The 110158-nt window shown below is 48.8% G+C and carries 126 protein-coding genes, 7 tRNA genes and 1 other RNA gene (1 of these 134 cut by a window edge); 73 read left to right on the forward strand and 61 right to left on the reverse strand.

The genetic code is table 11. The features are described from left to right. Positions 1-341: 341 nt before the first annotated feature. Both MPF33_02955 and acs read left to right on the forward strand, forming a co-directional pair. On the forward strand, positions 342-2657 hold the full coding sequence (locus tag MPF33_02955) for a hypothetical protein (GenBank protein MCI2414204.1): 2316 nt from the start codon (positions 342-344) through the stop codon (positions 2655-2657). Positions 2658-2869: 212 nt separating this feature from the next. Continuing rightward, positions 2870-4810 (forward strand): acetate--CoA ligase, encoded by a 1941-nt coding sequence (gene acs / locus MPF33_02960; protein MCI2414205.1) that lies wholly within the window; start codon positions 2870-2872, stop codon positions 4808-4810. Here the strand turns inward: acs and MPF33_02965 are convergent. Beyond that, positions 4807-5415, reverse strand: a complete 609-nt coding sequence (locus tag MPF33_02965) for a hypothetical protein (GenBank protein ID MCI2414206.1) — start codon at positions 5413-5415, stop codon at positions 4807-4809. The two genes, acs and MPF33_02965, sit on opposite strands and share 4 nt — an antisense overlap. Positions 5416-5612: 197 nt before the next feature. Between MPF33_02965 and MPF33_02970 the strand changes: the two genes are divergently transcribed. Continuing rightward, a complete protein-coding gene (locus MPF33_02970) occupies positions 5613-5987 on the forward strand; it encodes a hypothetical protein (GenBank protein MCI2414207.1) in 375 nt (124 codons plus the stop codon). A gap of 85 nt (positions 5988-6072) precedes the next feature. Here the strand turns inward: MPF33_02970 and MPF33_02975 are convergent, their stop codons facing one another. The 4 genes from MPF33_02975 to MPF33_02990 form a co-directional block, all read right to left on the reverse strand. Then, entirely contained in the window at positions 6073-7233 is a 1161-nt protein-coding gene (locus MPF33_02975; GenBank protein MCI2414208.1) for an MFS transporter, read from the reverse strand. An 86-nt stretch (positions 7234-7319) separates the two neighbouring features. Then, positions 7320-8258: a sulfur oxygenase reductase family protein gene (locus tag MPF33_02980; protein MCI2414209.1), complete on the reverse strand. Its 939-nt coding sequence runs from the start codon at positions 8256-8258 to the stop codon at positions 7320-7322. A 118-nt stretch (positions 8259-8376) separates the two neighbouring features. Then, complete coding sequence (locus tag MPF33_02985; protein ID MCI2414210.1) at positions 8377-10569, reverse strand: GNAT family N-acetyltransferase; 2193 nt, start codon at positions 10567-10569, stop codon at positions 8377-8379. After that, a complete protein-coding gene (locus tag MPF33_02990; GenBank protein MCI2414211.1) occupies positions 10556-11497 on the reverse strand; it encodes a D-glycerate dehydrogenase in 942 nt (313 codons plus the stop codon). The genes MPF33_02985 and MPF33_02990 overlap by 14 nt, the downstream gene beginning before the upstream one ends. A gap of 212 nt (positions 11498-11709) precedes the next feature. Here MPF33_02990 and MPF33_02995 point away from each other — a divergent pair, with 212 nt between their 5' ends. From MPF33_02995 to MPF33_03010, 4 genes are read left to right on the forward strand one after another with little or no spacing between them, the layout of a single operon-like run. Further along, on the forward strand, positions 11710-12897 hold the full coding sequence (locus tag MPF33_02995) for an MFS transporter (GenBank protein MCI2414212.1): 1188 nt from the start codon (positions 11710-11712) through the stop codon (positions 12895-12897). Positions 12898-12957: 60 nt separating this feature from the next. Further along, positions 12958-13350, forward strand: coding sequence for a universal stress protein (locus tag MPF33_03000; GenBank protein ID MCI2414213.1), 393 nt, complete (start codon positions 12958-12960; stop codon positions 13348-13350). Positions 13351-13399: 49 nt separating this feature from the next. Next, positions 13400-14350 (forward strand): ATP-binding cassette domain-containing protein, encoded by a 951-nt coding sequence (locus tag MPF33_03005; protein MCI2414214.1) that lies wholly within the window; start codon positions 13400-13402, stop codon positions 14348-14350. Between the two features lie 8 nt (positions 14351-14358). Then, complete coding sequence (locus MPF33_03010) at positions 14359-15123, forward strand: ABC transporter permease (GenBank protein MCI2414215.1); 765 nt, start codon at positions 14359-14361, stop codon at positions 15121-15123. A 37-nt stretch (positions 15124-15160) separates the two neighbouring features. On the opposite strand, the gene MPF33_03015 is transcribed toward MPF33_03010, so the two are convergent. Both MPF33_03015 and MPF33_03020 read right to left on the reverse strand, forming a co-directional pair. Continuing rightward, a complete protein-coding gene (locus MPF33_03015; GenBank protein MCI2414216.1) occupies positions 15161-16549 on the reverse strand; it encodes an APC family permease in 1389 nt (462 codons plus the stop codon). Between the two features lie 161 nt (positions 16550-16710). Then, positions 16711-17043, reverse strand: coding sequence for a hypothetical protein (locus MPF33_03020; protein MCI2414217.1), 333 nt, complete (start codon positions 17041-17043; stop codon positions 16711-16713). A 107-nt stretch (positions 17044-17150) separates the two neighbouring features. On the opposite strand from MPF33_03020, the gene MPF33_03025 reads away from it, so the two are divergent. Then, positions 17151-17927: a cytochrome C oxidase assembly protein gene (locus MPF33_03025; protein ID MCI2414218.1), complete on the forward strand. Its 777-nt coding sequence runs from the start codon at positions 17151-17153 to the stop codon at positions 17925-17927. A 56-nt stretch (positions 17928-17983) separates the two neighbouring features. Here MPF33_03025 and MPF33_03030 read toward each other — a convergent pair whose 3' ends face one another. Continuing rightward, the gene (locus MPF33_03030) at positions 17984-20260 is read right to left on the reverse strand and encodes a tRNA(Met) cytidine acetyltransferase TmcA (protein MCI2414219.1); all 2277 of its coding nucleotides are present in this window, start codon (positions 20258-20260) and stop codon (positions 17984-17986) included. Between the two features lie 34 nt (positions 20261-20294). Next, on the reverse strand, positions 20295-20657 hold the full coding sequence (locus tag MPF33_03035) for a hypothetical protein (protein MCI2414220.1): 363 nt from the start codon (positions 20655-20657) through the stop codon (positions 20295-20297). Positions 20658-20694: 37 nt separating this feature from the next. On the opposite strand from MPF33_03035, the gene MPF33_03040 reads away from it, so the two are divergent. Continuing rightward, positions 20695-22125, forward strand: coding sequence for a gamma-glutamyltransferase family protein (locus MPF33_03040; GenBank protein MCI2414221.1), 1431 nt, complete (start codon positions 20695-20697; stop codon positions 22123-22125). Here the strand turns inward: MPF33_03040 and MPF33_03045 are convergent. Further along, complete coding sequence (locus tag MPF33_03045; GenBank protein MCI2414222.1) at positions 22082-22990, reverse strand: ATPase; 909 nt, start codon at positions 22988-22990, stop codon at positions 22082-22084. The genes MPF33_03040 and MPF33_03045 overlap by 44 nt on opposite strands. A gap of 55 nt (positions 22991-23045) precedes the next feature. Between MPF33_03045 and MPF33_03050 the strand changes: the two genes are divergently transcribed. The 10 genes from MPF33_03050 to MPF33_03095 all read left to right on the forward strand — a co-directional run bounded on the left by MPF33_03050 (position 23046) and on the right by MPF33_03095 (position 31896). Beyond that, positions 23046-24203: an NAD-dependent epimerase/dehydratase family protein gene (locus MPF33_03050; GenBank protein ID MCI2414223.1), complete on the forward strand. Its 1158-nt coding sequence runs from the start codon at positions 23046-23048 to the stop codon at positions 24201-24203. A gap of 77 nt (positions 24204-24280) precedes the next feature. Beyond that, complete coding sequence (locus MPF33_03055) at positions 24281-25468, forward strand: glycosyltransferase (protein MCI2414224.1); 1188 nt, start codon at positions 24281-24283, stop codon at positions 25466-25468. Then, complete coding sequence (cas4, locus tag MPF33_03060) at positions 25458-26060, forward strand: CRISPR-associated protein Cas4 (protein ID MCI2414225.1); 603 nt, start codon at positions 25458-25460, stop codon at positions 26058-26060. Before MPF33_03055 ends, cas4 begins: the two co-directional genes overlap by 11 nt. Positions 26061-26090: 30 nt before the next feature. Continuing rightward, a complete protein-coding gene (gene thiD / locus MPF33_03065) occupies positions 26091-27317 on the forward strand; it encodes a bifunctional hydroxymethylpyrimidine kinase/phosphomethylpyrimidine kinase (protein MCI2414226.1) in 1227 nt (408 codons plus the stop codon). Then, positions 27301-28161, forward strand: coding sequence for a PfkB family carbohydrate kinase (locus tag MPF33_03070; GenBank protein MCI2414227.1), 861 nt, complete (start codon positions 27301-27303; stop codon positions 28159-28161). Before thiD ends, MPF33_03070 begins: the two co-directional genes overlap by 17 nt. A gap of 84 nt (positions 28162-28245) precedes the next feature. Next, on the forward strand, positions 28246-28944 hold the full coding sequence (locus MPF33_03075; GenBank protein MCI2414228.1) for an MBL fold metallo-hydrolase: 699 nt from the start codon (positions 28246-28248) through the stop codon (positions 28942-28944). Beyond that, complete coding sequence (locus MPF33_03080; GenBank protein MCI2414229.1) at positions 28937-29644, forward strand: class II glutamine amidotransferase; 708 nt, start codon at positions 28937-28939, stop codon at positions 29642-29644. The genes MPF33_03075 and MPF33_03080 overlap by 8 nt, the downstream gene beginning before the upstream one ends. A 56-nt stretch (positions 29645-29700) precedes the next feature. After that, positions 29701-29970 carry a hypothetical protein gene (locus tag MPF33_03085; protein MCI2414230.1) on the forward strand — a complete coding sequence of 90 codons (270 nt, stop codon included), beginning with the start codon at positions 29701-29703 and terminating at the stop codon, positions 29968-29970. A gap of 20 nt (positions 29971-29990) precedes the next feature. Continuing rightward, positions 29991-30809 (forward strand): transposase, encoded by an 819-nt coding sequence (locus tag MPF33_03090; GenBank protein ID MCI2414231.1) that lies wholly within the window; start codon positions 29991-29993, stop codon positions 30807-30809. 34 nt (positions 30810-30843) lie between these two features. Beyond that, on the forward strand, positions 30844-31896 hold the full coding sequence (locus MPF33_03095; protein ID MCI2414232.1) for a Xaa-Pro peptidase family protein: 1053 nt from the start codon (positions 30844-30846) through the stop codon (positions 31894-31896). Here the strand turns inward: MPF33_03095 and MPF33_03100 are convergent. After that, positions 31893-33029, reverse strand: a complete 1137-nt coding sequence (locus MPF33_03100) for a PLP-dependent aminotransferase family protein (protein ID MCI2414233.1) — start codon at positions 33027-33029, stop codon at positions 31893-31895. The two genes, MPF33_03095 and MPF33_03100, sit on opposite strands and share 4 nt — an antisense overlap. Continuing rightward, positions 33002-33952, reverse strand: a complete 951-nt coding sequence (locus tag MPF33_03105) for an ornithine cyclodeaminase family protein (GenBank protein MCI2414234.1) — start codon at positions 33950-33952, stop codon at positions 33002-33004. The genes MPF33_03100 and MPF33_03105 overlap by 28 nt, the downstream gene beginning before the upstream one ends. A 66-nt stretch (positions 33953-34018) precedes the next feature. Here MPF33_03105 and MPF33_03110 point away from each other — a divergent pair, with 66 nt between their 5' ends. Continuing rightward, the gene (locus tag MPF33_03110) at positions 34019-34333 is read left to right on the forward strand and encodes a winged helix-turn-helix transcriptional regulator (protein ID MCI2414235.1); all 315 of its coding nucleotides are present in this window, start codon (positions 34019-34021) and stop codon (positions 34331-34333) included. Here MPF33_03110 and MPF33_03115 read toward each other — a convergent pair. Genes MPF33_03115 through MPF33_03130 form a run of 4 tightly spaced genes read right to left on the reverse strand, consistent with a single transcriptional unit; the run spans position 34311 to position 38177 of the window. Next, entirely contained in the window at positions 34311-35021 is a 711-nt protein-coding gene (locus MPF33_03115; GenBank protein ID MCI2414236.1) for a polyprenol monophosphomannose synthase, read from the reverse strand. The two genes, MPF33_03110 and MPF33_03115, sit on opposite strands and share 23 nt — an antisense overlap. Beyond that, positions 34994-35461, reverse strand: coding sequence for an RNA-binding protein (locus tag MPF33_03120; GenBank protein MCI2414237.1), 468 nt, complete (start codon positions 35459-35461; stop codon positions 34994-34996). Before MPF33_03120 ends, MPF33_03115 begins: the two co-directional genes overlap by 28 nt. Then, positions 35461-37593 carry a xanthine dehydrogenase family protein molybdopterin-binding subunit gene (locus MPF33_03125; GenBank protein ID MCI2414238.1) on the reverse strand — a complete coding sequence of 711 codons (2133 nt, stop codon included), beginning with the start codon at positions 37591-37593 and terminating at the stop codon, positions 35461-35463. The genes MPF33_03120 and MPF33_03125 overlap by 1 nt, the downstream gene beginning before the upstream one ends. A 14-nt stretch (positions 37594-37607) precedes the next feature. Further along, complete coding sequence (locus tag MPF33_03130; GenBank protein ID MCI2414239.1) at positions 37608-38177, reverse strand: M48 family metalloprotease; 570 nt, start codon at positions 38175-38177, stop codon at positions 37608-37610. An 88-nt stretch (positions 38178-38265) separates the two neighbouring features. Between MPF33_03130 and MPF33_03135 the strand changes: the two genes are divergently transcribed. Further along, entirely contained in the window at positions 38266-39282 is a 1017-nt protein-coding gene (locus MPF33_03135; protein MCI2414240.1) for a zinc-dependent dehydrogenase, read from the forward strand. On the opposite strand, the gene MPF33_03140 is transcribed toward MPF33_03135, so the two are convergent. Next, positions 39211-40122: a cobalamin biosynthesis protein gene (locus tag MPF33_03140; protein ID MCI2414241.1), complete on the reverse strand. Its 912-nt coding sequence runs from the start codon at positions 40120-40122 to the stop codon at positions 39211-39213. The two genes, MPF33_03135 and MPF33_03140, sit on opposite strands and share 72 nt — an antisense overlap. Then, positions 40083-40835, reverse strand: coding sequence for an adenosylcobinamide-GDP ribazoletransferase (locus tag MPF33_03145; GenBank protein ID MCI2414242.1), 753 nt, complete (start codon positions 40833-40835; stop codon positions 40083-40085). The genes MPF33_03140 and MPF33_03145 overlap by 40 nt, the downstream gene beginning before the upstream one ends. Positions 40836-40849: 14 nt before the next feature. On the opposite strand from MPF33_03145, the gene MPF33_03150 reads away from it, so the two are divergent. Both MPF33_03150 and MPF33_03155 read left to right on the forward strand, forming a co-directional pair. After that, the gene (locus tag MPF33_03150; protein MCI2414243.1) at positions 40850-42232 is read left to right on the forward strand and encodes a cobyric acid synthase; all 1383 of its coding nucleotides are present in this window, start codon (positions 40850-40852) and stop codon (positions 42230-42232) included. 14 nt (positions 42233-42246) lie between these two features. Then, positions 42247-43359 carry a GMP synthase gene (locus tag MPF33_03155; protein MCI2414244.1) on the forward strand — a complete coding sequence of 371 codons (1113 nt, stop codon included), beginning with the start codon at positions 42247-42249 and terminating at the stop codon, positions 43357-43359. 2 nt (positions 43360-43361) lie between these two features. On the opposite strand, the gene htpX is transcribed toward MPF33_03155, so the two are convergent. Next, positions 43362-44336, reverse strand: coding sequence for a zinc metalloprotease HtpX (htpX, locus tag MPF33_03160; protein MCI2414245.1), 975 nt, complete (start codon positions 44334-44336; stop codon positions 43362-43364). A gap of 86 nt (positions 44337-44422) precedes the next feature. Here htpX and MPF33_03165 point away from each other — a divergent pair, with 86 nt between their 5' ends. The 6 genes from MPF33_03165 to MPF33_03190 are packed head-to-tail and all read left to right on the forward strand — an operon-like array spanning position 44423 to position 49361. Next, positions 44423-44809: a CBS domain-containing protein gene (locus MPF33_03165; GenBank protein MCI2414246.1), complete on the forward strand. Its 387-nt coding sequence runs from the start codon at positions 44423-44425 to the stop codon at positions 44807-44809. Positions 44810-44851: 42 nt separating this feature from the next. Further along, positions 44852-45076, forward strand: coding sequence for a hypothetical protein (locus MPF33_03170; protein MCI2414247.1), 225 nt, complete (start codon positions 44852-44854; stop codon positions 45074-45076). Positions 45077-45078: 2 nt separating this feature from the next. After that, complete coding sequence (locus MPF33_03175) at positions 45079-46596, forward strand: teichoic acid transporter (protein MCI2414248.1); 1518 nt, start codon at positions 45079-45081, stop codon at positions 46594-46596. A gap of 20 nt (positions 46597-46616) precedes the next feature. Then, positions 46617-47423 carry an aldolase gene (locus MPF33_03180; protein ID MCI2414249.1) on the forward strand — a complete coding sequence of 269 codons (807 nt, stop codon included), beginning with the start codon at positions 46617-46619 and terminating at the stop codon, positions 47421-47423. 32 nt (positions 47424-47455) lie between these two features. Next, positions 47456-48640 carry a glycosyltransferase family 39 protein gene (locus MPF33_03185; GenBank protein MCI2414250.1) on the forward strand — a complete coding sequence of 395 codons (1185 nt, stop codon included), beginning with the start codon at positions 47456-47458 and terminating at the stop codon, positions 48638-48640. Continuing rightward, complete coding sequence (locus tag MPF33_03190; protein ID MCI2414251.1) at positions 48606-49361, forward strand: NTP transferase domain-containing protein; 756 nt, start codon at positions 48606-48608, stop codon at positions 49359-49361. The genes MPF33_03185 and MPF33_03190 overlap by 35 nt, the downstream gene beginning before the upstream one ends. On the opposite strand, the gene MPF33_03195 is transcribed toward MPF33_03190, so the two are convergent. Both MPF33_03195 and MPF33_03200 read right to left on the reverse strand, forming a co-directional pair. Beyond that, positions 49358-49627, reverse strand: a complete 270-nt coding sequence (locus tag MPF33_03195) for a hypothetical protein (protein MCI2414252.1) — start codon at positions 49625-49627, stop codon at positions 49358-49360. The two genes, MPF33_03190 and MPF33_03195, sit on opposite strands and share 4 nt — an antisense overlap. Positions 49628-49991: 364 nt before the next feature. Beyond that, entirely contained in the window at positions 49992-50600 is a 609-nt protein-coding gene (locus MPF33_03200; protein MCI2414253.1) for a trimeric intracellular cation channel family protein, read from the reverse strand. A gap of 199 nt (positions 50601-50799) precedes the next feature. Here MPF33_03200 and MPF33_03205 point away from each other — a divergent pair. After that, positions 50800-50892, forward strand: a tRNA-Lys gene (locus MPF33_03205). Positions 50893-50897: 5 nt separating this feature from the next. Here MPF33_03205 and MPF33_03210 read toward each other — a convergent pair. The 15 genes from MPF33_03210 to argC all read right to left on the reverse strand — a co-directional run bounded on the left by MPF33_03210 (position 50898) and on the right by argC (position 61807). After that, positions 50898-52019, reverse strand: a complete 1122-nt coding sequence (locus MPF33_03210; protein ID MCI2414254.1) for an ATP-binding cassette domain-containing protein — start codon at positions 52017-52019, stop codon at positions 50898-50900. Next, a complete protein-coding gene (locus tag MPF33_03215) occupies positions 51980-52564 on the reverse strand; it encodes a hypothetical protein (GenBank protein MCI2414255.1) in 585 nt (194 codons plus the stop codon). Before MPF33_03215 ends, MPF33_03210 begins: the two co-directional genes overlap by 40 nt. Next, positions 52561-53124, reverse strand: a complete 564-nt coding sequence (locus MPF33_03220; protein MCI2414256.1) for a hypothetical protein — start codon at positions 53122-53124, stop codon at positions 52561-52563. The genes MPF33_03215 and MPF33_03220 overlap by 4 nt, the downstream gene beginning before the upstream one ends. A 242-nt stretch (positions 53125-53366) precedes the next feature. Then, a complete protein-coding gene (locus MPF33_03225; GenBank protein ID MCI2414257.1) occupies positions 53367-54281 on the reverse strand; it encodes an NAD-dependent epimerase/dehydratase family protein in 915 nt (304 codons plus the stop codon). 247 nt (positions 54282-54528) lie between these two features. Then, a tRNA-Lys gene (locus MPF33_03230) sits at positions 54529-54624 on the reverse strand. Positions 54625-54855: 231 nt separating this feature from the next. Then, the gene (locus tag MPF33_03235) at positions 54856-55134 is read right to left on the reverse strand and encodes a hypothetical protein (protein MCI2414258.1); all 279 of its coding nucleotides are present in this window, start codon (positions 55132-55134) and stop codon (positions 54856-54858) included. Beyond that, positions 55131-55517 carry a 30S ribosomal protein S8e gene (locus MPF33_03240; protein ID MCI2414259.1) on the reverse strand — a complete coding sequence of 129 codons (387 nt, stop codon included), beginning with the start codon at positions 55515-55517 and terminating at the stop codon, positions 55131-55133. Before MPF33_03240 ends, MPF33_03235 begins: the two co-directional genes overlap by 4 nt. A 38-nt stretch (positions 55518-55555) precedes the next feature. Next, positions 55556-56329, reverse strand: coding sequence for a polyprenyl diphosphate synthase (uppS, locus tag MPF33_03245; protein ID MCI2414260.1), 774 nt, complete (start codon positions 56327-56329; stop codon positions 55556-55558). Next, the gene (locus MPF33_03250) at positions 56311-57354 is read right to left on the reverse strand and encodes an N-acetyl-lysine deacetylase (GenBank protein MCI2414261.1); all 1044 of its coding nucleotides are present in this window, start codon (positions 57352-57354) and stop codon (positions 56311-56313) included. Before MPF33_03250 ends, uppS begins: the two co-directional genes overlap by 19 nt. Then, positions 57302-58465, reverse strand: a complete 1164-nt coding sequence (locus MPF33_03255) for an aspartate aminotransferase family protein (protein MCI2414262.1) — start codon at positions 58463-58465, stop codon at positions 57302-57304. Before MPF33_03255 ends, MPF33_03250 begins: the two co-directional genes overlap by 53 nt. After that, complete coding sequence (gene lysX, locus MPF33_03260; GenBank protein ID MCI2414263.1) at positions 58462-59313, reverse strand: lysine biosynthesis protein LysX; 852 nt, start codon at positions 59311-59313, stop codon at positions 58462-58464. Before lysX ends, MPF33_03255 begins: the two co-directional genes overlap by 4 nt. Further along, positions 59310-59480, reverse strand: coding sequence for a sulfonate ABC transporter (locus tag MPF33_03265; GenBank protein MCI2414264.1), 171 nt, complete (start codon positions 59478-59480; stop codon positions 59310-59312). Before MPF33_03265 ends, lysX begins: the two co-directional genes overlap by 4 nt. Positions 59481-59547: 67 nt before the next feature. Further along, positions 59548-59973 (reverse strand): Lrp/AsnC family transcriptional regulator, encoded by a 426-nt coding sequence (locus MPF33_03270; protein MCI2414265.1) that lies wholly within the window; start codon positions 59971-59973, stop codon positions 59548-59550. Next, on the reverse strand, positions 59970-60758 hold the full coding sequence (locus MPF33_03275) for a [LysW]-aminoadipate/[LysW]-glutamate kinase (protein ID MCI2414266.1): 789 nt from the start codon (positions 60756-60758) through the stop codon (positions 59970-59972). Before MPF33_03275 ends, MPF33_03270 begins: the two co-directional genes overlap by 4 nt. After that, on the reverse strand, positions 60758-61807 hold the full coding sequence (argC, locus tag MPF33_03280; GenBank protein ID MCI2414267.1) for an N-acetyl-gamma-glutamyl-phosphate reductase: 1050 nt from the start codon (positions 61805-61807) through the stop codon (positions 60758-60760). Before argC ends, MPF33_03275 begins: the two co-directional genes overlap by 1 nt. Positions 61808-61867: 60 nt before the next feature. Between argC and MPF33_03285 the strand changes: the two genes are divergently transcribed. Then, positions 61868-62290 carry a hypothetical protein gene (locus tag MPF33_03285; protein MCI2414268.1) on the forward strand — a complete coding sequence of 141 codons (423 nt, stop codon included), beginning with the start codon at positions 61868-61870 and terminating at the stop codon, positions 62288-62290. Here MPF33_03285 and MPF33_03290 read toward each other — a convergent pair. Then, the gene (locus MPF33_03290) at positions 62270-64066 is read right to left on the reverse strand and encodes a DUF87 domain-containing protein (protein MCI2414269.1); all 1797 of its coding nucleotides are present in this window, start codon (positions 64064-64066) and stop codon (positions 62270-62272) included. The genes MPF33_03285 and MPF33_03290 overlap by 21 nt on opposite strands. Before the next feature lie 43 nt (positions 64067-64109). Continuing rightward, complete coding sequence (gene hxlB / locus MPF33_03295; GenBank protein ID MCI2414270.1) at positions 64110-64697, reverse strand: 6-phospho-3-hexuloisomerase; 588 nt, start codon at positions 64695-64697, stop codon at positions 64110-64112. 157 nt (positions 64698-64854) lie between these two features. Between hxlB and MPF33_03300 the strand changes: the two genes are divergently transcribed. Together MPF33_03300 and MPF33_03305 are read left to right on the forward strand one after the other, a co-directional pair. Beyond that, positions 64855-65130 (forward strand): hypothetical protein, encoded by a 276-nt coding sequence (locus MPF33_03300; GenBank protein MCI2414271.1) that lies wholly within the window; start codon positions 64855-64857, stop codon positions 65128-65130. Further along, positions 65117-65908, forward strand: coding sequence for a hypothetical protein (locus MPF33_03305; GenBank protein ID MCI2414272.1), 792 nt, complete (start codon positions 65117-65119; stop codon positions 65906-65908). The genes MPF33_03300 and MPF33_03305 overlap by 14 nt, the downstream gene beginning before the upstream one ends. On the opposite strand, the gene MPF33_03310 is transcribed toward MPF33_03305, so the two are convergent. Both MPF33_03310 and MPF33_03315 read right to left on the reverse strand, forming a co-directional pair. Beyond that, positions 65868-66740: a hypothetical protein gene (locus MPF33_03310; protein MCI2414273.1), complete on the reverse strand. Its 873-nt coding sequence runs from the start codon at positions 66738-66740 to the stop codon at positions 65868-65870. The two genes, MPF33_03305 and MPF33_03310, sit on opposite strands and share 41 nt — an antisense overlap. A gap of 21 nt (positions 66741-66761) precedes the next feature. After that, entirely contained in the window at positions 66762-67067 is a 306-nt protein-coding gene (locus MPF33_03315) for a hypothetical protein (protein ID MCI2414274.1), read from the reverse strand. A 133-nt stretch (positions 67068-67200) separates the two neighbouring features. On the opposite strand from MPF33_03315, the gene MPF33_03320 reads away from it, so the two are divergent. Beyond that, positions 67201-67434, forward strand: coding sequence for a hypothetical protein (locus tag MPF33_03320; GenBank protein MCI2414275.1), 234 nt, complete (start codon positions 67201-67203; stop codon positions 67432-67434). A 37-nt stretch (positions 67435-67471) separates the two neighbouring features. Further along, positions 67472-67546, forward strand: a tRNA-Val gene (locus tag MPF33_03325). Between the two features lie 488 nt (positions 67547-68034). Here MPF33_03325 and MPF33_03330 read toward each other — a convergent pair. Together MPF33_03330 and MPF33_03335 are read right to left on the reverse strand one after the other, a co-directional pair. Then, entirely contained in the window at positions 68035-68178 is a 144-nt protein-coding gene (locus MPF33_03330) for a hypothetical protein (GenBank protein ID MCI2414276.1), read from the reverse strand. Next, positions 68151-68339: a hypothetical protein gene (locus tag MPF33_03335; GenBank protein MCI2414277.1), complete on the reverse strand. Its 189-nt coding sequence runs from the start codon at positions 68337-68339 to the stop codon at positions 68151-68153. Before MPF33_03335 ends, MPF33_03330 begins: the two co-directional genes overlap by 28 nt. Positions 68340-68534: 195 nt before the next feature. On the opposite strand from MPF33_03335, the gene MPF33_03340 reads away from it, so the two are divergent. The 4 genes from MPF33_03340 to lysS all read left to right on the forward strand — a co-directional run bounded on the left by MPF33_03340 (position 68535) and on the right by lysS (position 71146). After that, positions 68535-68607: transfer RNA gene (locus tag MPF33_03340), tRNA-Asn, on the forward strand. 229 nt (positions 68608-68836) lie between these two features. After that, positions 68837-69094 carry a hypothetical protein gene (locus MPF33_03345; GenBank protein ID MCI2414278.1) on the forward strand — a complete coding sequence of 86 codons (258 nt, stop codon included), beginning with the start codon at positions 68837-68839 and terminating at the stop codon, positions 69092-69094. 217 nt (positions 69095-69311) lie between these two features. Then, a tRNA-Trp gene (locus MPF33_03350) sits at positions 69312-69445 on the forward strand. 216 nt (positions 69446-69661) lie between these two features. Next, on the forward strand, positions 69662-71146 hold the full coding sequence (gene lysS, locus MPF33_03355; protein ID MCI2414279.1) for a lysine--tRNA ligase: 1485 nt from the start codon (positions 69662-69664) through the stop codon (positions 71144-71146). Here the strand turns inward: lysS and MPF33_03360 are convergent. Continuing rightward, entirely contained in the window at positions 71130-72209 is a 1080-nt protein-coding gene (locus MPF33_03360; GenBank protein MCI2414280.1) for a site-2 protease family protein, read from the reverse strand. The genes lysS and MPF33_03360 overlap by 17 nt on opposite strands. Before the next feature lie 34 nt (positions 72210-72243). Between MPF33_03360 and MPF33_03365 the strand changes: the two genes are divergently transcribed. Genes MPF33_03365 through MPF33_03375 form a run of 3 tightly spaced genes read left to right on the forward strand, consistent with a single transcriptional unit; the run spans position 72244 to position 74423 of the window. Beyond that, complete coding sequence (locus MPF33_03365; GenBank protein ID MCI2414281.1) at positions 72244-72900, forward strand: nucleotidyltransferase domain-containing protein; 657 nt, start codon at positions 72244-72246, stop codon at positions 72898-72900. Next, positions 72893-73417 carry a DUF1122 family protein gene (locus MPF33_03370; protein MCI2414282.1) on the forward strand — a complete coding sequence of 175 codons (525 nt, stop codon included), beginning with the start codon at positions 72893-72895 and terminating at the stop codon, positions 73415-73417. Before MPF33_03365 ends, MPF33_03370 begins: the two co-directional genes overlap by 8 nt. Further along, positions 73401-74423: a radical SAM protein gene (locus tag MPF33_03375; GenBank protein MCI2414283.1), complete on the forward strand. Its 1023-nt coding sequence runs from the start codon at positions 73401-73403 to the stop codon at positions 74421-74423. The genes MPF33_03370 and MPF33_03375 overlap by 17 nt, the downstream gene beginning before the upstream one ends. Here MPF33_03375 and MPF33_03380 read toward each other — a convergent pair. Next, complete coding sequence (locus MPF33_03380; protein MCI2414284.1) at positions 74391-75419, reverse strand: mRNA surveillance protein pelota; 1029 nt, start codon at positions 75417-75419, stop codon at positions 74391-74393. The genes MPF33_03375 and MPF33_03380 overlap by 33 nt on opposite strands. A 24-nt stretch (positions 75420-75443) precedes the next feature. Here MPF33_03380 and rimI point away from each other — a divergent pair, with 24 nt between their 5' ends. Then, positions 75444-75896, forward strand: coding sequence for a ribosomal protein S18-alanine N-acetyltransferase (gene rimI / locus MPF33_03385; protein MCI2414285.1), 453 nt, complete (start codon positions 75444-75446; stop codon positions 75894-75896). A 36-nt stretch (positions 75897-75932) separates the two neighbouring features. Beyond that, the gene (locus MPF33_03390) at positions 75933-78278 is read left to right on the forward strand and encodes a DNA polymerase II (GenBank protein ID MCI2414286.1); all 2346 of its coding nucleotides are present in this window, start codon (positions 75933-75935) and stop codon (positions 78276-78278) included. A gap of 36 nt (positions 78279-78314) precedes the next feature. Here MPF33_03390 and dnaG read toward each other — a convergent pair whose 3' ends face one another. Genes dnaG through MPF33_03410 form a run of 4 tightly spaced genes read right to left on the reverse strand, consistent with a single transcriptional unit; the run spans position 78315 to position 81414 of the window. Then, positions 78315-79526, reverse strand: coding sequence for a DNA primase DnaG (gene dnaG / locus MPF33_03395; protein ID MCI2414287.1), 1212 nt, complete (start codon positions 79524-79526; stop codon positions 78315-78317). A 6-nt stretch (positions 79527-79532) separates the two neighbouring features. Beyond that, complete coding sequence (locus MPF33_03400; GenBank protein MCI2414288.1) at positions 79533-80606, reverse strand: tyrosine--tRNA ligase; 1074 nt, start codon at positions 80604-80606, stop codon at positions 79533-79535. A 45-nt stretch (positions 80607-80651) separates the two neighbouring features. Next, positions 80652-80969 carry a hypothetical protein gene (locus MPF33_03405; GenBank protein ID MCI2414289.1) on the reverse strand — a complete coding sequence of 106 codons (318 nt, stop codon included), beginning with the start codon at positions 80967-80969 and terminating at the stop codon, positions 80652-80654. Positions 80970-81009: 40 nt separating this feature from the next. Continuing rightward, complete coding sequence (locus tag MPF33_03410; GenBank protein ID MCI2414290.1) at positions 81010-81414, reverse strand: secondary thiamine-phosphate synthase enzyme YjbQ; 405 nt, start codon at positions 81412-81414, stop codon at positions 81010-81012. A gap of 42 nt (positions 81415-81456) precedes the next feature. Between MPF33_03410 and MPF33_03415 the strand changes: the two genes are divergently transcribed. From MPF33_03415 to MPF33_03490, 16 genes are read left to right on the forward strand one after another with little or no spacing between them, the layout of a single operon-like run. Beyond that, the gene (locus MPF33_03415) at positions 81457-82725 is read left to right on the forward strand and encodes an AIR synthase-related protein (protein ID MCI2414291.1); all 1269 of its coding nucleotides are present in this window, start codon (positions 81457-81459) and stop codon (positions 82723-82725) included. Positions 82726-82745: 20 nt separating this feature from the next. Continuing rightward, entirely contained in the window at positions 82746-83255 is a 510-nt protein-coding gene (locus MPF33_03420) for a 30S ribosomal protein S13 (protein MCI2414292.1), read from the forward strand. A gap of 10 nt (positions 83256-83265) precedes the next feature. Then, positions 83266-83835, forward strand: coding sequence for a 30S ribosomal protein S4 (locus MPF33_03425; protein MCI2414293.1), 570 nt, complete (start codon positions 83266-83268; stop codon positions 83833-83835). Next, complete coding sequence (locus MPF33_03430; protein ID MCI2414294.1) at positions 83819-84217, forward strand: 30S ribosomal protein S11; 399 nt, start codon at positions 83819-83821, stop codon at positions 84215-84217. The genes MPF33_03425 and MPF33_03430 overlap by 17 nt, the downstream gene beginning before the upstream one ends. Beyond that, positions 84218-85006, forward strand: coding sequence for a DNA-directed RNA polymerase subunit D (locus MPF33_03435; GenBank protein ID MCI2414295.1), 789 nt, complete (start codon positions 84218-84220; stop codon positions 85004-85006). It abuts the gene before it with no gap. Next, entirely contained in the window at positions 85003-85356 is a 354-nt protein-coding gene (locus MPF33_03440) for a 50S ribosomal protein L18e (GenBank protein ID MCI2414296.1), read from the forward strand. The genes MPF33_03435 and MPF33_03440 overlap by 4 nt, the downstream gene beginning before the upstream one ends. Beyond that, positions 85353-85811, forward strand: a complete 459-nt coding sequence (locus tag MPF33_03445) for a 50S ribosomal protein L13 (protein ID MCI2414297.1) — start codon at positions 85353-85355, stop codon at positions 85809-85811. The genes MPF33_03440 and MPF33_03445 overlap by 4 nt, the downstream gene beginning before the upstream one ends. Next, positions 85792-86208: a 30S ribosomal protein S9 gene (locus tag MPF33_03450; GenBank protein MCI2414298.1), complete on the forward strand. Its 417-nt coding sequence runs from the start codon at positions 85792-85794 to the stop codon at positions 86206-86208. The genes MPF33_03445 and MPF33_03450 overlap by 20 nt, the downstream gene beginning before the upstream one ends. Before the next feature lie 6 nt (positions 86209-86214). Further along, a complete protein-coding gene (locus MPF33_03455; protein MCI2414299.1) occupies positions 86215-86415 on the forward strand; it encodes a DNA-directed RNA polymerase subunit N in 201 nt (66 codons plus the stop codon). 11 nt (positions 86416-86426) lie between these two features. Beyond that, a complete protein-coding gene (rpsB, locus tag MPF33_03460) occupies positions 86427-87107 on the forward strand; it encodes a 30S ribosomal protein S2 (protein MCI2414300.1) in 681 nt (226 codons plus the stop codon). After that, the gene (gene amrB, locus MPF33_03465; GenBank protein MCI2414301.1) at positions 87107-87958 is read left to right on the forward strand and encodes an AmmeMemoRadiSam system protein B; all 852 of its coding nucleotides are present in this window, start codon (positions 87107-87109) and stop codon (positions 87956-87958) included. The genes rpsB and amrB overlap by 1 nt, the downstream gene beginning before the upstream one ends. Then, positions 87936-88595: a hypothetical protein gene (locus MPF33_03470; protein MCI2414302.1), complete on the forward strand. Its 660-nt coding sequence runs from the start codon at positions 87936-87938 to the stop codon at positions 88593-88595. The genes amrB and MPF33_03470 overlap by 23 nt, the downstream gene beginning before the upstream one ends. Further along, positions 88553-89233, forward strand: a complete 681-nt coding sequence (locus tag MPF33_03475) for an isopentenyl phosphate kinase (GenBank protein ID MCI2414303.1) — start codon at positions 88553-88555, stop codon at positions 89231-89233. Before MPF33_03470 ends, MPF33_03475 begins: the two co-directional genes overlap by 43 nt. Next, positions 89230-90330, forward strand: coding sequence for a type 2 isopentenyl-diphosphate Delta-isomerase (gene fni / locus MPF33_03480; protein ID MCI2414304.1), 1101 nt, complete (start codon positions 89230-89232; stop codon positions 90328-90330). The genes MPF33_03475 and fni overlap by 4 nt, the downstream gene beginning before the upstream one ends. Beyond that, entirely contained in the window at positions 90327-91310 is a 984-nt protein-coding gene (locus tag MPF33_03485; GenBank protein MCI2414305.1) for a polyprenyl synthetase family protein, read from the forward strand. Before fni ends, MPF33_03485 begins: the two co-directional genes overlap by 4 nt. A 1-nt stretch (position 91311) precedes the next feature. Continuing rightward, positions 91312-92274: a UDP-N-acetylglucosamine--dolichyl-phosphate N-acetylglucosaminephosphotransferase gene (locus MPF33_03490; protein ID MCI2414306.1), complete on the forward strand. Its 963-nt coding sequence runs from the start codon at positions 91312-91314 to the stop codon at positions 92272-92274. A 229-nt stretch (positions 92275-92503) separates the two neighbouring features. Here the strand turns inward: MPF33_03490 and MPF33_03495 are convergent. Next, positions 92504-92582 (reverse strand) — tRNA-Pro (locus tag MPF33_03495). Positions 92583-92621: 39 nt separating this feature from the next. After that, positions 92622-92927, reverse strand: an RNA gene (gene ffs, locus MPF33_03500) — signal recognition particle sRNA. Positions 92928-93402: 475 nt separating this feature from the next. Here ffs and MPF33_03505 point away from each other — a divergent pair. The 4 genes from MPF33_03505 to MPF33_03520 all read left to right on the forward strand — a co-directional run bounded on the left by MPF33_03505 (position 93403) and on the right by MPF33_03520 (position 96818). Next, positions 93403-93503, forward strand: a tRNA-Ser gene (locus tag MPF33_03505). 244 nt (positions 93504-93747) lie between these two features. Then, entirely contained in the window at positions 93748-95520 is a 1773-nt protein-coding gene (locus tag MPF33_03510; GenBank protein MCI2414307.1) for a cbb3-type cytochrome c oxidase subunit I, read from the forward strand. Positions 95521-95581: 61 nt separating this feature from the next. Then, positions 95582-96622: an oxidase gene (locus MPF33_03515; GenBank protein MCI2414308.1), complete on the forward strand. Its 1041-nt coding sequence runs from the start codon at positions 95582-95584 to the stop codon at positions 96620-96622. Position 96623: 1 nt separating this feature from the next. After that, positions 96624-96818 (forward strand): hypothetical protein, encoded by a 195-nt coding sequence (locus MPF33_03520; GenBank protein ID MCI2414309.1) that lies wholly within the window; start codon positions 96624-96626, stop codon positions 96816-96818. On the opposite strand, the gene MPF33_03525 is transcribed toward MPF33_03520, so the two are convergent. Beyond that, positions 96815-97534, reverse strand: coding sequence for a TatD family hydrolase (locus MPF33_03525; protein ID MCI2414310.1), 720 nt, complete (start codon positions 97532-97534; stop codon positions 96815-96817). The two genes, MPF33_03520 and MPF33_03525, sit on opposite strands and share 4 nt — an antisense overlap. Positions 97535-97563: 29 nt before the next feature. Beyond that, on the reverse strand, positions 97564-97731 hold the full coding sequence (locus tag MPF33_03530) for an AbrB/MazE/SpoVT family DNA-binding domain-containing protein (protein ID MCI2414311.1): 168 nt from the start codon (positions 97729-97731) through the stop codon (positions 97564-97566). 245 nt (positions 97732-97976) lie between these two features. Between MPF33_03530 and MPF33_03535 the strand changes: the two genes are divergently transcribed. Continuing rightward, entirely contained in the window at positions 97977-98360 is a 384-nt protein-coding gene (locus MPF33_03535; GenBank protein ID MCI2414312.1) for an ArsR family transcriptional regulator, read from the forward strand. Here MPF33_03535 and MPF33_03540 read toward each other — a convergent pair. Together MPF33_03540 and MPF33_03545 are read right to left on the reverse strand one after the other, a co-directional pair. Next, the gene (locus MPF33_03540; protein ID MCI2414313.1) at positions 98350-99579 is read right to left on the reverse strand and encodes a glycosyltransferase; all 1230 of its coding nucleotides are present in this window, start codon (positions 99577-99579) and stop codon (positions 98350-98352) included. The genes MPF33_03535 and MPF33_03540 overlap by 11 nt on opposite strands. A 27-nt stretch (positions 99580-99606) precedes the next feature. Further along, a complete protein-coding gene (locus MPF33_03545) occupies positions 99607-100494 on the reverse strand; it encodes a glycosyltransferase family 2 protein (GenBank protein MCI2414314.1) in 888 nt (295 codons plus the stop codon). A gap of 12 nt (positions 100495-100506) precedes the next feature. Between MPF33_03545 and MPF33_03550 the strand changes: the two genes are divergently transcribed. Beyond that, positions 100507-101562 carry a glycosyltransferase family 4 protein gene (locus tag MPF33_03550; protein MCI2414315.1) on the forward strand — a complete coding sequence of 352 codons (1056 nt, stop codon included), beginning with the start codon at positions 100507-100509 and terminating at the stop codon, positions 101560-101562. Here the strand turns inward: MPF33_03550 and MPF33_03555 are convergent. Genes MPF33_03555 through MPF33_03575 form a run of 5 tightly spaced genes read right to left on the reverse strand, consistent with a single transcriptional unit; the run spans position 101548 to position 105614 of the window. Beyond that, positions 101548-102786 carry an amidohydrolase gene (locus tag MPF33_03555; GenBank protein MCI2414316.1) on the reverse strand — a complete coding sequence of 413 codons (1239 nt, stop codon included), beginning with the start codon at positions 102784-102786 and terminating at the stop codon, positions 101548-101550. The two genes, MPF33_03550 and MPF33_03555, sit on opposite strands and share 15 nt — an antisense overlap. Next, positions 102753-103424, reverse strand: coding sequence for a diphthine--ammonia ligase (locus MPF33_03560; protein ID MCI2414317.1), 672 nt, complete (start codon positions 103422-103424; stop codon positions 102753-102755). Before MPF33_03560 ends, MPF33_03555 begins: the two co-directional genes overlap by 34 nt. Beyond that, positions 103421-103879 carry a hypothetical protein gene (locus MPF33_03565; GenBank protein MCI2414318.1) on the reverse strand — a complete coding sequence of 153 codons (459 nt, stop codon included), beginning with the start codon at positions 103877-103879 and terminating at the stop codon, positions 103421-103423. The genes MPF33_03560 and MPF33_03565 overlap by 4 nt, the downstream gene beginning before the upstream one ends. Before the next feature lie 30 nt (positions 103880-103909). Beyond that, the gene (locus MPF33_03570; GenBank protein ID MCI2414319.1) at positions 103910-104482 is read right to left on the reverse strand and encodes an NTP transferase domain-containing protein; all 573 of its coding nucleotides are present in this window, start codon (positions 104480-104482) and stop codon (positions 103910-103912) included. Beyond that, positions 104463-105614: a molybdopterin molybdotransferase MoeA gene (locus tag MPF33_03575; GenBank protein ID MCI2414320.1), complete on the reverse strand. Its 1152-nt coding sequence runs from the start codon at positions 105612-105614 to the stop codon at positions 104463-104465. Before MPF33_03575 ends, MPF33_03570 begins: the two co-directional genes overlap by 20 nt. Before the next feature lie 24 nt (positions 105615-105638). Between MPF33_03575 and mobB the strand changes: the two genes are divergently transcribed. Genes mobB through MPF33_03590 form a run of 3 tightly spaced genes read left to right on the forward strand, consistent with a single transcriptional unit; the run spans position 105639 to position 107503 of the window. Continuing rightward, entirely contained in the window at positions 105639-106121 is a 483-nt protein-coding gene (gene mobB, locus MPF33_03580; protein ID MCI2414321.1) for a molybdopterin-guanine dinucleotide biosynthesis protein B, read from the forward strand. After that, positions 106114-106797 carry a CBS domain-containing protein gene (locus tag MPF33_03585; protein MCI2414322.1) on the forward strand — a complete coding sequence of 228 codons (684 nt, stop codon included), beginning with the start codon at positions 106114-106116 and terminating at the stop codon, positions 106795-106797. Before mobB ends, MPF33_03585 begins: the two co-directional genes overlap by 8 nt. Continuing rightward, the gene (locus MPF33_03590; GenBank protein MCI2414323.1) at positions 106790-107503 is read left to right on the forward strand and encodes a class I SAM-dependent methyltransferase; all 714 of its coding nucleotides are present in this window, start codon (positions 106790-106792) and stop codon (positions 107501-107503) included. The genes MPF33_03585 and MPF33_03590 overlap by 8 nt, the downstream gene beginning before the upstream one ends. On the opposite strand, the gene MPF33_03595 is transcribed toward MPF33_03590, so the two are convergent. Both MPF33_03595 and MPF33_03600 read right to left on the reverse strand, forming a co-directional pair. After that, a complete protein-coding gene (locus MPF33_03595; protein MCI2414324.1) occupies positions 107489-107902 on the reverse strand; it encodes a hypothetical protein in 414 nt (137 codons plus the stop codon). The genes MPF33_03590 and MPF33_03595 overlap by 15 nt on opposite strands. Beyond that, the gene (locus tag MPF33_03600; protein ID MCI2414325.1) at positions 107878-108300 is read right to left on the reverse strand and encodes a hypothetical protein; all 423 of its coding nucleotides are present in this window, start codon (positions 108298-108300) and stop codon (positions 107878-107880) included. The genes MPF33_03595 and MPF33_03600 overlap by 25 nt, the downstream gene beginning before the upstream one ends. A gap of 103 nt (positions 108301-108403) precedes the next feature. Here MPF33_03600 and MPF33_03605 point away from each other — a divergent pair, with 103 nt between their 5' ends. The 4 genes in view from MPF33_03605 to MPF33_03620 are tightly spaced (at most 13 nt apart) and all read left to right on the forward strand, a layout consistent with a single transcriptional unit that may run on beyond the window. Then, a complete protein-coding gene (locus MPF33_03605) occupies positions 108404-108652 on the forward strand; it encodes a hypothetical protein (GenBank protein MCI2414326.1) in 249 nt (82 codons plus the stop codon). Between the two features lie 4 nt (positions 108653-108656). Then, the gene (locus tag MPF33_03610; protein ID MCI2414327.1) at positions 108657-109286 is read left to right on the forward strand and encodes a metal-dependent transcriptional regulator; all 630 of its coding nucleotides are present in this window, start codon (positions 108657-108659) and stop codon (positions 109284-109286) included. 13 nt (positions 109287-109299) lie between these two features. Continuing rightward, a complete protein-coding gene (locus MPF33_03615; GenBank protein ID MCI2414328.1) occupies positions 109300-109647 on the forward strand; it encodes a hypothetical protein in 348 nt (115 codons plus the stop codon). Beyond that, a protein-coding gene (locus MPF33_03620; protein ID MCI2414329.1) for a hypothetical protein crosses the window boundary here: on the forward strand, positions 109616-110158 show its start. The gene runs 624 nt beyond the window's last position; 543 of the gene's 1167 nt are visible here — the first part of the coding sequence; the start codon lies at positions 109616-109618; its stop codon lies off the right edge, out of view. The genes MPF33_03615 and MPF33_03620 overlap by 32 nt, the downstream gene beginning before the upstream one ends.

The following is a 110158-nucleotide window of genomic DNA, read 5'->3' on the forward strand; positions in this document are numbered from 1 at the left end:
CACAACTGCGGTTTTGACGCTTCCGGAATTGCGGGAGTAATCGGGGCTCCTCATCTTTAGTTCACCAAAGAAAGCGCCATAAAAGGAAATCGTTTTCATGTTAAAACCTTAACCCCGCCAGGCGAGGTTTGTCTTCTTATTTATCACAACACTCTGTTTCTTCCTATCACAGTTTTGCACGACTTTTCAGGTTCCGCTGGCCGTAAGTCGTCGTATTTCCGCGACATAAGTAGACCCCCAATTTTTATACAATTTTCAAAGATTTTAGAATAAAATTTTGCGAAAGTAAGATTTGGGTAAAACCTTTTAAAAGCTAGTGCCCCTTCCCGTTTAGACCTAAAATGGACGTAAAGATAGTAGGTTTCGCGGTAGTGTTCGTCATACTGTTAATAGCTGCACTGGCAGGTTTTTATGAATACTCTACAGTATCGGGCAAGTATACCTCTCTCCAGTCCTCTTACAGCTCCGCTACCAGTCAACTTTCCACGCTGGACACTAGTTTAATGTACGCCAAGAACAATGAGTCGTACTACATGAAGCTAGCAGAAAACAACTACACTGCGTACACGAAGCTGGAGGCTATGTACTCTGCCCTCGAGCACAACTACAGCATGCTAATGCAGATGTACAAGGAGCTGGAGGCCAACTACTCTCAAGCCGTTGTTTCCCACGTAGGAGCCCAGTACCTTGAAGGAGCTTCGCTTGACACGGTCTACTTGGTCTGGGACGGCATCGCGATAGAGAATCCCAACGACGTCACCCCCTACTTGGCCCCCAACTTCACTGCCAAGATTACGGGAGTGCCGTTCCCCGGTACTTACAACCTCCAAACATTCAACACAACTTGGCTGGCCAACTTCTTCGGTACATATGAGACCGTCTACTTCTACACTACGGCCCTACCAACGGTTACTCAGGAAAATAACAACACGTTCGTTGTCTCCGCTGTAGTACAATACTTCGTAGCTCCAACGCAAGACCCCGTGTACTTGCAAGTGTTCAACGCGTCCTTTACCGCTACAGTGCAAATAATTAACGGAAGGCCATTAATAACCTCTATAACGTGGAACGGCAACGAGGTACCTCCGTCTGCCGTAATTGCCGGATATCCATCCCAGCACCAGCTAGAGGGTAACGTAGTACTATCTGAGGTCTTATCCGAGATCAACGCCTTGGGAGCCGAGTTTGCCCCCAACGTGATAGCCCAGAACTTCGCGCCCAGCGCCGTACTTAACATAACTGGCCCCTTGCCTCCAGGACTGAAGAACGGTACCTACACGGGGTTGAACAACATAGAGAACTTCTTCAGCCAGTGGGACAGCTACTTCATCTTCATGGTTGAGTACTCCCAGAACTTGTTGCCCAACGGCACCGCAGTGCCTCCCTCCATGAGCGTAACCTTAATGCCTAACGTGACGATGGCCGTAGTCAAGGCAAACGTTACCCCGTTCATAGGGTTTGTGAACCAGGGACAGCCCGGCTTCCCAGGGATATACGACATACACGTGGACTTGACAGCGTACTTAGCGTACAACTCAACTACAGCGAGCTGGCAGATAGTTAAGGAGGACTGGCAGACGAGTCTCATACCAATACAGCAGGACACTGTGTTCTACAACTTGAACACGCCGACCTTCAACGTAGTGGCTGAGAGCACAGTCGCCGTAAACGCAAGCAAGGGCGCAGTGGTGCAGGCAGGGAACATAGTCACAATAGTCCAGCCAGGGACTTATGCTGAGCTACCAAACGGCTCTCTTCTATCCGTGTACAACTTCTCCTTAGTGATAATGAGCGTACAAGCAGTGTACTCCCCGCCAGGATACATGAACTTGACCCCCACATACGCGTTTGCCTTCGCCATCAACGGCCACATATCCCCGCTGTACTCGTTGGTAACTGCAAACAAGGTAGCAAGTCCCGCAATAACCATAGTCTACGCCCCAGACACGTGGACCACCTGGACGTGGTTTGGAGGGACGTTTAACGGTACGACCTATATAGGAGGTAGCTACAAGTTCGCTGACCACTGGATCTACGGTAATGGAGTCATGGTCAACGTGCAGTTCTTCAAGCCAGTAATATGGATATTCGAGGCCTCCCAGGCTCCAGTTGCCACTCCTCCAACTCCAGCGACCGTCTCCGTGGGAGAAGCCTATGGCCTAACCCCTGTAAACGCTTACACGTACACCGTTAACGGGAAGGAGGGCGGAGTAATAGTGGCTGGAAACATCATCGTCGTTATTAAGCCAGGAACGTACGTGGAGACCCCACAGAAGCAGAACTTGACCACCTACAGCTTCTCCGTAGTGTTCTACGCCACCAGCGGATTGCCCAACGCACCTACCGGACAAACTCCCTTCCTAGCGTTCGCTTACGCATTTAACGGAAACGTGAACTTCAGCTATTACGCCACCCAGCCTTTCATCACGATAATCACTACGCCGAGCCAGGGAGCTGAGATGTGGACGTGGGGGGCTAAGGGTTACTTGTTCCAAGACCCAATACTGGTAGGCAACGGGACAGTGATCAACTTGACATTCTTTAGACCAGTTCCGTGGATACTTACCCTCCCAGAGCTGACCACCACTACGTCGATGAGTACTCCTTCAACTACGAGTACTACTAGCTCTACTACTACCACTCCCTACTGGGGGTAAAATCGAAAATCGCCAATCCTCTTCCTATTTACTTCAACTTTTTTCCCTTTGTTTTAATTTTTCGTATTTTTTTAAGGAGTGATTGTAAACATTGCTGAGTACCTTCACATACCACAACACTTATTTGAGAGAGAGTAGACACAATAAGCGTCTTAGACTTGTATCTAGCAGAAGAGAAAGATTTTTAGACATTATAAAAACTCCTTTTAAATATGTCACAGCAAGAAAACCTTCCCTTCGAAGAACGCTACTACCAACCGCCCTATAAGGCACTATACAAGGAGTCCATGGAGTACCCCGAGAAGTTCTGGCACAAAATGGCCCAAGAGCTGGAGTGGTTCACCCCATACGAGAAAGTGTTGAACGACTCTAACGCTCCCTTCTTTAGGTGGTTTGATGGAGGCAAAATAAACGTAACCTACAACGCGCTAGACAGGCACTTAAAGGAAAGGGGGAACAAGGTAGCTCTCATCTGGGAAAACGAGAAGGGAGAGAACAGGTCGGTCTCTTACCTCCAGCTCTACAACGAAGTCAACAAGTTCGCCTACGCATTACAGCAATTAGGCGTCAAGAAGGGCGACAGGGCGGTCATCTACTTGCCATTAATGCCAGAACTGCCCATAGCAATGTTAGCCCTAGCTAGGATAGGGGCAATCCACAGTGTAGTTTTCTCCGGCTTCTCCGTGCAGGCACTTGTGGACAGGATAAACGACGCCAAGGCTAAGTTAGTGATCACCACTACCCACACGCTTAGGAGGGGCAAGAGAGTGGAACTGAAGGGCATAGTTGACCAAGCGGTCGAGCAGACACCCTCCGTAGAAAAGGTCCTGGTGTTAAAGAGAGACGAGGAGCCTAAGGTAAACGAGAAGAGGGACGTCATATACCAAGAGCTTACCAGGAGGATGTCCTACAAGAAGGTCGAACCAGAGGAGACCTCAGCCACAGACCCGCTCTTCATCTTATACACCTCTGGGACTACGGGAAAGCCAAAGGGGATCTTCCACCTCCACGGAGGTTACGGGCTATGGACTTACCTAACTACCAAGTGGGTGTTCGACTTGAGGGACAACGACGTCTTCTTCAACACGGCCGACATAGGGTGGATAACCGGCCATTCCTACATAGTGTATGGCCCGTTACAGAACGGGGCTACTACGCTCATGTACGAGGGAGTTCCGGACTACCCAGCCCCTGACAGGTGGTGGGAACTAGTTGAGAAGTACGGAGTAACAGTCTTCTACACGTCGCCCACGGCAATTAGGACGCTGATGAGGTATGGCGAGGAGTGGGTAAAGAACCACGACCTCTCTAATTTAAGAATCCTCGGTAGCGTCGGAGAGCCGATAAACCCAGAGGCCTGGAGATGGTACTTCAAGAACGTTGGTGGGTCGCAGCTCCCCATAGTCGACACCTGGTGGCAGACGGAAACTGGAGGCATCATGATATCGGCTACCCCTGGACTAGGCAACTACATGTTGAAGCCTAGCGCCAACGGCCTCCCCTTACCGGGAGTTGACGCAGACGTAATAAATGAGGAGGGACTGCCCGCAAGGGCCAGGGAGAAGGGATACATCGTCGTGAAGAGGCCGTGGCCAGGGATGTTGGCAGGGGTGTGGAACGACCCAGACAGGTACATAAAGACGTACTGGTCCAAGTTCCAAGGGCTATACTACCCAGGGGATTACGCGGTGAAGGACGAGGACGGGTTTTTCTACATTCTAGGGAGGGCTGACGAAGTGTTAAAGATAGCAGGGCACAGGATAGGCACTAGGGAGATAGAGGACATCTTGATATCCCACCCCGCAGTCGCGGAGTCTGCAGTGATAGGCGTACCAGACCCGGTAAGAGGAGAAGTAGCCGTAGCTGCAGTAGTCCTGAAACAGGGACATTCCCCAAGCGAACAGCTGAAGAAGGAGCTTGAGGACTACGTGAAGAAGAACCTCGGGGCAATTGTTGTGTTCAAGGGCATATACTTTGTGACGAAGCTTCCCAAGACTAGGTCAGGGAAGATAATGAGGAGGCTAGTTAGGGCAGTGATCTCAGGGCAGACCTTGGGAGATACGTCAACGTTAGAGGATGAGGCTTCAGTGGAAGAGCTGAAAAAGGCAATAGAGGAGTTCGCCAAGGAGATAAGGGAACAGCAGAAGCTCTAAGAGTAGCTAATACTTACCTTGTAAGTCCCTTTTTTAACCAAGTAGTTCATGGCATCGTTCCCCTCTAAGTTGCCACAAGCCACTGACTTCATTTTTCCCTTCTCGAACACAATTTCACACTCGTCAACTTTCACCTTGACTTCGCCCTTGTACTCCTTGCTCTGTTCTATGCCCTCGTTTATCAGCGATGGTAGGTCTTGGAAGACGTACATTTGGGAGCTGCCTGCCAGCTTTTCCGCAAAGTGATTTAAGAAGACCTTCATTGGCGTCCTTGCGAGCCTTTCAAGGGGACCCGTGTAATCCCCCCTGATGACTACGTCTACCTTGCCCTTTGACGAGTAGACCTCCACAGTAAAGGAAAAGGTGGCTTTGGGCCACCTCATTTCTCCCCAGTGTCTAACCCCGTTCAAGTACCTCTCCCTCGTCATTAGGAACTTGAACTTCATGAACACGCGGAACTCGGCGTAGTAATGGAGCTCGTCCACTTGCTCTATCTTCTTCAGGAACATCCACCACTTAATCAAGTTATTAACGTCGAATACCTTGTCGAGTATTTCCTTGGAGTCTACGCCCTCAATTGTTGTAGATACACTCTCGCTAATCACATATAATTCTTTAAATTATAAAATTATAAAAGTTTTTCTTACTTATCTACATTTCTAGCTTTACGCTATGTTTTAGTTTAAAATGTACTAATTAGTTTAAGTTTTCTTAATTTTGTCGAAAGTATTTAACTATGTTTGATATAACGAAATAAGCCTATCATGACTAAAAATATAAACGCGAATTGCAAATGACAGACATGCTGAGGCCGTTAATAGCAATCGACCTAAACTCTAAGATCGATTACTTGAAACTCTACAAGTTTGTCGAGAAACTGTTGAAGAAGTTCAAAGTAGTGGACGCTGTGTTCATAATAGATGACAAGAGCATACTCGAGATAGACAGCAATAAGGTGTTTAAGGTCTCGGACTCCTACTCCCTTGTAGAGGTCGTAAAGGAATTAAGGGGAATATCGGAGCATAAGGGAAACTTGGACTTGAGGAGTCTCGTCACGCTAAAGGAGGAGCTAAAAAGGAGCGTTGTAGTCCTGGTCAGCGATAGAAAGGCGAAGGCCTCTGACAGTCTTTTCTTCGTATTTGACGGACAGAGAATTAGGACGCTTAGCAGTAATTAGGAGACTAGAAGACCAAAATTATTAATTTTGAGTAATTCCCAATAATTTCTGAGTTTTAACTTCTGTTTCACAACAAATCAAAAATTTAGACTCGCTTTGAAATTATTTCGTCGTTCCAGAACACGACAAAGAACGTTATTGCAGAGGCTATAACTGGGATTAACAGTACAAGGAAGGACATTCTAAGCCCTATAACCTCCGAGAGAGCTCCTACAGCTACGGGCACTACGAAGAATAGGATGTTATTGTACGCCAAGAAGTAGGAATTCACGGCGTTCCTCTCTTCAGTCGTAGTTGCCCTAGCTATCATTATTGTAGACATCGGGAAAATGGACCCGTGTGGTATTCCCAGCAGTGCCATGAACGCTATGAATATCATGTAGTTTGGGGAGATCACCATACCAGTGAGACCTACGACCGTTATGATAATTGAGACCAGCAAAGGAAGCCTCAGCGACTCAAACTGCCTAATGGTCATGAACAGTCTAGTGAGGAAAGAAGTAGTAAAGAAGGGTATATAGGAGAAGTAAGCCAAGCTCTTGGGAAGGCCTAGGACCTCTATGCCGTATATTGTGAGGAACGCAGTAAACGCCGCGAATGGAACATTGTAAGTGGTAATTGAGAGGATAGAGGAGATGAACCCCTTGTTCCTCAAACTTCCAACTCCCTTGACCTCCTTCTTGGTCTCCGGGAACTTGACACTCCACGACAGTATGAAGCCTAGGATAGAGAAGGGTACAAAAGCGAGAAATACGTCCTTGTACCCAGCTCTAGAAAGTACGTAGCTCTCAATTGAGGGACCTACTATTAGGCTAATACTCAAACTAGTCGAGTAAAGGGAGAGCAACCTCTCAGCCTGTTTCCTGTTGTCCACGAGTGAGGCAGAAGTTATGAGATTTGGCATTATGAGGCCAAAGGCCACTCCTGCCACAGCAGTCACTGCCCAGACTGTGACCGATGTAGAGAAGTAAAATCCTAACAAGAGAACCGTTATCGTGAAGTTAGAGATTATAAAGGCCTTTCTCCTTGTAGAGGAGGAAAGGCTTGGGTTAATGTACGACGTTGAAATAAGGGTGGTTAGGAAGATGAGGGCATCTATTACTCCCGCCATTAAGTTACTAAAACCAAATACGTACTTAGAAAGAGGAGATATTGTAGTAGTGACCATGTTATTGGTTGCCCTGTTTGCTATCGTTATCAAGGAGAGCGTCAACGCCATGTATACGAAAGACCTTTTGTCGCTCATGGTAATTTAAGTAGATAACACTGTTACTTAAAAAACTTCCCCTCAAGTTTAAATGAAATTAAAAAAAGATAACACGTTGAAAACGCTTAGGAGTTGCTGTACTCTTGGAGGTACTCCCTCCAGAAGGTGCCCTCCATTACGGGGCTTATTATTCTGATGTATGGACCGTAAACTAACGTGTCTACCGCTTCATCGTGAGTCCTCCTAGTCTCTGGTTCTAGCAGAACCCTTCCCATGCCGAACTGTAGAGCGTCAGCGTTGGCCCACTCTACGTGAACTACGTACTGCTGTGGAGTAGGTTTAGCCTCGGTAACTTGGTACTGAACGTTGTTGGGGTCTGGCTCAATTGAGCCAGGGCTCTCCAACAGTTCGTGGAAGCCCTTTGCTCCGAACTGGAAGCTCCCTATTCCTGAGACTCCTATCTCCTTCAGCACCATTGCGCCAAGGAAGCCTGGCGCCTTCTTCAGTAGCTTTAGAGTCTTCACAACTGCCTCCTCAAACTGCTTCTCCTTTCCAGGGATTACGGAGTGTTCCGCGAATGCGACTACCCTCTTCCCGTAGGGCTGTGATATGACCGGTATTTCCAATGGTTTGCCCTCAGCGAACTTCTTGCCCACTACAGCCGTGAAGTCGGTCATCTCGGTGTTGATAGGCATATCTGCGTAAACGATCTCGTAAATGGGCTCCCAAGGTCCCCATACCATTTGCGAGGCGCACGAGTAACATAGCCTGAACAAGTAGCTCCAGTTCTGCCTATGCATCTCCTCGTGGTCTTTCCAGTGCCTCCAGAAGGTGTACTGAAGTACCCTAACCGTACTGCTCTCCTTAGTCATGTCGGGCTTCGCGCCACCGTATCTCTGCCCAAAGGGGAGAACCCCTATCTGGATGTGGTTTTGGAATCCCACGAAGCCCGGATGCCTTGCTGTCACCATACATACCTTAGGACCTACTGAGGCGAACATCTCGAAGGTCTTTGGTTCGTTCTTGAGGTCTGCCATGTTTATTGCCACATACGGTCTAGCCATTTTTGTTCACATATATATACTCTTGTTTTACAGTTATTTAATTTTATTTAGTAAAAAGTATATATAGTATAAACAAGTAAAAGTAAGGGTTCTTGGGTAAATTATAATTCTGGGGAAACTAGAGATTTACCTTGTCCTCGGTCTCGGGATAATAGTGGGAAAGGATCTTCGATATGGCTTCCTTTGCCTTCTCCTCCACATCTCTAGGTTTAAGACCTAAGTAGATCCCAGCGTGATACCAGCTCTTCCCCTGAAAAGACCTCGAGAACAACGAGGCTAGGGAGACCTCGTCTACGTTAATTGGCTTCTCGTAGAAGTACTTCTCCGCTAGCAAGTGGATCGACTCCGAGGCCGTATTAAAGGCTATCTCCCCATTGAGGTAAGCTAAGATCTTCGCCTTGTGTATCTCCGCTAAATCCCCTGTACCAAGCGAAGGAGTTGCCAGAAGGATCTTTATTAAAGCGAGGGGATTAACGTTAAAGTAAACTTGATGTGAAGTCCTCAGAATCTTTTCCTTTAGTAGGATAGATAACGAGGACTCTAGCCTTTTGCCCTCTTTGGAAACCCCCTTCATTACTATTACGGAGTAGCCTCCTAAGCCTTCGTTTTTCCTCGACGCCAAGTAAACTGGAGTGTAACCGTTCTTGAGCCAGAACCCCAGAACCTTTACCTCGGCAACGAAAGAGGAGCCAATCCAGTCAATCCCAGCCCTTGCCCCTTCCTTCTCTATTTTCCTCAACAACGCAGAACCGTGACCCTGCCCTTGTAACCCAGGGACTACTGCTATCCTCATCACCCTCCAGCCCTTAAGTTTTCCGAAGTTTGCCGCCCTCATGTACTTGATTATCCTGTGAGGGATCAAGTTCCCCTCATTTCCTTCTGAGTGCATTATCGCCACAACTTCTTCTTCGTCCAGTCCGCCCTCTTCTACTACTTGTCCTATTGCGACGCCCGGGAGCTCCACGAAGACCCTCTGAAAGGCCAGGTCTCCCAGCACCATTAGGTCGTCAGGGGAGTTCCTGTAGTGGGCAGAAACTAGGACGCTGTAGACCTGGCGTAAGAACTCGTCGTTTGAGAACATCTCCTCCTGCGTTATTTCCCTCACTCCACCAGAGGCATTCACGTCTTCGGGCTCGGCGTCCAAAAGGAAAGCGTCGTACATTAGCCTTTCCAAGGGGTCGCCCTTGGCAAACCTTATGGGAAAGCTCAGCTTTACCATCTGGGTGGCGACCTTCAAGTTGTTCACGTATTTGAGGAAGGACTTGCCCGAACCCTCGTAACCGTGGACAGTAGTCACCAGGACCACTTTCTCCCACCTCCTCATTATGAGGTCTAGATTCTCTATGCCAAGCGCAGCTGCCTCATCAACCACTATCAGATCCCCGTCCTCATCCTTGGCGAGGTCTGGGGCCAACCACCTAAGTCTCGAGTTCCCTATCCTCAACGACATTACCTTCCCATCCCTCGATTCGTTGAGCTTCACCTTCACGTTAAACGCCTTGGCTCCTCTCAAAACCGCGTTTATGACCTCTGAAGACGAGTAGTACGATGGGGAGGTCAGAACAATCGATGCCCCCTCGTCCTGTTTCCTGACCATGAACCACGAGAGGGCTAGCCCAACAGCGAAGCTTTTCCCCCTCCCCCTCGGCGCAACCACTGAGAAGACCCTCTTGCCACCTTCCTCGACGAAGTTGAACTCCTCCAACACTTTAGCTTGGTCGTCGGTTAGGCACAACTCGTAGAGCCTCTTAGGTATGCTAAACCCTCCCTTCTTCTTAGGAAGGGACGTCTCAGCAGACGAGAAAGGGTTAACCCTCTCTTCGTTGTCGTCCACGTATATAACTCCCCTCCTAGTTTTAGCGAGCCTTATGAACCTCTCCTCAAATAGGTCCTTTACCGCTCCCTTCCTGGTCAAGGACGACTTGTAGAGCTTGTTTGCCTTAATGTCGTCTGAGTAAAGTAAAACAATCCCGCCCCCTCTGGCCATGTCGCTTAACCTCGCTACATAGTTGGGCCTAAAGTCGTCAACGGCATCGAGCACTACTACGTCGAAGGTGCTGCCCAAGTACCTCTCAGAGGAAGAGTAGTCTATGTCGACTAGCTCGCCGTGAAGCTTCTTGAACTCCTTAAGCCTTTCCTTACTGCCCTCGACCCAAGGATGAAAGGCATAGGCTACCGTGACGCTTTTGTTGAAGCCTAGGTACTCGTCAAGCACCTCCAGCGCCTTATTGAGGCTCTCCTTGCCTTGGAGGAAAAAGAAGTACCTATAGAACCCCTTCTTGGCGTCCTTGAACAGCTCAAGGAACTTCATAGATGGGCCTCTCTCCCCTTAAGGCAAACAACAAGTTCTTTACCGCCACCTCCGCCATCTTCTCCCTAGTCTCCCACGTGGCGCTGCCGAGGTGGGGCGTCAGTACAACGTTGTCGAGCTTTACTAGTTCGTTGTCCGCGCCAATAGGTTCCCTCTCAAAGACGTCAAGAGCCGCTCCCCTTATCCACCCCTCCTTGAGGGCCTTGACCAACGCCTTCTCGTCTACCACAGCGCCCCTTGAGGCGTTAATTAGGAATGAGCTTCTCTTCATCAGCCTTAGCTTTTCCTCGTTGACGAGGTGGTAGGTGGAGGGGTTTAAATCTACTGCGATCACCAGATAATCGGACTCCCTAAACAAGGTATCCACGTCTACGAACTCCCACTCTACGTCGTGGGGCCTCCTGCTGTTGTAGATAACCTTCATGTCAAACCCCTTTGCCCTCTTCGCCACTGCCATCCCAATCCTCCCCATGCCCAGAATGCCAAGAACCTTTCCGTGAACCTCAGTCCCCAACATGAACGTAGGGTACCAGGGGGTGTTCCACTTGCTCTCCCTGATCAGCCTATCCCCCTCTACTATTCTCCTGGCCACTGCGATTATGAGGCCGAAGATTAGATCGGCGGTGGCGTCGGTTAGGACCTCGGGAGTGTACGTCACGGTTATCCCCCTTTTCTTAGCGTACTGTACGTCTATGTGGTCATATCCTACGCTGTAAGTACTGATTACTCTTAGCCTAGGGGCTAGGTCGATGACCTCCCTGTCAACCCCCTCAGTTAAAGTCACCAGAATTCCGTCCTTATCCCTCACGTGCTCTATGATCCACTCCCTTGGGGGAGGGTATTCCTTGTCCCATATCTCGACACTGACGTAACTGGATAGATGGTCCAACCACTTGCCCGGGAGTTGCCTAGTTACTAGGACTTTCATATGTGTATTTTCGCGGTATCCTATATATTAATGAGGAAGGCACTGGAACTCGTCTTGAAACGTCATTTTAATTAACTAAAATTTATTTAAACGAAACGCAGTTGCTGTGAATTACATTTCAGATTTTTAAATATTTCTAGTCGCATAAAAGCTACAATTTTCTGTGATAAAACCTGAAATCCTTATATTTTAATTTAAGAGGAAGGTCTTCCATGAGACGGTACGTACACGCCACCATAGCGTCCACGCTGGCGTGGGCAGGAAACATATACGACCTCCTTCTAATCACCTACGTCTACCCCTACCTATCCTCAGCGTACTCACTGAACTTCTTCGCACTCTCCGCCCTCTTCGCTTTAGGCCTTATTGGGAGGGTAATAGGCGGACTCGCGTTTGGGAGGTACGCTGACGCGATAGGTAGGAAGCCAGTGCTCATCATAGGTACCGGGGGATACGCAGTATTCCAGGGAATAATGGCCTTCTCGCCTAACGTTTTCCTCCTTTTCGCCTTTAGGTTACTTGAAGGCGTGTTTATGGGGGGCGAGTGGACAGCAGGGACCGTGATAGCTTACGAACAAGCACCGACCTCGATGAAAGGCGTAGTGACCGGGATAGTTCAAGCAGGGTACGGGATAGGCTACGCCTTGACTGGCGCTACTTACCTCCTTTTCCTCCCAGTCATACACACCGAGTGGAGGTACTTCCTCCTAGTGGGAGCTTTACCCTTGCTGTTAGTTCCCTATATACAGTTTAAGGTATGTGAGTCCAGGAGCTCAACGTCTAGCGCCTCTGTAAAGTACAAAGATTACTACCCTGTGCTAGTCAAAGCAACGCTTGGCATATCGGGCATGTTTGTTGCCTACTTTTCGCTCTTCGGGAACTACCCAGTGGTGGAAGAGTACTACTCTCACGTAAGCCCGTCAGAAGTGGGCGATATCCTCACAGTGGCTAACTTATTACTCGCGGTGTCCTTCGTGTTGTTTGGCAGGCTGGCGGATTACGTAAACAAGAAAAAGCTCATATACGCAGGGCTAATTGGCCTCCTAGTCTCCCTGCCTTTTGCTGTGCCGGGCTTAGCACCAGTTAACAACGTCGCCATCTATCTGGGTACTGTAGTATTCGCGTTTTCCACTGGATTCTGGCCCCTCATGCCCCTTCTGGTTGCAGAGACCGTACCCCTAGAGGTCAGGGGAACCTTGTCTGGCTTCGCGTATAACTTCGGGAGTTTTGTCGGAGGAATGGCTAACATCGTCTTGGGATTCATAGGCTCAGCGTTTGGGATGGGGGCCTTGGCAAAGGCCATTGACGGCGCGGGCATGCTGGCCATCGCTGTAGTTTTGGTCAGCGTTATAACGTGGCCCAAGAGCGGTAGCACTGCGAACGTAGTGAGTAACGGGTGAAAAAGTTTTATTGAATACGTCAGTAATATTTAAATTCTATTTATAACAATTATTCTCTATATGAAAATAGTTTTAGCGTACGACGGATCTGAAAACTCTAAAAAGGCACTAATTTTTATGCTGAGGTTCGTAAAGAAAGAGGACGAGATACACTTCGTCACTGTGGTTAAGGAAGCCCCCAAGTCCCCAGAACAGGTGATAATAGAGTCCGAGGAAAAGGCGGAAAAAATGTTCGACGAGATCAAGGAAGAGGTAGTGGGTTATAACGTGAAGACCAAGATCCTCGAGAGCAACGACGTCCCAGACGCCATTATAGAGTATTGCAAGCAAGTAGGGTGCAACTTGATAGTGACGGGAAGCAGAGGACTTACCGGAATAAAGAAGGCAATACTCGGGAGCGTCTCCTCTGCCCTTGCCAGCAAATCTCCGTACCCCGTTCTCATCGTCAAATAAGATATATCTTTTTCACTAGCTTTTTTAACCAGATGACGAATACTATTTTATGAGTTCTGTTATCGCTAAGGACCTTACAAAGAAGTACGGCGACTTCGTCGCAGTAGATCACATAAACTTCGAGATCGAGAAAGGGGAAATATACGGGCTGTTAGGCCCAAATGGAGCAGGTAAGACTACGACGATAAAGATGCTCACTGGTCTGACTCCTCCCACGGAGGGAGACGCAATAGTAGCTGGCTACAGCGTGAGGAAACAGCCCCTAGAAGTGAAGAGGAGGATAGGCTGGATCTCCTCGGAAGTGATACTCGATGACGAGCTCACCGCTTGGGAGAACTTGGAGATCCAAGCTAAGTTACAAGAAGTAAAGGACTGGAAGGAGAGGGCATTACAGCTCTTGGACTACTTCGGGATAAAGGAGTTCAAGAACAGGAAGGCCGGTAAGTTCTCCACAGGCATGAGGAAAAAGCTCGAGATCTCCATGGCCCTCCTCAACTCCCCAGAGATAGTCTTCATGGACGAGCCCACCATAGGGCTTGACGTAAACACCAGGACGTCCATGTGGAACTTGATAAGGCAGATCAACAAGGACTACTCAGTGACGGTCTTGCTGACGACCCACTACATGGAGGAAGCTGACTCCCTGTGCAATAGGATAAGTATCATAAACAAGGGGAAGATCATAGCCACGGGATCTCCAGAGTTTCTAAAGGAGAAGTACGGGGGCGACGTAATCGAGATAGAGCTAAGGAGGGATGTAGACGTGAAGTTGCCCTACGAAGTGACAAAGAAGGACGGAAGACTGAGAATCAAAGTGCCAAGTGCTGAGAACGCCATCTTGGAAGTTGTGAACGCGGTGGGGAGCCAGAATATAAAGTCGTTGAAGTTCAATAAGTCCAGCCTCGACACAGTGTTCATAACGCTAACTGGAGGTAGCCTTGAGGAAGAGGAGTTAGACGCCAGGAAGTTCTACGCGATGATAAGGAGGGCTAGAAGGTGAGGGAAATTATGGAGAAGTTTTCCGCGCTGTACTTGAGGGAGATGAAGAGGGTCTACAGGAGCGTGTATATGTGGATAATGTTAGTGTCTCAACCAATAATGTGGCTCATATTCTTTGGCAGTAGCTTCTCCCAGGTCCCTTCCCAGTTCTTGGAGACCTTCTTCCACACCACCAACTACATAGCCTTCATACTCCCAGGGGAGCTATCAGTATCTATGCTGTTCGTGGGGATGTTCAGCTCCATGAGCTTAATTCAGGACAAGAGGTTCGGTTACCTAAAGAGGGTAATGGTAACTCCTACGCCCAAGTACGACGTGTTCTTGGCAAAGGTCTTCGGTGGGGCAACTAGGGGCTTAATCCAAGCCCCTATCATGATAGTGGCGAGCCTAGCTTTGGGCGTTTCCCTAAACCTCTCTCCTTTGTCTATAGCCGTACTGTTCCTGAGCTTATTCCTAATTGGAATAGGTTTCGCTTCCCTCTACTCAATTTTGACAATTAAGACGAGTGACTGGCAAGCCCCTGGTGTAGTCGCTAACCTCATAAACCTTCCCCTCATGTTCTCCAGCACTGCGCTCTTTCCCAAGACGTTCTTCCCGGACTGGTTAAAGACAATAAGCGACGTAAACCCAATTAGCTACTCGGCCGAGCTCGGTAGGGAGGTACTTTTGAACGGAGACCCAAACTGGGCTTACTTGGGCTATTTGGCGATATTTTCGGTAGTAATGATGCTATTGGGAACAGTAATAGCTAATAAGGAGCTGCAGCCCGAGTAAAAAGACAAACTCAAGAAAAGATGGGGGAACTTCTACCTTATTTCTTTATCCTTTCGATGTACTCATCTATAATGATTAGCTCGTTGTTCTCGTCAACCACAAGGCTTCCTGGTCTTCCCTTCCTTCCCAAAATCGAGTACCATAGAACAGCTATTGCCAACACAGTGGCCAAATAAGAACTCTGCAGTAGGTCAGGGGCTTGAAGCGTGTTTACTATTCCCCACAAGTTAAGGGAAGTAGCCACAATAGGTATTAGCAAAGTGGCTAAGCTCAATTGCCTAATCCTGTAGTAAAACACTGGAACGCCAAAACCGTCGACCACTCTTCCCGTAAGCCACAGGAGCCCGCTAATCAAGCTGACCTCTTGGAAAGCCTGGTCTATGCCAACTGCTATGATTGAGCTGACCGTTACTGCCGCTGTAATTCCTCCAACAAAAAGCGTTGCTACTATCGGTTCTCCAGCCCTATTAACTCTCGAAAAGACCTTAGGTGCAGCGTTCTCCCTGGCCAGGTTAAACAGTATCCTGGCTGCGCCTACGGTAGTTCCAATGTTAGAGGAAAGGAGGCTGTTTATTGAGAGTATTAGCGCTATGGCCATAGGTATGGAACCGAAGTAGAACATCTCGTAAAGCAGGGGCTGAGGGTTGTTAGCTAGGGCAGTTAAGGAACCATTCCATAACGCGACAAGGGCATAAGTGCCCAGTAACATAGTTATTCCTCCAATGGCGAGGGCCATCCACATTCCCGCAGTCACATTCTTCGTGGGTTTCTTGGTCTCCTCCCCCAAGTAGGTGGCTGCTCCGGCTCCAGATATGCTTACCATAGAGAGGACGAAGGCCTCAGCCAAGTTTTGGGCGGGGGTATTAGAGGGTGTAAAGTAGTCTGGGTGGAAACCACGTGTCAGAGACAGGCCAAAAAGCACAACTAAAAGGACTGCCTCCAAGGTAGCACTTATTGACACAACGTAACCTAGTAGTTGTTTAACGTGAGTGAGCGAGATAAGAGTGGGGTATAGTACTCCTACTGCGACAACTAGATAGCCGACCCAAGATGGAACGGAGTAGCCCAGCAACGACAGGGCTATCGAGAACAGGAGGTATATTGTAATGGAATTTACGGCGTTCAAGAAGGAATAGGCAAAAGCTTCCGTTATTGCCTCAAAGAACGATATCTTCTTGGATTTCCACGCACTGTACCCATAAGTGTAATAACCACCCGCTGATGCCAGCTTACTTGTGTATCCAGTAAGGGTAAATATCCAGAGAGCGCTTCCCAACAATGCAAGCAAAGTCGTGAAGACGACTGAGTGACCTGCGTAAAGTATCGCAGCAGTGGTAGTAGAAACTACACTGCCTAATGGTGCAGTGACTGCCATGGCTTGGCCATAGGTCTCCTTAAGAGAAATTGATCCCTTTGAGAGCCTCATATTCTCCCTTTAAGCTTTTCGTTCCTAAAAGTTTAAAAAATTTCCCTTGATTCTTCGCGTTAACTTCAGCAAAGCTTAAAGGGAGATTCCCTTGAAAAGAATAGATTTGGCTTAAATGGAAATAAAAAATTATTTAACCATAAATCTATGTAAGATAGAAGTTATTTGGCAGTGCTTGTTGCCTCTTTTTTACCTTCTGCAACGCAACTTTTTAAGGTGTCCTTAAGTTCCTCAAACCGTATTTTCATCTCAGGGGGAAAGGGCTTCTTTGGCTTAATCGATTCCAATATCTGGACTGCCTCATTTACTAATTGTAGTGAACGATTTATATCGGATGACTTGTAGGCTTCTTTTACTTTCTTCACCGCGTTCCTATAGTTGTTGAGGTCTTCCTCTGTGACTTCCCCGTTCTTTACCAAGAACGTCTCCATGTCAGCCGTAACTAAGGGAATTAGAAGGTCTATCGCAGTCCACAGTTTCTCGTACACATTCATTAAGAGAAGATTTAGATATGCTAATTTTATAAATCTTAGTTGAAATCGGATGTTAGTTAATTTTTTTCTTCATAAGCTTTTTAACGAACTTTTCGAAGCTTATAGTCATGATATATCAGTTGAGCATTGTCGCTTCGATCCTTGCAGGAATGACAATAGTTTTGGGCGGAATAGTGGAGGGCTACGGATACGGCCTATCCCTGGGAACAAACTGGCCATACACCAGGGACATACTAGAATTAGCAGCTAAAAAGGATCCGGAAGCCATACATAGGATATCTGCAACTTTAGTAGGGCTTATTTCGTTAGGTTATTTAGTAGTATACCCTTCATTAATAACTGTCTTGGGATTCGTAGCCGTAGTGGCTACGGCACTCCTAGGGATGGCCACTCTTTACGTCTTGGTCGGAAAACTGCCCGCTATCTTCCAAGGGCTCCACGACATAGCCGCATACACGACGTTCGCCATATACCTTCTCCTGTTTCTTCAAGGGATCGGCTACAACGTAAACGTAGTGAACTTCCTACTCGAGGCAATAATTCCACCACACTTTCTATACTTCGTGATATTCATGGGAGGAGTGGTGACTGGTACTAGGAGGATGAAGTACGAGATCGGCAATCCCTTTAGGCCTAAGAACAGGATCCAAGTTAGCTGGCTCATTCACTCCGTGTTAGCTGGCATATTCGTAATAGCCGTTGCGGCATTGCAATACTGGCTTACCCTGCTGTTTACAGTAATAGAGGTAGTAGCAGGATTATATGTGCTTGACACCGCTAACAGGAACCCATCAAAGCCTGGGATCTCCGTTGGGCTCCACCAGCTCTTTTCCCTTCTTGTAGTGGTAGCAATAATACTTAACAGCTTAGGCATAAACTTGTAAACTTGAAAATAGATCAGTTGAGGTGCATGAAATCACCTTTCATCCCTTTTTTCTCATCACATTTCGTTTATGCTAACTCCCACATGGGATTCGACGTCCAAGTTATAATACCTTTTACTCAAGGTCAATATACTACTGTAGATCAGCTCTGTTATCCTTGTCCTATTCATCCCTAGGGTGGACGACAAGTACCTCCAAGGCTTTCCTTGAAGTACTTTGCCTATGAGTACTATTTCCTCCTCATCGTCAAGCCTCCAGTCCCTTTTAGCGTCCCAGAAGTACTTTAGCGTTAACATATGAATAGCGTCAGCAGAGGACTCATAAGGGCTTGTCCCCTGGAGGAAAGCGGTCAGCTTCGCGAGGTATATTTTGTTGAGCTCTATGTCCCTATGTGCCTTTATAGAGTCTAGGAGAATCCTCGCTAACGTTGGGCTCATGTCGTAGTAAACGTCGAAAACGGTGTTTAGCAACCTCTCCTTAAGCACTTCTTGAGCGATTGCCGTTATCTTCTTGGCTATCTCAGATACTGGCTTAATGACCACTACTGGGTAGTCGCCGAACTTCTCGTTCCTCTTTGGCGACACATGAACTGGAACAAAGCCGTTCCTAGTCCAGAAGTTTAGCACGTAGGGATCTCCCATGAATGCAGAGCCCACCCAGTCTACACCTTCCTCTTCGGCCTCCTTGACTACCATTTCCAAGAGCTTGCTCCCTATGCCCTTGTTCTGTAGCTCTGGAATAACGGCGATCCTGACTATCCTCCAACCTTTGAGCTTTCCAAACTCCCTAACCCTTATGTGCTTTAACATCCTGTCGGGTATCAGATCGCCATCAAAGGTCCCTCCCTTAAGCGCTAACTCTATCATGGGGTCTGAAAGGTTTCCTTCCTCCGACACTTGAGCTACAGCTATGTAGGAATCCGAGTAAATCGCCTTCACATGATGGTGGACTCCGTCTAACATTATCATGAGGTCGTCTGGATTGTTCCTGTAGTGGGCGGAGACCAGTATGCCGTACACTTGGGATAGGACATCATCAGAGGAGATAAGAGCCTCCTTTGACAACGTCTCATAGTACATCTTGGCTAGGTCTTCCGTGGGTTTCTTGGGCTCTGCATTGAGCATGAGCGCGTCGTAGAGCCAGGCCTCAATAGGGTCTCCCTCGGCGTACCTAAGGGGCTTCTCCATGGTGAGCCACTTGACGTTCTGCTTTCTCTTTTCCAGCATGTTCCTCAGGTACTTGAGGAACGACCTGCCTGAGCCCTCGTAACCGTAAACCGTAGTAACTAGGACTACTTTTTTCCAGACTTTCGTGGCCATGTCAATGTAGTTTATCCCAAAGGAGGCAGCCTCGTCCACCACGAGTACGTGCCCTTCGTCGTTCAGAGTGGCGTCTGGCGGTTCGTAATAGACCTTGAAGCCGACCCCCTCAATTGACCTTATGGCACCTATGTCTGATTTCTTTACCTTGTGCTCTATTCTCAAGGCGTCAAGGCCTAGCTTGAGGAACTCCATTATCTGCGACGACGAGGATATGGAAGGTGCAGTAACGGCCACGTGGGTCTTGAAACCCTCCTTCATGTTCACGTAGATGACGCCGGCAAGGCCCAGCCCAGTCACCGCGCTTTTACCCCTCCCCCTCGAGGCGGTAAGCGCCAGTACCCTCTTACCTCCCCTGAGGAGGTACTGGAAGCCCTCTAGCACCCTGTTCTGGTCCTCGCTGAGGGCCATGTTGTGGAGCTCCACGGGCATTACAGCCTTCTTCGGAACCACACCGTGGGGCTTCTCCCCGAGCTCCCCATAGAACGGGTTGGCGAAGTACCCAGCCTCGTTAGCGATAAACGTACCCTTATGTTCCATCAACTTCCTCTTGAACCTCTCCTCGTAGTAGTCCTCTACTTTATCTTCCTTGATAATGCTGTTCTTGAAGAACTTGTCCCTCTCCAGTCCGTTCGTGTAAAGAACTGCAAGTCCCCCTCCCCTCACCAAGTCGACTAGCCTGCCCACGTAATTTGGTTGGAAGTTGTCCACTAGGTCTAGGATTACCACGTCGTAGGTCGTCCCCAAGTACCTCTCGGAGGACGAGTAATCCACGTCCTCTAGGTCCGGGAATACGCTCCTAACTGCCTCTAACCTTTCCTTTGATTGTGATGCCCAAGGGTGGAAGGCGTAGGCGACTTTGGGGCTCTGGTTTGCCTCCTTGTAAAGCCGTAGGACGTCCAAAAGGTCCTGCATGTAATCCTCTTTCTCTATATAGACAAGGTTCCTGTAGTACCTCCTCTTACCGTCCTCCAAAGACTCCCTTAGCTTTTCGAGGAATTCCTTCTTCTCCACTAGTTACAATGCATGGGATGACTTATAGGTTCTGCTAAAATGAGCCAAGACCTATCTCTCTCCTTATCAAAAGGAGGTCTTCCCTGTTTAACTTGACGTCCAATTTGCCCTCCTCCGAGAAGTCCTTAGCTACGAACACTACCCTTATGAACCCACGCTCGCTCACCTTTTGGACGAAGTTCTTGTCTATGTAGTACTCTAGGTAAAGGGGATTGTTAACGTCGTCCTTTACAATGTTCCTGAGCACGATCTCCTTACCTTCCCTGTCCACCTCTATGTCAACTGGTGGGTTTGGAACCCTCGGGTAGTCCTCGGTCATACACACCACTACGTTTTCACAACACACTACGCACCTTCCTTCGTCAAGGCTCTTTTTAACTTCCTCCGGTATTTCCAACTCAAAGTATTTATTAGCCGTGGTTTAAAAAACGTATATGATCTCGGCTTCCGGCAAAAAGGTCGTAGCCACGCAGAACTACTTAGCCAGCTACGTGGGCGCAAAGGTATTGGAGAACGGAGGGAACGCCTTCGACGCCAGCATAGCTGTAAGCGCCGTCCTGTCGGTAGTGATGCCCCACACCAGTGGGCTAGGAGGGGACGGGTTTCTATTGGCGAAGACCTCTGAGGGAATAATAGCCTATAACGCGTCGGGGTGGGCCCCCAAGGGACTAAAAGCTGAAAAGATAGGCGTTAGGGACGTTAACTCCATAGTAGTCCCGGGTCTAGTGGACTTGTGGGACTTCCTCCAAGAGTACACGACAAAGCCCTACGAGGAACTCCTCTACCCTGCAATAAAGCTGGCAACTGACGGCTTTAACGTGGGCAGAAGCTTACACAACGCCATCAAGGGTTACTCTGGGAACGCCGAGTGGAACGCCACGTTTGGGGGCAAGTCGTTTTCCGACGTAGTTAAGATCCCAAAACTTGGCAAAATCCTAAAAGAGGTGGCCAAGGACCCAAGGAGCTTTTACGAGAGCGTGTCCGAGAGGCTAGTAGAAGGACTTAGGAGGGAGGGAAGTCCCATGGAGGTGGAGGACTTCTCCTCGTTCAGAGGAGAGAAGGTTAAGCCGTTAACCGCAACTTACAGGGGTTACACGCTTTACGAGATTCCGCCCAACTCTCAAGGCGTCACAACCTTGCAGTTGTTAAAGATGGTGGAGATCTCTGGGATAAACGCGAGGCCCTTTAACGACCGCGAAAGGATAAAGAGGCACGTAGAACTCTCGGCTTTGACTTACGAGGACAGGAACAAGTACGTGGCGGACCCGAGGTTCTACGACGTACCCAAGTTCCTCCTAGATGAGGACTACTTGAGGAGAAGAATGAGCACCCTGCCTCCCATCTCTGAGGTAAAGGATGGTGACACTACATTTTTCGTGGTAGGAGACGGGGAGAACGAAGTGGGCTTTGTGCAGAGCCTTTTCCACTCCTTCGGTTCCGGGATCATGGTGGAGGGGGTAGTGTTCAATAACAGGGGACACGGCTTTACTACTGGATCAAACAAGCCCGAGGGCAAGAAGAGGCCTATGCACACGCTCTCAATCCTCCTGGCGGAGAGGGGCGAGGAGACCGTAATAATAGGTTGCGCTGGCGGAGATCTGAGGCCCCAGATACACGCGGAAGTCCTAGAGAACTACGTTGACTTCGGCATGGAAATAGACGAAGCTGTGTTTGCACCGAGGTTCATGTACTTGGGTGACAAGGTTATTGCTGAGGCCGAAATAAGCGAAGGTCTAGTAAACGTGGGACACCTATCCCACCAAGTGGGTATCGTTCAAGCTATGAAGAAGAAAGGGAACAACTACGTTGCCGTAGCTGACCCTAGAAGTGAAGGGGCGGCTCTTCCGGTTCACTTCCACACTTAGCCTCCTTAAATGCCAAGAGGACTGCTCCGTATTCCGCAGGTCTCCTGCTTAATTTTCCCTCAATACCAGCCTCACTCAAGAAGCCAATGAAGTACTTCAAGTAGAGTTCGGAGGAGAAAAGACCTCCCGAGAGGTAGGCCTTCCTCTCTGATATCTTCCTCGAGGCATAGATGGTAATAGACGACAGCTCCTTAGCGGCGTTGTATATTATCTCCTTAGCTATCGGGTCTCCCTCTGAGGCCGCCCTATCCACAACCTTTGCTAGGCCAGCAATCTCGTTAACCTTGTGTCCTTCGTGATAGGCCCACTTAATCAAATCGTCAAGGTCCCTTATTTTCATCTCCTTAAGCAGTATCTCTCCCATTTTAGTCATCTCAACCCTACCCTCTAGCATCTTAGTTAGCGTCCTCAAGGCCTTCCTACCTATCCAGTAAGAAGAACCGTCGTCCGACAATAGCCAACCCTCTCCCCCGTACTTGTACCTTCTCTTACCGTCGTATGCCACCACTACGCTTCCTGTTCCAGCTATGGTTATAACTCCGGGCTTCCCCCTGGTCTCAGCGTAAAGGGCTATGAAGGAGTCGTGCTCTATGATTATTTTTTTTCCTATGCCGTAGAGTGCCTTTGAGAGAACCTCGTAGTCGTGCCTTGAGTCCAGGCCGGCTAAGCCTATGCAGACCACGTCTGGGGTCTCATTATTAGTGGCGTGCAGTATGGCCTCCTTTATGTTCTCCAGAGCCCTTTCAAGGCCCACGTTGTGATAGTTCCCTGGACCGCTAACGTGATATCCTATTAACTTACCTTCACACGTGTACGCTAGGGCTCCTGTAGAGGTACCTCCCGCGTCTACACCCACCAAAATCATAATGTTAGATATTATACTCTATAGATTTTAATATCTGCGTTCTAGAGATAAAGCGATGAAGGTTCTAATACTTGGCGTAGACGGCTACTTGGGCTGGCCCCTAGCGCTTAGGCTGGGCGCCAGGGGACACGAGGTAATTGGCATTGATAACCTCTCAACTAGGAAGTTCTCAGAAGAGGTAGGGGCAGACTCGGCTTTTCCACTCCCTAATCCAGAGGACAGGGTAAAGGAGGCAAAAAGGCACTTAGGGATAGACATTAACTTCTACGTCAGGGACGTTAACGACTACGACTTCCTAAAGGAGGTCCTCAGAAGGCACAAGCCAGACGTGGTAGTCCACTTCGCGGAGCAGAGGTCTGCCCCATTCTCTATGAGGGACTACAAGCACGCAGTTTACACCTTGGAGAACAACTTGAGTAGCACGATTAAGTTAGTTTACGCAATAAAGGAAGTTGACCCGACCATTCACATTCTGAAGATGGGGACGATGGGAGAGTACGGCACTCCAAACTTCGACATACCGGAGAGCCCCTTCGTGGAAGTCGAGATAAAGGGAAAGAGGGACAAGATAATATTTCCCAGATGGGGAGGATCAGTGTACCACTGGTCAAAGATATTTGACACTGACCTCTTGCTTTACTTCAACTCGCTGTTTGGGATCACGGTCACCGATATAATGCAGGGCCCCGTGTATGGCACGAGGACTCAGGAGATCGTAAACGAGAGCCTTAGGACCAGGTTCGACTTCGACGAGACCTGGGGGACTGTGGTGAACAGGTTTTGCGTGGAGGCTATCCTAGGCCTACCTTTAACCCCATACGGTAAAGGAGGGCAGACCAGGGGATTTATATCCCTAGAGGACAGCATGGAGGCGCTGAGGCTCTTGATCGAGCACCCGCCAAAACAGGGAGAGTATAGAGTAGTCCACCAGTTTGCGGAGATATACAGCGTCAGGAAGATAGCTGAGATCGTTAAGGAAGCTGCGGAGAGCCTAGGAATAGAGACAAGGATACAGAACGTGGAAAACCCAAGGGTTGAGGCAGAGGAACACTACTACAACCCGGAGATCAAAGTCTTGCCGAGCCTAGGGTTCTACCCAAAGAAGAACTTGAAAGATGAAGCCAAGGCAATGATAGAGGACTTGTTGCCCTATAAGGAGAGATTAAATAGGTTCAAGCATGTAATAATGCCAAAGACAAAGTGGAGACAATAGAAGATAATACCTCAAACACTTCTTTTGTCTTAGGCGTGAACTAAGCATAAATAAAAAAGTTGTAAAGTAATAGGTTAATGTTGGATTATCTGATAGTCGCAGTGAGTTTACTGGTTTCGGCGTGGAGCGCTTACAATTCCTTTTTTGCCTTCCTTGGTATTACGTGGAACATCAACGAAAATAAGGTGAGTTCTGGCCCCTCGTTCTCAATAATAATACCAGCAAAGAACGAGGAGAGGGTAATAGGAAGGCTCTTGGACAGACTGGAAAATCAAGAATACGATAGGTCAAAGGTGGAGATCATAGTGGTGGAGGACGGTTCAACTGACAACACCCTCGGAGTGTGCAAGAACTACGAGATGACATACGATAACATCAAGTGCGTCCACCTAGAGTTCTCTCCCGTACCAAACGGGAAGAGCAGGGCTCTGAACTACGCGTTAAGGATTGCTCGAGGAGAGATTATAGGTATTTACGACGCAGATACCGTTCCAAGGCTAGACGCACTTTCCTATGCAGCCTCGAAGTTCCTCAACGACAGTAACGTAGGAGCACTACAAGGTAGACTCGTCCCAATTAACGTCCGAGAGAGCGTAGTGGCTAGGTTTGCCTCGTTGGAGGAGCTCTTTTACGAGTACTCCATCTCTGGAAGGGCGAGGCTCAACCTCTTTGTCCCCCTAGAGGGAACTTGTACTTTCATAAAGAGATCTGTGCTTGAGGACGTGGGCTTGTGGAACGAGTACACGCTGACGGAGGACCTAGACTTGAGCCTAAAGATAACCTCCAGGGGATATAAGATAGTCTATTCCCCTAACGTGATTGCTTGGAGGGAAGTGCCTACTAGTTTAAAGGCACTGATAAAGCAGAGGCTAAGGTGGTACAGGGGCCACTTTGAGGTATCGTTGAAGGTGCACAAGATCAGGCTGGACCCAAAGCTTATAGACGCCATGTTGATTATCGCAAGCCCGGTCTTCATGGTACTGAGTTTAGCTAACTACTCCCTGGTAATTCTCTACCCCTCGCAGGTATACCTTTTTGTCACAGCCATAGTCTCGCTTGCCTCCTTTACCTCCCTAGTCCTTGCCATCATGATCTCCAGAAAACACCTAATAGAGTTCGCCTTCCCCTTCCTGTCTATCGTCTACATGAACTTCGTGGCACTCCTTAACCTTTTCGCCATGTTCATGGAGGTCTCCAAGTTTCCCAAGACGTGGGTCAAAACTGAGAGGACTGGAGGCGTTACGGTGAGGATAGATGATAGTTGAGCTCTTAGCTAAGATGAAATTGCAGGACTTCCTAGCCCACCAGAGGGAGGATAACACCTTTTACGTCATCGACCTCATAAGGTGCCCACTAAAGACAGAGTACGAACAAAAGTACAGGGAGGTTGCGGTTAGCCAAGCCCTTACCCCCTCTACTATCTTAGGCGAGCTGGTTCATAGGGGGCTCGAGTCACTCATCCAAATTGAAGGGTATAACGTTAGGAGCGAGGTGGAGGCGGAGAAGGTAGTCAACGTAGGGAAAGAGGTGAAGATAAAGGGAAGGTGCGACATAATGCTAGAGAAGGACGGCGAGAGGATTATTGTGGAGATAAAGTCGTCGAGAAGCGACGTAGGAATACCTCACAAGCACCACGTCATGCAACTCAGGATCTACTTGTGGCTGTTTAACGCCAAGAAAGGGGTACTATTCTACGTAACCCCGGACAGGTTCACGGAGTACGAGGTTAACGAGCCAATGGACGAGGCCTCCATCGTAAACTTGGTACAGCAGACCTTAGATAAGAACCCTTCTCCGAGATTTCAATGGGAGTGCAAGTACTGTCAGTTTTCCATAATGTGCCCGAACAAGAGATGATTTTTATTTTTACACGTCACTAAATAGCCTATGAGAAAGAGGCCCGTAGTGCTGACCATTGCCGGAAGCGACTCCGGAGGAGGGGCAGGCCTTCAAGCTGACCTAAAGACCTTTACTGCCCTGGGCGTCTTTGGCACGACAGTTGTAACTGGGTTGACCGCCCAGAACACCTTGGGGGTAACAAAGATCTTAGAGGTCCCCCTGGACTTCATAGAAGCTCAATTCGACGTCGTGATGAATGACCTGGAACCAAAGTTCGCCAAAACGGGAATGCTCGCCTCAAAGGGAGTAATGGGCCTAGTTGCAAGGAAAGTTAGGGAGTATAAGCTGGGCCTAGTTTACGATCCCGTAATGGTGGCAAAGTCCGGAGACCCCCTAGTGACGGAGGACGTAATACCCGCAGTAAAGGAGTTAATACATCTGGCCACGGTCGTTACCCCGAACAAGTACGAGGCCGAAAGGATTTTGGGAAAGAAGATAGAAAGCCTTGAGGACTTGAGGAACTCCGCCAGGGAGTTCTACAAGACCTTCTCAGCTAACGTCGTAGTCAAAGGTGGCTCGGCCCTTGGAGGGGTAGATTACGCAGTAATAGACGGAGAGGAAATAGAGCTCAAGGGAGATGAGATAAAGACCAAGAACACCCACGGGACTGGCGACATATTCTCCGCATCAATTACCGCCTTCCTGGCCAAGGGTTACGACTTAAAGAGGGCGATTTTAGAGGCCAAGGACTTCGTCACTAAGGCAATAAAGTTCTCCTTGTATTTGGGCAAGGGCCACGGCCCAGCAGACCCATTTGCACCCACGGAGATGGAGGTAGAAAGAGAGAGGGCTAGGGAAGAAGCGGAGAAGCTGGTGGAGTACCTAGAGGAAAACAAGGAGGTAACCAAGAAGCTCATAGACCCGGAGGAAAAGCTCAACCTAGGAGTAATGACTAGCTACGGCGAAGTAGCTACATTAGCCGGGGGAATCATAAGGTACATTGATTGGATAAAGGTGGACGGGCCCATTGTGGTGAACTACTACACTAACCTAGTCACGGAGGTGCTTAGGGACGTGGGGAAGAGAGTGGGCCTCTCCGTCTCCATGTCAGACAGGATACTCAAACTGGCTGAAAGGGGAGCGATCAGGATCTCGGAAAGCGGTATAAACGCTGACGTGATAATGAGGAAAGGGAGGGCAGTCATAGTGGCGAACTCCCTTGAAGAGGTAAAGAGGCTCATAGAGGTGATAGTAAACGATCCAAGTAGTGGGTAGTTACAACGTTGACTTCTTCATAAGGCTAAAGAGGCTTCCTCAGCCAGGGGAAACGGTGTTCTGCGATGGGATATTAATCAAGCACGGAGGCAAGGGGTCAAACCAGGCAGTGTCCGTAGCTAGGCTGGGGGGCAAGGTCTCTTTTACTGGCGCTGTAGGGAACGACGAATACGGGAAGAGGGCCTTCTCCTTCTGGAAGGAGGAAAACGTTGACGCCAGCAGGGTAAAGGTGAAGGAAGGGAGCACTGGGAACGCCTACATTTTCCTTGACGAAAAGGGGGAAAGCTCCATTGTCGTCAACAGGGGGGCTAACTACTTGCTAGACGAGGAGGACGTCACAGACCTTGAGGGGGACGTCCTGCTGACCCAGCTCGAAATCAGGGAAAGGGTGGTGACAAAGGCGTTAAAGGAGTTTCAAGGGCTGAGGATCCTGAATCCGGCCCCCGCCTACCTAGAGGACGTCTCGATCCTGAATTACGTAGATATCTTAACCCCAAACGAGATAGAGTTTAAACAGCTTACCTCATCCGACGACCTTGAGTTTGGACTAAACGAGCTCCTGAAAAGGGTTAAGAGAGCAGTTATAGTCACACTAGGGGAGAGAGGTGCCGTGATAGCCACAAGGGGGAAAAGAGTCCTTATATCCGCGCCTAAGGTAAAGGTGGTAGACGTTACTGGAGCTGGGGACGTGTTCAACGCGTCCCTTGCCTTTTTCCTGGAAAATGGTTACGACATAGAGGACGCCGTAGAGTACGCCGTCAAGATAGCTTCCTATTCCGTTACTCAGCTGGGCGCTCTTGGACCAAGGTGGGAGGAGGTGAAGGAGTTTGTCCAAGAAAAGTGAGAACAACAAGAAGAAGGAAAAGAAAAAGGAGTACAAATGCGTAGGCCTTTGCGATATACCCGACGCAGACGAGAGGGACGACGCATGAAAATAACGTTTTTAGGGACGGGATCTGGAGCGTCGTTTGGCAGTAGGAGAGTGAAGTCGTCAATCCTAGTGGAATCTAAAGGTGCTAAGGTCCTTTTTGACCTAGGCACTGGGGCCAACTTCAAGCTGGAGGACATAGGAAAGCTCGACGTAGACGCCATATTTGTAACCCACTTGCACATAGACCATGTAAACGGGGTGTTTGAGCACTTAGTACAGAGGCAGGTAAATGGTCTGCCTAAGGTAAGAGTGTTCTCCCCTCCGGGCTTTTCAAGGCTCCTAAGGGACTTTGTAGAACTGGGAAACGACGTAGAGGCTGAGGTTGTGGAGAGCCCTTTGCCCAGAGCAACTATAGGAGAGTTACAAATTTACTCGGTGAGGGCGTGCCACAAGATCTACGCGGTCTCATACGCGATAAGGGGTGAGGGTAAAAAGGTGGTGTACTCCGGAGACACTTCAGAGCCCTGTAATGAAATCCTAGATGAGGCCAAGGATGCCGATCTGGTAATACACGAGGCTTCCTGCCTTTCTGGGTGCGAGAAGTTCGGCCACACCCCAGTTCCAACCGCAATCTCCCTATTCAGTAACGAGAAACTCATACTAACTCACATACCTGCACAAAAGGAGAAAGAAATTGTAGAATTTGTGAAAGATAGAGTTAAATTAGCCAACGACGGAATGGTTATAGATGTGTAGGCTACTTGCCTTTAACACTAAAGGCAAACTCGACGAGAAAGTAGTAGAGACGTTCGCAGAGGTAGCAAGACATGACGTTCTCTCCTCTTCCCCCCACAGCGACGGATGGGGCATGTCTGTGTTCGTTTACGAGAAGTCATGGAGGAACATTAACTACAAAACGGGACTGCCAGCGTTTGAAGATCCCCTATACAAAAGGCTTCCTTCAACCATTGAGGGAGAGAGGTTAGTCGGCATCATTCACGCCCGGAAAGCGGGGAAAAAGTTCTTAACAGGGCTTTCTCACTCTCACCCCTATCACGCAAAGGCGGGGACATACGAGCTTTTCTTCGCCCATAACGGCTCCATCTCTAGGAAGTTCTTTGAAAACCCATCGTTGCCCTATACCGACAGCTACTTGTTCTTCCTGGAGATAGTCAAGAGAGTCAATCAAGGCGCAACTCCCCTGGAGGCTTACACTGAGGTCTTTGAGAGCGCTAAACCCTTTTCCTCAAGCCTCAACTCCGTTCTGATCTCCTACAGTGAGTCAGAGGGGCCAAAGGTATACGCAGGATACTACTACAATAAGGAAAAGTTAAGAGAAAGGGAAGAGTACTACAAGGTCTTCAGATACAAGGACTATGTATTTTCATCTACACTAAAATATTATATAGGTAACGATGCAGAAGAACTGATATATGGAGATATAATAAATTTATAGTGATGATTTAATCTTTAGAACACAAGCTTTATACTCTACTACTAAAATATTGGCATATGGCAAGCAGTGTGTTAGTGGGAAGACAAGTCAAGTACTTAAGTGAGTTTGGGTTTGAGGTATCGGAGAGGCCTGTTAAGGGATACAAGATAGAGTCATACTACCTACCTACTAACTCTGTAAAGGAGGTGGTAGTCACCAAGATTGAAGGAGACGTCGAGAAGGAGATAGCTAGGATATCAAGCCTAGACAACATAATGGACCTTGTTAAGGCATTTGAGGGATATCCCCAAAAACTGGTGGAGGCAATACTTCAAATTCTTAAGTGAGTTTTCAGTTATTATATTTTATGAAAGAGGAAATAATCGAGGCTAGAGTTCTAGAATATGGAAAACTCAAATCCATATACAACGACATCGTGTTTTTTAAGAAGTATTCAGAAATCCTCGGGAGATCCGGGGAGAGCGTAGGGTCTCCTCCCCCCTCCCTCAGGGGGCTCCAGTTCGTTCAGAACAGGATAGGTCCCTTGAAAGTAGTAGTCCAAGGAAGAAGCGCTAGGCTCCCAGAGGTGAACGCTGTAGTGTTGCTGCCAAGGGATGGAGTACCAAAGTTTGCACTGGCAGACTTCAGCAACGGAATAAAGGTGTACTTGAGCTACGAAAAGGAGAGCCCAATTGTGGGGATTGACATAGGTCTGAGGCATCTGTTTACCGTGGTCGCGATAACTAGGGATAAACTTTACAAGACAAGGTTCTTTGGGGACAGAGAAGTTATGGAGACCTTCACCAAGTACCTTGGAGAAGAACAGGGAGTTACACACCTCGAGGAGATCAAAGTAAAGGTCAGGAGAATTGTCAAGGAGGCAACCAGCTTCGTAAAGGAGCTGGAGCCAAAGGTAGTAGCCATAGAGGACCTCAGGGAGTACGAGGGAAAAGTGGGCAAAGGGCTCAGGGTACTTCAAGACATGCTAGAAAAGGAGTTCTACAGCAACGGAGTGAGGTTTAGGAGAATGGATCCCTATAACACTTCCAAGCTCTGCTCTCACTGTGGATACAAGAAGGGCGAGGTAATGGGATCCATATTCGTTTGTCCGTCGTGCGGATATAAGGCAGATAGGGACTTCAACGCAGCGTATAACTTAGCGTTGATGTGCTACTATGCTTGCTAAGCTATAAATTTCCTCAAAGGGATAGTATATCTTCATGAGAGTTAAGAAACTCCAGAGCGTTCTGGAAAAGGAGAACATAGACTTTGCGATTTTTGGACCGACCAGCAACATGTTCTACCTCACGGGCTTTAGGGAGGAGCAAATGGAAAGGCCTCTGTTCTTCATAGTTAGTAAAAGGGACTACTTCTTCTTCGCCCCTAAGATCTACGAGGAACAACTGCAGAAGATGGACTTTGACGTAGTGGTCTACAGCGACGGAGAAGACCCCTACACCAAACTCGACATACCTAAAGGCGCGTCTTTTGCGGTAGACGACCAGTTATGGTCACTCTTCCTAGTAAACCTAATCAACAAGTTCTCTCCATCAAACCTACTTCCAGCATCAACCGTAATCTCTCCTCTCAGGATGGTAAAGGACGAGGAGGAAATAAGGACGCTTAAGGAAGGGCTTAAGATCGCCGAAACGGCTTTCACGAGGTTCCTAGACGAGGTATCTGAAGGAGGCAGCGAGTGTAGACTCGCCAGGAAGCTCGAGGAGGAGTTTGTAAATCTAGGAGCTGAAGGGGCGTCCTTCGGGACAATCGTAACCTCCGGTAGCAACACCTCGATGCCCCACCTAAGGTGTACGGAGAAAAAGGTAAGAAGGGGAGACGTGATTGTAGTTGACTTTGGCGTCAGGTACAAGGGCTACAGCACCGATACCACTAGGGTAGTGAGCTTAGGCAACCCAGGGGAGGAAGTAAAAAAGGTCTATGAAATAGTAAGGGGAGCACAGGAGGAGGCGGAGAACTCATTGGAGGGCATGAGTGGCAGTGAGATAGACTCCCTAGCTAGGAACTACATGCGCAAATACTCAGTGGACCAGTTCTTCATACACAGGACTGGGCACGGGATAGGCATAGACGTCCACGAGGAACCTTACATATCTCAAGGCTACAACAAGAAGATCACGAGGAACATGGTGTTTACCGTGGAGCCCGGCGTATATATCCCAGGGAAGTTCGGGATAAGGCTGGAGGACATGGTAGTCATGGACGGGAAACCAAGAGTGCTAAACTCACTCAGCAAGGAGATATTCACGCTCTAGACTTTATCCACGGCCTTCCTCAGTAACCTTATGCCATCCACTATTTCCTCCTCGCTGGCGACGGAAACGCTGAGCCTCGCCATCGTGTCTCCTCCCTTCAAGAAGAAGGGCTTAGCAGGGACAAAGCTTAAGCCCATCTTCACTGCCTCTTGAAACACTTTCCAGCTGTCCTTTTCTAGGTCTACTAGTTGGAAGAAACCGCACTCGGCCTTGTTGAACTTGTGGAAGCCCTCCTCGCGCAGGACTTTGTTCATTAGCTCCAGCTTCCTCTTGTAGTGGCCTGCAAGGAGGCCCATCCTAGAGGTCACTACTTGGTTCTTCAAAAGCGTCGCCACCACGTACTGGTTTACCGTTGACGTCGAGAAGTCCAATTGCTCTAAGAGGGAGACCTTCTCGGCTATCTCCTTTTTAGCTAGCATGAAGCCTATCCTCAACCCTGGAGCGACTATCTTGCTGAAACTACTGACGTAAATTACCCTACCGTACTTGTCGTAGCTCTTAATTGGAGGAGGCACCTCTCCTGCGATTGGTCTATAGGGGTCGTCCTCGATGACGTAGAAGTCGTATTGCTCTGCTAGTTCCGCTATTTCCCTCCTCCTATCGTCGCTCATGTTCACTCCTGCTGGGTTGTGACAGTTAGGTATTACGTACAGTAGTTTTACCTTGACTAGCTTAAGTATTTGCCTCAGCTGTTCCGTCACTATCCCCTTCTCGTCTAGGCTTATGGGAATAACCGAGGACGACCTCAGCTTGAGCGAGTTAAAGGTCTCAATGAAGGTGGGATTTTCCACTGCGATGACGTCACCTTCAAGGAAGTACTTGCCCAGTAATTCTATGGCGTGTTGGGCACCAGAGGTGACCACTACTTCGTCTTCCCCCTTGCTTAGCCCAAGTTTAGGTAAGTACTTCTCGATCTCCCTGACCAGCTCCTCCTGGCCCCCTGCCCCTGGATAGGAGAACGCTGACGACCTGTACTTCTCTATGACCTCGTCGTATGCCCTCCTTATCTCTTCCAGTGGGATTAGCCTAGGGTCTGGAGAACCACTGGCCAGGTTTATCTTGGACTTCCTAGCTAACCTCGAGGCCAACTCCACGGGCGAGATCTCTATTTCCTCGCCAATTCTAGACGCCATCTTCCCTTCAGCTCCACCTCAGTACCTAGTCCCCTTCTTTTAGCATCTTCGTAAATAAACTTTAACAGTGCGACGTCCTCTAGTCCTATCCCTACTGACTTGAAAATGGTAATTCCCTCCCTGTTCACGTTCACCCTGCCCGCAATAATAGAGGAAAGGGGGAACAGCTTGTTTAGGTCGAGCATCTTCATCTTGTTCGCCAGTATCAGATCCCCTGCCTCCTCCATCGCTTGTTCAAGGTCTTCCACAACTATCATGCTAGACGCCTTAATGACGTCAGGGAACGCCTCTACCCTCTCCTCTATGTTTGAACCCATCAAGTTTAGGTGTTGAGACCTTCGCAGGAAATCCAGCTTCAGGAAGGGGTCCTTTGAAGACGTTATTGTAACTACTACATCTGAGTCCTGGCAGAGGTCCTTGTAAGACCTCTTGGGGTTGACCCCTATACCTTGGTTCTTAAGGACGGAGAGGGACTTTGTTACCCTCTCCGGGCTCCTGGAGAACACGTTTATGGTAACGGACTTGAGATTGCTGAAAGCCTCAACTTGTGCAATCCCCTGTTTTCCAAGCCCAATTATTCCCACAGAAGAGTAGTCCCGCTTTATGTAGTCCGAGGCCAACACAGCTAAGGCCCCCGTCCTTATCTGCGTTAGCCTATCGGACTCGGCTATGAGAAGTAGCTCACCAGAGTTTGAGAAGAGTAGAGAGATAAAGCTCCCCATTACGAACGTTTTAAAACCGAGGTACTCGCCTATGCCGCCAGCTTGGTAACTTAACGTGGCCCCGCTGAGGGAAGTCCTCACCCTTTTGGTGTTAACAGCGACCTTCTTGTCTAACATGAGGAAAGCGTCCCTTAACGAGTTATACGCGTCGCGATAAGTCAAAAGCTCGTTTACGTCCTCTTCTCTAAGCAAAATCGCCAACCGGGTAGCCCGTATATCCATAAGCCCTATGTCTTAAAAACGCTTTTATAGAACAACATCTTAATCATGGAACTAACGCCTAGGCAACAGGACATATTGAGGATACTTAAGGCTAAGGGGCAGGTGAACGTAAAGGACATCGCAATTGAACTTAAGATATCCCAGAAGACTGCAAAAGGGTATATTAGGGACTTAATGAGGCTTGGAATGGTTGAGAGCGACGACGCAGGCAACGTTAAGCTAAAGACCGACGCCCAAAACAAGGAGGAGGAGATTTACAAGATCGTCCAAATCCACGAGAGCGAGATAAACTCCTTGAAGAAGGAAATAGAGGAGTTAAAGGAGGAAATAATAAGGCTCAAGAAGAGAAGTAAAGCTTGAGCACGTAGTTGAACCACTTGAGTATCTCCTTGCGTTTCAGCTTACTCTGCCCCTTCTCCCTGTCCCTAAACACTATGGGGACTTCGGCCACCTTTAAGTGGTTCTTCAGTACTTGGTACACGGCACAGATCTGGAACTCGTAACCGTCAGCCGACTCACACTTCAAGGCCTTCTCAATGGCCTGCCTCGAGTATACCTTGTAATTGGACGTGTTGTCGTGTATTGGCGATTTCAAAAGTAGCCTCACCATAAAGTTGGCACCCTTGCTTATGAGCCTCCTACTTAGGGGCCAGTTCTCTATCCTCCCTCCCTTGACGTACCTTGAGCCTATAACGAGGTCGTAGCCCTCAACCGCCTTCTCTATCAACGGCTTGAGGTACGCTGGGTCGTGGCTAAAGTCAGCGTCCATTGTCACTACATAAGAGGAACCTAACTCCAATGCTTTTAAAAGACCAAAGCGGAGGGCAGAACCCAGGCCTCTCTCGTTCTTCCTCACGAAGACCTTAACGTTGGAGAGGTTTAGGGATATAACTGCCTCAGCTGTCTTGTCTTGACTATCGTCGTCTACGACGATAATGTTGCCCTGCACCCTACTGACTATCTCCTTGACTAGGCTTACTGCGTTGTCCCTCTCGTTATAGGTGGGGATTACTATTGAAATTACTTTTGCCCTCTGCAAATTTTCCATATATCGTCACCTATCCAGTGCAGATTTTGGGCAAATTTACCCCTTTTGGTAGTAACTGCCTCCTCTTTGCTAATAAGCACTTTCATAACGGCGACGGGCATGCCAGTTGTGATCCTGGCCAAGATTATATCGTTGGGTTTGCACTCGCAGTTGTAAGACACTATCCCTGGGGCAAATAGGTCAGCCCCCCTCGACAGCGCCTTCACAGCGCCCTCGTCTACTACCACAAAGGGTAGGTTAGCTTTAGCGTCCATTACCCAGCACAAGGTGGGCACAAGCTCCTCGGAGAAGAAGGACAACTTGCCGTCTATGAAGTAGTATACTTGCTTCTTCTCTCTCCCTACCTCAACGTTGTCACTCTCTATTTCCACGGAGTACTTTTGCTTGACTAGGCTCTTGAAGCTCTTTAGTTCCTTTTGGGAAAGGAAGTGCCTCTGCATTATACCAGGTCACCCAAGGACGAGGGCATTGAGGTTATCCTTTTGCCTAGGCAGTTCTCTACTGCGTTAACTATTACTGGCGTTGCCACCACGGCTCCCGCCTCGCCAATGCCCTTGCTCCTGGTCGGGTGGTTTGAAAACCCCCTTTCTACGTACTTCCATTCGATCCTCGGAGACTCGACGGCGGTTGGAAAACCGTAGTCGGATAGGTTTGAAGTTAGGAGAACCCCTTCTTCCGAGAACCTGGCGCTTTCGTAAATTGCTTGGGCAATCCCCTGCATAACTCCACCATGAATCTGGCCCTCTGCGAGCATTGGATTTATAACAGCTCCTACGTCGTCAATCCCTATGTACTTAACGACTTTGACTTTTCCAGTTTCCTTGTCCACCTTTACTAGGGCCATGTGCACACCGTAGGGGGAGGTCGGCTTGGAGACGGGGTAGACGTACGTGACGTCAAGCGGAATTCCCGCCTTGTAGGCGAACTTGATTACGTCAGCTAGACTCACCTCCTTCTTTGTCACCTTATGGACAATTTTCCCTTCGTTATACTCTAGTTCCTCAACGTCAGCATTAATCATCTTCCCGGCGCTCTCCAATATCCTCCTCTTTAACTCCTTAGAGGCCTCTAGCATTGCCGAACCGCCCACGGTGACAGTTCTACTCCCCCACGTACCTATGCCGTCCTCTATGATGTCCGTGTCGCCCCATCTTACCTCCACGTCCTCAATTGGCACTTGGAGGACGTCAGCTACTATTTGGGCAAAGGCAGTGCCATCTCCTTGCCCATGGGGCCCAGACCCCGTTATTGCTATTATTTTCCCGTCAGACTTGGCCAGCACTCTAGCCACTTCCCAAGGACCGAACCCAGTTATCTCAACGTACATGGCCAACCCGACGCAGTACTTCTCTCCAGCCTCCTTCCTTAACTCCTCGTAAACGGGCTTTGCGTCTTCTAGGATCTTGACGTAGTCGCCAGAATCGTACACTATCCCAAAGCCGTTATCGTAAGGCATCTGGTTGGGCCTAACTACGTTCCTTAGCCTTACCTCTATTGGATCCAGCTTCAACTCGTTTGAGACTATGTTCACTATCCTTTCAATAAAGTAAGTAGCCTCAGGCCTGCCGGCCCCCCTGTAGGAGGTCGTGGGGGTCTTGTTAGTGTGAACTGCAAAGGCGGTGATGGACGCGTTAGGGATGTCATATGGGCCTAAGATCATCCTGGCGGTGCTCAGCATATTCCCCGACTCATCTTCGTTGGCATCTGGGTATGGGGCACCGAGATCTCCTACTATAGTCCCTATGAGCGACACTATTTTTCCCCCCTTAGTGAAGCCCACCTTAAACTTGAACCTCTTGTCCCTTCCGTGGCCCGCGCTTATCATCTCTTCGGTCCTAGTGGGCACCCACTTTAGGGGGTAGGGAAGTTTCATGGCCAATTTTGCTAACGCGTACTCCTCTGGGTGCGTAATGATCTTACTGCCAAAGGCTCCCCCCACGTCAAGCTGGACGACCCTCACGTTCTGAAAGCCCAGGAAGTTGACTAGGTTCCTCCTAAGGTAGTGGGCGGACTGCGTAGAAGACCAGAAATTTAACCTCTGACCGTCAAAGTACGCAACTGCCCCCCTAGTCTCTAGAGGGGACGCGATGAGCCTCTGGTTTACGAGCTCTCCCTCCAGAACGAAGTCAGCTTTATCCATTGCGAGCTCTGGGACTCCCTTCACGAAGTTCTTCTCGAGATAGATATTACTACTGAGCCCAGTGTACACTTTGACCTCGTTCTTCATGGCATCGTACGGGTCTAAGACGTATGGCAGGTCTTCGTATTCCACCTCCACGCTCTCCAGGAGGTCGTAAGCCTCATACCTGTCGTTGGCTAAAACTACAGCTACCGGTTGCCCTACGTATGTGGTCTCCTTGCTCGCTATCGGGAAGTCGGAGCCCGGGTTTACGTCGTCTCCAGTGAAGACGCCCTGGGTCTTCTTAACCCTCACTTTCGCGTGGGGTCTAGTAGACCTAACAAAGGCAACGAACTTAATCCCGGAAAGCTTTATGTCGTCTACGTAACTTCCCCTCCCCGTAATTAGCCTAGGATCCTCGATCCTTTTTACGGGCTTGCCTATATATACCATATTTTCAATTGTTATTATTCAATATAAATTATTTTCTTTATACGGGCGACGGAAGAGGGATGGGTAGAGAGAAAGGAACTTGAAGTCTCACCGTAGTTCATTATCAACGTAATGAGGCTGTGCTTGTCTACTAGCCCAGAAGCGAACTTGTCAGCCTCCACTTCAAATTGCCTTGAGAGGTACCTTTGGATCACTATTCCCAGAAGGCTTACAGCCAAAGCTAGGGGAAGCGACCCTAGGAGGAGGAAGAACGAGAGTACCACTGCACTTATAATGGCCAGGCTCTTCAAGTGATGCCTCATCTTGAGGTGTCCTACTTCGTGAGCAATCGCGGCGAGGATTTCTTCTTCCTTGAGGTGAAGTAGAGAAGACGTCACAACGATGACGTTATTCACTAACGAAAAAGCGTTTACCCTTGGGTCTTCCTTTAGTTTTAACTTGAAGTTAACGCCGGACATTCTCCTTATCTCGTCAACGCCCTCCACTCTTACCTCTGGATGCCTCTTGGAGACTAAAGCAGAAACGGCAAAGTAAACAACGTAAATTAAGGAGAGGGACAGTAAGCCGAAAGTTAAATAGCTCATAAATGTTATTGCACAATATTACTATATAAAAACTACAACTTGAGAAAAAGTTTCACTTTAAATTCTCTGTTCACCTATTTTTCTCGAAATGAAAGCCATCGTCCTAGAGAACGGTAGACCGATACTTAAGGAAATGCCAATTCCGAAACTCCAGGAGGGAGACGTCTTAGTCAAGATGAAGGCTTGCGGGCTCTGCGGTACAGACATAGAAAAGATTTGCGGGCAATATACGGCTTCCCAGCCCATCCTAGGCCACGAGCCTGCTGGCGTCATCCACGAGTCCACAGTAGATTGGCTTAAACCAGGGGACAGGGTCTTCGCACACCATCATGTTCCCTGCTACGAGTGCTACTACTGCAAAAAGGGAAGCCCTACCATGTGTCCCTATTACAGGAAAACCAACTTAGACCCAGGAGGGTTTGCGGAGTACTTTAGAGTTCCGGCGTGGAACGTGAAAAGGGGAGGAGTTCTAAAGCTTCCAGACAACGTTAGCTTCGATGAGGGAGCGTTCATAGAGCCCCTTGCCACCGTAATAAGAGGGCAGAGAAGAGTACACATAGACAAGGACGACTACATGTTGGTAGTTGGAGCTGGACCCATGGGTCTACTTCACGTTATGATGGCAAAGGCGAACGGAGCCGGTAAGGTCTACACGTCTGACGTTTCCGAGTTCAGGAGGGAGTTCGCCTACAAGGTGGGCGCGGACTACTCGTTCAACCCTACCAAGGAAAAGGTGGAAGAGGAAGTAAGGAAACTCACCGACGGGCGTGGAGTTGACGTGGCAATCATAGCCTCAGGAGCCCCACAAGCCATACTGACTGCACTTTACTCCGTTAGAAAGGGAGGTAGAGTGCTCCTGTTTGGGGTTCCCTACAAGGGAACCGTGCTCAATTACGACGTAAGCGATCTACTGAACAACGAGATCTCAGTTATAAGCAGTAACGCCGCCGTAGAGGAGGACACGAGGGAGGCACTTCAGGTCATTGCGTCAAAGAGGATCGACGTGACAAAGCTAATAACAAGTAGGTATAGGCTAGAGGACTTCGAGAAGGCCGTAAGGGAAGCCAAGGAGGGAAAGACCATAAAGGCAATAATATACGACTAATAAGAGTAGCAGGTAGATGGCCAAGCTCAGCTTAAACAACTTCAGCGCTTTTTTCATTTCCATTTCCCCAGGCAGTTCACCGGTTCCTACCGTGTAGTAACCCCTCTTCTCCAACTTAACGCCTAGAGCGCACGCAGCAGCCGATATCGGGTACTTGGCGTTAACGCTCTCGATCCCGGATTCCCTTAAAATCCTCTTGAAGCCACTCGCGTTGTACCTCAGGACTAGGGCAGAGAGAAGAATGACGAGGGCGGAGACCCTGGCCGGGATGTAGTTGAGCACAGTGTCAACTTTAGCCGAAAAGAACCCCTCTCTCTTTAGCTCAGGGGTCTTGTAACCTACTATGCTGTCCATCGTGTTTGCAAGCCTCTGTAACATCGCCCCTGGAAGTCCCAGAAGTAGGAACCAAAACAAGGGTGAGGAAATCCCGTCAACAAAGCTCTCGAAAAGGGACTCTATTGCGGCGGAGGCGATGTGTCCTTTATCCTCACTAGATAAATCCCTCCTTACGATCTGTTGCACTAAATACCTTGAACCCTCGTCTAAGTTGACTGACCTCGAGACGATGTCGTATAGCATCTTTATAGAAAAAGTGGTCTTCAAAATAAACGCCAGTATCAAGAACTTTAATGGAGAAAAAGGCACTAGGGGGACGAGGCTGGCTGGGACTAGTACTGGTAACACTGAGGCAAACCAGAGGAAGACGCCGTAGACGTAACCCCTGTTCGGCTTAATCAACCTCTCCGAGATTTTTCCGGTGACCACTACCGGGTGGACCAAGGTAGGGGGCTCGCCCAAAGCTAAATCCCAAATAAGTGAAGTGAGCAAAACAAGGAGCAAAACTTCTCATTAGCCATAAGGAGAACGGGGAAAGATAAAGTTATCACAAAACCTGTAAAGTCCCCGGAGGAGCCTCTGAGCTCCCTCTTAGCTAAATAGTAGAAGAAGAAGTAGAGGGGGAGGTAAACGACCCAGAGGAAGGGCAACAGGAAAGGTATAGCCTCTGCCACCAGCCAACCAGTCCTTTTCGTTAAGTGCTTGTGGAATAGGGAGCCAAGGAAGCTGTTCTCCATTGGCTTCAGCGTAGCAAGAACTAGGAGCCCAATTGATCTGCTAGAAACTTCCGCCGAGACCAAGAGAAATAGGGAGGACAACGAGGGGGAAGGGATGAGAAGTACGGACGCCAGCATCAGTGTAAAGTACAAAATAGCTCCTCCTATACCTCCTGAGCCCACTTCTACGTCCTTAAGCGCTTTGAGCCTCCTCTCGTAGTCCCCCTTTACCATTAGCGCGTCGGAGACGTCAAGGAGACCGTCAAGGTGGTTAAAGCCCCTTATGAGCTCAACTACGGCTATGAGCAGGATTTTCGCTGTCTCTTTGAGCGCGAGCCAGAGGGCAAAGTAAGCCGAGAAGTCCACTATCCCCGCAATTACCCCGACCACCAGTGGAGCGGTAAAGCTGTATTCTGCGACAACCTCAAGTTCCTCCACCTTAACGGACGGGATTACAGTGAAGAAGGAGAGCTGGGCCAGAATGCCTTTTAATGCCCTCATACGTGTAACTCACTGTGGCAATTATAATTTCTTCCCCCATGAGCGACTCGGGCAAGTCCTTCGTAGTAACTGCTTTGACCAGAGCGCTAAATGGGGTGCCCTTCAAGGCCCAGAACATGTCTCTCAACAGCTACCCTAGCGACGAGGGAGGAGAGATTGCCTTTATACAAGCTTTCCAGGCGCTGGGGGCCGGGCTTAGGCCCAAGAACTCCATGAACCCTGTACTTCTGAAGCCCTCTGGAAACGGCATTGAGGTCATAGCGTTCGGTAGGTCGTTGGGAAACTTTAGGGTAGAGGAGTACTACAAGCTGATCCCAGACCTCTGGAGAAAGGTCAAGAACACCGTCTCAGGCGATATGGTAATTGAGTCAGCCGGAGGGCTTGCAGAACCAAACTTCATGGAGAGGGACATAAGCGGTTTCCTGATAATGAAGGAGCTTGGAGTACCAGCCATACTAGTCCTCGACATAGACAGGGGCGGGGCCTTCGCTTCCGCCTTTGGAGTATACAACATACTACCGCCGTCTGTGAGGGGAATGCTGAGGGGATTCATTATAAACAAGTTCAGAGGGGAGGAAAAGTTCTTGGAAGAAGGAGTCATGTGGCTGGAGAACAGGACTGGGATGAAGTACCTAGGTTTCGTCCCTTATTTAGAGGAAAGTCCTATAATGCCGGAGGACTCGATGAACGTCAGGGAGGTAGGCTACGGCGAAAAAAAGGTCTCGGTAATATCTTATCCTTATATGAGCAACTTCAACGAGTTCTATGCCTTTATGAAGTCCAACGCCACGGTGAAGTTCGTGACCAGGCCGTCGCAGTTGGAGGACTCCGACCTAGTGATACTACCCGGGACCAGGAACACGTACCAGTCGCTGGTGTGGCTTAAGGAGAGAGGGTTTGTAGAGACTCTGCGGAAGTACCCCTTACTGGGGGTATGTGGTGGGTTCCAGATAATGGGTAAGAAGCTGATAGACCCCTACGGACTTGAGGCGGGAGAGTCCAGGGAGTACCAGGGTCTGGGGCTACTGAGCATAAACGTCCGTTTCGAGGTAGACAAGGTAGTGTCCTTAAGCGAAGGTAAAGGGGAGGTAGAGATAAAGGGGTACGAGATAAGGAGGGGCAGGATTGAATACGTGAACGATAAGCCCCTCTACGTGATACGCAAGAGAAACGGAGAAGACGTTAACGTTGAAGATGGGGCGTTGAGGGAAGGAAAGATAGGTACGAGTATTCACGGTTCCCTTTACTCTGGGTTTAGGAAACTCCTAGAGGGCTTCGGGATAAAGATATGGGCCAAGTCCATGGAAGAGGAGATAGCGGAGATGGCAAGCAAGGCAACGGAGGCTTTCAGGAAAGGGGTAGATATAGACACAATACAAGAAATTTATAAATCCTGACTTTAAGTAACCGTGTGTTTGACCCAGAAAGCTTCGTTAGGGAGATAACGCCCCAAGTGTTAGACGCAGTCAAGGGAGAAAGGGTGGTGGCAGCGGTAAGCGGTGGAGTTGACAGTACAACAGCCGCCGTCCTCATGTACAAGATTCTCGGGGTTAAGGTAGTTCCAGTGATGATAGACACCGGGTTCCTCAGGAAGGGTGAAGCGGACAAGGTAAAGTCAATGCTAGAGAGTATCCTCCCCCTCAAAGTCGTCGACAAGTCCAAAGAATTCATAGGGGGCTTGGAAGGCCTCTCCGACGCCGAGGAAAAGAGGAAGAAGTTTAGGGAAATGTTTTACGACACGATTTCGCAAGTGGTAAAGGAGAACGGAGCTACTTTTCTGGTCCAGGGCACTATTGCTGCAGACTGGGTGGAAACCCGAGGTGGAATAAAGACCCAGCACAACGTCTTAGTCCAGCTAGGCATAGACACGCAGAGGAAGTGGGGGTTCAAGCTCATAGAACCGCTGGCTGACCTATATAAGGACGAGGTAAGGGCGTTGGCGAGGTATTTGGGCCTACCAAAGGAGATTTCTGAGAGGCAGCCATTCCCGGGGCCCGGCCTACTTGTGAGGGTAGTTGGAAAGCTAACCCGAGAGAAACTGGAGATAGAGAGGGAAGCAAACAACGAAGTAGAGGAGGAACTGAAGCCCTATGGCTATTCCCAATACTTCTCAGCAATATTTGAAAGCGACGGCAAACTAGACGACGAGATCTCCAGGGAAGTGGGAAGGAAGGTCTTCGTTTACAACGCCAGGGCTACAGGGGTAAAGGGAGACGTAAGGAGTTACGGCAGGATAGCGTCAATATACGGCAACATGGATTACGAGGAGATAAGGAAGGCGACTTCACTGATTACTAAATACGACGTTACCCACGTGATGTGGAAAATCGCGGAAAAGGGAAGCGGGCACTACACTGTGGCGATAAGGGCGGTAGTTACTGAGGACTTCATGACGGCGGACTTCGCCAAGGTGGACAGATCTACTCTAGAAAAAATAGCTAATAAGATTTTAAAAATTGATCAAGTTAAGGAAGTTGTGTACGACGTTACCAGCAAACCTCCAGCTACAATTGAGCTAGAGTGACCTCACCCGAATTTTAATTTCTCCAATAGTTGTATTCTCTTGGGAGTCGCTGGGTGGTCGCTGAAGAAGTCTGCATACCACGGTACCTTCTGGGCCTTCCAGTAGCTGATTAGCTCTTCCACGTCCATATTAGAGACCTCCTCATTGGGCTGAGTTGGAGCAAAGAACAGCATGTTCATTAAACCGTTTCCTACCTCCCTGTTCCTGTACCTCTCAAGGACCTCGGGGTTGGTTGCCAACGTTATCTTAGCCAGAGCCCTCTGCAGGTTATGAGCCCCTCCCGGGATCGTTTGGGCCGAGTTTACGTCGGCATAAGCTTCCCTAAGCCTGTTCACGTAGAGCACTAGGAACTGAAACAGGTAGCTCATTGCCAACAACGCTACCCCAATGAGCCACATTCCGCCGGAGTTGTTGTTCCTCCCTCCGCCCCCCAGCATACCGCTCCACATAAGGGAGTAGCCAATATAGAATATCAGAGCTGGTATTAGGCCTATTGCCATCAGCAACTGCACGTCCCTGTGCTTCAAGTGGCCCAACTCGTGCCCTAAAACTGCCTTTATCTCGTCCTTGTTGAGTATCCTTAGCAGTGGAAGGGTTATGGCAACCCTCTTTCCGGCTATTGGACTCCCGTAAGCGAAGGCGTTGGGGAAAGGCACATCGGCTATGTAAACCTTTGGTGCTTCTATCCCGTTATACATGGCGACTTCGTTGACTAGTGGAACTAACCAACCATACCTTGGGTCACTTGGAGTAACTTCAACCGCTCTATACATGGCGTTTATGAGATAGGGCCCAAACAACCACTGTAAAACGTTTAGAGCCACGAGGAACGACAGGATCCCTACAATTACTGCAGGCGCAAAGGTGACTCCAAAAAAGTAAGACACCACTGCAAAGGCAAGAGCAAAACCTAGCAAGAACACTCCAACGCTCGCTAAAATCATGTTTGCTTTTAGCTTTAATACTTCAAGGTTCATACGCTATCCCAATTATAATGTAAATATCGTTGGTTTAAAAAGGTTATTCGAAACCTTTATTTTTAGGAGGAATTTAATCTCTTCACATGGAAGAAAGCGTTAAGGAGTACATGAAAACTAACGTTATGACAGTAGAGAAGAACAAGACACTAAAAGAGGTCGCAGAAGTAATGGCAAAGAACAAGATAGGATCCGTTATAGTAGTGGAAAACGGCAAGCCCCTAGGGATAATAACTGAGACAGATGTAGTCAGGGCGATAGGAAATGGGAAAAGCTTGAGCAGTAAGGCTGAAGAGGTAATGACTGCCCACCTAATTACAATAAAAGCAGACTCCCCAGTGACTGGAGCATTAAGCCTTATGAGGACGTATAACATTAGGCACCTTCCAGTGGTGGACGATAACGGGAACTTGGTGGGCATAATATCAATAAGGGACATAGCTAGAGCCCTAGACGATATCTACGAGGGCTAATCCGAATAAGTTTTTTACCTTAGCCTACTTTCATGCTTTCGAATGGTAAAAATTACTATTCCTAAAGAGTGGTACGAGATACTGAAAAAAGTTGCAGACAACAAGAAGGTAAGTTTTAACAACTTATTGGTGAATATCTTACAATCGGACGAGTGTCTGGGGCTACCCAGAGTTAGACAAACGTCTATGAAGTCCATTTCGTTAAACGTAGATGTGAATGAGGAAGACACGGTGGATAGAATAAGGAAATACCTCTTCTGTGAGTGACCATGAAAGCCCAGCAAGGGAGATCTGCCGGGATTGTGAGAATAGGGTTGTTCAACCTCTTACTGAGACTCTTGATATCGCCCCTGGCCTTTGTCTTCTCGCTGTTGATAGCGAAGTACTTGTCTTCAGTCTCTATCGAGACCTTTGGTGCTTGGCAGTCCATATACGTGCTGATTACGGGGTACTTTTTGGTTCCAGCCGACGTGCTGTCGACCATCGCGAGTAGGTACGCGGCAGAGGGGAAAAAGATAGGCGGGATAATAGTAATTAACGCTCTGGCGGGAGCTATTGTCCTTTCCGTTTACTTCATGATTGTCCCCTTCATCTCCGGCTTCGGAGGTTCTGAGTACGAGGTCTACTTTTACGACGCTGGGATTCTCTTGTTCCTATACTACGTCCTTGACATAGCCAAAGCAGTTTCCTTAGGTAGGTCACCAAGAGTGAGTGCAATTGGTAACGCGGCTTTCCAGTTGGTCAGACTTATCGCTGCGGTAGTTTTCATCTATGAGTTCAATCTTTCAATCCTTGCTGTAATATTAGCTTATTCGCTGGGCTACTTATCCCAAATCCTTACGTACGTAAAGTTCACGAAGGCGGATTTTAGCGTAGATCTCAAGGTCGCGATAGCGTCCATTAGAAAGTCTGTGGTATTCATAACGTCATATATCCAGGGCGTTATAGAGGCGAGTATGGTATGGATATCTGTCTACTTGTTGCGGTCCTATGATCCAGTGTCCTATTTCGAGTCGGCGCTGATAATCAGCAACATAGTAATCTGGTCTTCCTCGGCCTCAGATGGGCTTTTCTTGAAGTTGGCAGAGAGCAAAGACCCTAAAGTCCTCGAGACGGCGTTAAAGCTGTTTTTTGCCGCAGGCTCCCTATTTCTCCTTTTAGCAATGGTAGACGGGCTTCCCCTACTATATATCCTGAGGTCTGACTACATTTCGGCTTTTACCTCACTAATCATCCTATCTGTCTCCAATTTCGTGAGGTCAATCTACGGCATATTTTACAGGGCAATATACATGGCCGACGTCACCTTAAACGTGGAAAACACCGAGGAGCTAAGGGGGCCTACTGCTAGGCTAATCAGAAGCAACGTACTAATCTCGGCTATTGGTGTAGCCCTATCTAGTGGGATTATATACTTCCTTAGTAAAAGCAGTCTTAGTCCTGGCTATGGATACCCCATAGTGGCGACAGTAATTTCTGTGGGCTTGCTTGTGAACTCCCTAGGGATGGTAATTACTTCGTTTTTGACGGCTAAAAAGCTCTACAACTTTGACTTCCCCGTTAAGGAGACCGTAATACCCCTTCTAGCTACGGCAGTAGTCTCCTCGCTCTTCCTAATGTGGTTCTCGATTCACGGAGTGCCGAAACTTAGGACATTAGAGGAGATTAAGGATACGCTCCTAATTTCTCTGGCCGCAGGCTCCATTTACTTAGCGATTAATTGGACCTTGAACCCGTATGTCAAAGAGCTGGCAAAACGCGCAATCATGAGAATCAAAAATTTATAGAAAGCCTTAAAATGTAACACATGTCGGGTTTAGATATAAGGGTAAAGAGGCTTTTCGAGAGGGGAAACGCGTTTGTAGTGGCTTTAGACCACGGGCTTGTCATGGGTCCGTTAAAGGGTATAGAGAGGCCTATGGAGATCGTGAGGAAGCTCTCCAACATCCCAGACGCACTCCAGATGACGCCGGCTATGTTAAGAGTTGTGGAGGAGAACTTCTACTCCAGGTCGTCCCCAATTCTAATCGCCAGGCTCGACACGGCAAACGTGTGGAGAAAGGAGAAAAAGTACGACACGGGGTACTATTCTGCAGTGTACTCAGTTAGGGACGCGGTTGAGGCAGGGGCAGATGCCGTAGTTACTTACCTTGTAGTAGGTTATGGCACGGACCAAGTGGAAGGATACAACGTGGAACAGCTTTCGTTGATGAGGAGGGAGGCTAACGACTACGGCATCCCGTTCATAATTGAACCGCTCTTCGTGTCCCCAGAGAACCCTGATTCAGTAAAGGACACGAACCTAGTGAAGTACGTAACTAGGCTTGCCTCAGAAATAGGGGCCGACATACTGAAGGTAGACTACACGGGCAAAGACTTCAGGGAAGTTGTGGACGTGGCGTTCGCGCCCATTCTAATAAGAGGTGGGCCAAAGACCAACTCCAACGCTGAGTTCCTAGCCATGCTCAACGACGCCATAGTCAGCGGTGCAAAAGGCGTCACTGTGGGCAGGAACCTTTGGCAATCTCAAGACCCAGCTAAAATGGCAAGGGCAATCTCCATGATAGTTCACGAGAGGAAGAGCGTCGAGGAAGCTCTGAAGGTTATGGGATAAGATATTTTTATTTGATGGCAAAAGTTCTGGTTATGAAGAATATTGCCTACAACTACGTATTTTACGCTATACTTGTGGCGATCCTCTTAATCTACACCTATGCAACGGTAACGACTTTCGATCCAGCCTTTAACCAAAACGCCGACCACTACATAGGAGATGAGGTATGGTATCCAACTGCAGCCTATAACATCCTTAAGCTGATTTTCCACGTCACCCCACCCATGTATTTCCCTTACCCTAATGAGGCTAACATACAGACTTACATAAACCCGGAACACCCGCCCTTGGGCAAGTACTTTATGGCCGTCTTCATCTTGGTAATGGGCTATTCTCCCCTATCTTGGAGGATCCCTAGCTGGATGATGGGGGACTTGATAATCGTCACTGCTTTCCTCTTGACGAGGAGAATTATGGGTAAAGGGATTGTTGGAAATGTTGCCGCCGTCGTATCCTCTGCGATCATTGCCCTAGACCCTATGCTTTGGCTAATGCACGGCATAGCCCTCCTAGACATTTACGTTTCCTTTTTCGGATTCCTCTCCCTTTACCTTTTGCTGACAAAAAGGATATTTTGGGCTTCCGTCGCACTGGGCCTTGCCTTTGCCTCTAAGGAGCCTGCGTTTTTCCTTGTTTTGCCTTTCCTCTTTTATTTGGGAGAACTGACAAAAAGCGTGAAGGTGCGTGCGCTCTACTCCATAGGGATCCCGATCTTCGTCTACGCCTTAGCCTCCACGCCCATAATACTCTACTTTGGCGGAGTAGACGGATGGATCCACAACAGCGTGCTCTTCATGTTGGGCTGGGACGCGAAAAACGGCCACATATCGCTGACCGCCACTTCTCAGATCTCCACTCCCTGGGACTGGTTCCTCAACGTTCATCCGTTCTACATGGGTTACAACTTCTACGCAAACGTCAACCCGGCAATAATGTTACTGTGGCTTGCCACAACCCCAATTGCGTTCCTCTTTAGGGACGCCAGACTAATAACGATGACTATGTGGGCTTGGACAGAGTGGCTCGGCTTTCTCACGGTTTATGCATTGGGGAACCACACCCTCTTCAGCTTCTACGTAACAGACTTCGCCCCAGTAGTTGACACATACGTGGTAGTCTCCCTGTTCTTCTTAGTTGAAAACTTGAAATCCTTAAATAGGATGTTTGTAAAAGTGGGAAGAAATGATACGAAAGGCGGTGATAACGGCAGCGGGTAAGGGCAGTAGAATGAAGTACATAACCTCTGTCCTCCCCAAGGCGCTATTGCCTTTGATAAGGAGAGAAGACAGTAAGCTAGTAATGAGACCCATAATAGACCTCATCATGGAATCCCTGGAGGCTGAGGGAGTAGAGAAGTTCTGCATTGTGGTGGGCAAGCACGGTAAGTTACTCCTAGACTACTTATTTGGGAGGAACGTCACCTTCGTCTTCCAAGAAGAGCCTAGGGGGTTTGGGGACGCTGTAAGCAGGGCGAAGGACTTCGCTTCTGAAGAGCCGTTTTTTGTCCACGCAGACGACGGAGTGCTCACTGGAGGATACAGGGAGGCGAGAAGCCTCTTCGAGGAAATAAGGCCAGAGGCTGTACTCCTCTTGAGGGAGGTCGGAAACCCCAAGAGATACGGTATTGTGGAGGTTCAGGAAAGGGGGGAGTACATGGGACACAAGCTATTCAAAGTCTTGAGGGCAGAGGAGAAGCCAGAAAGACCTAGGTCTAACATAGCTATATCCGCTGTTTACATCTTCTCGCCGAGGATCTTCGACGCCCTAAAAAAGGTAAAGGTAGAGGAGGGAAAAGAGTTGGAGTTGACATACGGCATACAAGAGCTGATAAACGCTGGAGGAGAAGTTTACGGAGTACTCCTAAAAGAGGAAAAATGGCTAAACGTAGGAGACCCTGAGAGCTACTTCAACGCTCTCAGTTACACCATTAACCATTAGAGCCTAAGGGAGTGTATGTCCAATAGGGCTTCACGCAATTGCCTCTTGATCTCCTGAACGTCCATCCTGGCCATCCTGATCCCGTAGTTTGTCCTCCTCTCCATGAGTTTTCCAATACTGTAGATGGCAAAACCGCTAACGGTGGTCACGTGAAAAGGGTCATCTAGGCCCATCGCTATGAACTTCCCCACCCCTTGAACAGTAGAGCCCTTCTTCTCGTAGTCCCCTAACAAGTCTTTAGCTAAGTTCCTTAATCTCGCGTCCATAAAGTCTTTCTTCCTGGATTGAAAATAAAAGGCGTATTGCTCTAACTGCCTTAGTTTTCCCCTTCTAAGCTAACTTGAATAACTCTTAGGACTTCTTCTTCCTAGCCCTCTTCAGCACAAACCTCCTACTAAGAAGGAAGGAGTACCTAAAGAAGAAGTTCCTCCTGCTGTACAGATGGTAAAGCCGATCTCTATAACCCATGATGAACTTTATGGGGTAATATTATAAAAATCTTTTAAAAGCTCGTGAAAACTTGAGAAAACAGGAGCTTTCTAAGTCCATAGCGTGTTCGGTACTTAAGACCTAGTAGGCCGTCACTAGTTACCCGTTTCTAAGTCACACATACTGTTTAAGGCTAGTTCTTTACGCGACCTTGGGCAACCTCCAGCTCCTCCTTATTGCCACTAGCCTAAGTACTAGGACAAACAAGAACGTGGAAGACAGCGATACTGGCTCGTACCCTAAGGACGAGAGGGCGTAGAATAGAAAACCGCCAATAATGGTAGGCGTTGCGTAGAAGTCCCTTTTTAGAACTAGGGGAATCTCCGACACCAACACGTCCCTTATTACGCCTCCTCCAGTTGCAGTAATGGAAGCTAGTATGGCCACGCCCAAGAAGTTTAGCCCGTGGGAGAAAGCCAGCTGTGCCCCTGACGCCGTGAACGCGCCAAGGCCTATTGCGTCAAAGTAAAGCAGTGGCCTAGTTATCTTATCGAACTGTTTCCTGACTACTATTGCAATAAAAGTAGATGCTATTGCTGTCAGGGGATAAGGCAAGTAAACCAAGTTAACTGGTGGGTAGATGCCCAACAGGACGTCTACAAGTATTCCACCTGCCAAAGACGTCACAAAGCCTAGAACTAGAGCCCCCAATAGGTCCAGTTCCTTTTCCATGGCCTTTATCACCCCGGAAAAGGCGAAGGCTACTATCCCGATGTAGTTCATCGCTTGGAACACTATTTCCCCTATCAAGACCGTGTCATCAAAATGGATTAATTAGGGCGTCTAAATAAAAGCAACTACGTGACTCAAGCGATTTAGCTAGGACTACCGTGACAAAAGGTCTCACGTTGGAGGTTTGAGAGCACTTCGCTCTCCCTAACGCTTTAGACGTTTTGATCCTCGACCTAAAACTTAAATTTTAAAATAGCGCACTCCTCTATCAATTTGTGGGCCCGTAGCTCAGCTAGGTAGAGCGGCGGGCTTTTAACCTCACACGGAAGAAACCCGTAGGTCCCGGGTTCGAATCCCGGCGGGCCCGCCATATCTCTACTTTTTTTCCAAGTTTACTACAGTATCGCACAAGCCGATTATGTCCTCGTCGTGAGTGGCTATTATAACAGACCTGCTTTCTTGAACTAGTAAGTCTATCATCCTCTGAAAAGAGATTAGTGACTCCCCGTCCATCCCAGTGCTCGGCTCGTCCAGTGCGATCACTTTGCTTCCAGAGGAAAACGCGGAAGCTATTAAGACCCTCATTTTCTCCCCATAGCTCAGAGCGTAGGGGCTTTTTTCCGCCTTATCTTTTAAGCAAAAGAGTTCCAATGCCTCATCCTCCTTCACTTCCTCCCTTACCGTGGCGTGGAAGAACTGTAGGTCTGGGTTCTGGAATATGACGAACGCCTTCCCCACTAGGCCCTTTAAGGTAGTAGTTTTGCCAACGCCGTTTTTTCCCACTAGGCAGAGAACTTCCCTTTCCCTTAGCTTTAGCGTTATCCCCTTAGCCTGGAATTCTAGGACAACCTCTCCGAGCGTGGCATCCCTCTCTCTCGTCAGCTTGAAGCCCCTTAGGCCTTTAGACCTCAAAAAGGTCTCGTCGTACAGCTTTTCCCTAGATATCTCTGCCACCTTTCCCTCGTCAATTAAGTACACCCTGTTTACGAGGTCCCTTATCTCCTTTGTCCTGTGCTCCGCTATCAAGGAGCCTAATGGCAAGATTTCCTTTACCATTGAGACTGCTTCCCTGTCTAAGTTTGCAAACGGCTCATCCAATAGGATGTACTTCGGCTTAGAAATTAGGACGCTGGCTATGGCGTACCTCTTCTTGTAACCGTCAGATAGTTGGAGAAACTTCTTGTCCATGTACTCGCCCATTAGCCTTTTAGCTAAGTTTGCGTCCACCGCATGGAACTTACTTATTAGCCTTAGTTCTTCCTTAAACGTCTCAGCCAATACCTGCGAGTAGGGCTCTTGGAGGACGGCCGAGAGTTTTGAGTAGTCCCTAGTTGAGCAGAAATCCTCTCCGTCCACTGAGATCCTAGACGTCCCGTCACATAGCACAGACCTAATGATGGTAGTCTTTCCAGCACCGTTTTTGCCAAGTAAGCCCACCCTTTCCTTGTCCCCTACCTCTATTGTCCCAGATATAAGTGTAGGACTAATGACGAGCACAGCGATGCTACCCCCATAATTAATACGATCACGTCATAACGCGAGGGAAACAGGTTTACCTTTCCGGAGTACTTTCCGAAGAGCTTGACAGTGTAGGCCACATATAGGTTTTCTGCCACTTTAAGCATTTCCACAATAATAGGCCTAGAGATCTTGACTGGGTTGAACTTTTCGTTCCTTGCTCTTATGTTAAAGAGCACTTGCATTGCAAGATCGTAGAAGTATGGATAATAGGAAAGGGCCACTACTATTAGCACCCCTTTCTCACCAAACAGGTCCAGAATAGTCGACTTATCTACGATGTCGCTTAGGACTATGAACAAGTTAATGTAAACCAAAGCCCTCAGCGTGAATACGTAGAGGTACTCTCTAGAGGTCACGTCTAGTATTAAGAACGAGATGGAGGCAATAGCTAGATCTATCAAGATAACGAGCTTCCTGCGCACAAGGGCGGATGTGACAAGGAAGGGGACTAGAGGGTAGTAAAGCGAGGAAACTACTATTAGGCCGAGGAACAAAAGGGAGTAGAAAAAACTAGACTTCAACGCAGAACCCCGGACCTAACTAGGTAAGAACCAATGTAATAAGATGCTATTCCCATTATACCGCTCTCAACGAAGTAGATCGCTCCGAAGAGTAGCAGGTACTTACCCAAGTCTATTATATGCGGTACCCCTAAAAACAGAAAGCCGAAAATGACGCTCAAGAAGCCTATAAGCCCACCGGCTAATGTAGTGTTAACCATAACTGCCTTGAAGCCCCTGTAACCTACACCCCACGATACTAGCTCCACAATGGGCCCCACCACGAGGAAAGTTACTGAAAGGAATGGGAGTATTAAATAGAGCACGGCGCTGATCAGGGAAATGAGGAGAATGCCGTATTTCCTGTTTATCGCTTGGATCCCGACAGATATTATAATCAAGGGTATTGTCAACGTCACTATTGGATCAAGAAAGACGCCAAACACGCCTACAGTATAGGCACCAAAACCCAGAGCCATGGCCGCAGCGACCGCATAGGAGGCTACGGAGAATATGGCCGCGTAGATTACAGCCCTTTTGTCTATTGCCACCTTGTTTTTCTCTGCTTTCTTCTCGGTCATATATGAGCTTTTCGCGTTATATAAGAAAAATTTTTCTTCACTCCTTTGTCTGAAATGCCATAATATATCCTACATATGCCAGAAAAATAAGGAAAATTAAAATGATAGAGAAATTTATTATTTTGAGCACAAAGGGGGAAATATTTACTCCAGCAAACCTTATGCTTAAGCCTAAGAAGATTATCTCAAAGGATAAAATAATGAGGAATACGGATAGGAGCATTAACGCAATCCCTAGGAGTCTAACCCTTAATGCCATTTAGTACATCCCTCGTGGCCAGCCTAATGGCCTCTTCTGAGGAATACATGGGGGACCAGCCAAATCCCCTTAATTTAGAGATGTCCAACAACATAAACCTCACGTCTCCCTTCCACCCCCTTCCCTCACCTCCATCCACGTATACGTGCTTTGGCCTAAGCCCCATCTCCTTTTCCACTATTCTGGCTATTTCCTCAACCGTGATCCAGTCCTCGTTACCCACGTTAAACGTTTCGTACTTGTCCTTTACGAACTTTTCCAAAGTAAATATGGCGTTAATCAGGTCCGAGATGTAAAGGTAGCTTTTCTTTTGCTTTCCATTGCCGAGGATCTCGAGCTCTTGGGGGTTCTTCATCAGCTTTCTAACGAAGTCCACTACTACGCCGTGTGACATCCTTCCACCAGTTATGTTTGCGAGCCTTAACGTTATCCCTTGGATGCCGTAATTAATGGCGTGGTACTCTACGATTTCCTCTCCCATTAGCTTAAAGAGGCCGTAATTGGAGATGGGCGTGCCATCAAAGTCCTCAGGGGTTGGAATCCTCAACGTCTCTCCGTAGACCGTGGAGGAAGAAGCGAAGATCACCTTTTTAGCGTCGTATTGCCTAGCCATTTCCATAACGTTTAAGGTCACTAATACGTCCCTCTCAAAGTGCTCCCTTACATCAAACATGGATGTCCTTACGTCTGGGTTAGCAGCAAAGTGGTAGATAGTGGAGTCCTTCTCGATTTCAGGGTACTCCCTTCTAAGGTCTACCTTTATTACCCTTGACTTGGGATTAACATAAGAGCCATACGAGAAGTCGTCCAGAACCAACACATCTTCCCCTTTAGAGACTAACGCGTCTACCATATGGCCCCCAATGTATCCAGCTCCTCCTGTGACTATCGCGGTCATCGAAGTAGAAATTAGACCGTCAGATAAATAGTTTAACTATCGCCCTAAGCTTTCAAAAGGGTAAAGCATCTAACGAAGTACTAAGATTGCTGGGAGACGAGTTTTGCAGAACGCCAGTCCTTACGCTATAGCCATCACATGATCTATACCATTTGCACTTATTAAGCGCAAATAATACAAACTCCCTTTATCATCAAAACAGTCCAACTACTTGTCGGCTATGTGCTCCAGAAAACTAGGATAAAGGTGGCGGGCCCGCCGGGATTCGAACCCGGGACCTACGGGTGCCCCCCTATCCCTTAGGTTAAGAGCCCGTCGCTCTACCTGGCTAAGCTACGGGCCCACGATTTCATTATGACCACATTTAATATATAAAGTAAACGGGAGTAGAGAAGAGACTTGAGGACTCCGTTTTCCATGGAGCTGTAGTCATTACTGACGCGAACCTAAACCTCCCCTTAGTCGTCTAAAGACTTATCAGATAAGGTTGGCAGATTTTCCCTTCGCATAATCTCCCTAGACCAGAAGTTAAAGGGGAATTAGAAATAAGAAAACTTCTCTCTTTACACTAAACTCACTTTTTAGGTTGTGACTGAATATACTCCATGATCTTCTTAATTGTCTGACGCTTACTTCCTAGCTTGTCCACAATGACAACTCCTTTGATCTTGCTAGCCGGGTGAACCTTTTCTACGTACTCAGGGTTTAGACCGAGCGCTCTTGAAGCGTTAATTATATCGGTGACGTTAACCTTTACCTTCTTATTATACCTTCTTCCCTTGCTCCTGCTGCTGGCCACGAAATAAGCTAACCATATAGATACCTTTTTCCCTTTGTAATCCCTGTTCGTCATTGCTGTATCAGCAGGGCGTTCACTACTCCGTCTTGCCCTGGCCTTGAAGTTACAACAGCTACGCCCAGCTCTGTCCTTATCTTAGATCCCTTAACTATAATTCCCCTTCTCGCGTATTCCTTATTGGCAGGAGTTTCCAAAACAGCTAAAACCTTAACCTTCTTTGCCGTTTTAGCGTTGGGATCTACCACGTTAGCATAAGTCGCGTACTTAAGCTTCACCTTTAGGTTACCACCAAACCCCCTAATTATTTCCCTCTCTTCCTTGTCAGACAGCTTAGTCTCAGTGGGGGGACTACCCATTTCGTGCTTTCTCCTCTTCCTGTGGACTCCCTTAAGCCCCCCAGAGATTTTCCTAATGTCGTTACCTTGGTAAACTCCCATTACTTATCCATGGTAAATAAGAAAATGGGTAAATAAGATTAAGCTCCGAAATTCCTCTTTCTTCTCTGGTAGGACCTTATTGCCCTCCAGAGGTCTATCTTTCTGAACTCCGGCCAATAGGCCTCGCAGAAGAAGAGCTCGGAATAGGCCATGTGCCAGAGGAGAAAGTTGCTTATCCTCATTTCCCCAGAAGTCCTGATCACCAGATCTATGTCTTCCAACTCGCTATCGTAAAAGTACTTCTTGAACAGCTCTTCGTTTAGTTCGCCGACGCTTATCAAACCGCTCTTGTAATCCCTCAATAGCTTCTGTACGGCGTCCAAGATCTCCTGCCTCCCCCCGTAACATATAGCGAGGGTTAGCCTCCTCTCGCTGTAAACGGAAGACTTTTCCACAATTTCTGAAACTAAGGATCTTAGGTCGTTGGGGAGCTTCTCTAATTTACCTATTGCCCTTACCCTAACCTTGTACTTAGGGACGAAGTACTCTGTAAGTAAATCCTCTATACCCTTCTTTATGTAGCTGAGTATCGCGTTAAGCTCCACTTGCGATCTCCTCTCGCAGTTCTCAGTGGAGAGGGCGAACACAGTCACGTTCTTTACCCCTAGCTCTAGAAGCCATATTAAGACCTCCCTTAGTTTTCTATAGCCCAGCATATAGGCGTCGGAGATGGAGGAGTTGTTCTGCCTCGCCCACCTCCTGTTACCGTCAGGGATAATGGCGACGTGAGAAGGGATGGGCCCGTTCTTTATTTGGCTCCAGAGATACCTCTCATATACGGCGTAAACTGGCTTCAGAATTGCCTTGAGCATAGTTCTTCTATTGCGTTTAGATAAGTTTGAATCCCTATATATATTTCATCGAGAGTTATTTTCTCAAAATCAGTGTGTTCTAACCTCGAATCGCCAGGGCCGTAATTCACTATGCTCTCCGTAATCGCCTTTAGTATGTTCATGTCGCTTGTTCCCCCCTTTCTTACGAGGGAGGGCTTTAGACCCTGCTTTAGGAGGCCTCTCATCACCGCCTTGACAGCTGGGGTGCTAGGGGAGACCCTTACGGGCTCCACGTGTTCGGTTACCTCAACCTCGCAGTTGGTAAATTCGCCTCTTATTTTCTCTACAATCGAGTCCAGGGAGTAACCGTATGGATACCTCACATCAAAGTGCAGGTATAGTTCTGAGGGTGTGACGTTCGCCCTGTCCCCTGCCCTTATTATGGTGGGTACTATTGAGGGCTTGTCGTAGCTAGAGGGTAGAGTGCTTATCACCTTTACTTTGTCAGCTACCTCTAGAATGAGGTTCTTAGTAGACGAGGAAGAGTGTTGTGCCTCCCCTTTACACACAACGTCTAAGTGTGCTACTCCCCTGTACTCCACTACCACGTTCTTCGTATTACTTGGCTCCCCCACTATCACGTGCTCGAACTTCATCCCGCTCTTCACTAGTTCCCTCGCGCCTGCGCTCTTGTTTTCCTCGTCTGAGAGGGCAGCAAAAGTCACTTTTCTCCCTTGCTCGTTTGCCAGCCACGTGGCTAAAAGCATGGTCACCAGTGGGCCCTTGTCGTCAACGGCCCCCCTACCGTACACCGCCTCTCCTTCTGCACTTGGCTCCATGTATCCCGGTACAGTATCCACGTGGGACGCCAAAAGCACCTCATTGCCCTCCCCTAACAAATAGGAGTTAGTAGTGGTCACCTTGAGGGGGAGGTTTAGATCCCTGGAGACCTTTTCAAAAAAGCTCCTTGCTTTCCCTTCCTCGCCAGAAGGAGTATAAATTGAGAGAATCTCAAGAAGAAGAGATTTTGCCCTCTGTTTCAGCGATTCCTTTTCTAAGTGCATTTAAAGCCCACTCCATATCCTCCCTGTTGATCATAAATGGTGCTAAGAACCTTATAGTTGTTACTCCAGCTTTTATGGAGAGAACCCCGTTGTCCTGCATCACCTTTATTGCTTTTCCTGGATTTAGCCTTAGGTCTACCCCTATCATTAACCCTAGTCCCCTGACCTCTCTTACAGACTTAAACTCGGACAGCGACTCCCTAAGCATCCTCATGAACATCTGGCCCTTTTCCCACGCCTGCTGGGGTACGTTGTTCTCTAGGAGTACTTTAACTGAGGCCGTGACAGCCGCGGCAGCCATTGGGTTACCGCCATAGGTAGTTCCGTGGTCGCCTTCTTCTAGCTTCTCCGCTATCCAGTCCGGCATAAAGGTAGCGCTTACAGGGAACCCGCCGCCTATTGCCTTACCCGCGGTCATTATGTCCGGAGTTATGCCGAAGTGTTGATGAGCCCACACCTTTCCAGTCCTTCCGAAACCCGCTTGTACCTCGTCTACTATCAAGAGCACACCCTTCTCCTGGGTTACCCTTCTTAGTTCCTTCATAAATTCCTCTGTTGCCGGGATTACACCGCCTTCTCCTTGTACTGGCTCCACTATGACAGCCCCAGTACTTTCATCAATCTTCTTTAGTTCCTCAACGTTGTTAAACTCAAGGAACTCCACGGGACCAGGGAGGGGCTCAAAGGGCTCCCTGTACTTTTTGTTCCACGTTACTGCTAAGGAGCCAAAAGTCCTCCCGTGGAAGGAGTTCTTGAAAGCCATAACCTTCTTCCTTCCAGTAATTTTCCTAGCCGTCTTTAGCGCTAACTCCACCGCTTCTGTCCCGCTGTTCAGGAGGAACACGTTATCCAAGTTGCCAGCCTTAACCTTGTGTAACTCCCTTAGCATCTCCTCCCTTATTGGAGTGTCAAATGCCGTGGTTAAGGTCATTATCTGAGACATCTGCCTCTCTAGGTACTCTACTACTGTCTTATTGTTGTGACCGAGGAAGGCCACGCCGTGACCTGCGTGGAGGTCGAGGTACTTGTTACCCTTGTCGTCCCACACATATTGTCCTTCTCCCTTCACTATCCTGAGGTTCCTGCTGGAGTAGAACTTTATCATTTTCATTTCCTAATCCACTCCTCGAGCTTTCTGATCAAGTATTCCGATAGGTTAAAATTGTTTACCCTAACTGTGTTTTTATATTCTGGAACTCCATTTACTTCACCCACCAAATAGCCCCTGTCTTTGTCCTCGAAGACGTCTATGCCCAAGAAGAACCCCCCCATGACTTCCTTAACCTTTAACGCTAACTCCCTTAGTTCTTCGTCTATCTTCAACGGTTCTGCAGTTGCTCCAAGCGCTGTGTTAGTCCTCCAGTTCCTTGAGTTAACCCTGTATATTCCTACGGGCGCCTCGTCCCCCACGACGAATATCCTTATGTCCCTGTCCGGCTTCTCCACGAACTCCTGGACGTAGTAAACGTACTTGTAGGGCATCGTAGTGTACTCCTGGTACTCGAAAAGGCTCCTCAGCGAGTCCTCGTTGTCTGCCTTAGCTACCATCCTGCCCCAACTACCTTCCACTGGTTTCACTACCACTGGGTACCCCAGCTTGTTAGCTATCTCAAACGCGTGTTCCCTAGAGAAGGCTATGCCAGTCTTGGGCACAGGGATGCCGTGTCTAGCTAGGATGGACGTCGTAACAAGCTTGTTTTCGCACCGCATTAACGTGGAGGAGTCGTTGACGACTTTGTAATTCAGGCTCTCCAAGATCGCCGACGTGGAAAACGCCCTACTGTGGGAGGTATTCCTCTGAATAACCACGTCCATACTCGGAAGATCGTTGTCCTCTGAGAAAAGGACGTAAAAATCCTTGGAAAATAAAGGCACTACCTTATGACCTAGCCTCTGGGCCTCGTGGAAGAGATTCTTCTCCTCCCACCTGGCTAGGTCGTACGCTATGCCTAAAATCACTCTCCCCAGTCCTCACCTACTTGCTCCGCTAACCTAAGGGCTAACCTACCTTTGTCGTTATATACCTCAAGTTGGGCTCCACATTCGTGCTCTACTATTTCCCCTGGCAAAGCGTCGTCTGGGACGTTTACTGTTCCTCCACAAATGGGGCATTTTAAGGATACCATATTGGGTCAAGTATCAAATATACAAGTAAAGTGTTCAAAAGCTTATATGAAAATAAGTAGTTCGAACTTAAAACCACGTACGAAGTATTATAGTACTGTTAGTACCTATCACACCCTGAATGCTCCTAATCTCATCTATCGTTTTATTGATTGAGGCTATGTTTATTCCCCTCACTATGACTATGATGTCGTAGTCCCCAGTGGTCTCGTAAACAGTTTCCACGCCCGAGATCTTAACTATCTTCTTGGATATCTCAGGGGTGGGAATCTGCGGAGTAGACTTGACCATCACAATTGCCTTCACTTCGTTCTCCAGCTCGTATTCTATGGTAAACCTCTTGATGACGTCCTGCCTTATCAACTTCTCTATTCTTTTCCTAACCGCAGCCTCGCTTATTTTAAGTTCCTTTGCTATGATAGTATAAGGTGTCCTAGCGTTTTTCTTTAGAAACTCCAATATCTTTAGGTCCTTGTCGTCTACCTTGGAACTCAAACTATCACCGTTCCGTTTCCTTTTAACGCGTTGTTTATTGCGTCTTCTATTTTTCCAGAAGATATTATAACCTTGCCTACTCCTGACTCCACAGCCTCAGCTGCCATGAGTAGTTTCCTGTTCATACCTGCCCCAACATTTTTCGACATCTCCTTTGCCTCTGTTACACTCATCTTGGGAACCACCTTGCCTTCAAATAGCACACCCTCTACGTCGGTCAAGAAAACTAGGGCCTCGGCCTTGACCGTCTTTGCTATACTAAAGGCCATTTGATCTCCATCAACGTTTAGGAGAGTGTTCTCCTCTAAATCGACAGCTAACGGCGCTACAACTACGCTGTCCACACTTGAGAAGAGGGAGACTATGTAGTCTGAGTTAACTGAAGTAATTTTGCCCGTGTAACCCCCTTCAATGATCCTTTTCCTTCCCCTCTCGTCTATGATGACTATTTTCTTCTTCCTCTGGGCCATAACTGAAGGTCCGTCCGCCCCTGTAATCCCTATAGCCTTCTTCCCCTTGCTGACTAAGCCTGTAACTATTCTTTTATTAATTAAGTTCATTACCATGATAAAGACTTCCAGTTCCTCCTTGCTCGTGTACCTGCTTCTTATTCCCTCAGGGGAGGTCACAAATACTGGCTCTACTCCAATCCTCTTGGAGTACTCGGATACTATGTCCCCGCCCCCGTGGACGAATACGACCTTTTCGTTAAACTTGCTCAGACTGCTAACTAACTGCTCAAAGTTGTCCCTTATTACCCTTCCACCTGCTTTTACGACTATCATTATGCAGGCCTCAGTGGAGGTAGTCTTAGTCCCTCGTCCTCGCTTAGACCGTTGGAGATGTTAAAGCTCTGCACTGCTTGTCCAGCAGCGCCCTTCATGAGGTTGTCGATTGCGGCAAACATAGTCAGTCTGTTGATTCTGCTCTCAACAGCGAAACCTACGTCGGCAAAGTTGCTACCTATTACGTACTTCGGGTCTGGGTACGGATGAACGTTTCCCCTTATTATTCTTATGAACCTCCTACCGCGGTAGAACTCGGCTACTCTCTTCCACACGTCCATCTCCTTTAAGGGAGTGTTCGTCCAAACGTGAGCTGAAGCTAAAGCACCTCTTACACTGCTCACTGCATGGGGGATTATGCTGACCTTAACTTCTTTTCCAGCTAACCTACTAAGCTCCTGTTCGGCCTCCGCTGCATGTCTGTGCCCCGTAGCCTCGTAAGGTCTAATCGCGTTCTCCCTCTCTGGGTGGTGCGAACCTTCGTGTGGCTTAGCTCCTCCCTCACTACTTGAGACCTTCACGTCGCTAATGAACCTAAGATCGCTCGTGATACCGGAGGCCACTATCGGGGCTAGGGCAAGTATCGTAGCTGTGGCGTTACATCCAGGAGACGCTATTAGCTTTGCGCCCTTGAGCTCCTCATAATGAAGTTCAGGCAGGCCGTAAACCGCCTTTTTGAGGAGATCTGGATATGGGTGCTCTATGTCGTACCAGACCTTGTATAACTCCGGGTTCTTTAGCCTGAAGTCTGCGCTGAGGTCTACCACTTGCAACCCCATTTCAAGTAGCTTAGGTACGTAATTCAGCGATATAGTGTGAGGTAATGCTAGGAACACCGTGTCCGCCTTGTCCCCTATCTTGTCGAGCGAAAAGTCGCTGAAGTTCATGTTGTAGATTCCCCTTAAGTTAGGGTGTACTAAGGAGATGGGCTTGCCTGCGTACTCCCTCGATGTTACCATCGTAACTTCGACTTCCCTGTGGACTGCGAGTATTCTTAGGAGCTCGAGCCCCGTGTAACCGGAACCTCCGACAACTGCTACTCTTATCATTTAATCAACAAAGTCAAAACTCAACTTATAAATAATAATGAATTCAACTACATTTTAATGATGGAAACCAACACCGACGAGCTTAAGAAGTTTCTAGAGAGCAAGATAACGTCACTTAAAAAGGAGTTGGAGTACTACGAGTACTTACTGAGCCTAGTGGAGTCCGGTTACGCTCCGGTCAGAGGTAACAAGGGGAGCATAGACTCTATAAAGAACAGGAGGGGGGAAATCGTCGCTGAGGTCTACTTTACTCCGCCAATAGCTAAGATAGTAATGAGGAAAAAGTTGTCGTTGCACAGGGCTTATCTCAACGCCCTCAGTAAGATCCTGGATGACTCCAAGGCTACTGACAAGATAGATTATAACATAGTGTTCGACAACGATGCCATTAAGGAAATAGCCATCAGTAACGTAAAGGAAGACCTTACCCTAAACAAGATCAAGACGGCGATCCAAGTAATACTAGACAGGGCCAGCAGTTAGCACGTGTAATTTAACGATCAATGGCCTGGGGTCTCCCAAGAACCTAACTAGCGCTTCCCCCCTTCCCATGTAGGAGAGCCTAAGCTCAACATCTTGGTCGGTTATACTAGCGAACCTCTTCACAGTATCGTTCCAGAACTTCTTGTCCCCGTTATTCATCACCACAAGCAGTCCCACGTTGTCTAAGTAGACGTTCACCAGATCCCCAAGGTCCTCCACGTTCTGCGTTGCCATAAGTAGCGATATTCCGAAGCCTCTTCCCCTCTTTACAATGTCCGACACAATTGGATACTCCTCCCTCTCGTTCCTTAATATGGTCCAGGCTTCGTCTACCACTAAAACGGCCCTAAGTCCCTCGTCAACAGTGGAGGAATACTTGTTGTAGAAATCCTGTAGCACAGAGAGTATTATTAATCTCCTCAAGACCTCTGACTTAATAAGGCTTAGGTCTATTACGTTAACTCCCTGCGAGATCTGATTAAGCAACGGGGGACCTTCGTGATCCGCCACCTTAACCATTTCGATGACCTTTGACAAGACGAGGAAGGTGACTTCGTCGAACTGGTCTTTGGCCCTTTCCTCCACCAGGTCCCAGCTCAACTTCTGCATTTTTCCCGAGGCGTATTCCTCAAATATGGAGTTAAGGAGGTGAAAGATTATTGAACTGTATACCCTGTCCAAAGAAAACGAATTCGTTATAATCCTCTCCAGCTGTATTGCCCTTAGCGTGTAGTGTACGGAGTTTAGCTCCAACATCGATATACTATACAGGAGAGGGTTCAGCAACTTGAATGGAACCTTCCTCTCCTTTAATCTCCTCTTTATGTCGCCCTTTACGTCAAAGAACAGTACTGGAATAGATTCTTGCAACGCTATTTTTGAGCCCATGGAAATGAGGAACTCGGTCTTTCCAGAACCCGAGGGCCCTATGACTAACGTGTGAGGGTTTTCAGCCTTTTCCATGTTCCAGAAGACGGGCATGTTCCTCTCAATGTCGTTACCTAAGTAGACTCCCTCCGACCTCACTTCCAGCTCTGGTAGCTTCTCTACTGAAAAGGGCGTAAGAAAAGGGACTTGCAATGAAAGCGCCGTGGAACCGCCCTTGAGCTCCCTGAGCAACAGGAGGTCTAGTATATCAGCTCTACTAGCCTGTCTAGCCTTAAGGCCTAGTCCTTCTAGTCCTCTGATTATAACCTTGGAAATCTGCAACGCCTCTTCCTTGCTCGACGAACGCACTAGGACAAAGATGACGTATTTGAAAGGAATCTCGCCCTCGTTAAGCCTTTCCAAGATGTTGTTTACCAGTTCTAACTCACTCCTAGCCCTAGCGTTTGAGGGGTCTGATTCAATAATCACTCTCAAGTTCTGAGCCTTATTAATGAGCTTTTCCTTATATTTTCCTATGTCCACATGTTTTTTCCTAAAGATTATGTCCACTTGCTTGCCAACGTTCACTACCTTGTAAAACGACACGATGAGGTTCTTGAGGCTTAGTTCCGAGACGTCTCTGTAGCTTACCGGAACGTCGTATACCTCCACGACGCTTATGTACTCGTTCCCGCTAATAACTAGTCCCTCGTCTACCTCAACAGCTAGAGCCGGCCTAGACTGCCCCAGAAACCAAAGCGAGCCTAAGTCTATGAGTCCTCTTTTGACAAGGAGAATTAAAGATATCGCGGAAAGCAAAAGGAAGAACAGATCCTTATAGACTACGGCTAAAATTATGGGCAGGACAATGACTACAAGGAACGACAACTTCTCCTGATTTACTTCCATTGATAAAGATAAGGAATAAAAAAGAGCGTGGGCGGAGCGAAAGTTACAGCTCTATGTTAGCGTGGATCTGCCTCAAGTCTTCCTCGGACTTCTTTAACCTTATCATGAGTTCCGCGACCACGCCGTCCAAGAATATCTGAGTGGTGTCCTCAAATAACGTACCCAAGGGTGCTAGGGGTTCTGTTATGCCAAGTATCTGCCTTGCGAAGTAGTCCTCGTTCTTGGAGTACTTTGTCCTCCCAGGGATCTCCACTACTACGTCTGCAATCCTGCCTATGGGGCTGTCGGCGTAGCTCGTTATGGCGACCAGCGTGGCCTTGGCTTCCTTTGCTGCCTCAGCGGCGGTCTGTATAAGGCGAGTTTTTCCAGAGCCCGATATGGCTATAGCTATGTCCTTTTCCCCTATGGCAGGTGTAATGGTCTCGCCCAACACGTAGGCGTTGTAGCCCAAGTGGAGAAGCCTCATCGCAAACGCTCTACCAACGAGCCCACTCCTTCCAGCCCCCATTACGAGGACTTTGCCATTCCTATGGGTCTTGTAGAATTCCTCCAGGAGGTCTATCATCTTCTCTACTTGTTCGGGCTTTATTAATCGAACTCCCCTAATTATGAACTCAGTTATATCGTACATGGTTTTTAAGCTGAGAGGAAGGTTAAGAAGGGAGGGGGAAGATGACAAGTATTTTTCGACCAATTCCAAATATCGGAAATGAATTTTTAAATCTTACTATGGATTGACAGAATAACATTTTAAGAATTGCTTACCAATCAATGTCACTAAGGTAAAAATGGGTAACAGATGGACGCCGAAGTGGAAAAAAACTGAAATCGACGTCGACGGAAAGAAATACGAGGTCTGCTACGACGAAGTGACCAGGCTCTACGCGTGCCCCATGTGCAGTCCCGTTTGCCTAAACGGCGGTATTCCAGATCACGGAAGCTACTTTTTCCACCAAGCCGATCTAGTGAAGCACATAAAGGCGCACAAGTACAGCCTATGGACGAAGAAGAGACCGGCAGAAGCGGAGGAGGAAGAAGAGGAGGAAGAAGGTGAAGAAGATTAGAGTAGCTGTAGTTGGAGGATTTACTGTTGACGAAATAGTTGAGGGTAACAAGGTAGAGGAAAGATTAGGCGGGTCCGCGCTCTACACTTCCCTTGGAATTTACAGGGCTGGAGGGACGCCAGAGGTCTTCAGCGTAATAGGGAAGGATTTCAAGTTCGGCGTACCGGAGTTTATAGTCGAGAGAAAAATAGAGGTACGTGAGCACAGCATAAGGTTTAGGATAGTAGTTCAAGGAAATACTAGGCAACTTGTGCTCGTTAAGAAGGTCCAACCCATAAGGGTTAACCCAGAGGACCTCAACGACTACGACGGAGTAGTGATTAACCCGGTATGTAGAGAGGTGTACCCCAATTTTGACGTAAATAAGAGGATAGCCCTTGACGTTCAAGGGCTAATTAGGGACTGCGTTGAGAACAAGCCCGTAACCTTAACCAAGGCGTCATTACCGCCGAACAAGAACTTTCACGTATTTCACGCCAACGACGAAGAGCTTGACAGCTCTGGGTTGTCAATAGATGACTTGTACGCTCTTGGCTTCAGCGAAGTTATAGTCTCCCACGGCTCCAAGGGTTTTACTCTGTATTACCAAGAGAGGAAAAGGGACTTTGTGCCCTCGGTACAAGGAAACGTAAACGTAGGTAATGGCGACTTCCTGTTAGGGTATTACTTCACTAAGAGGCTTGAGGGACTAGACCCGATTTCGGCCTCGGAGAACGCCCTTAGGGCCTCTGAAGACTTCAGCATTTACGGGCTTGCTCTATTGTCTCTTCTACGCTGAGGTTACTCCACAGCCCTAACCTCCCGCAGAACTTTACCCCCTCGATGTCCATCTGTGCAGGAGCCCCAAAGAGGATCGCCTCCTTAACGACCAAGGTTCTGTAGCCGAGGACCTGGTCTTTAGTCGCTATCCTTAGCCTCTTCAGATCCCCAAACACCCTGTAGCTGTCCGGGTACCTCTGGTTCCTTTTAAAGAAGGCGTACACGTAATACACGTCAAAGTCCTCATGTCCAACCTTAATAACGTGAGAGAAAGAGACCCCAGAGTTGCCGTTGACGTAGACGTTCCACTCGGTCTCCCTATGTGGTAACAACAGGATCAACTCGTATAGGGAGACGTAAGAGAGTGGCTCTTTTACCCCTAGCATCTTGTCCATTTCTATCCTGGAACCGGTGACGTAGAGCGTATCGTACTTAATCACGCTCCCTTTATTTGTTATCACCTTCCTCTTGTTGACGTCGACCGCTGTAGGGTAAGCGTAAAGGACCCTGACGTTTGCAGTTAGCTCGGAAGTCACGTCCCTAACCAAGTAGAGCTTTCCCTCGAAGTTAAGCCAAGACGGCAGTTCTGTGCACTCGTCGCACACTTTCTCTTTAAGGTGTTCCTCTTTTTCTACGACAACTTGTGGTACGAATTCCTCAAACGAGGGCGACTTAAGGACCCTTTCAAATACCTCTTTTTCCCTAACCAAGATAGGAATCGTTGGGGTGTGAAACTGCTGAAACGCAATGTGGACGAGTCCACCTAGATAAGGCTGTCTCTCTAGGATTAGAGCTCCCTTATCTCTAGCAAGGATAAGGCCAGAAAGACCTCCGCCTATTACGATGTCCATTGATTTAAAGTAGGCGGTTAGCTAATAAACTGACACTCCGTCCGCAAAAGAGTTGTTGCTAGTGAGTAGGAACCTGAAGTCGCCCCTACTGTCGACGACTTCCCCCTTTATTAATTTCGAGAGCTTAGCTCGTGCTTCTTCTTCAGTGAGGAAGTCAAAGACGACCCTCCTACCGTTCACTTCCAGCGTCGGGTACTGGTGGTCGTAAAGGAGGTCTACCTCTTCGTCTATGCCTATTTTTTCCTTAAAGGACCTACTTAGCTCGTAAATCATGGACACTAGGTTCATATCGCCGTTAAGCCCATGTATCACTTTTACGGTTAACATCTCAGAATAATAGCTCTAGTGGGAGTGCGTATAAAAAGCGTGAAATCCGATATTACTAGCCCTAAAACCGCTAACAATGTGGAAAACATGAAGCACAACAATGGATTTATTCGGCCTTTCTGTAAGTTAGCTCATGAGGTCAGTCGTTGGCCCAACAATTTCCCAAAAGGCAGGCGTTTTCTACATAACCGACGACTACGAAGACGCACTACAGTCATACGAACTCGCGAAGAAAATGTACCCGGACTTTACGATAGTGCTGGCAGACCTCTCCAAGGCAGAGGGTAGGATAGCTGCGACAAATATAGACCCAGACCTAGGAGACTTCGAGAGAGGTTACGCTATAATAATTCTGGTACCGGGCTAACTTTTATAAGCAAAGCCATACAATATAGATTACCGTTGGGCCCGTAGTCTAGCCTGGTTAGGACGCTGCCCTCACACGGCAGAGGTCCTGGGTTCAAATCCCAGCGGGCCCATATGGGGAACACCCCCACACTCCCGTTGCTTTTTTCAAGGTTATGTACGTCTAGACAACCTCAATTAAGGGACCTACGTAAGCTTCCTTTACCTCACCGTCCACGTTCTCTAGCTTATACACGTAATATTTACCGATACAAAGTTGCCTACGGCGCTAATTTCCCTTGCCCTCTACGAGGTCTATTAGTTTTCTGCTTAATAGGATGACGCCCCAGATAGAAGTACACCCAGGCTTCTCAGGGCACAGTAGGCCTTTTGCTCTAGTTCCTTCAGGGCTTTCAGCACGTACGGCCTGCTCATCTTTGCAAATCTGACCTCCTCCTCGCCCTGCGAGGGTTCTGCATAGGTCTAAGGCGTTACTCCCCTTTAAGGGAGATACCCCGTGATGTGAAGAGAAAGGAAAGAGCCAAAGCGTTGACAATCTTCCTTTTTCATAATGTTTAACGCACTGTTGACGTCGCTGTGAAGTTTACGGCCAAAAGGACAGCTATCGACACCCCTTGGAATTTCTGTCAACCTTAACGTTATGGAAAGCGCAGAAACGCGAGGTATTGTACTCAATCACTAGGTACGTCTTTATGCCGTATTCGTAAAACTTGTTCGCTATAGCGCCAACTTGCGATAAGACCAAATTTGAAGTGAACTTGTTACCCTTATCCTAGGAATGAAGTAAGGATAGCCCAAGTAAACCGTGGAGACGCCAAAGACCACAAAGTCTTGGTGAGGTGAGATGCTAAAGTTCTGTAAATGAAGAAGCCCACGGTAAAGCCTAGTGAATAATCTTTCCCTCAACACCTCTTCCCTATCACTTCTTTGGACCTTTTCTGTCTCGCTCTTCAACTTGTCGAGTTCGCGATCCTCTCCTGAAAATAGAAGTTCGCTCTTAACGAGAGAACCACATGCAAACGTATAATCGAAAGCTGGTTGTTCTCCTCATCTGAAGAAACAGAGAAAACTTTTTAGGATCTCAAGGAGATGGTCATAGGCGCCGGAGTAGCTCAGCTGGAAGAGCGCCCGGCTGTTAACCGGGCGGTCCGAGGTTCGAATCCTCGCTCCGGCGCTGTAGGGGACTCCTATATTCTGCTGGTAAAGTAGGACGTTAAGACCCTGTCTGAGGAGTCTCCATGTAAAGCTCACCTTTCCTTCTTTTTCCTTCAAAAAGGGTAAATGTCATACTGGAGCCGTCTTTGTCGTACCTTGAGCACCTTGACAGAGAAAATCCTGCATCTCTTTAACCTAAGTCTCCCTATTTGTGACGTAAATTTAAATGGGCTGTAAGCCAGCTCTCTATGTCGTTCCCTACGTTTATAGCAATAGCGTCGGCGCTAGTAGTGGAGTGGACTGCAGTTACCCTTGAAGAAGGCATTTCTCAAGCTGAGCAAAGGGCAAAGGAGCTGAAGGAAATGTACGATAGAGCAGTCAAGGAACTTACTGGGAGTTCCCCACCTTATACTAATCGTTACGCGTATGACCAGTGGTGGGTGTACAAGAGCAATGTAGAGCGCTGTGCTCAACAAATAATACTAGATAACCCAGAAATCACCTAAGATGAGCTAAAGCGCGAGATAGAGGGATGCGCCCACACCCCTACTTAAGTTTTCTCCTTTTTAGCCATGTACATAACTTACTAACTCCTTTTATTAGATGGACTAGCAATTGTAACATTGTTTGAAGGACTCAAACCAAAACGTTCTTGACATGCTACGATGAGCGAAAAAACTTTATTACTCTTCCTCAGATATTGTAATTTAGATGACGTCTAATGGGCCCATAGCTCAGCTAGGTAGAGTGCTGGGCTCCAGATGAAAAACATTGGGTCTAGAGACCCGAAAGGGGATGAGCGACATCTGGAAATCGGAGAGACCCAGTGGTCCGGGGTTCAAGTCCCCGTGGGCCCATTATATTTCAAAGAATAAATTATTTCTACTTTATGTTTTTTCAAGAAGAAAGGATTCGCTCAACGACCTTGGAGTTAAGTATAGAGAACTGGATTAACTCCCTTTATCTTTTGAGAATTCAGACTTTACCCTTTACGACGACTGCCTCAAGAAAGCCTTCTTATGAGTCGTGGCTTGGCAAAAAGAAATATAACTTAAGAATTGCGTTTTCATGGTGTGAAATGGGACGAAAGGAGGCTGAAAATAGTCGAGGAGCTGAAGGCTAACGGCGTAAACCCCTACCCGCAGAAGTACGACATCACCCACACCATCGTTGACATAAAGAACTCGGTAAAGGATATGAAGGACAAGCCTCACGACCCCTTCATGTTCAATATTTCAACTGCAGGCAGGATAGCCAACATAAGGAGGCACGGCAAGGCCTCCTTCGTGGATATATTCGACGAGGGCGAGAGGCTCCAGCTCTACTTGAGGGTAAACGAGCTAGGGGACAAGTACAACAAGTTCTTCGACATATTTGGGAGGGGTGACATAATGGGCGTGAAAGGAGATCTATTCTACACAGCAAAGGGAGAGCTCTCCCTCCTAGTCAAGGACTACGTCATGCTGGCAAAGGCCCTAATCGAGCCCCCAGACTGGACTAAGCTCTCGCCCGAGTTCAGATACGCACACCGCTACGTAGACTTCCTCTACAACGACAGCGCTAGGAGGGCCATGGAGGTTCGATTCAAGACTATAGCCGAGATCAGGAAGTTCCTCTCCTCCAAGGGGTTCATGGAGGTGGAGACACCGATCCTACAGCCAGTCTACGGGGGAGCCCTGGCAAAGCCCTTCAAGACCAAGATAAACTACCTTGACGAAGAGTGGTACCTCAGGATCTCCTTGGAGCTTTACTTGAAGAGGTACATAGTAGGAGGCTTTGACAAGGTGTTCGAGATAGGCAAGGTCTTCAGGAACGAGGACATAGACGTTACCCACAACCCCGAATTCACGCTCCTTGAGCTTTACTGGGCCTACGCCGACTACAACGATATCATGAAGCTAACCGAGGAGATGATATCGACAGTTGCGAAGGTCGTGCTTGGAGACACCAAGGTGAAGTACAGGACGGGAGACAAGGAGTACGAAATAGAGCTCTCCCAGTTCAGGAGGATCTCCATGTTGGACTCCTTGAGCGAGGCCCTTGGCAAGAACGTCGAGGCGATGACTGACGACGAGCTCAAGGAGTTGCTCAAGGAGTACCAGCTAACTCCAAGGGGCAACTCCTACGTTAGGGGGCTCATGATAGAGAAGCTATTCGACAAGTTAGTCTCTCCCGACTTAATACAGCCCACCTTTATCACGGACTACCCAATAGAGACGACGCCACTGTGTAAACCTCACAGGAGCAAGCCGGGATTTGTGGAGAGGTTTGAGCTATTCATAGCAGGGATGGAGTTCGCGAACGCGTACACCGAGCTAAACGACCCAGTCCTTCAGGACGAGCTCTTCAGGAAGGAGCAGGAGATGATGCGCAGGGGAGACCAAGAGGCTCACCCATATGACAAGGACTTCGTGAGGGCCTTATCCTACGGTATGCCCCCCACTGGAGGGCTTGGCATAGGCATAGACAGGCTGGTGATGCTCTTCACCAACAACCAGAGCATAAAGGAGGTAATCCCGTTCCCAATACTGAGCTCTAAGGTCATTGAGGAAGACTAATGGACAATAGTATGGCGAACACGAAGGACACCAGGAGTAACGTCTGGATATAGTACGATATTTTTTCCCCGTACCTAGAGCTTATTTTCTTCACGAGTTCAGTGAATATTTTCCCCCCGTCGGTTATGAACAGCGGAGCCCCGTTAAAGAGGGCTAGGCTGAAGTTTACCACGAACATCCATATGGAGAAGTCGAGGAAGGGGTAAGCTGACGGCGGTATGCTGTAGGTGACCTCAACGCCCAAGAAGTGGTTTTCAGCGGTGGCGTTATAGTAAGAGACTGTGCCGTTAGGGTTCTTTACCACGATGAGGTAGTGCGTGGAACTGTCTAAGGCTTGGCTTAGCTGGGTATAGGTCCTTACCACATGTTCGTTGATCTCCTCTATCACCTGCCCAGGGTGTAGGGATATGTTGTAGGCTTCGGAGTGGGGCAACACTCCCACTATCTCTATACCTTGAGACAGAGCACTGGGGAGGTAAGTGGCTATAGGGAAAAAGACGGCAGCGAGGATCAGGTTCATAGCTATTCCCGAGGCAATTATCTTTAGCTTCGCGCTAGTTGGGCTCCTCTGGAACTCCTCCTCGTCAGGCTCCACGAATGCCCCTGGGAATATGACTATGAGTATGAAACCACCTCCTCTCACTTTTACCTTGTTTGAGGTAGCTGAGATGGCGTGCATTAGCTCGTGTACAACTACAGAGATCCCAATCGCAAGCAGCACGTAAATTGCCTCGTTTAGCCCAATTGTCACCCCAGGGATTATGGGCTCAAGCCTTATGCCGGTCTTGGTTGGTCTAACTAGCAGTCCCGAGATAACATAGTATATGAGGAATATACCTCCCACCATAGACGTGATCCCTAAGGCTATCGCTACCTTCTCGAAACCTTTGTAGGCGTTGCTGTTGGCTACCCCTGGGAACCACTCGCTCCTAGTTCCCTTTCTCCACATGAGGAAGAAGGGGTATACCTTGAACCCCCTCTTCTCCAGTTTTCCCTTAAAGGCGTAGATCACAGCCCAGAAAGCAAGCACTCCTATCCCAAACCACTCTACTGACGATACCATTAAGATTAAAGTGCGCTGTAAAAATAAAACAGTTGTGGAAGTAGAGTACACGGAGGCACACTGGAAGCTACTGGAGAGGAAGAGGGAGATTGCCCTTTCCGTCCTCAGGAAGCTGAGATCGCTGGGGATGGTGGGGTACGTCTACGGTTCAGTTGCCAGAGGAGACGTCAGAGAGGAGAGCGACGTCGACGTCGTGGTCTTCAATCCAAACATCCTCAACTTGGACTTAATAGAGGCGGACCACCGCTTTGTAATACAAGCCACTCCCTTCTCTACGCCCAAGGCGTACATCTCCCTGGACCCAGAGGAAAAGGAAGTTATAACCTTCCCCCTAGGTAAGCTGAAGAGGGACGAGGAGGAGTTCTTCCGCTTTGGTGGACTAATAGACGAGGAGGGAATCCTGAGGAAGGAGAGGGTAAGTGGGGTCAACAAGAGGCTACAGCTCATAATCCCGACGGAAAAGGGTCACGAGGAGATACCCCTAAAGGGCAACGAGGGCCTGGCGTCGAAGCTACTTAAGGTCTCTATCTCCACAATCGTGGAGAGGGAGAGGCTATTGACTAAGAGGATGGAGAAGGGGAGGACTGGGGTCTTCCTGAGGTACGACCTGGGCGAAGAGGAGAGCTTTGAGTCCTCCATCGTTTTATTATCCAAGAACAACAAGTTCTTCAGGAAGATGGTAAATGATTGAGGGGGAAGTCTCGGGGTACAGGCTTAGCTACAAGAACTTGAGGAAGTCGCACATAAGGGAGCTCTACTACTTCGAGCTGTACTTGAGCGATAAATTCGTGGGGCGCTGTAACTACTTCACTGGGAGGGGGGAGTACGTTCCCTGGATAGAGATAGACTACGACCCCTGGCCTAGAGATGAGGGGATAGAGGTAGAGCTCTTCAAGTTCTTCTACAACCTCCTCCCTCCTATGGGCAGGCTTTTCGTCACGTACGAAAAAGACAAGGAGACGGAGGAAATGATATTCAAGGGCTACCACGCCATGGACACTCCTCTAGGCTTCTCCATGTTGAGGGCCGGCTTCACGTGGTTCAAGGTCTGGTACTACCCTGAGGGAGGTAACGAGGGGGCGCCGAAGTTGCAGGGGAATAAGCCCTTGAACGAGGAAGTGGCCAAGAGTGAACTAGAGGAGGCGCTAGAAGAAGTTAAAAGGGAGGAAGTCAGAAGGTGGATATCGGAACATGTTAAAGGGAAATAGGGACATTGCACTTTACAACGGCCTTCCCAAGGGTTGCGAGCTCTGCAGGCTTGGCGGTAAGTTAGTGGTATTTATTACAGGGGAGTGCGGCGACTCCTGCTACTACTGTCCTGTAAGCGAGGGCAGGTTCTCCAAGGACGTGGCTTACGCTAACGAGAGGAAAGTGACCTCCGTAATGGACTTCGTGTACGAGGCGTACAAGATGAACGCGCTGGGCGCGGGGATTACTGGAGGAGATCCTATACTGAGGATTGACAGGGTCGTTGAGGTCACGAGAGTGCTCAAGGACGAGTTTGGGAAGGAGTTCCACGTGCACTTATACACCTCTGGGAGATACGTTACGCACGACGTGCTAAGGGAGCTAGAGAGGTCAGGGGTCGACGAGATAAGGTTCCACCCGGTGAACAGGGAGTACTTGAGGGCAGTGGAAAAGGCTTTGGGCTACTCGTTCGAAGTTGGAATAGAAGTACCTTCAATACCCGGCAACGAACAAGAGCTCGAGGAGATAATCAAGTGGGCTGAGTTGCACGGGGTAAAGTTCGTCAACATCAACGAACTAGAGATAACCGAGAGGAACGCCCTAGCACTTAACGCCAAGGGGCTTAGGGTCTCCCATGGGTTGGCGGGAGCTAGAGGGAGCGCTGAGACTGCAATAAAAGTAGTCGAGAAGTTCCAGGAGAGCAAAGTCCTAGTGCACTACTGCAGTTCAGTGTACAAGGACGTGGTAGAGACGAGGACCAGGTTCTTGAGGACTCTCAGATACACGGCCAAGCCCTTTGAGAGGTACACTGGAGAGGGAACAGTTGTTAGAGCAATAGTCAAAACCAACGCTAACTTGGAGGAGTTCGGCGAAAAAGTGGAGGAAGGCTACGCCGTATCAGACGAGGTAGTAGAGGAGATAATAAAGAGCTTCCCCGTAGACGAGGTTAGGATAGTGGAGGAATTGCCATACGGCCTTAGGATCTCCGAGAGGTCACTCTATCCTAAACCTAAGGACAGCCACTAGCCCGGTCAAGTTCTTCACTTGGAAATACACAGGGGAATCCTCCGGTACAATCATAACCTTTCCTCCCTTCTTTCCCACTTCCTCCATAACTTCCTCGATCTCCTTCTTCTCCTCCTCGTCGTAGGCGGAGACTAAGTCTGAGGTCACCAAGAGGGTCTCCACAGCTCTGTACTGCGTTGCCCTTTTTACCTCCTCGAGGCCGTAGGCCACGAGTCCCGTGTTCTTTGAGAGGAGCTCCATTACTCTGTCCATCTCCCTTATGGACTGCGAGATCTCGTAGTCCCTCATCACCTTGTCTATGATGTCCCTCCTCAAGATCTCCGACAGCCCTGCCCTAGTCGCAGAGGACACGCTGTCCACGTAGACGTTCTTGAACTTGAGCTTTGCCCTTACAATCTCCTTGAACGGCCCTGGACCCGCTAGGACCACGGCGTCAGGGGAGAACTGTCTCGCGTACTCCTCTACCTCCTTGGCTACCTCCTCTGCGTTCTCCTCTATTATCCCCTCGTCCTCCTTGTTGGGGGTTTGGAGACTCCTCTCAGCGAGCACTCTTATGCCCTGCGCCATTGGGATGGCTATTAGGTACTCGTCGAAGTCCACCAAGGCTATGAGCACTTTGCTCCTCTTTTCTGCTTGGGCATATATCTTTTCGAGTTCGTGCTTAGGCCACTGCTCCTTAACTATCACTATGTCGTCTCCTATGTCCAAGTTGACCGTGTGGTGCGCCCCCTTTATCCCGAACCTCTCAGGGGCGTCCTCTATTATGCCATGTATCCTCAGACGGGAGGTGAAGGGTTGGAACTCAGTGTGCTCAACCCTCAGCGCTATTACCATAGGTATCCTCCTGCCCTCGTTTCCCAAGCTCACGTCCCTGGTTGTCCTGGCTATGATCACGTCCCCCTTGTGGAGGATCAAGTGAAGGAGCCAGAGGTCATCTTCGTCTTCTATGTGGAGCTTAAGCGATCCCTTCTTCTCGTCGAATTCCAAAACTTTCATTATTATGTACACTCTAACCAACCTGTGGTAATTATATCTGATGCGACGGAAGAAGACCTCGGAGAGATCTACAGGATAGAGCTGGAGAGTTTCGATAACCCTTATCCCTTGTCCTTACTTAAGGCCTACCTCTACCTAGCAAGCGTTTACGTTGTTGCAAAGGAGGACGGCCAAGTCGTGGGGTATGCCATAGGGATCATACAGCATAGGGTGAGGGGACACGTGGTGTCAATTGCAACGGCACAAGGCTACAGAAAGAAGGGTGTCGGGTCTGCCCTACTGAGATCCCTAGAAGAGGCCTTTAAGCAGAGGGGTTGCACTTACTCCTATTTAGAAGTAAAGGTCGACAACGAGGATGCAGTAAGGTTTTACAGCAAGAACGGGTACTTCGTTACCTTCACTCGGAAGAACTACTACGGGAGGGGAAAGCACGCCTTCGTAATGGTAAAGCCCTTTATTGACAAAAACCTAGAGTAAGTGAAACATTTTAATTTTCCAGATGATATTCTAGTTATGATCAAGGACTTTTACGTATTGGACTTCTCCTATGACGTAGAGGAGGGAAAGCCCGTAATATACATCTGGAGCGTTGATAGGGAGGGTAACAGGGTAGTCGTCCTGGAGCGCAACTTCAGGCCGTACTTTTACGCAGTCGTGGACGGGGACTCGGAGGCAATCGCGGAGGAGGTGAGGAGGCTCAGCAAGCCAGAGTCCCCCATAACGAAGGTTGAACCAGTCGAGAAGAAGTACTACGGCGAGCCAGTCAAGGCCTTGAGGATAGAGACGGTAATCCCGGCCTACGTGAGAACCTACAGGGACAGCGTCGCGAAGGTAAAGGGAGTGAGGGAAGTGCTAGAGGCTGACGTAAGGTTTTACATGAGGTACTCCATAGACTCGGGAATTAGGCCCTTTTACTGGTTCCAAGCTGAGGTGGAGGAGGTAAAGGAGAACAAGTTTAGGTTAAAGCACGTCTACAACCTAGTGAAGTTGCTTAAGGTCTTTGAGGACGACCCGCCTAAGCTTAAGGTAATGGCGTTCGACATAGAGGTCTACAACAAATACGGCTTCCCCGACCCAAGGAGGGACCCAGTGATACTTATAGGGGTCTGGACGGAAGAGGGGGGAAGGCAGTTCGTCAACGAGGACGGGGACGACTTGAAGGTAATAAGGGACTTCGTCAAGTTCGTCCAGGAGTACGACCCAGACGTAATCCTGGGTTACAACACCAGTGGCTTCGACTGGCCCTACCTCCTGGAGAGGGTGAAGGCCAGGAACGTAAAGCTCGACATAGGGAGAAAGGTAAGCTCTGAGCCAAGCCAGGGGACTTACGGCCACTTCTCCGTAGTTGGTAGACTTAACGTGGACCTCATGGGGTTTGCGTACAGCGTAGAGGAAGTTAAAGTCAAGAGCCTGGACAACGTCGCCGACTACTTGGGCGTCATGCCGAAGAGCAAGAGGGTCAACTTGGAGTGGTACCAGATACCGGAGTACTGGAACGACAGGGAAAAGAGGAAACTGGTAATGCAATACAATATGGACGACGCCAAGTCGACCTACTTGCTGGGGGACGTCTTCCTACCCTTTGGGGAACAGTTGACCATGCTCACTGGCTTACCCCTTGACCAGTTGGCCATGGCTAGCGTCGGTTACAGGGTAGAGTGGTTGCTAATGAGGGAGGCGTTCAAGTTCAACGAGCTCATCCCCAACAGGGTCGAGAGGGAGTACGAGGGCTACAAGGGTGGCCTAGTTATATCTCCCAAGCAGGGCGTCCACGAGAACGTCTACGTGCTCGACTTCTCGTCCATGTACCCCTCTATCATGATAAAGTACAACATTGGCCCAGATACCCTAGTTAAGGGAGAGTGCGAGGACTGCTGGGTCGCGCCTGAGGTGGGGCACAAGTTCCGCAAGAGCCCAGAGGGGTTCTACAAGAGGATCCTGCAGAGGCTCATTCAAGAGAGGAGGGAAGTTAAGAAGGCAATGGAGGAGGCAAAGGACGAGTTCACAAAGAGGAGGCTAGACGAGAGACAGAGGGCAATTAAAGTAATGACAAACGCCTTCTACGGTTACATGGGCTGGTTAGGGGCGAGGTGGTACAGCAAGGAGGGAGCGGAGGCAGTTACTGCGTGGGGCAGGGAGATAATTTCGGCGTCGGCGAAGTTGGCCGAGCAGGAGGGGTTTGAGGTGATCTACGGGGACACCGACTCCATCTTCGTTAAGGGGAACGAGGAGAAGGTGGACAAGCTTGTGAAAGAGATAAGTTCCAGGTTTGAGCTGGAGATCAAGGTAGACAAGAAGTACAAGAAGGTCTTCTTTACCGAGAATAAGAAGAGGTACGCGGGGCTCACCTTCGACGGTAAGATAGACATAGTAGGATTTGAGGCGGTTAGGGGAGACTGGTGCGAGCTAGCGAAGGACATACAGAGGGAGGTCATAGAGAAGATACTTTTGTATAGCGTTGACGACGCGGTTAGGCTCGTCAGAGAAGCGGTGATGAGGCTGAGAAGGAAGGAGTTCAAGATAGAGGAGCTAATAATTTGGAAGTCCCTGGACAAGGGCCTTGATGAGTACGAAGTTGACGCCCCTCACGTTGTCGCGGCGAAGAAGGCAATAAAGGCAGGCTACGCCATCTTCAAAGGTGGAAAGATAGGCTACGTTATCGTAAAGGGGGCCGGGAAGGTCTCAGATAGAGCCGAGCCGTACTTCACGGTTAAGGATCCCTCAAGGATTGACGTCGACTACTACACAGACAAGCAGATAGTGCCGGCGGCTATGAGGATCCTGGAGTCCTTTGGCGTAAAGGAAAGCGCGCTAAAGAGCGGTGGATTTGATATAATGAGCTTCTTTAATAAGAAATAACGCTTTTTAAAAAAAGAAAGAAAAGAGAAGGAATCCTTAAACTAGAACGTCCTGGAACGTCAATATCTTTACGTTGTCTAGGCTCTTGGATATACCGCCTATCCTCACTCCGATCAGCATCTTTATTCCCTTTGACGCAGCTAGCTCCAATAGCCTCTGTGTGATTACTCCGTCAAACACTATGTAAGACACTTTGTTGTCTTGTAGCGCCTCAAGTTTGGGTATAATGTCCCTAACTTGCACCCTTTCTACTACGTTCCACTTGTCGTCAAACATTATCCCCTCTAAGGTTCCCGGTAGCTTCTTGATCTCCTCCAGTGCGTTCTGGGGGACGTTTATCTCCAACTGGGGCTTAGCCTCTTTCTGCGCTACAGTGGGCTCGACCACTACTACTGCTTGTTGGGCTTCCTTGATCGTCGTCTGTACCTCCTGTTGCTTCTTCAAGTATTGGGAAAGGGATTGCATGTTGGAGAGGGCCTTGGCGATTTCCTTTCCAGTCAGCTCCTCCACTTCCCTTCCAACGGGTGCCCTAGCTACGAAGTCTATCTTAACGCCGGCGCTCAAGAGTTCCTTTAGTATTAGGTCTCCACCGTGGTCTCCATCCAGGAAAGCTATTACGGTCTTCTTTTCCTTAGACAGCGTGATGAGGTCTTGCGGTATCTTACCGCTTGCCCCTTCCACGGCGACGGTGTTCCTGTAGCCGTACCTTAACAAGTTGATTACGTCCGCCCTTCCTTCGACTATAATGAGGTTGGGATCTGTCAGCACGTCTGGGCCTGCAGGCAACCTATCTACTCCGTACTCAGTTATCTCCCCAGTCCTAACCGCGCTACTTATCTCGTTGAGTACCTCCTTTATGTCCAAGGTCTTGCCCTTGCTCCACGTCGACAATACGTTTTTTGCCCTCTCTATGATCTTCTTTAGCTTTTCCTCCCTTACGTCTTGTATCTCCTTGAGCTCAAACTTGGCCTCGTAAGGGCCGACCTTCTCCACGCTTTCGACCATCGCCGCAATAAGGGCAGTCTCCACTCTGTCGAGGTTTGAAGGTATTTCTATGGTTCCCTCGCTTTTCCCTCCCTTGGTCTTCATCTCTACTACTATCCTGCCCAGTCTTCCTTTATCTTGGAGCTCCCTGAGGTCAAACTCCTCGCCAAACAAGTTTTCCGTTTGGCCAAAGATTGCACCTATGACGTCTGGCTTGTCTACTATTCCGGAAACCTCAAAGGTTAACTTAATCACGTATTTCAAGACTTTTCACCTTGTCACCTTTTTGGATATACTTAATACCATTTTTTCGTATTCCTCGTTTTGAACTTTTTTCCTAAGTGGATCTAGGATTTTGTTTAACATTCTAGCTGTGGCAGATTTTAAGTCCATCGGGTGTAGCTTACCTTCAGCGAAAGCCCTCTCTAGCTCTTCGTATGACTTAAACTCCACGTCTCCTCCGTACTTGATGTCCCTCTCCACCTTTAGCGTAGCAGAGGGAGAGGCGAAGATTATGTACTTGTTGATCTGCAGTATTGGGTTGTTCTCCACGACCCCCCTTGGACAGTAAGCTCTCCTTATCTTCTCCTCCACTTCCTCTGGAGAGTCGTTAACGAATATGGCGGTCTCGGGCTTTGATTTGCTCATCTTTATCTCGGAGAGGAAGTCGTCCTCCTCTACTGGGCCCTCCATCCTCTGCCCGCCCTGCAGTCCTACTAGAAGGGGGGTGTGGATGGCTATTACCTTCTTCCTGCCCAGCTTCTCCGCCACGTCCCTGGCTAGCATGTGTGCCTTCCTTTGGTCAGTCCCCCCCAGCGCTATGTCCAGGTCCATGTAGAATATGTCGCTTACCTGCATTGCAGGGTAAATGAGCTTAGACGTGTCGAGTTCCGCTTCCTCCGACTTCCTGCCCATAATAGTTAGGGCCCTCTTCATCCTAGCAAGGCTAGTGTTCTTGGCCACTTTGATTACCAATGCCCAGTAGTCCTTGTCCTTCACGAGCTCTTCGGCGTCTACTACCTTGACCCTGCCCATGTCTACGCCGTAAGCTGAGAGCACGTCTATGGCGTACTTGCCGGCTAGCCTTATCAATTCCATGTCCCCTCCAAGCTTGTCGTTGATCATCGCGTGCCACGTCGCCACTAAAACTGACATCTCCACTCCTGCTTCAACGAGGTCCTTTAGCTTCTGGGCCCAGATCAGCCACCCAATGTGGAATAGACCGCTGGGTTCAAACCCTATGTAGCCTTTCAGCTTTTCCCTTGACTCAAGCTTTTTCTGGAGCTCTTCTAGCGTTACAATTTCTTGTGTGTTTCTCGCGATGAGAGAGAGCCTATCTTGCAAGTAATCTTCCCCAGAATAAAAAGGCAAGAGGAAGTTAAAAAACTCCTATTCGTCCTTGATGTGTTTGAGGAAGAGAATAACGGGGTGGTCTCTTCCCAGTTTCTCCTCTAAATCCTTAACTACCGCCTCTACGTCCACGTCTGCTGTAACTAACCTGCTTATGAGGAACTCTGTGAACACGTAAGAGTTCGCTACAGCCTTCTCGTCGACGTCCCTCTCCTCCTCGAAGAGCTTGAACTTGGGGGTGAACTCTCTCTTCCCCCTTACTAGCGAGGTGATGTACTCGTCAACTACTCTCTCTATGCACCTCCTGTCTTCGCAGGAATTTATCTTATCGAGAATTGAGAAGGTTCCTGGTGGCAATTTTACCGATAAATTATCTACAGAACTAGTAAAAAAGTTATTATTCTCCCATAACTTTTACATAAACCGTCCTAACTCTAGGCCCGTCAAATTCCAACAAAATTATCCTCTGCCAAGTACCTAAATCCAATTTTTCATCTTTGACTGGGACAACTCTGGAATTTCCTATTATAGAAGAGATAATGTGGGCGTGGCCGTTGTTGTCTATGACATTGTGCTTGAACTCCCCGTTAGGAGGGACTAGCTTCTTAGCCCAGTCCAAGTAGTCTTGCATGAGCCCGCTTTCCCCCTCGTTGACTATTACGGCACAAGTGGTGTGTTTGGAGAAAACGTAGGCGACCCCGTCCTTTACTCCCTTTGCTACCTCTTGTACAGCGTCAGTGATGTCGATGCTCTCGAACCTGCTCCTAGTCTCTACCTTGAACTCCTTGGAGAGAATTTTCATGGCTTACACTAAACTCTTTTTGTTAAAAAACCTAATCACCTCATGGACTTGGAGGGAATAGCCAGGAGAGTTCAAGGGGAGAGGGCAAAGGAGATAATTGTGCAGTGGTTGGACTTTTACAAGGGTAGGAGGGGGGACCTAAACGAGAAGCTGGCAGATGCGGTGATCAAGGAGGTGGAGAACTCGAGGATGGCCTCCAAGTACGAGCCGGTGCCCTCTGGTATAAGGGCTGGGGACGCCGGCCTTGGCTCAAGGGGTGTGGGGGACCACTTGATCCACCTCAAGCTCTTTGAGATAAGCGGTAGGAAGCCCTCAACCTTCGACGACGCCGGGGTCATGGACGACGTCGTTGTAGCAGTTGACGGCATTCACTCTAGGCTATCGTACTTTCCATTCCTTGCGGGGTTCCACGCTACAAAGGCGTGCCTCAGGGACGTCATGGTCAAGGGAGCTACGCCCCTTGGCGTCCTCATCGACGTTCACTTAGCCGACGACGCCGACTTGTCGTACTTGTTCGACTTTGAGGCAGGAGTTTCCACGGTAGCGGAGGCGTTGGGCGTAGGCGTCCTGGCTGGTAGTACTTTGAGGATAGGCGGGGACGTGGTAATTGGGGAGAGGATAAGCGGAGGCGTAGGGGCAGTCGGTAAGTTGGGGAAAAAGTTCCTCTCTAGGGCTAGGATTAAGGAGGGGATGAGGATATACATGACCAGGGGAAACGGGGGAGGCACGGTAAGCGCCACAGCAATCTACGGAGGCTTTCCAGAGGTAGTGGAGGAGACCTTGAGGGTGGAAGAGCTACTTGTAGCCAAGGTAGTGAACGAGAGATTTATGGACAAGGTGGAGGCAATGACGGACGTGACGAACGGTGGGATTAGAGGTGACGCCCTGGAGGTCTCCGAAGTATCAAAGGTCAGCTTCGTCATAGACGAGGACGAATTCCTCTCCATGATAAACAGGAAAGTACTCAACATGTTTAGGGCCCTAGATGTAGACCCCTTTGGTGTGTCAATAGACTCCCTGCTCATCTTCTCCCCAGCAGATAACTTGGAGGAGGAGCTTAGGAAGGCGGGGGTGGAGGTGAAGGAAATAGGGTACGTGGACCGCTTCAAGGACTATCCAATACTCACCATTTCCGGGAAGAGGCTGGAGCCGAGGTTCAGGGAGAGTCCATACACTCCTGTGAAGAAGGTAATAGGCAACTACTCTCCCTACTCCATGGAGGAACTCAAGAATGCGCTAGACGAGGCTAGCCGTGTTGCAATCGAGAGGAAGAGGGAGACATTGAAAAACTTAAAAGGGGGTAATGTATAGCACTTACAGTTGAGTTGACTATGTCTGAACAACAGTTTAGGTACATAGTCAGGCTGTTTGGACAAGACGTAGACGGGACTATGAAGACCCCTTACGCTCTTGCCATGGTGAAGGGCATAGGCTACAACACTGCAAGGGGAATACTGATGAAGATCGGAATTGACAAGGATAAGAGGCTGGGGGAGCTCTCAGACGCGGAACTGAAGAAGATCGAGGAGGCTTTGTCGGACCACGCGATAAAGTACTTGCCCAGCTGGATGTACAACAGGAGGAAGGACTACGAGAACGGAAGGGACATGCACTTGGTGACTTCTGACCTCATATTTTACGTGAGGAACGACATTGAGAGGGAGAAGAGGACCAGGAGCTGGAGGGGTATTAGGCACATGTACGGCCTGAAGGTGAGGGGGCAGAGAACTAGGACTACCGGGAGGACTGGTGCCACCGTAGGTGTAAAGAGAGCCAAGGGGGCACAACCACAGCAGCAATCATCCGCTTCCTCTTCCTCGGGCGGACAGGCAAAGAAATAAGGTGGGTTAAATGGGTGATCCCAGGAAGTCCAGGAAAAAGTGGGAAGGACCAGGTCTACCTTGGATTAAGGAAGTATTAAGGCAAGAGCAGGAACTCGTGGGAAGGTACGGTCTGAGGAACAAGAGGGAGCTCTGGCTAGCGAGAACAGTTATAAGGGAATTCAGGCACATGGCCAGGGGTCTCCTAGCTTTGCCTCCTGCTGAGAGGGTAGTCAGGGAGAAGCAGTTGATCAATAAGTTGTACAAGATGGGATTGCTAAAGTCCCAGCAGTCCACAGTTGACGACATTCTAGGGTTGAAGGAGGAGGACTTACTGGAAAGGAGGCTACAGACCATAGTGTTTAAGAAGGGTTTAGCAAGGACTATTTACCAAGCTAGGCAGCTCATAGTGCACGGACACATAGTAGTGAACGGGATTAGGGTTACCTCCCCTGGGTACATAGTCCAGAGGGAAGAGGAGGACACGATAGACTACTATCCGACTTCACCGTTCAAGGGTCATCCTCCTACGGTAGTTAACCAGAACGCTCAATCTCCTTCACAGGAGGGTGGTGGTGAGGCAAATGTCGAGCAGGCGTGAAATTAGGTGGGGTATTGCCCACATATATGCTTCCCAGAACAACACGATAATTTCAATTACCGATATAACTGGTGCGGAAATGGTAGCTAGGGCAAGTGGAGGTATGGTGGTCAAGGCTGATAGGGAGAAGCCGTCTCCCTACGCTGCCATGTTGGCCGCTAATAAGGCTGCTTCAGAGGCCCTAGACAAGGGAATAATGGCCATCCACATAAAGGTGAGGGCTCCCGGAGGTTCTGGCCCCAAGACGCCTGGTCCCGGAGCTCAACCAGCAATAAGGTCTTTGGCTAGGTCTGGGTTCATCATAGGAAGAATAGAAGACGTAACCCCCATACCTCATGATAGCGTTAGGAGGCCAGGTGGAAGGAGAGGAAGGAGAGTCTAAATGCCAATAAGGCTCCTGAAAAAAGAAGGCAACTTCATTTCTTTAGTTTTAGAGGACTACCCGCTGGAGTTTGTCAACTCGTTGAGGAGGTCGAGTATTCTCTTCGTTCCAGTGATGGCCATAGACGAGGTCTACATAATAGAGAACAACAGCCCATTGTACGACGAAGTGATAGCCCATAGGCTGGGGCTTATACCGTTTTCCTCAGACGACGCCCTTGAGTTCTACAGGCGCCCTGAGGAGTGCGAGAACTGCAAGGAGAACTGTGAGCGGTGTTTCACGAAGGTCTACATAGACGTCGAGGCCGGAGACTCACCTAAGATGATCTATACTGGGGACATCAAGGGCGACGACCCCAACGTAGTGCCAATAAGCAAGAACATCCCAATAGTGCTTTTGGGCAAGAACCAAAAGTTGACGCTGGAGGCAAAGCTGAGGTTAGGTTACGGTAAGGAGCACATCAAGTACAGCCCGGTATCGATAGCCGTTGTGAGATACTACCCAGAGGTAGTGGTTGAAGGGAACTGCGAGGAAGCAGTAAAGGTGTGTCCAGAGAAGGTCTTTGAGCTAAGGGACGGTAAAGTCGTGGTTGCAAACGAGCTGGCGTGTACGTTATGCGAGGAGTGCATAAAGTACTGTAAGAACATTAAGATAAGTAGCGTAGAAAATAAGTACATCCTGGAAATAGAGGGAGTGGGCAACTTGAAGGTGGAAAGAATTTTAATAGAGGCCAATAAAAGTATAGCCCGTAAGCTTGAAGAGCTTGAGGAGAAGGTGAAGGCGTTATGAAGAGGACTGGGAGTACAAACGTGATGTTGAGGAAACTCATAGACGAGCTCAAGTCGCAGAAGAAGAACATGTGGAGGGCTGTTGCTGAAGAATTGGACGTGCCCTCTAGGAAGAGGGCCTATGTCAATCTATATAAGATAAACAAGTACACAAGGAGTGGTGACGTAGTAATAGTTCCAGGTAAGGTGCTTGGTGTTGGGAGCTTAGACCACCCGGTCACCGTGGCCGCCCTCGATTTTTCCAAGCAGGCAATGGCTAAGATAGAGAAAGCTGGAGGGAAGGTTATGAGCTTATATAAGGCGCTCCAGGAGATAAAGGAGTTTAAGAACGTGAGGTTGATGAAGGGATGAGCCAAGCTGACGTAATAATAATAGACGCGACTAATCAGATCTTGGGGAGGATGTGCAGTAAGGTAGTTGGCTTGCTTAAGGAGGGAAAGAAGGTATACATAGTCAACGCCGAGAAGGCGGTCATAAGCGGCCCCAAGGCCAGGGTAGTTGAGGGCTATAAGTTGCTGTTTACCGTCGGAACTCTGTTTAATCCCTATAAACAGGGGATAAGGAGGCCCAGAAGTCCAATTAACATAGTTAAGAGGACTATTAGGGGTATGTTGCCCAAGACACCCAAGGGTTTGAGGATGCTCAAAAACGTTAAAGTATACATTGGAGTGCCGAGGGAGCTAGAAGGGAAACAGTTCATAAGGTTTGAGGACGTCGACGTGAAAAGACTTAAAGGTAAGCACATAACTGTAGAGGAGTTAGCTAAAGAGATGGGGTGGAACGCGCATGTCAAACCAGCAAAGTAACACAATAATCACCAGTGCAAGGAGAAAGATGGCAAGGGCTACGTGTTACCTTTACCCAGGTAAGGGCAGGGTTTTCGTGAATAACATACCAGTTGAGCTCATCCCAGTGGAAGTAGCGAGGCTTAAGATTATGGAGCCGTTGTTGTTAGCTGGGGAGAGCATTGCCTCAAGAATAGACGCTTATGTCTTCACTAAGGGCGGAGGTATAATGGGACAAGCAGACGCGGCGAGGATGGCAATAGCTAGGGCTATTGTTAAGTTCACTGGCAGTAAGGAAATAGAGAACATATACAAGGCATACGACAGAACCATGTTGGCAGGAGACCCAAGGCAGACAGAGTCAGAGAAGTGGATGAGGTACAGCGCAAGAAGGTGGAGGCAGAAGTCCTATAGGTGATGTAACTTGATCATCCCGGTAAGGTGCTTTACTTGTGGCTCCCTGATTGCGGACAAGTGGGATCCATTTATAACCAGGGTCACTGCTGGAGAAGACCCAGGGAAAGTACTGGACGATCTGGGGGTAAGGAGGTACTGTTGCAGGAGAATGCTAATTAGCCACGTGGACATAATAAAAGAAGTTATAAACTACACGAGACCTATTTAGGTGGTTAGCTCATGTCGTCGGAAGAGGAGAACAAGAGCACGGAGTTATCCGAGGAGGAGAAGTCCGAGCTTAAGAGGTCCGAGAAGGGCACTGAGATCGAGCTGTTAGTGCCCCTAGAGACCTACCTCTCCTCGGGTATACACATAGGTACCCACAGCTGCACAAGGTACATGGAGAAGTTCATCTATAGGATAAGGCCTGAGGGCCTTTACGTCTTAGACGTCAGGAAAATAGACGAGAGGCTTAGAATTGCCGCGAAGTTTCTTTCGAGGTTCCCGGGTAACGCTATCTTGGCCACGGCCGCTAGGCCTTACGCGTTCACTCCAGTTCAGAAGTTCGCCGAGGTAGTGGGTGGCAGATCCATAACTGGGAGGTTTGTCCCAGGCACTTTAACGAACCCCTACCTTTCGCACTACATGGAGCCAGAAGTGCTGGTGGTCTCCGACCCCAGAACAGACGTCCAGGCAATTAAGGAAGCTGCGGAAGTGGGAATACCGATAGTGGCCTTCGCCGATACAGACGCCAAAATCGACTACGTGGACTTGATAATCCCCGCCAACAACAAGGGAAGGAAGTCGTTGGCCCTGCTCTACTGGATCCTCGCTAGGCAGGTGCTTAGGGAGAGGAAGGAGATACCCCCTGACGGAGACATACCAGTGAAGGTAGAGGAGTTTGAGGTGAAATTATCTTAATGAAAAGAATGCCTGCAGTGGCAGGCTCTTTTTACGAGTCCGACCCTGATGAGCTGAGGAAGAGGATAGAGTGGAGCTTTAAGCACCCTGTGGGTCCCGGTAAGCTACCCGAACTCCCCAAGGTTAAGGGAAAAAGGGACAACTTGTTTTTCGTGGTTCCTCACGCCGGTTACATTTACAGCGGTCCAGTGGCCGCCCACTCCTATTACTACTTGGCGTCGGAGGGTCAACCAGACGTCGTGATAATTCTCGGGCCAAACCACACGGGTCTCGGCTCCTACGTCTCAATATGGCCAGAGGGAGAATGGGAGACCCCTTTTGGCAACGTCAAGGTTAACAAGGAAATCTCCATGGAACTCGTGCAATACGGACAAGTGATAGACATAGACGAACGCGCCCACTTGTACGAGCACTCAATCGAGGTTCAGATCCCCTTCTTGCAGTACTTTTTCAGGGACTTCCAGATAGTCCCAATTGTCATAGGGCTTCAGACCCCTGAGATCTCTGAGTTCATCGCTGAGGGAATCATCAAGGTGATGCAGAAGCATCCCGACCTGGACATAGTAGTCCTCTCGAGTAGCGACATGAACCACTATGACCCATATGACGTAACCTACAAGAAGGACCAGATGGCCATAGAGAGGATAGAAAGCCTTGACTACAAGGGGATTTACGAGGTAGTAGAGGACAAGGACGTCACCTTGTGCGGTTTTGGGCCGATAATGGTCTCGATGATATTGGCGAGGAAGCTGGGGAAGAGGGCTTACATCTTAAAGCACGCAACCTCCGGCGACACCTCAGGGGACAAGAGCTCAGTAGTGGGTTATCTTGCAGCGAGATTTGGAAGTTAAGTTGCCCATCCCTTTTTCCGGGGTAGCTGTGGACGTTAACAGCCCAATCCTAGTGGTCTTGGCTAAGGCGAAAGTAGTAGTAAAAAGCGGTAGACCTAAGGTCGACATATCCTCCTTGTTTAGGGAGGCTACGGGGTTTGAGTGTAAGTTCAACCTCGACGTTGAGGGGGACATTCCCTTCTCCTCCTATTACGTCATTGTGAGTAAGCTCTTGGTTGAGAGGGCCATAGAGAAGTGCGCCATACCGATTAACGAGGACGAGAAGTTCGAAACCTTGAGGCTCATAGACGACGCCCTTTTTGACTCGAGGCTCATAAGGGCCCTTAGGACAGCCCAACGCCTTAACGTGAACCTGCTTTACAGGGACGACGAAGACCCAGTCCCGGTCGACTTCGCGGAAATACACGTAAGGAAAATAGCCAGTTACCCAATAGAGGTTAAGGGCGAAGTCGAGAACTCCGTGGTACACACGATAGGCGTCATCCCAGTCCTCTTCTCCCAGGGGATAAAGAAGGAGCTCGTGGAGCAGGAGAACGGGATTTGGCACTCCCTTTACTCTATCCGCGTGCCATACATAAATAACTGGAAGGTAATATGGGACTTGAATTGGGCGACAATTATAGAGTTCTCAAGCTAGGTGGAGCACTTATAACGGACAAGCGAGTACCTTACTCCTTTAGGGAGGAGGTTGTAAGGTATATAGCAAAGGAGATCAAGGGGTTTAAAGTAATCCTAGTGCACGGTGGCGGGAGCTTTGGCCACTACGAGGCCAGCATTAACGACCCTTTTAGGACAACTAGGACAGCACTGGCCATGCAGGACTTGAACTTGAGGATAACTAGGGTACTGCTGAGCGAGGGGGTTAAGGCCTTTCCCTTGCCAGGGAGGTGTTTCTCCCTTGACAGGGTCCACGAGATCCTAGGGAACGGCCTCGTCCCCGTCACCTATGGGGACATCCTTCCAAATGGGGAGATCATCTCAGGGGACGACCTGACCTTAACCTTAGCAAAGCACTTTAAGGTAACTGCCCTCTTTGCAGTTAACATTGATGGCGTAATAGTAGGAGGGAAAGTGAAGGACAGGGTCAACTCACTCGAGGGAATTGTAGACCTAGAGACTGGGAGGTACGACGTCACTGGGGGGATAGTGGGGAAAATTAGGAAGATACTCCAATACAAGGTCAACTCGTTGATTTTCAACGGGAAAGACCCAGCTAATGTATATAAGGCATTGAGAGGAGAAAGAGTAGGCACACTTGTGGAGGCGGAAGGATGATAAGCAACAGGAAGGTTCAACACGTTGAGATATGCCTTTACGAGGACGTAGAGGGCTTTACTTCTACCCTGCTGGGGGACGTAGTCCTTGTACACAAGGCCATGCCTGGGCTCTCGTTCAATGAAGTTGACACCTCTACCTATTTCTTCAGAAAGAAGATCTCCGCGCCCCTAATGGTAACTGGAATGACTGGGGGGACCCAGTTCTTGGGGAAGATAAACCAGACGATAGCAGAGGTAGCGGAGGAAGTGGGAATACCCATGGGCGTGGGAAGCCAGAGGATCGCCATAGAGAAGGAGTCGGCAGCCGAGAGCTTCAAGGTGGTGAGGAAGTACGCCCCTACAATCCCTGTAGTCGCCAACCTAGGGGCACCTCAGCTTGCCAGGGGCTATGGATTAAAGGAGGTTGAGAAATCTGTATCAATGATAGAGGCAGACGCCATTGCCATACACTTTAACCCAGCCCAGGAGCTTTTCCAGCCAGAGGGGGAACCGGAGTACCCGATGGCAATCCTGGAGAAGTTGAGGGACATCTCCAAGTCCCTGTCAGTCCCAATAATAATCAAGGAGACGGGCACCGGGATATCTATGGAGGTGGCGTCCCTCATGTCCTCCTACGGCTTCAAGAACTTCGACGTCTCTGGGCAGGGAGGGACTAGCTGGGTGGCTGTGGAAATGGTGAGGGATAAGGCGATGGGGAACTGGAAGGCAAAGAGCGCGTCGCTTTTTGCCGACTGGGGGGTGCCAACTGGAGCCTCAATAGTGGAGACGAGGTACTCAGTACCAGACGCCTTCATAGTAGGTAGCGGTGGAATAAGGAACGGTTTGGACGTGGCAAAGGCCATTGCGCTGGGAGCTGACGTGGCCGGTATGGCGAACCCAGTACTGAAGAGGGCAATGGAGGGAAAGGACTCCCTAAGGGAGTTCTTCAGGAGGACACTTTTTGAGCTCAAGTCAGCCATGATGCTCACAGGCTCCAAGGACGTGGAGAGCCTCAAGAGGACTAGCGTAGTGATATGGAAGGGATTGAAAGAGTGGATGGAATCTAGGGGGATAAGTTTATCTACATACGAAAAACTTAGAAAAAGAGAAAGATGAACATAGACCAGTACTTCAACGAGATAGTTAGCAACGTAGATAAGGAGATTTTCTCTTACCTAAAGGGGGACGCAAAAGACCTCTACGAGGCGTCCCTTTACCTTCTTAAGGCTGGAGGCAAGAGGCTAAGGCCCCTCATCTTAGTTGCTTCCTCCGACCTGGTGGGAGGGGAGAGGACGAGGGCATACAAGGCAGGTGCGGCAGTCGAGGTCTTACACAACTTTACCTTGATCCACGACGACATAATGGATCAGGACACGTTGAGGAGGGGTAAGCCCACAGTTCACGTGGTGTGGGGAGTCCCCACTGCCATCTTAGCTGGAGACCTGCTCCACGCTAAGGCCTTCGAGATACTCAACGATGCCCTAAGGGGGCTTGACGGTGAGAGGTACTTCTGGGCCCTTTCCACTTTCTCGAGGTCAGTGATTGTAATATCCGAGGGGCAGGCCATGGACATGGAGTTCGAGAAGAGGGCTGACGTCACTGAGTCGGAGTACGTGGAGATGATAAAGAGGAAGACCGCCCAGCTTTTCGCCTGTTCCTCTGCTCTAGGAGGGATAGTTGGAGGGGCAGACCGCGGTACTGTCGAGAAGCTTTACTCCTTCGGCATGGACTTAGGCGTTTCCTTCCAGATAGTTGACGACATACTTGGCCTCACGGCTGACGAAAGGGAGCTGGGTAAGCCAGTGTACAGCGACGTAAGAGAGGGCAAAAAGACCATCCTAGCGATTAAGGCCCTTGAAAGGGCAAGCGATAAGGAGAGAAAAGTCATCCTAGAAGGTCTAGGGTCTAAAGACGCGGAGAAAGTGAGGGCAGCTGCGGAGACCATAAAGTCCCTCTCCTTGGACTACGCCTACGACATGGCGGAGCGCTATTTGGACAGGGCGTTGAAGTTCCTCGAGGCAGTAGAAGGAAAGAGCGAAATAGCTGGAATGGCTTTAAAATACCTAGCCGAGTTTACAGTTAAAAGGCGGAAATGACTTGGACTATGTAGCCCCCTTAATTTCGTTCGTAGTCACTTTCCTAGTCACAAGCTGGATAATCAAGGTATCTAAAGCTAGAGGATTCGTAGGAAAGGACGTAAATAAGCCCAACAAACCGGAAGTGCCAGTACTGGGAGGAGTGGGAATAGTTGCAGGATTCGTAGGAGGGTCTTTCGCGCTTTTGGTCGACGACCAGAGCGAGGTTAGCGAGACCGTCGTCCTGGCTTCCCTCATATCGTCCCTCATAGTAGCCTTCCTTGGACTGCTAGACGACGTCTTAAACATAAGGCAATCAGTGAGGGCCTTGACACCCACCTTCGCCTCCGTTCCTCTGGCCATCTTCAGCGTGGGGCATTCCGTGATTTCAATACCTTTCCTAGGCTTCGTAAACTTCGGCCTCCTATATTACGTGGTCGTAATCCCTGCAGCTTTGACAATTACAGCGAACGCCTTCAACATGCTGGAGGGGCTTAACGGGCTTGGGACTGGCATGGGGATCATAATGGCGGGAACCCTCGCGTTTATTGGGCTCAGGGGTGCGGAGCAGACGTACATAGCGGGAGAGCTGGCCTTAGCGCTGGTGGCGTCCCTTGTCGCTTTCCTCTTTTACAATAAATATCCAGCGAAGGTGTTTCCAGGGAACATAGGCACGTATTTTATTGGGTCCGCAATAGGCGCTATTGGTATATCTGGGTTCATGCTCACAGCGCTGGCGATCCTCTACTTGCCCTACGTTGTAGAGTTCGTCCTCAAGGCTAGGACGAAGTTTAAGGGCGTCTCCTTTGGCAAGGTGTCCGCAGAGGGCTACCTTTACTGGGACGGGAAACCCAACTCCTTGACGCACGTAGTGATGAAGATGGGCCACTTTAAGGAGTATCAAGTAGTGCTAATACTTTGGGGACTCGAGGTGGCATTTGCGGTCCTTGCGGTATACCTTCAAACCACGACGATAAGGCTGTAAAGGGGGCGGGCAATCTGGATCCCTGCGCTTGAACGCTAAGTAAAATAACCATTAAGCGGGCTGAAGAAACGCTAAGGAACTCAAGTAGGAAATTTAGCGCCCTTCTCGCGTAGTTAAAACAGCGTCAGACGTAAGTATTGAAGGACCTTTCCGTTTCCACGGCGGTTTTACGCAGAAAGTTGAGGCCCCCTTTCGTTAGATCAGATCTAAGTGGAAATTGCCGAACTAATGGTGGGGCTGGAGGGATTTGAACCCTCGATCACCAGGGCCCAAGCCTGGCATCCTAGTCCAGGCTAGACTACAGCCCCGCGTATTTTCATTTAGTTACGTGACTTTAAAGCTTTTGCGGGTCGGCCCCCCTCCCCCACGGTAGTGAATAACCTAGGCTTAACCCAGACCTTCCTCGGACCGGTGACCAGTAAGCGCTAACGTCCGGCTACGGTTGCTCCCTTCCGGGCCTGGCCGATTCACCCGGCAAGTATGGCACTTTCCCTTCCTCCGAAGGGAAAGTCCATAGCCGTTAGCCCTACTGGGCGATCCTCATCGTACGGTCTGGACCTAGGTTATTCCTTGCCGTGGGGAAGAGGTTACTGGTGCCCGCCTTACGCCACGCGGGTACAGGAGGTGGCGAGCCTCCCCACCCTACCCGACCCATGATATAGTACTCGTACTAGCTTTTGAATTTAATCGCGTTTGCTAAATGATTGACAAGTTAATGTAAACAGGACGATGTCCGTATGCCTGTTGCTATCTAGAGGGAAAATAGAGAAGATGGTTTCCATCTCCCTATAGCTCCCACAAGTCTAACGTTTTGTCCTTAATTAGACATCACGCTGGATTAGTTTCCAGTTCGGAGGTATGAAGATGAAAGTGGCGGAAAAGAAATCAACATATTAATGGCTTTACGACTACTGGAAGCTTAGGATATTATTAGAACGTTTAACATGAGCTTTCATCTACTAAGGAATGCTGAAGTTGACGGAATAAGAGGTACCCGTTGGACGCTTAGCTTCGAAGATGTTTCCACATGACTATCCGGCTCCGCGTAATCAGCTCTGCTTTTCTCCGTGTTTCCTGGCCCTTTTGGACCCAATAACATTTATAAGCGATGAGGGAAAAATAAGAACTGCCGGGGTCGCCTAGCCTGGTTAGGGCGGCGGCCTGCTATTTTAATCAAGCAGGTAGCCGTTGGGGATCACCCCACGCGGGTTCAAATCCCGCCCCCGGCGCTACGCATTTCTACCGGCGTATTCGTGAAAATCCTATCTGTAAAGCTTGTGATGCCCATAAGCAGCATGTCCTTGAAAATCCCTTATGAGTAAAGTTCATCTATTTCGACTTATTAGTCTATTTTCTTTTAATACTAAATTATTTTAATTTATTTTATACTATCTAACCGCGTTAAAGAAATTATAGTAATCCTTTATGTGGAAAAGGATAAAAAAATCCCTCAAATATCTATTATGACCTAATATGGGACTGAAGGATCTAGTTGTAGCCTTATTCCAACTTGACAAGGACTGGACAACTAGGATAGTAATGGCCATGCTAGTAATGGGGGTCATCTGGGGGCTCCTAGGCGTCATAGATTCCCTTATGGTGAGGATACAGGAGACGGCGTGGGGGACACTGGGAACTCTAGTCATGACCTCTCAGGAGTACTACGGAGGAATAACGCTCCACGCGGAAAGGGACCTCTTCGGCTTCGCCCAGCAGGTCATCTACGCCCTCTTTATCTACTTTACCATAAAGTTACTCAACTTACAGCCGAGGGCCAAGTGGTTGCTCAACATCTCTTTCATCATTCTAAATATCTCCATGATGTTTATGGAGGGTCCAATAGTCGCCTACCCAGTGTTCAACGATAACTACTTCTCCGCTACTATTTGGTACTACATATCTCCTATGGGGATTCCCGGGTACTCCCAGTACGTGGTCTCTCCACTGTTCTTCATAGGCTGGTTACTCCTCGACATATTCACTTACACGGGAGGGATATGGATAGTATACCACTACTACATAGCTAGCAAGAGCTTGAAGGAGAAGCTTCCAGTCCCGCTAGTCTTTTTCCTCATGGTAACCCTAATGTTCATGATAGGTTATTCCGGAGTGACCGCTGCTGACGTATGGGATCTGCTTGCTTACGCTGGAGTTGTTGGGCTAAACCCAATAGCGAACCAAATAGCGTTCTGGATATTCGGTCACTCCGTAGTTTACATGGCATGGGTTCCGGCAGTAGGAGCGTTATACCTGCTAATCCCCACGTTAGCCAGCAAGCCACTCTACAGCGACAGGATGGGAAGAATTTCCGCCCTCCTCTACTTGATATTCTCCAACAACGTGCCCATACATCACTTGTACATGGTTAACTTGCCCGTAGTGATCAAGGTCATACAAGAGGTCTTAACGTATGCAGTAGTCATACCCTCAATGATGACTTTCCTCAACTTGTGGGCCACCGCCAAGGGGGCTAACGTTAACTGGAATGTGATAACGGCGTTCACTGCCCTTTCCTTCACTGGCGCAATAGCTGCCGGAGTGACCGGCATCGCTAATGCGACTATAGCTTTTGACTCAATAGTTCACAATGCCATGTGGGTAGTTGGTCACTTCCACGCAATGATCTTACTCTCCATAGTCCCAGCCGCAATGGCCGTCATATACTTCATGATACCCATGATGTCGGGAAGACAGTGGTACTCCGGTAAGTTGGCGTGGCTACACTTCATAGGCTATACGCTGGGCTCCGTACTGTTAATTATTGGGTTTGAACTGGAGGGCTTCTACGGCATAGTCAGGAGGGCTGAAATTTTCCCCAGGGTATCGGGTCTAGTGTTTGCAGAGAACTTAGCGACAGTGGGTGCACTTATAGCCGAGCTCGCAACTCTAGGCTGGTTCCTCAATCTAGTGTTGACTTTAGTCAAGGGAAGGACTGCTAGGCTTGAAGGGCTAGGACTAGGAGAACTAATAAATACTGTTGCAATGTCATTAAGTTGGGAGAGCACTGGAATGCCCAGCCTCTCTAATGTAAGCCTCAGTAGTAGACTAGTGAAGTCCCACAGGAAAGCCCTAGGTGCGGGGTGGGCAATAGGCATCGTCGGTGCCCTTCTAATAGTAATAAGCGTAATACCCTTAACCCTAGGGGGCGACATGTACAACGCCTTAATTGACGTGTGGCTGCTGATACTGACGATAGGGATTATTATGACCTCCGTATCAGTTCTGAAGGCGGCTAAAAGCATTTAATTTTTTTAATAAAAAGTTATAAAACCTTGTGAACTCTACTCTCGGATGGTAGGTGGTTTAGATGGACAAAAAGGAAAGATGGGAATTGATGTGGGTCGCGTTCGTAATAGTGCTTTTTGCCATAGTAATTGCGGGAACGCTCCCGTTGGACTTCCAAGTAGGTGGCGTGCCAAGCGTGTTGAGCGCTCTAAACAACAAGCCTAGCTCAGACATCGTAAACGTTCACATAACGTCATACCAGTACTTGTTCAAAGTACAAGAGACAGGTCCAGTAAACTCCAACATGATGGGGAGTCCCTTCTACTACAACGTCATAGTAGGTCACCCAGGGGAGTACTTGAACATCAGCATGAGTTCTGCTGACGTGACCTCAAACTTCTACTTCGCCGACTACAGCGACAGAGTAGTAACGGACCAAATTGTTCCAGGGTTGGTAGCGTACGACGTGTTACCTGTGCCAAACATTACCGGCGTATACACTTTCCTCGGAGGGGAATACAACGGGCCTTGGTTCAGCTACCAGGCAGGGTTGCTAATAGACATACCTTCCTCGGGCTACATCCCTGTGTCTGACCTCAGCCAGTACATATCTCAGACTCATACCTCCCAAACCAGCGCCCTCAGAGGTGACCCCTACAACCCGCCCATAGTTGTCCAGGACAACACCCTAACTCCAAGCTTCTACTTGCAGGGATCCAAGGAGGCTGTGTTTAACGACTCAGTTCCAGGGCCAACGCTAGTTGTTGAGAACGGGGACAACGTGACCATTAGCATGTACATCCCAGCAATAGCCAGCGAGCTAGACTACCTGTACAACTACACCCCTACCGGCACTGGCTACTTCGTAAAGAACGTAATGGTGGGCATTTACGCTGTATGGTGGAACGGAACTATCACTCCAGTAGCCGCGGCGCCCATCTCGTACAACACTACGATGACCTTCCACTTCACTGCAAACGCCCCAGCTTACTTGTACGGAATAGTGACCCCAGTGTACTACAACTACAACCCGCTAGACCTCTCATCTAAGATAGGCCCGCTAATTGGCGTCCAGAAGGGATACGTAATGGGATACTGGGGAGCAATCCTGGTGGTGAGCTGAAATGGTGAGCTTCTTCAAACTACTCGGAATAGGCTACGTGATGGCTATACTCCTGCTAGTTTGGGAACTTGTAGAGGAGACCCTCCACGGAGTGGCTGTGCAGTACACAGGGCTATTTACTGCAATGGCTTTCATAGGGTTTGTAGCCTTCTTCCTGTTCGTCTACTTCGCGCCACAGGAGGAGTCCCACCACTAAGGGAATATTTTTTTGAAGTTTTCCTCTATTTTTCTCTCTACTTCTTCCTGGTCTATTCCCTTCATCTCCGCTATCTTCTTTACTGCGTATACGACGTTACACGGTTCGTTCCTTGTTTCCTTCTCAACTCCAAGGAAAGGGGAGTCGGTCTCAGTTAACGCGTTCTCAAGGGGGACTTCCTTCGCTACAACTTGTCTAAACTTGTCCCTCACTATGACAGGGGGAAAGGAGATGAACCCTCCCAGGTCCACGAACTTTAGTGCGTCATTGACGCTCCCCTCATAGGCGTGAATGACGAACTTTACCTTGTAAGAGGGGAGGATAGACAGGAGGTCCCTGTTACCTCCTCTGCTGTGAATTATTACTGGGAGATTCCTCCTCTCGCCTTCCTCGAGGAACCTCTCCAACACTTGGACTTCCTCTCTCTTCAACTCCTCTTCCTTTACCCAGTAGTAGTCGAGCCCAACCTCGCTTATGGCTTTGGCCTTGTCAAGGAGCTTCAGAACCTCTTCTACTTCATTGCTCCTCTCTACGAACTCCGGGTGGAAACCCAGCGCTGGTACTAACCCGTACCTGCTGGAGAGCTCAATTACCCTTAAGTCACTCTCTAAGTCCACTCCAGCTTCTACAATCTTCACGTTGCACTTCGCCAATACCTTATCTCTATCCTGATCAAAGTCCTTCGTGTGAAGATGCGCGTGGATATCGATTAGCATAAAAAGAAAAAGAGGAGGACAGATAAAATTTATTTCCAGGGTTCCTTCATGAGCACTATCTTTACTGCGTTCTCGTTTTCGTCGTAAACTACTTTAACTAGGTCTCCTTCCTTTATCTGGAATTTTTGCCTTATCTTAGCCGGTATAGTAACTTGGTAGTTCCTGCTCACTTTTACTACTTCTTCCACGTTAGCCATATTAGTTCACTATGTTACCTATTTACTGTACCACTATTTAAATCTTTTTTTTCTATGAAAATTATAACTTGAAGCTTATAAGTGAGAAATTCTTCTACATGGAAAGAATTCTCACTTATATATAAAGTACGAGCGTAAAGTATTTTGTATAAAAGCTCATTTGAAAGGAAAAGTTGAAATCTAATCCTTTGACTACAAGAAAAAAATATATAAGTGAGAGTTTACATTCTTTATATGTGGTCAAAATGGAACAAACTCAGATTTCTGGTGCGAGGATAAAGCTTCCCTCTGGTAAGGACGCGGGTCTAGTGGACATACTGTCCTTTTGCTACGGCCTGTCTGAGACCGACGTGCAAGTGCTAATGGCGTTAATGAGGGGAGACGCTAGGGGGACCGAGGAGCTCGAGAGCGAACTGAAGCTGTCGAAGGCGTCCATCAACAGGAGCTTAAACAAGTTGCTCGAGATGGCCCTAGCAATGAGGATAAAGGAGCCCGGGAACAAGGCGGGCAGGCCGAGGTACCTGTACAAGTCAAAGGACTACGCAGAGCTCAAGAACAAGATCCTAGAGGACATAAAGGACTGCGCTACGAAGATGGCAGACCTAGTAAACCAGGAGTTTAAGCCTTGACGTACTTGAGGAGAAGCTCTTTTATTGCCCTGACGACGTTGTCCCAGCTGGAGTGGAGTTGGAGGAATTTTACAAGCCTCTCGTCGTTCATTAAGTCCTCTATTTCCTTTTCAGGTTTTCTCAGGAAGTCAAGGGCTTTCTCTGCCATCCCCCTTACGTCAAACTCCCTAACAAACGTCACTCCAGGAAGGTCACTGTAGACACTCTTGACAGTAGGTATATCGTAGGCCACTACTGGAGTTCCCAGAGCCAAGGACTCCAAGACCACAAGGGAAAAGCCGTCAACGTGGGATGGGTAAACTAGGACCTTAGCTCTACTGACGACGTCGATTAACTTCTTCCTCTCCACAAACCCCAAGTACTCTACGTGCAAGTTATACTTGTTTATCTTTTTCCAGAAGGCCCTCTCATTGTATTTATCGAAGAATTTCCCCATTAGTATCAACTTAGTCGGCCTACTGGAGTTTATAACCTTCATAACCTCGGGGATTTCTTGTATTCCCTTATCCTGGTTAAGCCTGCTCCAAAAGACGATGTAGTCCTCCTTTCCTTTATTTCTATAGGCTAGGAGCTCCGGCTCAAACGCGTTTCCCGGCCTTAACACTTCCCCCTCTATCCCCGTCCAAGCTAGACTACCTTCGCTTACTGACGCTATAAACGTCGGCTTGTGCGACCTTAACAACTTGGAGTACTTTGGCTTTGCCACTAGCTCGTTAAAGAGGAACCTAGTGTAGAACCCCTTTTTAGTGGAGGGGTTGAACCTATAGAACTTCCAAAGCCTCCTTAAGTACTCCAGGGAATTGGCGTAAAAGAGTGGCTCGTGGATGGTTAGGCCAAATCTCTGTTTTTCGCCAAAGAAAAATACGTCCAGAGAGGTGTGGTCTGGCTCATAGAGGAAGTCCACGTCAACGTTAAAGTTCTTTACGTATTCTGCTGAAGTTTTCTCTTGAAATAATAACCTCTGGATTCGTGTTACCTTGTACTTTTCAGCCTGGTCAAGGAGGCGGTAGAAGTCGTCAGCTACCTTAATCCCCCTAGTTTCTAGTTCCTTGGCCCTCTTCAAGATGTCATCTTTGTCGAACCTAAACGCCGTCCTAGGGGGGTACAAAACAACCTTAAACTCCTTGGCTAGCCTAGTCGTTACCTCGTATGCGTGGACAGCCCCACCTCCCCCGAACCTCGAAGACAAGAAGTTGTCGTAAACTATTCCGAGTTTCACGGTGAACCAACGCTCCGTTACTACTTCTCAGCCACTCTCTTCCCTTCTCCTTCCCTTGAGGTAAGCGTAGACGAGCCCGTAAGGAAGGGATACCGCCAACGCCAACCCAGGGATCAAGTTGTAAAAGAACTTCCTCACGTCCCGGTAGTACCTTATACCAAGTACGACAAGAGGCACGTAACCCAGCAGGACTGGGTAAAAGAAAACCCCCGCTATGCCCAGCAAGTAGTACATGCCGTAATAACCGTAACCCGTGAGGAAGGTGACGTCTGTCATCCCATCTAACACCAGCATCATGTCGTACTTTGACCTCCAGAGGTTCCTCTTGGCCTCCTCCAAGGAAGAGGTGAGGTCTTCCCTAGAGTGGACCTTGTTTAGGTGGAGGCACCTCCCCTCAGTGGGCCCAACCCTGAAGCCCACTTTCTTTAACTTGGAGTAAACCCACACATCCTCGTCCCTCTCGTACCTTTCGTCGAACATCCCCACCTTCCTTAGGGCTTCTAAGTCCAACGCTGCGCAACCTAAGTTCGGGTTTTCCTCCCCAGGGGAAAGCGGAACGTCAATTTCCTCTTCTGAATAGGCGTAGTGCATCCAAGTAAAGGCGAAGCCCCTCTTAAGGGAGCTTTCCATTTTCTCCGCCCCTTTTTCCGGGAGGACTACGTCGCTGTCCAGGAAGATCACAAACCTGTCAGAGGCGTACTTGAGCATCTCGTTCCTCAGCTTTGCCATGTTCACCCTCTTTAGCCTGGGTGCCTTTACGTGCTTCACGTTGTACTTGTTTATTAACGCTGACAAGTCCTCCCTCTCCGAGTTGTCGTAGACCACTACTCTCCCCTGCTTCACCGCTGACGATATGGCCTTCTCTACCCAGTCAGCCCTGTCCTTTGGCCCCACTGGAATTAATATCTCCACCACAACTCTATACTCGTGAGTCAAGGTAAAAAAGTAGCAGTCGTTGCCCACGGATACGGGGCTATGAGGGGGTACAGCGGAGAGGGCAAAGTTTACCTAGAGGGGATCTCCGCCCTAAAGGAAAGGGGGGTAGAGTACGTGATAGTATCCTTCTCAAAGCCTAAGGAAGGCAACAGCGCCTATTTCCTCCCGTTTAGGGTGAGGAGGTTTGACAAGTACCAGAGGCTCCTTGTCTGGTTTCCCGCGAGGAAGCTGAGGCCGTCCCTTTACCTCAACTTGTCCGGTGTTCCCGTTCCGTTGTCTAAGGTAGCCCCCCACGTAATCTACGCTGGAGGTCCGGCAATAGCTTCAGCGCCGACAAAGTACTCCAAGTCGCTCTTTTGGAAGCTTTACCTTCTCCCCTTTAAGTCCATAGCTAAGAGGCTGACTGAGGAAGCTAGAAGGGCTTACATCATAGCCAACTCCTGGTACTCAGTCAAGCTGATAAAGGAGGCCTACGGGGCGGAAGCCAAGAAGGTCATTTACCCTCCAGTGGACGTGGAGTTCTACAGGAATGCCTTTTCCGAGAGCAAAGAGCCGTTCTTCCTCTCCATAGGTAGAATAGAGAGGGGGAAGAGCCTGGAGAACGCAGTGAGGCTCTCTGCGATCTCCGGGATAAAGGGGGTTATCGTTGGCTCCCTTGGCGACAAGGGATACCTCAACCACTTGAGGGAGCTCTCAGGGAAGCTAAGGGCCCCGGTGGAGTTCCTACCGAACCTATCAAGGGAGGAGTTGCTCGAGGTAATGAAGAGGGCCTCAGTCTACTTCCACCCCACCGTGGGGGAGCACTTCGGCATTCCCATAGTTGAGGCCATGTCTGCTGGACTTATCCCAATAGTGCCAAAGGAAAGCGGTGGACAAGAGGTAGTACCGGAGTTCTCCTATACGACCTTGGAGGAGGCCTCAAGCCTGCTGAAGCAGGTTCTGAACGTAGACGCCGAGCTGAGGAGGGAGATGTCGAAAAGGGCGGAAGACTTTTCCTCGGCCAAGTTCAGGTCGAGGCTCTACGACGAGGTCTCAAAGTTTCTCTAGTTCCCTGTTCAATTCCTCTCCTAATTTCCTTCTCTTCTGCACGAGCTCACTCCTACTGTATATTACCCCATCAGCTATCGTAGCCACAAGTGCATCCTGCCCCGCGTAATACACTATGTTTGAGAGCAGTCTGTCCCTAGTAAGCGGGTAGAGGAGAGACGCGTCAAAGAGAACCATGTCAGCCACGTATCCGTTTTCCAGTAACCCTCCTCTTATCCCAAGTAGCTTGTAGCCGTTCACTGTGGCGGCCTTAAACGCATGTATGGCCTTTATCCTTGTATCCCAGTAATTATGCCTTTGGAGGAGAACGGCGGTCTTCATCTCCGCCAGGATGTCCAAGCTGTTGTTGCTTGAGGCTCCATCTGTCCCAAGTGTCACGTTTATTCCTCCCTCCATCATCTCGAAAAAGGGGAATGTACCAGCAGTGGCTAGCTTCATGTTAGAGGTCGGGCAGTGCGTTGTCGCCCTAGCCTTCTTAAGTTCCTCGATTTCCCAGCTGGCCACCCAGCCCAAGTGAACTGCGTTAACTAGCGACGTTAAGCCAAGGTCTCGCAAGTATTCTACAGGAAACCTGCCTGTCCTCCTCTTCACGTCATAGATCTCCTTCCTAGTCTCAGATACGTGGATGTGGATCCAAGTGCCCTCGCTCTCAGCCAATTCTTTCGCCAGCTTTAACGTATTCTCCCCGACAGCGTAAATCGAGTGGACGTTAACGATTGCCTTGAAGTGCTTAGAGTCTCGGAGTCTCCCTTGCCTCCTTGCGACCTCCTCTGGATCTAACATGGAGTCCAGAAAGGTATGCCCTGCAAAGGCCCTCACCTTGTACTTCTCAGCCAACTCCTTGATGTCCTCCGGGTTAAAGTACATGTCCACAAAAGCAGTAGTACCAGAGGACAACATCTCCAGAACCGCTATCTCGCTCCCCAGCCTCATTAGTCTACTCGGCATTCGCTTCTCGAAGTCCCACATCCTCTGCAACCATTCCTGTAATTCAGAGTCGTCGTAGTAGCCCCTCATGGCTATCATGGCAGTATGCGTATGGGAGTTGACAAAGCCCGGAGTTACTACAAGGTTGCTGCAGTCTACCTCATCCCCCTCTCTAGAGTTCCCTACGTCCTTTATAACTCCGTCCTCCACGACCACGTTCACGTTTTCCTTGATGCCTCTGGAGTCTAGGACGAACTTGCACTTCACAAGAGTATACGTCTTATTACGAACTTCCACTCGAACTCTCCTACTTTTACCTTTTCTCCCTCCACCTTTAGCTTTTTCTTGAAGAGGGGAGCATTAACCACGAACGTCTCAGCTTCCCCTCCCTCAAAGGCCGGGTTGAAGCCGTACTTCTTCGCTGAGAAGATTATCCTCTCAACGTCATCCTCGTCCACTTCCTTGCCCACTAGGTCAAAGGGGAAGCCGTAGGCTGAGGCCGAAGTTATAATGAAAGAAAAGCCCTCCCTCACTATTCCCCTCATGTACTCTTCCTGGTTCTTCCTCCAGAGGGGTGAGTAAGTCTTGAGCCCTACCTCCTCGGCTATTAAGTTTACGTTAAGCCTTTGGTAGTCTGAGAGGAGTGCCCCAGTTACTATTCCCTCTGCGCCCATCCCCTTGGCCTTCAGGAAAGCGTGTCTTAAGTCGTCTAGCTCTTTGTCCTTTTCCCCAGAAGTCTTCTGAAAGAAGTGGGAAAAGCCCATCACTTCGCTCTGGTATCTAGCGAACTGGACATTGGGGTGCTGAAACATCCACGAGTCCTCCCTCTCAGGCAACATGGTTATTAGGCATACTACCCTGAACCCCTTCATTACAGCCCAGTGGAGGGCGTAAGTGCTGTCCTTTCCTCCGGAAAAGAGGGCACAGATCCTCATAGCTCGTAACAGTAGATGGTATGCTCAGTCCAGCCAAGGAGTCCCATTGCCTTTACCCTCCTCGTCTCCTTTAGCCTCAGTTTTTCGAAGACAAAGTCGTGGCTGACTACCCTAAGTCCCTTCCTGCCCAGCTTGAGTATTTTCTCCTGGATTATCTCGTTGGTCCTAGTGGAGAGGTACGCGGTTATGACTGTCACCCTCGGGATTAGCACTTCCAAGAGTAGAACCATGTCCCCGCAGACGACTTCAACGTCTAGATCCCTTGCCTCTAAGCATAGGTCGTTGTTTATTTCCACCCCTATTGCCGTCCTTACGTGGAAATGCTTTTTTGCCGTCTTTATTATCCTGCCGTCTCCACAGCCTAGGTCGAGTAACACGTCGTCTTTGCTGAGGTTAGCACACTTTAGCATTTCCTCCACAACTTCCGGCGGTGAAGGTACAAATGGTACTAGCAAGGTCACTTACCTACTATCATAACCTGCCTCTCACCTAAATATTATTCTCGACTTAGTAAATACCCTGCATCTCCTCCCTAGGTCACTCACGGTGTTAATGTTCCTAAGGGAGAGGAGGTTTGGGTCGACAAACGCTATTTCCTCTGTGCCCACTAGGTACACGCTCCTAGCGATTTCTATCAGATCCATAAGCCTACCCACGTTGTAACGTTTTATTAGCTCCGCCTTGTAGCACCCGAGGAGGGGCTGGGGCTCCTCTGTTATTGGCATGGAGACGTCGAAGTCCTTAGCGCATATTAGGTCGGCTACCTCTTTCTTTATAAAAGGAAAATCGCACCCCGTTACGAATACCTTTTCCCTCTCCAGGAACGGTATTGCGAGCTTCAACGCGTACCCTGGCCCCCTTCTCTCCCTGTCCTCAACGAAGACGTGGTCTACCCTGAGCCTCCTGTCAACGTGGGAGACCACTATGGGGCGGTCGAAGACCTTGGCCACCCTCTCTATCATCCTCTTCCCTGAAATGCAGAACTCGCACTTGTCGCTGCCGAACCTCTTCGAGAAACCACCGGACAAGATAACGGCGTCATAGGAGTCTCTGTACAATAACCTTGTCACCTTTCCTATACGTAACCCCTCTCTTGAGAACCCCAAAAGCGTTAGCCTTATTTATTTCGTTGTATAGCCCTACTCCCCACCTCAGTGGAAACGCCTTACCGCCGTCAACGTAGAAGAGGTAGACTGAGTCCATCCTGTGGTTCACCTCAACGTCGATTGCCAGCTCCACCTGTTCGTACCTCCTGACCTCGACGCCGAGGAACCGGGAGATCAGCCCAAGCCCGTACTCGTGGAAGGAAGTCACTGCCGAGACCACTTGGCCTGGCAGGACCAAAACTGGCTTTCCCTGTATTAACCCTACTCCTCCTCTCTTTATTACGTTAACTGAGACGCCCTCAAACAGCAGCTGTCCCATCCTCTCTATAACCCTCTTCACGTAGTCCTTCTCTCCCATCGACGATCCCCCGATGGAGATTACAAAGTCGTGTTCTATCGCCATCTTCATCATCTCGACAACGCTGTCTTCCCTGTCCCTAGCCACCCCTAGGTAGATTGGCCTCCCAAAACGCCTAAGCAAGGGGAAGAGTATGGGCGAGATAGAGTCCGGTGTGCCTTCGCCCTCTTTTCCCATTTCAACTATCTCGTCCCCGTTGGCGAACACAGCAAAGGACAAGTCAAGAACCCTTAGCCTTTTCTTTCTCTGGTAAGACAAGATGCCTAGGTGGTACGGCCTAACTTCCTCTCCCCTCCTGATGATCAGTTCTCCCTTCTTGACGTTGTCCCCCTTCCTTATGATGTCCTTTCCTTCGAAGGTCTTTTCCCCTACCTCCAAGTAGTCGTCAACCACCTTTACTCCCTCAACCCTTACAACGCAGTTCGCTCCCTCGGGGATTGGGGCACCAGTAGTCACGTAGTACGCCTCTCCTTCCTTGAGCTTTGGAACCTCCTTGGTTGAGGGGTATACCTTGCCCGCTATCTTCAGCCTTTTTCCCGAGTCTTTGACGTTTATCGCAAAGCCGTCCATGGCCGAAATGTTCGTTGCTGGGATGTCTAACTCGCTGTAGACGTCCTCAACTACCACTCTTCCAACGGCCTCAAGTAGGTCTACCTCAGCTACCTTAGGCGTGAAGAACAAGGCCTCGATCTTTTTCCTCGCTTCCTCTAATGGGATAAGCATCATTAATAAGTCCTCAAAGAAATATATATGGTCTGCATATTCCAAGTGATAGGTAAGAAGGACACTGGAAAGACGAAGGCCATAGAGCTTGCCACCAAGATGTTGACGCAGAAGGGCCTCTTCGTTGCTACAGTGAAGCATTCACATCACGTGATAAACCCCGAGAACAAGGACACATCCAGGTTTATGAGGGCAGGAGCAAAGGTGGTGCTCTTCCACAGCAACGACTGCGCTATCTTCTTTCCCTGCTTTGATTACCTAAGGCTACTCCCAGCTGACGTGGTCATGATTGAGGGGTTTAAGGACTTGAACTTGGGAAAGAAGTTCGAGATAACTAAGGTAGAGGAGGCTGAGGAGATAGCGAGGCGGATAGTGAAGGAGGCTGAGGAATGCGCGCAAGAAGTTAAGATGGAGGTAAACGGGAGAAAAGCTGAGAGGAGTTTCGAGAACTTGATAATATTTAATTTGATGAGGTCTCTCAACATTAGGGAGGTCAAACTAGTTGATTGAAGGTTCGGAAGTAGTGTCACTAGAGTGCAGCGCCTCAGCGCTTGACGCCATGTTTTTCATGAAGAGTCGAAACATAAGGAGAGTAGTTATAACGTGTGATGGGAAGCCCGCTGGCTTATTTACTGTGGATGAGGCACTTAGACAAATACTCTTCTCCACGGAGACTAGGCTAAGGGACGTCAAGCTAAAGCCCTTGGTCTACGTTAAGGCCAACGAGCCAAGGGAGATAGCGACTGCGATGGTTAAGAACAACGTTGACGCAGTGCTCTACAAGGACACAATAGTCACCGAAAAAGACGTGGTCTTCTCGATGTCTTGGGGAAGTGAGAAGGTATCATTATTGGCCAGGTCTGCCATTACCGTGGAGAGCTTCACTAGCGTCTCCACGGCTATCGAGATAATGACTACTCACTCCATAAGGCACTTGCCAGTAGTGGAGAAGGAGCCTAGGGGAATGATATCTGCTAGGGACATAGTTTACTTTTACGTGGATAAGCTAGAGGTCGACGTATCAGTATCTCAAGTAATGTCCCCGGGACTAGTTGCCGTTGACGAGGGGTCCACTTTAAATAGAGCTGTAAATTTAATGAAAAACAAAAACATTGGGAGCCTTTATGTTAACGGAAAAAAGATAATTACTTTAAAGGACTTCATCAAATATTTGGCTAATGTCTGAAATTCTCGACATGTTCGCCTGCCCAATCGACGGTACGAAGATTGACGCTAACCTAACCTGTGAGAAGGGACATAGATTTTCGTACATAGACGGCATTTACGACTTTTTGGGCAAAGAAGTGAAGACTCACGACGTCTTGGAAAAGGTTACGCCCATATACGAGAACGTGTGGGCCCCCCTAGGCTTCTTAATCACTGCAGGGAGGACTTACTCCTCGATTATGGAAGAGGCGGGGAATTACGTCAGCGGGAAGGTCGTTCTGGATGTGGGCACAGGTACTGGAAAGCTTTTCGACTACGCCGGTTGCGAGAGATGCGTAGGACTAGACATATCAACCAAGTTTCTGAGGGCTATGCTCTCTAAGAGGTCCAAAGTGATCGCTGTGAAAGGGGACGCAAGGAAGCTTCCCTTCAAAGCAGAGGTGTTTGACGGAGTAGCGTCGCTGTTTGTTTTACACATGTTGGATAATCCGTCCTTAGCAGTCCACGAGATTTCGAGGGTGATGAAGAGGGAGGCGCGTTGCGCTATAGGGATATTAACCAGCGGAAACTTCATAGCATCCATTTTGGGCAAGTGGTGGAAAATCAGCCTAAAGCACAGGGACTTCTACCTTTCCTCGATCAAGGAGGCGGGCCTTGAATTAGAGGACAGCAAAAGGATGGGCCCTTGGCTCCTACTTAAGTGTAAAAAATCAGGGCATTTTTAGGAGCGATATGGCGAAGAGGACGAAACTCACTCCCTCTCCGAGTTCAGCTAATCTGTCGAGCAGACCGCTCAAGAATAGGGCGTATGCACCTATGTAAGCTCCTATTATTATCCCGAATATGAATATGCCTTGAATGAAGTAAATGGTTAGGTCGCTCTTCTCCCCCATGATGAGGTAGTAAAGCCTCTTGTCTCCAGTGATCCCGAAGACTAGCCTCTCAAAGCCTATTACGATGCCTACAAAGTAGAACGGGTATGGATTGAAGTTCAGCGCAACGCCCAGAAGCTGGCTAAGGCTAAAGTGAATCGTCAGAACCAGGTACAGGGCACTGCCAAACATCAGTAGCCCTATTAGGGAACTGCCCAGCCTGTTGGCTAATACACTATCGAGATTGGCCATCCCCACACACCTACCAGTCTTTCTCCCATCTCTATATCTATTAACTCGCCCAAAATAAGCCCACCTAGCAAGCCGAGTATCATCCCGCCAATCCCGCCAAGTTGCCATCCTATGCCAGCGCCAAGTACACCACCGATGCCTTTACCTAAGTACTTGTCCTGGACTTGATAGACTACAGCGAAGTCGTGTCCGCCCGTCTTCCCCTCTCTGGAAAGTAGGTAGGCCAAGTCAACCAGTGCCTCCTTCAGCTCGTTGAGATCGTTGGACTTATATAGGGCCGTGTAAACTTCTCTGTTGCCATCTTTTCTGTAATAGAGTGGGATGAACCCGGCCTTCTTGAACGTCAACAAGGAGCTCCTAGGGGATCCACTGTTCACCTTGACAACTAACTTATACATACATTCTAGTTTGAGAAAACACCTTTAATAACTTTCTTAAGTTCGAATTGTTAGCCTCAATCTTTTTACATAGTAAGCCAAGTAATTGTTTGGAGAGTCCACCATGGACTTAGATAGGAAAAAATTCTACGCAGTTGTGAGGGTAGATAACTTGGATCTACCTGAGGTTGTGACTAAATCAAGTTTTCATTCACACATTTCCTCAGCCGTAGACGAGGCAATAGAGAACCTCAAGCAGTACCTAAAGAACAACGGTATAAACGGCAAGTTCGACACCCACATAGAGGTCTTCGCCAAGGAGGAGTCAGTTTGTAGGCTTATCGAGATTATTAAAGCCAAAGTCAAAGCTTAATATAATGGTTGAACTCTCCGAGCCCCTGGAAAACTACTTGAAGGAGATTTACGAGATTGAGGCCCAGAGGGGCCACGCAAAGGTCTCCGAGCTGATCGTGGCCTTTAACGTGTCACCTGGGACCATAAGCAAGGCAATAAGCAGGCTGGAATTCCTCGGGCTAATAGTGAGGGATAGAAAGGGGATAAGGCTTACGCCGGAGGGAAGGCGACTGGCCGAGAGGTTGATAAGGTCTCATAGGCTCTCAGAGAGACTGTTGACGGACGTGTTGGGCCTCGACTGGATTAGGGCCCACGAGATAGCCCACAAGTTAGAGCACATATGGCCAAACGACGTCCTAGACAAGATAGACGCAGTGTTGGGCTTCCCGTCAACGTGTCCACACGGGCACCCAATACCGGGAAGGGGAGAAGTAAAGGGAACCCCACTTTCGCAGACGCAGTCTGGCTCATACAAGGTAGTCATGATAGTAAAGGAAGAGGAGTGGATACTAAGGGAGGCTGAAAAGATGGGGCTAATCCCAGGGAGGGTGATATCTGTCAAGAGGGAAGGGGACAAGGTCTTCCTGGAGGTGGACGGTAAACTCGTAGAGGTGCCAAGGGCCCTCGTGGAGCAGGTGATGGTAAACGCCTGAGCTAAACGAACTAATGAAGAAGATTCTCGTGCACATATACAAGTACGGCCCAGACAACCCTTGGTATATGGCGAGGAGGCTCTTAGGCGAGAGCGGTTGGGCTCCAAAGTACAACGAGGACGAAATAGACCTGGCTTGTAGGGAGCTCGAGAAGATGGGCTACTTAACTAGGTTCCAGGGAGCGTTAAAGAAGTCCGTGACGTCTTCAGTCAAACCCTGGCTAAAGGTGAAGGCAAAAGAAATGGGGCACAAACCTAAGGGTATTTACTTTGACCTAACCAAGGAAGGTAGGAAGGTAGCCTCACAGCTGTACAAGGAGTTTAGGGAAAATGAAACTAGTAAAGGCGTTAAGGGAAAATAAGGGCTACAGGTATTACTGGTTCGCCACTTCCCTTATGCACGTCTCTGGGGTAATGTACACTATAGCAGTGGCCTACCTCCTACTCCGGCTCTCCGCTCCCTTATACGTCGGAGTGTCGGGTATATCCATGGTGATATCCGCACTAGCTCCGTTCCCCTCTGGTTTCCTCGCTGACAGGGTAAACAGGAAGAGGACACTTGTCCTGCTAAGGGTTCTACAAGGGGTCTTCATAATAACCTCTTCCTTTGGGGTCCTCGCCTTAGTGATGTCTTACTTGGCGGTCACCTTCTTGGTCTCCTTTTCTTCTCCCTTTTCCGCAGGGATAATCCAGTCCGTACTTAAGAGGGGAGAGGTAATAGGGGCAACATCCCTCAATTCCCTTACAATATCCTTGTTCTCCTTAACCGGAGGAGTCCTAGCCCTAGCCTTCCCTCTCCTGGGAACCCTAACCTTTTTGTTCCTCACCTCTGCGTTCAGAGTGCTCTCGGCCGTGGTCATTTCCCTAATCCCG

The organism is Candidatus Aramenus sp. CH1, assembly GCA_022678445.1.
Lineage (GTDB): Archaea > Thermoproteota > Thermoprotei_A > Sulfolobales > Sulfolobaceae > Aramenus.

What these genes read in the sequence shown, in the direction of transcription:
- MPF33_02955 (MCI2414204.1), top strand. Translation starts at nt 342, where the DNA reads ATGGACGTAAAGATAGTAGGTTTCGCGGTAGTGTTCGTCATACTGTTA.
- acs (MCI2414205.1), top strand. Translation starts at nt 2,870, where the DNA reads ATGTCACAGCAAGAAAACCTTCCCTTCGAAGAACGCTACTACCAACCG.
- MPF33_02970 (MCI2414207.1), top strand. Translation starts at nt 5,613, where the DNA reads ATGCTGAGGCCGTTAATAGCAATCGACCTAAACTCTAAGATCGATTAC.
- MPF33_02975 (MCI2414208.1), bottom strand. Translation starts at nt 7,233, where the DNA reads ATGAGCGACAAAAGGTCTTTCGTATACATGGCGTTGACGCTCTCCTTG.
- MPF33_02980 (MCI2414209.1), bottom strand. Translation starts at nt 8,258, where the DNA reads ATGGCTAGACCGTATGTGGCAATAAACATGGCAGACCTCAAGAACGAA.
- MPF33_02985 (MCI2414210.1), bottom strand. Translation starts at nt 10,569, where the DNA reads ATGAAGTTCCTTGAGCTGTTCAAGGACGCCAAGAAGGGGTTCTATAGG.
- MPF33_02990 (MCI2414211.1), bottom strand. Translation starts at nt 11,497, where the DNA reads ATGAAAGTCCTAGTAACTAGGCAACTCCCGGGCAAGTGGTTGGACCAT.
- MPF33_02995 (MCI2414212.1), top strand. Translation starts at nt 11,710, where the DNA reads ATGAGACGGTACGTACACGCCACCATAGCGTCCACGCTGGCGTGGGCA.
- MPF33_03000 (MCI2414213.1), top strand. Translation starts at nt 12,958, where the DNA reads ATGAAAATAGTTTTAGCGTACGACGGATCTGAAAACTCTAAAAAGGCA.
- MPF33_03005 (MCI2414214.1), top strand. Translation starts at nt 13,400, where the DNA reads ATGAGTTCTGTTATCGCTAAGGACCTTACAAAGAAGTACGGCGACTTC.
- MPF33_03010 (MCI2414215.1), top strand. Translation starts at nt 14,359, where the DNA reads ATGGAGAAGTTTTCCGCGCTGTACTTGAGGGAGATGAAGAGGGTCTAC.
- MPF33_03015 (MCI2414216.1), bottom strand. Translation starts at nt 16,549, where the DNA reads ATGAGGCTCTCAAAGGGATCAATTTCTCTTAAGGAGACCTATGGCCAA.
- MPF33_03020 (MCI2414217.1), bottom strand. Translation starts at nt 17,043, where the DNA reads ATGAATGTGTACGAGAAACTGTGGACTGCGATAGACCTTCTAATTCCC.
- MPF33_03025 (MCI2414218.1), top strand. Translation starts at nt 17,151, where the DNA reads ATGATATATCAGTTGAGCATTGTCGCTTCGATCCTTGCAGGAATGACA.
- MPF33_03040 (MCI2414221.1), top strand. Translation starts at nt 20,695, where the DNA reads ATGATCTCGGCTTCCGGCAAAAAGGTCGTAGCCACGCAGAACTACTTA.
- MPF33_03045 (MCI2414222.1), bottom strand. Translation starts at nt 22,990, where the DNA reads ATGATTTTGGTGGGTGTAGACGCGGGAGGTACCTCTACAGGAGCCCTA.
- MPF33_03050 (MCI2414223.1), top strand. Translation starts at nt 23,046, where the DNA reads ATGAAGGTTCTAATACTTGGCGTAGACGGCTACTTGGGCTGGCCCCTA.
- MPF33_03055 (MCI2414224.1), top strand. Translation starts at nt 24,281, where the DNA reads ATGTTGGATTATCTGATAGTCGCAGTGAGTTTACTGGTTTCGGCGTGG.
- cas4 (MCI2414225.1), top strand. Translation starts at nt 25,458, where the DNA reads ATGATAGTTGAGCTCTTAGCTAAGATGAAATTGCAGGACTTCCTAGCC.
- thiD (MCI2414226.1), top strand. Translation starts at nt 26,091, where the DNA reads ATGAGAAAGAGGCCCGTAGTGCTGACCATTGCCGGAAGCGACTCCGGA.
- MPF33_03075 (MCI2414228.1), top strand. Translation starts at nt 28,246, where the DNA reads ATGAAAATAACGTTTTTAGGGACGGGATCTGGAGCGTCGTTTGGCAGT.
- MPF33_03080 (MCI2414229.1), top strand. Translation starts at nt 28,937, where the DNA reads ATGTGTAGGCTACTTGCCTTTAACACTAAAGGCAAACTCGACGAGAAA.
- MPF33_03085 (MCI2414230.1), top strand. Translation starts at nt 29,701, where the DNA reads ATGGCAAGCAGTGTGTTAGTGGGAAGACAAGTCAAGTACTTAAGTGAG.
- MPF33_03090 (MCI2414231.1), top strand. Translation starts at nt 29,991, where the DNA reads ATGAAAGAGGAAATAATCGAGGCTAGAGTTCTAGAATATGGAAAACTC.
- MPF33_03095 (MCI2414232.1), top strand. Translation starts at nt 30,844, where the DNA reads ATGAGAGTTAAGAAACTCCAGAGCGTTCTGGAAAAGGAGAACATAGAC.
- MPF33_03100 (MCI2414233.1), bottom strand. Translation starts at nt 33,029, where the DNA reads ATGGCGTCTAGAATTGGCGAGGAAATAGAGATCTCGCCCGTGGAGTTG.
- MPF33_03110 (MCI2414235.1), top strand. Translation starts at nt 34,019, where the DNA reads ATGGAACTAACGCCTAGGCAACAGGACATATTGAGGATACTTAAGGCT.
- MPF33_03115 (MCI2414236.1), bottom strand. Translation starts at nt 35,021, where the DNA reads ATGGAAAATTTGCAGAGGGCAAAAGTAATTTCAATAGTAATCCCCACC.
- MPF33_03120 (MCI2414237.1), bottom strand. Translation starts at nt 35,461, where the DNA reads ATGCAGAGGCACTTCCTTTCCCAAAAGGAACTAAAGAGCTTCAAGAGC.
- MPF33_03125 (MCI2414238.1), bottom strand. Translation starts at nt 37,593, where the DNA reads ATGGTATATATAGGCAAGCCCGTAAAAAGGATCGAGGATCCTAGGCTA.
- MPF33_03130 (MCI2414239.1), bottom strand. Translation starts at nt 38,177, where the DNA reads ATGAGCTATTTAACTTTCGGCTTACTGTCCCTCTCCTTAATTTACGTT.
- MPF33_03135 (MCI2414240.1), top strand. Translation starts at nt 38,266, where the DNA reads ATGAAAGCCATCGTCCTAGAGAACGGTAGACCGATACTTAAGGAAATG.
- MPF33_03145 (MCI2414242.1), bottom strand. Translation starts at nt 40,835, where the DNA reads ATGAGGGCATTAAAAGGCATTCTGGCCCAGCTCTCCTTCTTCACTGTA.
- htpX (MCI2414245.1), bottom strand. Translation starts at nt 44,336, where the DNA reads ATGAACCTTGAAGTATTAAAGCTAAAAGCAAACATGATTTTAGCGAGC.
- MPF33_03165 (MCI2414246.1), top strand. Translation starts at nt 44,423, where the DNA reads ATGGAAGAAAGCGTTAAGGAGTACATGAAAACTAACGTTATGACAGTA.
- MPF33_03170 (MCI2414247.1), top strand. Translation starts at nt 44,852, where the DNA reads ATGGTAAAAATTACTATTCCTAAAGAGTGGTACGAGATACTGAAAAAA.
- MPF33_03175 (MCI2414248.1), top strand. Translation starts at nt 45,079, where the DNA reads ATGAAAGCCCAGCAAGGGAGATCTGCCGGGATTGTGAGAATAGGGTTG.
- MPF33_03180 (MCI2414249.1), top strand. Translation starts at nt 46,617, where the DNA reads ATGTCGGGTTTAGATATAAGGGTAAAGAGGCTTTTCGAGAGGGGAAAC.
- MPF33_03185 (MCI2414250.1), top strand. Translation starts at nt 47,456, where the DNA reads ATGAAGAATATTGCCTACAACTACGTATTTTACGCTATACTTGTGGCG.
- MPF33_03190 (MCI2414251.1), top strand. Translation starts at nt 48,606, where the DNA reads ATGATACGAAAGGCGGTGATAACGGCAGCGGGTAAGGGCAGTAGAATG.
- MPF33_03195 (MCI2414252.1), bottom strand. Translation starts at nt 49,627, where the DNA reads ATGGACGCGAGATTAAGGAACTTAGCTAAAGACTTGTTAGGGGACTAC.
- MPF33_03220 (MCI2414256.1), bottom strand. Translation starts at nt 53,124, where the DNA reads ATGACCGAGAAGAAAGCAGAGAAAAACAAGGTGGCAATAGACAAAAGG.
- MPF33_03225 (MCI2414257.1), bottom strand. Translation starts at nt 54,281, where the DNA reads ATGACCGCGATAGTCACAGGAGGAGCTGGATACATTGGGGGCCATATG.
- MPF33_03235 (MCI2414258.1), bottom strand. Translation starts at nt 55,134, where the DNA reads ATGACGAACAGGGATTACAAAGGGAAAAAGGTATCTATATGGTTAGCT.
- MPF33_03240 (MCI2414259.1), bottom strand. Translation starts at nt 55,517, where the DNA reads ATGGGAGTTTACCAAGGTAACGACATTAGGAAAATCTCTGGGGGGCTT.
- uppS (MCI2414260.1), bottom strand. Translation starts at nt 56,329, where the DNA reads ATGCTCAAGGCAATTCTGAAGCCAGTTTACGCCGTATATGAGAGGTAT.
- MPF33_03250 (MCI2414261.1), bottom strand. Translation starts at nt 57,354, where the DNA reads ATGCACTTAGAAAAGGAATCGCTGAAACAGAGGGCAAAATCTCTTCTT.
- MPF33_03255 (MCI2414262.1), bottom strand. Translation starts at nt 58,465, where the DNA reads ATGAAAATGATAAAGTTCTACTCCAGCAGGAACCTCAGGATAGTGAAG.
- MPF33_03265 (MCI2414264.1), bottom strand. Translation starts at nt 59,480, where the DNA reads ATGGTATCCTTAAAATGCCCCATTTGTGGAGGAACAGTAAACGTCCCA.
- MPF33_03275 (MCI2414266.1), bottom strand. Translation starts at nt 60,758, where the DNA reads ATGATAGTCGTAAAAGCAGGTGGAAGGGTAATAAGGGACAACTTTGAG.
- argC (MCI2414267.1), bottom strand. Translation starts at nt 61,807, where the DNA reads ATGATAAGAGTAGCAGTTGTCGGAGGTTCCGGTTACACGGGGCTCGAG.
- MPF33_03285 (MCI2414268.1), top strand. Translation starts at nt 61,868, where the DNA reads ATGGAAACCAACACCGACGAGCTTAAGAAGTTTCTAGAGAGCAAGATA.
- MPF33_03290 (MCI2414269.1), bottom strand. Translation starts at nt 64,066, where the DNA reads ATGGAAGTAAATCAGGAGAAGTTGTCGTTCCTTGTAGTCATTGTCCTG.
- hxlB (MCI2414270.1), bottom strand. Translation starts at nt 64,697, where the DNA reads ATGTACGATATAACTGAGTTCATAATTAGGGGAGTTCGATTAATAAAG.
- MPF33_03300 (MCI2414271.1), top strand. Translation starts at nt 64,855, where the DNA reads ATGGGTAACAGATGGACGCCGAAGTGGAAAAAAACTGAAATCGACGTC.
- MPF33_03310 (MCI2414273.1), bottom strand. Translation starts at nt 66,740, where the DNA reads ATGGACATCGTAATAGGCGGAGGTCTTTCTGGCCTTATCCTTGCTAGA.
- MPF33_03315 (MCI2414274.1), bottom strand. Translation starts at nt 67,067, where the DNA reads ATGTTAACCGTAAAAGTGATACATGGGCTTAACGGCGATATGAACCTA.
- MPF33_03320 (MCI2414275.1), top strand. Translation starts at nt 67,201, where the DNA reads ATGAGGTCAGTCGTTGGCCCAACAATTTCCCAAAAGGCAGGCGTTTTC.
- MPF33_03345 (MCI2414278.1), top strand. Translation starts at nt 68,837, where the DNA reads ATGTCGTTCCCTACGTTTATAGCAATAGCGTCGGCGCTAGTAGTGGAG.
- MPF33_03360 (MCI2414280.1), bottom strand. Translation starts at nt 72,209, where the DNA reads ATGGTATCGTCAGTAGAGTGGTTTGGGATAGGAGTGCTTGCTTTCTGG.
- MPF33_03370 (MCI2414282.1), top strand. Translation starts at nt 72,893, where the DNA reads ATGATTGAGGGGGAAGTCTCGGGGTACAGGCTTAGCTACAAGAACTTG.
- MPF33_03375 (MCI2414283.1), top strand. Translation starts at nt 73,401, where the DNA reads ATGTTAAAGGGAAATAGGGACATTGCACTTTACAACGGCCTTCCCAAG.
- MPF33_03380 (MCI2414284.1), bottom strand. Translation starts at nt 75,419, where the DNA reads ATGAAAGTTTTGGAATTCGACGAGAAGAAGGGATCGCTTAAGCTCCAC.
- MPF33_03390 (MCI2414286.1), top strand. Translation starts at nt 75,933, where the DNA reads ATGATCAAGGACTTTTACGTATTGGACTTCTCCTATGACGTAGAGGAG.
- MPF33_03410 (MCI2414290.1), bottom strand. Translation starts at nt 81,414, where the DNA reads ATGAAAATTCTCTCCAAGGAGTTCAAGGTAGAGACTAGGAGCAGGTTC.
- MPF33_03415 (MCI2414291.1), top strand. Translation starts at nt 81,457, where the DNA reads ATGGACTTGGAGGGAATAGCCAGGAGAGTTCAAGGGGAGAGGGCAAAG.
- MPF33_03420 (MCI2414292.1), top strand. Translation starts at nt 82,746, where the DNA reads ATGTCTGAACAACAGTTTAGGTACATAGTCAGGCTGTTTGGACAAGAC.
- MPF33_03425 (MCI2414293.1), top strand. Translation starts at nt 83,266, where the DNA reads ATGGGTGATCCCAGGAAGTCCAGGAAAAAGTGGGAAGGACCAGGTCTA.
- MPF33_03430 (MCI2414294.1), top strand. Translation starts at nt 83,819, where the DNA reads ATGTCGAGCAGGCGTGAAATTAGGTGGGGTATTGCCCACATATATGCT.
- MPF33_03435 (MCI2414295.1), top strand. Translation starts at nt 84,218, where the DNA reads ATGCCAATAAGGCTCCTGAAAAAAGAAGGCAACTTCATTTCTTTAGTT.
- MPF33_03440 (MCI2414296.1), top strand. Translation starts at nt 85,003, where the DNA reads ATGAAGAGGACTGGGAGTACAAACGTGATGTTGAGGAAACTCATAGAC.
- MPF33_03445 (MCI2414297.1), top strand. Translation starts at nt 85,353, where the DNA reads ATGAGCCAAGCTGACGTAATAATAATAGACGCGACTAATCAGATCTTG.
- MPF33_03450 (MCI2414298.1), top strand. Translation starts at nt 85,792, where the DNA reads ATGTCAAACCAGCAAAGTAACACAATAATCACCAGTGCAAGGAGAAAG.
- rpsB (MCI2414300.1), top strand. Translation starts at nt 86,427, where the DNA reads ATGTCGTCGGAAGAGGAGAACAAGAGCACGGAGTTATCCGAGGAGGAG.
- amrB (MCI2414301.1), top strand. Translation starts at nt 87,107, where the DNA reads ATGAAAAGAATGCCTGCAGTGGCAGGCTCTTTTTACGAGTCCGACCCT.
- MPF33_03475 (MCI2414303.1), top strand. Translation starts at nt 88,553, where the DNA reads ATGGGACTTGAATTGGGCGACAATTATAGAGTTCTCAAGCTAGGTGGA.
- fni (MCI2414304.1), top strand. Translation starts at nt 89,230, where the DNA reads ATGATAAGCAACAGGAAGGTTCAACACGTTGAGATATGCCTTTACGAG.
- MPF33_03485 (MCI2414305.1), top strand. Translation starts at nt 90,327, where the DNA reads ATGAACATAGACCAGTACTTCAACGAGATAGTTAGCAACGTAGATAAG.
- MPF33_03510 (MCI2414307.1), top strand. Translation starts at nt 93,748, where the DNA reads ATGGGACTGAAGGATCTAGTTGTAGCCTTATTCCAACTTGACAAGGAC.
- MPF33_03515 (MCI2414308.1), top strand. Translation starts at nt 95,582, where the DNA reads ATGGACAAAAAGGAAAGATGGGAATTGATGTGGGTCGCGTTCGTAATA.
- MPF33_03520 (MCI2414309.1), top strand. Translation starts at nt 96,624, where the DNA reads ATGGTGAGCTTCTTCAAACTACTCGGAATAGGCTACGTGATGGCTATA.
- MPF33_03525 (MCI2414310.1), bottom strand. Translation starts at nt 97,534, where the DNA reads ATGCTAATCGATATCCACGCGCATCTTCACACGAAGGACTTTGATCAG.
- MPF33_03530 (MCI2414311.1), bottom strand. Translation starts at nt 97,731, where the DNA reads ATGGCTAACGTGGAAGAAGTAGTAAAAGTGAGCAGGAACTACCAAGTT.
- MPF33_03535 (MCI2414312.1), top strand. Translation starts at nt 97,977, where the DNA reads ATGGAACAAACTCAGATTTCTGGTGCGAGGATAAAGCTTCCCTCTGGT.
- MPF33_03560 (MCI2414317.1), bottom strand. Translation starts at nt 103,424, where the DNA reads ATGAGGATCTGTGCCCTCTTTTCCGGAGGAAAGGACAGCACTTACGCC.
- MPF33_03575 (MCI2414320.1), bottom strand. Translation starts at nt 105,614, where the DNA reads ATGATGCTTATCCCATTAGAGGAAGCGAGGAAAAAGATCGAGGCCTTG.
- mobB (MCI2414321.1), top strand. Translation starts at nt 105,639, where the DNA reads ATGGTCTGCATATTCCAAGTGATAGGTAAGAAGGACACTGGAAAGACG.
- MPF33_03590 (MCI2414323.1), top strand. Translation starts at nt 106,790, where the DNA reads ATGTCTGAAATTCTCGACATGTTCGCCTGCCCAATCGACGGTACGAAG.
- MPF33_03595 (MCI2414324.1), bottom strand. Translation starts at nt 107,902, where the DNA reads ATGGCCAATCTCGATAGTGTATTAGCCAACAGGCTGGGCAGTTCCCTA.
- MPF33_03600 (MCI2414325.1), bottom strand. Translation starts at nt 108,300, where the DNA reads ATGTATAAGTTAGTTGTCAAGGTGAACAGTGGATCCCCTAGGAGCTCC.
- MPF33_03605 (MCI2414326.1), top strand. Translation starts at nt 108,404, where the DNA reads ATGGACTTAGATAGGAAAAAATTCTACGCAGTTGTGAGGGTAGATAAC.
- MPF33_03610 (MCI2414327.1), top strand. Translation starts at nt 108,657, where the DNA reads ATGGTTGAACTCTCCGAGCCCCTGGAAAACTACTTGAAGGAGATTTAC.
- MPF33_03615 (MCI2414328.1), top strand. Translation starts at nt 109,300, where the DNA reads ATGAAGAAGATTCTCGTGCACATATACAAGTACGGCCCAGACAACCCT.